The sequence below is a fragment of the Actinospineispora acaciae DSM 45401 genome (assembly GCF_000620785.1).
GTDB classification, from domain to species: Bacteria; Actinomycetota; Actinomycetes; order Mycobacteriales; family Pseudonocardiaceae; genus Pseudonocardia; species Pseudonocardia acaciae.
Map to the genome: position 1 here is coordinate 1 of NZ_JIAI01000008.1, position 113,633 is coordinate 113,633.

General features: G+C 72.0%; 111 protein-coding genes and 2 pseudogenes (1 of these 113 running past the window's edge). 47 read left to right on the top strand and 66 right to left on the bottom strand.

Features of this window, described 5'->3' with window-relative positions:
* Positions 1-259: pseudogene (locus N912_RS64645) on the top strand (IS481 family transposase); the annotation flags it as partial.
* Positions 260-357: 98 nt separating this feature from the next.
* On the opposite strand, the gene N912_RS0130105 reads toward N912_RS64645, so the two are convergent.
* From N912_RS0130105 to N912_RS0130115, 3 genes are all read right to left on the bottom strand, one after another.
* A complete protein-coding gene (locus tag N912_RS0130105; protein WP_028925308.1) occupies positions 358-1,779 on the bottom strand; it encodes a hypothetical protein in 1,422 nt (473 codons plus the stop codon).
* Positions 1,780-1,900: 121 nt separating this feature from the next.
* Entirely contained in the window at positions 1,901-2,962 is a 1,062-nt protein-coding gene (gene bioB, locus N912_RS0130110) for a biotin synthase BioB (RefSeq protein WP_028925309.1), read from the bottom strand.
* A gap of 118 nt (positions 2,963-3,080) precedes the next feature.
* Positions 3,081-3,716, bottom strand: a complete 636-nt coding sequence (locus N912_RS0130115; protein ID WP_028925310.1) for a TetR/AcrR family transcriptional regulator — start codon at positions 3,714-3,716, stop codon at positions 3,081-3,083.
* Between the two features lie 72 nt (positions 3,717-3,788).
* On the opposite strand from N912_RS0130115, the gene N912_RS60815 reads away from it, so the two are divergent.
* From N912_RS60815 to N912_RS60820, 10 genes are all read left to right on the top strand, one after another.
* Positions 3,789-4,466, top strand: a complete 678-nt coding sequence (locus N912_RS60815; RefSeq protein WP_084211348.1) for an antibiotic biosynthesis monooxygenase — start codon at positions 3,789-3,791, stop codon at positions 4,464-4,466.
* A gap of 354 nt (positions 4,467-4,820) precedes the next feature.
* A complete protein-coding gene (locus N912_RS0130125) occupies positions 4,821-6,278 on the top strand; it encodes a hypothetical protein (protein WP_028925311.1) in 1,458 nt (485 codons plus the stop codon).
* Positions 6,275-6,904, top strand: coding sequence for a hypothetical protein (locus N912_RS0130130; protein WP_028925312.1), 630 nt, complete (start codon positions 6,275-6,277; stop codon positions 6,902-6,904). The genes N912_RS0130125 and N912_RS0130130 overlap by 4 nt, the downstream gene beginning before the upstream one ends.
* Positions 6,901-7,191 carry a hypothetical protein gene (locus N912_RS0130135; RefSeq protein WP_037067454.1) on the top strand — a complete coding sequence of 97 codons (291 nt, stop codon included), beginning with the start codon at positions 6,901-6,903 and terminating at the stop codon, positions 7,189-7,191. The genes N912_RS0130130 and N912_RS0130135 overlap by 4 nt, the downstream gene beginning before the upstream one ends.
* On the top strand, positions 7,188-8,327 hold the full coding sequence (locus N912_RS0130140) for a hypothetical protein (RefSeq protein WP_028925314.1): 1,140 nt from the start codon (positions 7,188-7,190) through the stop codon (positions 8,325-8,327). The genes N912_RS0130135 and N912_RS0130140 overlap by 4 nt, the downstream gene beginning before the upstream one ends.
* Positions 8,324-9,808, top strand: a complete 1,485-nt coding sequence (locus N912_RS0130145) for an SCO6880 family protein (protein ID WP_028925315.1) — start codon at positions 8,324-8,326, stop codon at positions 9,806-9,808. The genes N912_RS0130140 and N912_RS0130145 overlap by 4 nt, the downstream gene beginning before the upstream one ends.
* Positions 9,809-9,813: 5 nt before the next feature.
* Positions 9,814-11,277 (top strand): ATP-binding protein, encoded by a 1,464-nt coding sequence (locus N912_RS55645; RefSeq protein ID WP_051581010.1) that lies wholly within the window; start codon positions 9,814-9,816, stop codon positions 11,275-11,277.
* A 3-nt stretch (positions 11,278-11,280) separates the two neighbouring features.
* Positions 11,281-12,597, top strand: a complete 1,317-nt coding sequence (locus tag N912_RS0130155) for a lytic transglycosylase domain-containing protein (protein ID WP_028925316.1) — start codon at positions 11,281-11,283, stop codon at positions 12,595-12,597.
* 2 nt (positions 12,598-12,599) lie between these two features.
* The gene (locus tag N912_RS0130160) at positions 12,600-13,169 is read left to right on the top strand and encodes a hypothetical protein (RefSeq protein WP_037067457.1); all 570 of its coding nucleotides are present in this window, start codon (positions 12,600-12,602) and stop codon (positions 13,167-13,169) included.
* Positions 13,170-13,202: 33 nt separating this feature from the next.
* On the top strand, positions 13,203-14,960 hold the full coding sequence (locus N912_RS60820; protein ID WP_051581011.1) for a MinD/ParA family ATP-binding protein: 1,758 nt from the start codon (positions 13,203-13,205) through the stop codon (positions 14,958-14,960).
* A 119-nt stretch (positions 14,961-15,079) separates the two neighbouring features.
* On the opposite strand, the gene N912_RS55655 is transcribed toward N912_RS60820, so the two are convergent.
* The 11 genes from N912_RS55655 to N912_RS0130220 all read right to left on the bottom strand — a co-directional run bounded on the left by N912_RS55655 (position 15,080) and on the right by N912_RS0130220 (position 24,123).
* Positions 15,080-16,300 (bottom strand): MFS transporter, encoded by a 1,221-nt coding sequence (locus N912_RS55655; protein ID WP_051581012.1) that lies wholly within the window; start codon positions 16,298-16,300, stop codon positions 15,080-15,082.
* An 82-nt stretch (positions 16,301-16,382) separates the two neighbouring features.
* Positions 16,383-16,817 (bottom strand): MarR family winged helix-turn-helix transcriptional regulator, encoded by a 435-nt coding sequence (locus N912_RS0130175; RefSeq protein WP_028925318.1) that lies wholly within the window; start codon positions 16,815-16,817, stop codon positions 16,383-16,385.
* A gap of 142 nt (positions 16,818-16,959) precedes the next feature.
* Positions 16,960-17,199, bottom strand: coding sequence for an anti-sigma factor family protein (locus tag N912_RS0130180; RefSeq protein ID WP_245645516.1), 240 nt, complete (start codon positions 17,197-17,199; stop codon positions 16,960-16,962).
* Positions 17,196-17,834 (bottom strand): RNA polymerase sigma factor, encoded by a 639-nt coding sequence (locus tag N912_RS0130185; protein ID WP_028925320.1) that lies wholly within the window; start codon positions 17,832-17,834, stop codon positions 17,196-17,198. The genes N912_RS0130180 and N912_RS0130185 overlap by 4 nt, the downstream gene beginning before the upstream one ends.
* 49 nt (positions 17,835-17,883) lie before the next feature.
* Positions 17,884-18,312 (bottom strand): DoxX family protein, encoded by a 429-nt coding sequence (locus N912_RS0130190; protein WP_051581014.1) that lies wholly within the window; start codon positions 18,310-18,312, stop codon positions 17,884-17,886.
* A gap of 62 nt (positions 18,313-18,374) precedes the next feature.
* Complete coding sequence (locus N912_RS0130195) at positions 18,375-19,847, bottom strand: NCS2 family permease (RefSeq protein WP_028925322.1); 1,473 nt, start codon at positions 19,845-19,847, stop codon at positions 18,375-18,377.
* Positions 19,844-20,641 carry an SAM-dependent methyltransferase gene (locus N912_RS0130200; RefSeq protein ID WP_028925323.1) on the bottom strand — a complete coding sequence of 266 codons (798 nt, stop codon included), beginning with the start codon at positions 20,639-20,641 and terminating at the stop codon, positions 19,844-19,846. Before N912_RS0130200 ends, N912_RS0130195 begins: the two co-directional genes overlap by 4 nt.
* A 47-nt stretch (positions 20,642-20,688) precedes the next feature.
* Positions 20,689-21,483, bottom strand: a complete 795-nt coding sequence (locus N912_RS0130205) for an SAM-dependent methyltransferase (protein WP_156994146.1) — start codon at positions 21,481-21,483, stop codon at positions 20,689-20,691.
* Positions 21,484-21,485: 2 nt separating this feature from the next.
* Positions 21,486-22,505 carry an ABC transporter substrate-binding protein gene (locus N912_RS0130210; protein WP_028925324.1) on the bottom strand — a complete coding sequence of 340 codons (1,020 nt, stop codon included), beginning with the start codon at positions 22,503-22,505 and terminating at the stop codon, positions 21,486-21,488.
* Between the two features lie 18 nt (positions 22,506-22,523).
* Positions 22,524-23,348: an ABC transporter permease gene (locus N912_RS0130215; RefSeq protein ID WP_051581015.1), complete on the bottom strand. Its 825-nt coding sequence runs from the start codon at positions 23,346-23,348 to the stop codon at positions 22,524-22,526.
* Complete coding sequence (locus N912_RS0130220) at positions 23,323-24,123, bottom strand: ABC transporter ATP-binding protein (RefSeq protein ID WP_037067459.1); 801 nt, start codon at positions 24,121-24,123, stop codon at positions 23,323-23,325. The genes N912_RS0130215 and N912_RS0130220 overlap by 26 nt, the downstream gene beginning before the upstream one ends.
* A gap of 93 nt (positions 24,124-24,216) precedes the next feature.
* On the opposite strand from N912_RS0130220, the gene N912_RS0130225 reads away from it, so the two are divergent.
* Together N912_RS0130225 and N912_RS0130230 are read left to right on the top strand one after the other, a co-directional pair.
* Positions 24,217-24,468 (top strand): DUF2530 domain-containing protein, encoded by a 252-nt coding sequence (locus N912_RS0130225; RefSeq protein WP_028925327.1) that lies wholly within the window; start codon positions 24,217-24,219, stop codon positions 24,466-24,468.
* A gap of 12 nt (positions 24,469-24,480) precedes the next feature.
* Complete coding sequence (locus tag N912_RS0130230; protein ID WP_028925328.1) at positions 24,481-25,302, top strand: alpha/beta hydrolase; 822 nt, start codon at positions 24,481-24,483, stop codon at positions 25,300-25,302.
* Between the two features lie 23 nt (positions 25,303-25,325).
* Here N912_RS0130230 and N912_RS0130235 read toward each other — a convergent pair whose 3' ends face one another.
* A complete protein-coding gene (locus N912_RS0130235) occupies positions 25,326-26,015 on the bottom strand; it encodes an HAD family hydrolase (RefSeq protein WP_037067598.1) in 690 nt (229 codons plus the stop codon).
* Entirely contained in the window at positions 26,012-26,917 is a 906-nt protein-coding gene (locus tag N912_RS62480) for a hypothetical protein (RefSeq protein WP_211261446.1), read from the bottom strand. Before N912_RS62480 ends, N912_RS0130235 begins: the two co-directional genes overlap by 4 nt.
* Positions 26,918-27,018: 101 nt before the next feature.
* On the opposite strand from N912_RS62480, the gene N912_RS63885 reads away from it, so the two are divergent.
* From N912_RS63885 to N912_RS61610, 5 genes are all read left to right on the top strand, one after another.
* Positions 27,019-27,351 carry a hypothetical protein gene (locus tag N912_RS63885; protein ID WP_156994147.1) on the top strand — a complete coding sequence of 111 codons (333 nt, stop codon included), beginning with the start codon at positions 27,019-27,021 and terminating at the stop codon, positions 27,349-27,351.
* On the top strand, positions 27,348-27,935 hold the full coding sequence (locus tag N912_RS60830; RefSeq protein WP_051581017.1) for a bifunctional DNA primase/polymerase: 588 nt from the start codon (positions 27,348-27,350) through the stop codon (positions 27,933-27,935). The genes N912_RS63885 and N912_RS60830 overlap by 4 nt, the downstream gene beginning before the upstream one ends.
* A gap of 102 nt (positions 27,936-28,037) precedes the next feature.
* Positions 28,038-28,511: an effector-associated constant component EACC1 gene (locus tag N912_RS63890; RefSeq protein ID WP_156994148.1), complete on the top strand. Its 474-nt coding sequence runs from the start codon at positions 28,038-28,040 to the stop codon at positions 28,509-28,511.
* Entirely contained in the window at positions 28,492-29,388 is an 897-nt protein-coding gene (locus N912_RS62485) for a caspase family protein (RefSeq protein ID WP_425415327.1), read from the top strand. The genes N912_RS63890 and N912_RS62485 overlap by 20 nt, the downstream gene beginning before the upstream one ends.
* Positions 29,389-29,405: 17 nt before the next feature.
* A complete protein-coding gene (locus tag N912_RS61610; RefSeq protein ID WP_342670886.1) occupies positions 29,406-32,864 on the top strand; it encodes a WD40 repeat domain-containing protein in 3,459 nt (1,152 codons plus the stop codon).
* A 32-nt stretch (positions 32,865-32,896) separates the two neighbouring features.
* Here N912_RS61610 and N912_RS0130255 read toward each other — a convergent pair whose 3' ends face one another.
* The 4 genes from N912_RS0130255 to N912_RS0130270 form a co-directional block, all read right to left on the bottom strand.
* Positions 32,897-33,505: a neutral zinc metallopeptidase gene (locus tag N912_RS0130255; protein WP_211261447.1), complete on the bottom strand. Its 609-nt coding sequence runs from the start codon at positions 33,503-33,505 to the stop codon at positions 32,897-32,899.
* Between the two features lie 92 nt (positions 33,506-33,597).
* Positions 33,598-36,567 carry a sacsin N-terminal ATP-binding-like domain-containing protein gene (locus tag N912_RS55675; protein ID WP_051581022.1) on the bottom strand — a complete coding sequence of 990 codons (2,970 nt, stop codon included), beginning with the start codon at positions 36,565-36,567 and terminating at the stop codon, positions 33,598-33,600.
* The gene (locus N912_RS0130265; protein WP_028925331.1) at positions 36,560-37,270 is read right to left on the bottom strand and encodes a class I SAM-dependent methyltransferase; all 711 of its coding nucleotides are present in this window, start codon (positions 37,268-37,270) and stop codon (positions 36,560-36,562) included. Before N912_RS0130265 ends, N912_RS55675 begins: the two co-directional genes overlap by 8 nt.
* Positions 37,271-37,296: 26 nt before the next feature.
* Positions 37,297-38,043 carry a DUF3027 domain-containing protein gene (locus tag N912_RS0130270; protein WP_028925332.1) on the bottom strand — a complete coding sequence of 249 codons (747 nt, stop codon included), beginning with the start codon at positions 38,041-38,043 and terminating at the stop codon, positions 37,297-37,299.
* A 99-nt stretch (positions 38,044-38,142) separates the two neighbouring features.
* On the opposite strand from N912_RS0130270, the gene N912_RS0130275 reads away from it, so the two are divergent.
* From N912_RS0130275 to N912_RS55685, 3 genes are all read left to right on the top strand, one after another.
* Positions 38,143-38,982, top strand: coding sequence for a glutaminyl-peptide cyclotransferase (locus N912_RS0130275; protein ID WP_028925333.1), 840 nt, complete (start codon positions 38,143-38,145; stop codon positions 38,980-38,982).
* Between the two features lie 132 nt (positions 38,983-39,114).
* Positions 39,115-40,506 (top strand): MFS transporter, encoded by a 1,392-nt coding sequence (locus N912_RS55680; protein WP_037067462.1) that lies wholly within the window; start codon positions 39,115-39,117, stop codon positions 40,504-40,506.
* 2 nt (positions 40,507-40,508) lie between these two features.
* Complete coding sequence (locus tag N912_RS55685; protein WP_037067464.1) at positions 40,509-41,444, top strand: isopenicillin N synthase family dioxygenase; 936 nt, start codon at positions 40,509-40,511, stop codon at positions 41,442-41,444.
* Here N912_RS55685 and N912_RS55690 read toward each other — a convergent pair.
* A complete protein-coding gene (locus N912_RS55690; RefSeq protein WP_211261448.1) occupies positions 41,389-42,075 on the bottom strand; it encodes a TetR/AcrR family transcriptional regulator in 687 nt (228 codons plus the stop codon). The genes N912_RS55685 and N912_RS55690 overlap by 56 nt on opposite strands.
* A gap of 86 nt (positions 42,076-42,161) precedes the next feature.
* Here N912_RS55690 and N912_RS0130295 point away from each other — a divergent pair, with 86 nt between their 5' ends.
* Together N912_RS0130295 and N912_RS0130300 are read left to right on the top strand one after the other, a co-directional pair.
* Positions 42,162-42,950, top strand: coding sequence for an NIPSNAP family protein (locus N912_RS0130295; RefSeq protein ID WP_051581023.1), 789 nt, complete (start codon positions 42,162-42,164; stop codon positions 42,948-42,950).
* 14 nt (positions 42,951-42,964) lie between these two features.
* Positions 42,965-43,354 (top strand): nuclear transport factor 2 family protein, encoded by a 390-nt coding sequence (locus N912_RS0130300; RefSeq protein WP_028925335.1) that lies wholly within the window; start codon positions 42,965-42,967, stop codon positions 43,352-43,354.
* A gap of 161 nt (positions 43,355-43,515) precedes the next feature.
* Here N912_RS0130300 and N912_RS55695 read toward each other — a convergent pair whose 3' ends face one another.
* Positions 43,516-45,528 (bottom strand): heavy metal translocating P-type ATPase, encoded by a 2,013-nt coding sequence (locus N912_RS55695; protein ID WP_037067465.1) that lies wholly within the window; start codon positions 45,526-45,528, stop codon positions 43,516-43,518.
* Between the two features lie 61 nt (positions 45,529-45,589).
* Here N912_RS55695 and N912_RS0130310 point away from each other — a divergent pair, with 61 nt between their 5' ends.
* Positions 45,590-45,943 carry an ArsR/SmtB family transcription factor gene (locus N912_RS0130310; protein ID WP_028925336.1) on the top strand — a complete coding sequence of 118 codons (354 nt, stop codon included), beginning with the start codon at positions 45,590-45,592 and terminating at the stop codon, positions 45,941-45,943.
* Between the two features lie 3 nt (positions 45,944-45,946).
* On the opposite strand, the gene N912_RS0130315 is transcribed toward N912_RS0130310, so the two are convergent.
* Positions 45,947-46,735, bottom strand: a complete 789-nt coding sequence (locus N912_RS0130315) for an alpha/beta fold hydrolase (protein ID WP_028925337.1) — start codon at positions 46,733-46,735, stop codon at positions 45,947-45,949.
* 142 nt (positions 46,736-46,877) lie between these two features.
* Here N912_RS0130315 and N912_RS55700 point away from each other — a divergent pair, with 142 nt between their 5' ends.
* Complete coding sequence (locus tag N912_RS55700; protein WP_051581024.1) at positions 46,878-48,647, top strand: MFS transporter; 1,770 nt, start codon at positions 46,878-46,880, stop codon at positions 48,645-48,647.
* 66 nt (positions 48,648-48,713) lie between these two features.
* On the top strand, positions 48,714-49,190 hold the full coding sequence (locus N912_RS55705) for a DUF2771 family protein (RefSeq protein WP_084211353.1): 477 nt from the start codon (positions 48,714-48,716) through the stop codon (positions 49,188-49,190).
* On the opposite strand, the gene N912_RS0130330 is transcribed toward N912_RS55705, so the two are convergent.
* From N912_RS0130330 to N912_RS0130370, 9 genes are all read right to left on the bottom strand, one after another.
* Positions 49,187-49,945 carry a response regulator transcription factor gene (locus tag N912_RS0130330; protein WP_425415328.1) on the bottom strand — a complete coding sequence of 253 codons (759 nt, stop codon included), beginning with the start codon at positions 49,943-49,945 and terminating at the stop codon, positions 49,187-49,189. The two genes, N912_RS55705 and N912_RS0130330, sit on opposite strands and share 4 nt — an antisense overlap.
* Positions 49,946-50,256: 311 nt before the next feature.
* A complete protein-coding gene (locus N912_RS0130335; RefSeq protein ID WP_028925339.1) occupies positions 50,257-50,643 on the bottom strand; it encodes a cold-shock protein in 387 nt (128 codons plus the stop codon).
* A 101-nt stretch (positions 50,644-50,744) separates the two neighbouring features.
* Positions 50,745-52,400, bottom strand: a complete 1,656-nt coding sequence (locus N912_RS0130340; RefSeq protein WP_028925340.1) for an AMP-binding protein — start codon at positions 52,398-52,400, stop codon at positions 50,745-50,747.
* 74 nt (positions 52,401-52,474) lie between these two features.
* On the bottom strand, positions 52,475-53,773 hold the full coding sequence (locus N912_RS0130345) for an MFS transporter (protein ID WP_028925341.1): 1,299 nt from the start codon (positions 53,771-53,773) through the stop codon (positions 52,475-52,477).
* A 187-nt stretch (positions 53,774-53,960) separates the two neighbouring features.
* Positions 53,961-55,160, bottom strand: coding sequence for a S8 family peptidase (locus N912_RS0130350; protein ID WP_037067469.1), 1,200 nt, complete (start codon positions 55,158-55,160; stop codon positions 53,961-53,963).
* A 280-nt stretch (positions 55,161-55,440) separates the two neighbouring features.
* Positions 55,441-56,562 carry a sulfate/molybdate ABC transporter ATP-binding protein gene (locus tag N912_RS0130355; protein ID WP_028925343.1) on the bottom strand — a complete coding sequence of 374 codons (1,122 nt, stop codon included), beginning with the start codon at positions 56,560-56,562 and terminating at the stop codon, positions 55,441-55,443.
* Complete coding sequence (locus tag N912_RS0130360; protein WP_028925344.1) at positions 56,559-57,332, bottom strand: ABC transporter permease; 774 nt, start codon at positions 57,330-57,332, stop codon at positions 56,559-56,561. The genes N912_RS0130355 and N912_RS0130360 overlap by 4 nt, the downstream gene beginning before the upstream one ends.
* A gap of 51 nt (positions 57,333-57,383) precedes the next feature.
* On the bottom strand, positions 57,384-58,106 hold the full coding sequence (gene modA / locus N912_RS0130365) for a molybdate ABC transporter substrate-binding protein (protein WP_051581096.1): 723 nt from the start codon (positions 58,104-58,106) through the stop codon (positions 57,384-57,386).
* 38 nt (positions 58,107-58,144) lie between these two features.
* Positions 58,145-58,549, bottom strand: coding sequence for a TOBE domain-containing protein (locus tag N912_RS0130370; protein WP_028925346.1), 405 nt, complete (start codon positions 58,547-58,549; stop codon positions 58,145-58,147).
* A gap of 59 nt (positions 58,550-58,608) precedes the next feature.
* Between N912_RS0130370 and N912_RS0130375 the strand changes: the two genes are divergently transcribed.
* The 10 genes from N912_RS0130375 to N912_RS0130425 all read left to right on the top strand — a co-directional run bounded on the left by N912_RS0130375 (position 58,609) and on the right by N912_RS0130425 (position 69,937).
* Entirely contained in the window at positions 58,609-59,814 is a 1,206-nt protein-coding gene (locus tag N912_RS0130375; protein WP_028925347.1) for an acyl-CoA dehydrogenase family protein, read from the top strand.
* A gap of 215 nt (positions 59,815-60,029) precedes the next feature.
* A complete protein-coding gene (locus N912_RS0130385) occupies positions 60,030-61,343 on the top strand; it encodes an extracellular solute-binding protein (RefSeq protein ID WP_028925348.1) in 1,314 nt (437 codons plus the stop codon).
* 68 nt (positions 61,344-61,411) lie between these two features.
* Entirely contained in the window at positions 61,412-62,257 is an 846-nt protein-coding gene (locus N912_RS0130390; protein WP_084211354.1) for a carbohydrate ABC transporter permease, read from the top strand.
* Positions 62,257-63,156, top strand: coding sequence for a carbohydrate ABC transporter permease (locus N912_RS55710; RefSeq protein WP_084211355.1), 900 nt, complete (start codon positions 62,257-62,259; stop codon positions 63,154-63,156). The genes N912_RS0130390 and N912_RS55710 overlap by 1 nt, the downstream gene beginning before the upstream one ends.
* Before the next feature lie 25 nt (positions 63,157-63,181).
* Complete coding sequence (locus tag N912_RS0130400) at positions 63,182-64,573, top strand: glycoside hydrolase family 5 protein (RefSeq protein WP_211261449.1); 1,392 nt, start codon at positions 63,182-63,184, stop codon at positions 64,571-64,573.
* Positions 64,570-65,847, top strand: a complete 1,278-nt coding sequence (locus tag N912_RS55715; protein ID WP_051581026.1) for an ROK family transcriptional regulator — start codon at positions 64,570-64,572, stop codon at positions 65,845-65,847. Before N912_RS0130400 ends, N912_RS55715 begins: the two co-directional genes overlap by 4 nt.
* Positions 65,847-67,034, top strand: a complete 1,188-nt coding sequence (gene xylA / locus N912_RS0130410; RefSeq protein WP_028925351.1) for a xylose isomerase — start codon at positions 65,847-65,849, stop codon at positions 67,032-67,034. Before N912_RS55715 ends, xylA begins: the two co-directional genes overlap by 1 nt.
* Positions 67,035-67,048: 14 nt before the next feature.
* Positions 67,049-68,470: a xylulokinase gene (xylB, locus tag N912_RS0130415; RefSeq protein WP_211261466.1), complete on the top strand. Its 1,422-nt coding sequence runs from the start codon at positions 67,049-67,051 to the stop codon at positions 68,468-68,470.
* Between the two features lie 137 nt (positions 68,471-68,607).
* A complete protein-coding gene (gene moaA / locus N912_RS0130420; protein WP_028925353.1) occupies positions 68,608-69,678 on the top strand; it encodes a GTP 3',8-cyclase MoaA in 1,071 nt (356 codons plus the stop codon).
* Between the two features lie 10 nt (positions 69,679-69,688).
* The gene (locus N912_RS0130425; protein WP_342670883.1) at positions 69,689-69,937 is read left to right on the top strand and encodes a MoaD/ThiS family protein; all 249 of its coding nucleotides are present in this window, start codon (positions 69,689-69,691) and stop codon (positions 69,935-69,937) included.
* Positions 69,938-70,009: 72 nt separating this feature from the next.
* Here the strand turns inward: N912_RS0130425 and N912_RS0130430 are convergent, their stop codons facing one another.
* Positions 70,010-70,630: a TetR/AcrR family transcriptional regulator gene (locus N912_RS0130430; RefSeq protein WP_028925355.1), complete on the bottom strand. Its 621-nt coding sequence runs from the start codon at positions 70,628-70,630 to the stop codon at positions 70,010-70,012.
* Between the two features lie 88 nt (positions 70,631-70,718).
* Between N912_RS0130430 and N912_RS0130435 the strand changes: the two genes are divergently transcribed.
* Complete coding sequence (locus N912_RS0130435; RefSeq protein WP_028925356.1) at positions 70,719-71,360, top strand: NAD(P)-dependent oxidoreductase; 642 nt, start codon at positions 70,719-70,721, stop codon at positions 71,358-71,360.
* Here N912_RS0130435 and N912_RS55720 read toward each other — a convergent pair.
* Complete coding sequence (locus N912_RS55720; RefSeq protein ID WP_051581027.1) at positions 71,275-72,114, bottom strand: TetR/AcrR family transcriptional regulator; 840 nt, start codon at positions 72,112-72,114, stop codon at positions 71,275-71,277. The two genes, N912_RS0130435 and N912_RS55720, sit on opposite strands and share 86 nt — an antisense overlap.
* A gap of 82 nt (positions 72,115-72,196) precedes the next feature.
* On the opposite strand from N912_RS55720, the gene N912_RS0130445 reads away from it, so the two are divergent.
* Entirely contained in the window at positions 72,197-72,880 is a 684-nt protein-coding gene (locus N912_RS0130445) for a hypothetical protein (RefSeq protein ID WP_028925357.1), read from the top strand.
* Between the two features lie 2 nt (positions 72,881-72,882).
* Positions 72,883-73,755, top strand: coding sequence for a TIGR03560 family F420-dependent LLM class oxidoreductase (locus tag N912_RS0130450; RefSeq protein WP_028925358.1), 873 nt, complete (start codon positions 72,883-72,885; stop codon positions 73,753-73,755).
* Between the two features lie 46 nt (positions 73,756-73,801).
* On the opposite strand, the gene N912_RS0130455 is transcribed toward N912_RS0130450, so the two are convergent.
* The 7 genes from N912_RS0130455 to N912_RS0130485 form a co-directional block, all read right to left on the bottom strand.
* Positions 73,802-74,839 (bottom strand): P1 family peptidase, encoded by a 1,038-nt coding sequence (locus tag N912_RS0130455; RefSeq protein ID WP_028925359.1) that lies wholly within the window; start codon positions 74,837-74,839, stop codon positions 73,802-73,804.
* A 61-nt stretch (positions 74,840-74,900) separates the two neighbouring features.
* On the bottom strand, positions 74,901-75,665 hold the full coding sequence (locus N912_RS0130460; RefSeq protein WP_028925360.1) for an SRPBCC family protein: 765 nt from the start codon (positions 75,663-75,665) through the stop codon (positions 74,901-74,903).
* A 97-nt stretch (positions 75,666-75,762) separates the two neighbouring features.
* Positions 75,763-76,614, bottom strand: coding sequence for an FAD binding domain-containing protein (locus N912_RS0130465; protein ID WP_028925361.1), 852 nt, complete (start codon positions 76,612-76,614; stop codon positions 75,763-75,765).
* On the bottom strand, positions 76,611-79,028 hold the full coding sequence (locus N912_RS0130470; RefSeq protein WP_028925362.1) for a xanthine dehydrogenase family protein molybdopterin-binding subunit: 2,418 nt from the start codon (positions 79,026-79,028) through the stop codon (positions 76,611-76,613). The genes N912_RS0130465 and N912_RS0130470 overlap by 4 nt, the downstream gene beginning before the upstream one ends.
* Before the next feature lies 1 nt (position 79,029).
* A complete protein-coding gene (locus tag N912_RS0130475; protein ID WP_028925363.1) occupies positions 79,030-79,557 on the bottom strand; it encodes a (2Fe-2S)-binding protein in 528 nt (175 codons plus the stop codon).
* 242 nt (positions 79,558-79,799) lie between these two features.
* Positions 79,800-80,060: a hypothetical protein gene (locus tag N912_RS0130480; RefSeq protein ID WP_028925364.1), complete on the bottom strand. Its 261-nt coding sequence runs from the start codon at positions 80,058-80,060 to the stop codon at positions 79,800-79,802.
* Complete coding sequence (locus N912_RS0130485) at positions 80,061-80,396, bottom strand: DUF6247 family protein (protein WP_028925365.1); 336 nt, start codon at positions 80,394-80,396, stop codon at positions 80,061-80,063.
* 213 nt (positions 80,397-80,609) lie between these two features.
* Here N912_RS0130485 and N912_RS0130490 point away from each other — a divergent pair, with 213 nt between their 5' ends.
* Positions 80,610-81,248 carry a DUF5134 domain-containing protein gene (locus tag N912_RS0130490; protein ID WP_037067475.1) on the top strand — a complete coding sequence of 213 codons (639 nt, stop codon included), beginning with the start codon at positions 80,610-80,612 and terminating at the stop codon, positions 81,246-81,248.
* 64 nt (positions 81,249-81,312) lie between these two features.
* Here N912_RS0130490 and mftF read toward each other — a convergent pair whose 3' ends face one another.
* Entirely contained in the window at positions 81,313-82,776 is a 1,464-nt protein-coding gene (mftF, locus tag N912_RS55725) for a mycofactocin biosynthesis glycosyltransferase MftF (protein ID WP_051581028.1), read from the bottom strand.
* Positions 82,773-83,576, bottom strand: a complete 804-nt coding sequence (locus N912_RS0130500) for a mycofactocin-coupled SDR family oxidoreductase (protein ID WP_028925367.1) — start codon at positions 83,574-83,576, stop codon at positions 82,773-82,775. Before N912_RS0130500 ends, mftF begins: the two co-directional genes overlap by 4 nt.
* 25 nt (positions 83,577-83,601) lie before the next feature.
* Here N912_RS0130500 and N912_RS0130505 point away from each other — a divergent pair, with 25 nt between their 5' ends.
* Positions 83,602-84,759: an alkaline phosphatase family protein gene (locus N912_RS0130505; protein WP_051581029.1), complete on the top strand. Its 1,158-nt coding sequence runs from the start codon at positions 83,602-83,604 to the stop codon at positions 84,757-84,759.
* Here the strand turns inward: N912_RS0130505 and N912_RS55730 are convergent.
* The 8 genes from N912_RS55730 to mftA are packed head-to-tail and all read right to left on the bottom strand — an operon-like array spanning position 84,756 to position 89,028.
* Entirely contained in the window at positions 84,756-85,205 is a 450-nt protein-coding gene (locus tag N912_RS55730) for a nuclear transport factor 2 family protein (RefSeq protein ID WP_051581030.1), read from the bottom strand. The two genes, N912_RS0130505 and N912_RS55730, sit on opposite strands and share 4 nt — an antisense overlap.
* 10 nt (positions 85,206-85,215) lie before the next feature.
* On the bottom strand, positions 85,216-85,971 hold the full coding sequence (locus N912_RS0130515; RefSeq protein ID WP_211261450.1) for a DUF899 family protein: 756 nt from the start codon (positions 85,969-85,971) through the stop codon (positions 85,216-85,218).
* Positions 85,968-86,423: an SRPBCC family protein gene (locus N912_RS0130520; RefSeq protein WP_051581031.1), complete on the bottom strand. Its 456-nt coding sequence runs from the start codon at positions 86,421-86,423 to the stop codon at positions 85,968-85,970. The genes N912_RS0130515 and N912_RS0130520 overlap by 4 nt, the downstream gene beginning before the upstream one ends.
* Positions 86,404-86,730: an ArsR/SmtB family transcription factor gene (locus tag N912_RS0130525; protein ID WP_028925371.1), complete on the bottom strand. Its 327-nt coding sequence runs from the start codon at positions 86,728-86,730 to the stop codon at positions 86,404-86,406. Before N912_RS0130525 ends, N912_RS0130520 begins: the two co-directional genes overlap by 20 nt.
* 22 nt (positions 86,731-86,752) lie before the next feature.
* A complete protein-coding gene (gene mftE, locus N912_RS0130530) occupies positions 86,753-87,439 on the bottom strand; it encodes a mycofactocin biosynthesis peptidyl-dipeptidase MftE (RefSeq protein WP_051581032.1) in 687 nt (228 codons plus the stop codon).
* A gap of 4 nt (positions 87,440-87,443) precedes the next feature.
* Positions 87,444-88,640, bottom strand: a complete 1,197-nt coding sequence (mftC, locus tag N912_RS0130535; RefSeq protein WP_028925373.1) for a mycofactocin radical SAM maturase — start codon at positions 88,638-88,640, stop codon at positions 87,444-87,446.
* Positions 88,640-88,921 carry a mycofactocin biosynthesis chaperone MftB gene (gene mftB, locus N912_RS63895; RefSeq protein WP_028925374.1) on the bottom strand — a complete coding sequence of 94 codons (282 nt, stop codon included), beginning with the start codon at positions 88,919-88,921 and terminating at the stop codon, positions 88,640-88,642. The genes mftC and mftB overlap by 1 nt, the downstream gene beginning before the upstream one ends.
* A gap of 8 nt (positions 88,922-88,929) precedes the next feature.
* A complete protein-coding gene (mftA, locus tag N912_RS63900; RefSeq protein ID WP_064745437.1) occupies positions 88,930-89,028 on the bottom strand; it encodes a mycofactocin precursor MftA in 99 nt (32 codons plus the stop codon).
* 465 nt (positions 89,029-89,493) lie between these two features.
* On the opposite strand from mftA, the gene N912_RS0130550 reads away from it, so the two are divergent.
* Positions 89,494-90,540 (top strand): lipid II:glycine glycyltransferase FemX, encoded by a 1,047-nt coding sequence (locus tag N912_RS0130550; RefSeq protein ID WP_169747984.1) that lies wholly within the window; start codon positions 89,494-89,496, stop codon positions 90,538-90,540.
* 4 nt (positions 90,541-90,544) lie between these two features.
* Positions 90,545-91,768 (top strand): FAD-dependent monooxygenase, encoded by a 1,224-nt coding sequence (locus tag N912_RS0130555; RefSeq protein ID WP_156994152.1) that lies wholly within the window; start codon positions 90,545-90,547, stop codon positions 91,766-91,768.
* Here N912_RS0130555 and N912_RS0130560 read toward each other — a convergent pair.
* The 4 genes from N912_RS0130560 to N912_RS60850 form a co-directional block, all read right to left on the bottom strand.
* Complete coding sequence (locus tag N912_RS0130560) at positions 91,710-92,384, bottom strand: DUF2306 domain-containing protein (RefSeq protein WP_028925377.1); 675 nt, start codon at positions 92,382-92,384, stop codon at positions 91,710-91,712. The genes N912_RS0130555 and N912_RS0130560 overlap by 59 nt on opposite strands.
* Positions 92,385-92,438: 54 nt before the next feature.
* A complete protein-coding gene (locus N912_RS55735) occupies positions 92,439-92,987 on the bottom strand; it encodes a TetR/AcrR family transcriptional regulator (protein ID WP_084211358.1) in 549 nt (182 codons plus the stop codon).
* A gap of 121 nt (positions 92,988-93,108) precedes the next feature.
* Entirely contained in the window at positions 93,109-94,278 is a 1,170-nt protein-coding gene (locus N912_RS55740; protein ID WP_037067478.1) for an FAD-dependent monooxygenase, read from the bottom strand.
* Positions 94,275-95,015 carry a TetR/AcrR family transcriptional regulator gene (locus N912_RS60850; protein ID WP_051581034.1) on the bottom strand — a complete coding sequence of 247 codons (741 nt, stop codon included), beginning with the start codon at positions 95,013-95,015 and terminating at the stop codon, positions 94,275-94,277. Before N912_RS60850 ends, N912_RS55740 begins: the two co-directional genes overlap by 4 nt.
* Before the next feature lie 102 nt (positions 95,016-95,117).
* On the opposite strand from N912_RS60850, the gene N912_RS55750 reads away from it, so the two are divergent.
* Positions 95,118-96,749: an MDR family MFS transporter gene (locus N912_RS55750; protein WP_064745439.1), complete on the top strand. Its 1,632-nt coding sequence runs from the start codon at positions 95,118-95,120 to the stop codon at positions 96,747-96,749.
* Between the two features lie 4 nt (positions 96,750-96,753).
* On the opposite strand, the gene N912_RS0130585 is transcribed toward N912_RS55750, so the two are convergent.
* Both N912_RS0130585 and N912_RS0130590 read right to left on the bottom strand, forming a co-directional pair.
* Entirely contained in the window at positions 96,754-98,235 is a 1,482-nt protein-coding gene (locus N912_RS0130585) for an ABC transporter substrate-binding protein (RefSeq protein WP_028925378.1), read from the bottom strand.
* Positions 98,236-98,314: 79 nt separating this feature from the next.
* Positions 98,315-100,297: a hypothetical protein gene (locus N912_RS0130590; RefSeq protein WP_156994153.1), complete on the bottom strand. Its 1,983-nt coding sequence runs from the start codon at positions 100,295-100,297 to the stop codon at positions 98,315-98,317.
* 134 nt (positions 100,298-100,431) lie between these two features.
* On the opposite strand from N912_RS0130590, the gene N912_RS63905 reads away from it, so the two are divergent.
* The gene (locus N912_RS63905; protein ID WP_028925380.1) at positions 100,432-100,665 is read left to right on the top strand and encodes a hypothetical protein; all 234 of its coding nucleotides are present in this window, start codon (positions 100,432-100,434) and stop codon (positions 100,663-100,665) included.
* Positions 100,666-100,678: 13 nt separating this feature from the next.
* Here N912_RS63905 and N912_RS0130600 read toward each other — a convergent pair whose 3' ends face one another.
* The 5 genes from N912_RS0130600 to N912_RS0130620 form a co-directional block, all read right to left on the bottom strand.
* Positions 100,679-102,238, bottom strand: a complete 1,560-nt coding sequence (locus N912_RS0130600; RefSeq protein ID WP_156994154.1) for an ABC transporter substrate-binding protein — start codon at positions 102,236-102,238, stop codon at positions 100,679-100,681.
* On the bottom strand, positions 102,235-104,208 hold the full coding sequence (locus N912_RS0130605; protein WP_156994155.1) for a hypothetical protein: 1,974 nt from the start codon (positions 104,206-104,208) through the stop codon (positions 102,235-102,237). The genes N912_RS0130600 and N912_RS0130605 overlap by 4 nt, the downstream gene beginning before the upstream one ends.
* Positions 104,209-104,369: 161 nt before the next feature.
* Entirely contained in the window at positions 104,370-105,497 is a 1,128-nt protein-coding gene (locus N912_RS0130610; RefSeq protein WP_028925383.1) for an XdhC family protein, read from the bottom strand.
* On the bottom strand, positions 105,490-106,632 hold the full coding sequence (locus N912_RS0130615; protein WP_051581035.1) for a vWA domain-containing protein: 1,143 nt from the start codon (positions 106,630-106,632) through the stop codon (positions 105,490-105,492). Before N912_RS0130615 ends, N912_RS0130610 begins: the two co-directional genes overlap by 8 nt.
* Entirely contained in the window at positions 106,632-107,528 is an 897-nt protein-coding gene (locus N912_RS0130620; protein WP_028925385.1) for an AAA family ATPase, read from the bottom strand. The genes N912_RS0130615 and N912_RS0130620 overlap by 1 nt, the downstream gene beginning before the upstream one ends.
* Before the next feature lie 414 nt (positions 107,529-107,942).
* Here N912_RS0130620 and N912_RS0130625 point away from each other — a divergent pair, with 414 nt between their 5' ends.
* Positions 107,943-108,572, top strand: coding sequence for a LysM peptidoglycan-binding domain-containing protein (locus N912_RS0130625; RefSeq protein ID WP_028925386.1), 630 nt, complete (start codon positions 107,943-107,945; stop codon positions 108,570-108,572).
* A gap of 113 nt (positions 108,573-108,685) precedes the next feature.
* Here the strand turns inward: N912_RS0130625 and N912_RS67110 are convergent.
* Positions 108,686-109,605: pseudogene (locus N912_RS67110) on the bottom strand (molybdenum cofactor biosynthesis protein MoaE).
* The gene (gene moaC / locus N912_RS0130640; protein WP_028925389.1) at positions 109,602-110,081 is read right to left on the bottom strand and encodes a cyclic pyranopterin monophosphate synthase MoaC; all 480 of its coding nucleotides are present in this window, start codon (positions 110,079-110,081) and stop codon (positions 109,602-109,604) included. The pseudogene N912_RS67110 and the gene moaC overlap by 4 nt, the downstream one beginning before the upstream one ends.
* A gap of 423 nt (positions 110,082-110,504) precedes the next feature.
* On the opposite strand from moaC, the gene N912_RS66820 reads away from it, so the two are divergent.
* Entirely contained in the window at positions 110,505-111,632 is a 1,128-nt protein-coding gene (locus N912_RS66820) for a transglycosylase family protein (protein WP_051581036.1), read from the top strand.
* A gap of 9 nt (positions 111,633-111,641) precedes the next feature.
* On the opposite strand, the gene N912_RS0130655 is transcribed toward N912_RS66820, so the two are convergent.
* Complete coding sequence (locus tag N912_RS0130655) at positions 111,642-113,027, bottom strand: NAD-dependent malic enzyme (protein ID WP_028925390.1); 1,386 nt, start codon at positions 113,025-113,027, stop codon at positions 111,642-111,644.
* Positions 113,028-113,185: 158 nt separating this feature from the next.
* Positions 113,186-113,633, bottom strand: partial view of a 2'-5' RNA ligase family protein gene (locus N912_RS62500; RefSeq protein ID WP_211261452.1) — the 3' portion only. It continues 101 nt past the right edge of the window; the window shows 448 of its 549 coding nt (coding positions 102-549); the start codon falls outside the window, past its right edge; its stop codon occupies positions 113,186-113,188.

Sequence of the window (113,633 nt, forward strand, 5' to 3'; positions counted from 1 at the left end):
CGCCGCCCACGGCGGACCAGCCGACCTGCCCCGCCAAACCGACGCCACCGTCCACGTGCTGACCGTGGTCGCCAACGGCACCGTCGCCCTCGGCAACCACATCCTGTCCATCGGCCGCACCCACGCCGGCACCACCGTCACCCTGCTACGCCATGGTGACCACATCACCGCCTACGCCCCCCAAGGCGAACCCCTGGGCCAACTCATGATCAACCCCACACGCCGCTACCAAGGCACACTCCGCACCCCAGCAGTCTGACCAACAAGATCACAAACAGCGTCACATGTCCCGAGACAAACCCCTGACAGATCAGCTGAGACATGACAGCCGTCATAGCGGCCCTAGCCACTCACGGGTCAGGGAGTGATCACCGGGGCGAAGCCGGCGCGGAGGTCGGCGTCGGATGCGGCGACGTAGTCGTCGGGCGGCGGGTCGGCGTCGATGAGGCCGAAGTACTCGATGGTCCCTGGGCAGCTCGCGCCGCCGATCTCCACCCTCATGTCCTTCACCAGCCGCCCGGTCCGCAGCTCGTACGCCTTCACCGGGACCGCGATCTTGTGGAACGTCACGTTCTTCGGCGTGCCGCCGGGCGTGCGGCGAATGTACGGGCAGGTCTGGACGGCGGCCCCGTACTCCTTCTCGCCGACGCAGACCACCAGCACCGCGTCGGCGGCGTCGGTGGAACGCCAGTCGGGCGGGAGCCTGTCCAGGTACTCCGGGGTGCCGTAGATCAGCGCGCGGTTGGTGCCCGGCGCGAACGGGGCGGCACCGCTGTACTGCGCCGGGGACGAGCAGTACCGGGGCAGCCCGCCCGGCGCGGCCACCAGCAGCGAGCGCACCCGCGCCAGTTCGATGGCCAGCACCGCCCGCCGGACGCCCTCCTGCGCCCTGGCGGTGAGCTCGTGGCCGGGGTACTGGTCGAGCAGCTGCTGGTAGCGGGAGCGCGCGGTCTCGAAGTCGCTGCCGGCCATCCGGTCGTCGCCGCATCCCACCAGCGCGGCGGGGGCGGTGGCGGGCACGACCTGGGCGGCGCGGTCCAGCACGGTGTGGTTGGGCGGGCGCTGGCGCAGCCAGTCGGCGACCGCGGCGGTGTGGCAGGGGTTCTTGGCGGGCAGGCCGGCGAGGAACCCGTCCAGGGTCACGTCGACCATCTTCTCGTGGCCGGGCAGGTCCGCGAGGACGCCGGCCAGGCCGTCGAACCCGGCCTGTAGCGCGGCCATGTCACCGGTCAGCGCGGTGGCGAGCTTGTCCCTGGCCGTCCGCAGCCGGGCGCAGGCCTCGGTCGTCTCGTCGCCGCGCGCGGTCAGCGGGGCGTCGGCCACCCGGTGGGTCGTGCGCACCTGGGCCAGCGCCTCCGACGCCTTGCCGCAGTCGCCGCTCTGCTTGGCCTCGGTCACGGTCCGCTCGATGGTGGCCGCGTCGAACCGCACCAGCCCCACGGCCAGCAGCACCGGGACCGTCACCGCCAGCGCGATCACCCGCTGCCCGAGCACCCCCGCCCCCGCCCCCGGCCGGGGCCGCCCGCCGGCCAGCCGCCAGCCGTGCACGACCAGCGCCACCCACCAGAGGACCACGACGATCTCGAGCAGCAGCGACCGGGCCACGGTGCCGAGGAGCGTGACCAACCCGGCGGTGACCAGGACGGAGAGCACGGCGAGCCAGCGCCGCCCGAGCATGACGTAGCCCAGGCCGAACAGGGACGCGTTCCCGATGGCGACCGCCACCGGGTCGGGCGGCGGCGGGCTGGAGCCGTGCCCCGTCCATGTCGGCTGATCCATCCTGGTCCCCCTCGTCGCGCACCGGTTAGACGCCGTCACTCATTGTGGCGGTCGACACCCCCGCGCGGGGGCAAAATCGATCAAACTGGTGACACGGACGGCGCCGGCCGTCGGTGTGTCGCTAGGCGTTGGACGGCACGTCCGTGCCCGCTCCCCGCCTGCGCAACGCGACCAGGTCGTGCCGGGCGTCCGGTAGCGACCGCTCGTCCAGCCCCTCGACGACGAACCCGGCGTCCGTGATCATCTGCCGGTCGTCGGCGCCGGGCTGGCCCTCGCTGGTCAGGTAGTCGCCGAGGAAGATCGAGTTCGCCAGGTGAAGGGCCAGCGGCTGCTGCCCGCGCAGGTGGATCTCCCGCCCGCCGGCGAGCCGCACCTCCACGTTGGGGAACACCAGCCGGAACAGCGCGAGGATGCGCAGGCACCGGTCCGGAGTCAGCTCCCAGTTGCCGCCCAGCGGGGTGCCCTGGAACGGGATGAGGAAGTTGACAGGCACCGAGTCCGGGTCCAGCTCGCGCAGCGCGAACGCCAGGTCCACGATGTCCGTGCTGGTCTCACCCATGCCGAAGATCGCGCCCGAGCACGGGGACAGCCCGGCCCGCTCGGCGCGTTGCAGCGTGTCCACCCGGTCGGCGAACGTGTGCGTGGAGCAGATCTCCCGGTAGTGCGCCTCGCTGGTGTTGAGGTTGTGGCTGTACGCGTGCGCGCCGGCCTCGCGCAGCCGGTCGGCCTGGCCGTCGGAGAGCAGCCCCAGGCAGACGCACACCTCCACGTCCGGCTGGTCGGCCTTGATCTTGTCGATGGTGGTCTCGATGCGGCGGATGTCCCGGTCTCCCGGCCCGCGCCCGCTGGCCACCAGGCAGACCCGCTTGGCGCCCGCCTGCACCGCGCGGTCGGCGTGCGCGGCGGCCTCACCGGGGTCGATCCAGGAGTACTTGAGGATCTCCGACTCCGAGCCCAGCCGCTGCGAGCAGTAACCACAGTCCTCCGGGCACAGCCCGCTCTTCATGTTGATGATCGTGTTCAGCTTCACCCTGCGGCCGAAGTAGTGTCGCCGCACCTTGGCCGCCGCCGCCACGACGTCGATCAGCTCGTCCGCCCCGTCCAGCACCCGCAGGGCATCGTCCCTGGTCGGCGGCTCGCAGCGGATGGCCCGGTCGGCAAGATCGTTCAAGAAGTCCGTCACCGGCCCAGCCTCGGTGATCACCGCACCCCCCGCCAATCGACATCCCCCACAAATCGGCCGCCCGAAGTTTGGTCCCCGCCCGCCGCACACCCCGCACCACGCGCGACGCCCCCACGAGTTATGCGACGCCCGGATACGCCAGGGCTAGGGTGGTGGGGATTGCCTCGTAGGCGTCGGTTACGTGGGTGATGAGGGTGGTCAGGCCGGGTTGGCCGCGCTTGTTCGAGGCCGGTTCGGTGCGGATCCAGTTCTTGGCGGCGCACCGCCAGGCGCCGAGCGCGAGCTCGCCGAGCAGCCGCAGCCTGACATCCTCGCGGCCGTCGATGTCGAGCTTGGCCTCAAGGATCTCGACCAGGCGCCGCTGGACGATGAGCGAGGTCAGGTCGCTGTGGTCGCGCAGGGCGGGGGTGCGGGCGGCCAGGCCTCGGGTGGCGAGGAACCGCCAGCTCCACTCCTCGCCCATGGCGGCGATCGTCTCGGTGAGCGTGGCGCATAGCTCGGTGAGCACCGTGCCGTGCGGTTCACGGCGCTCCAGCCGGTCGAGGTAGGCCTCCCAGAGCTCAGTCTCGGCCGCGATGCCGACGTCCTCCTTGGAGCGGTAGGTCCGGAAGAAGGTCCGTTTCGAGACCTCGACGGCGTCGACCAGCTCGTCCAACGTGGTGGACTCGAAGCCCCGCTCCAGGAACATCCGCAGCGCGACCCGCGCCAGGTCCTCGCGGGTGCGCGCCTTCTTGCGCTCGCGCAGGCTCGTCACGAACCGAGCTTACCGCCCTGAGAAGCGAAAACCACTGGACGCCAAACGCCACTGAGTGGCAAGCTGCGCAAGATGACGTCGAACGTGCCGGATCTGGATCGTGCCGGGGTGGCGCTCGTCGTGGTGAGCGTCTGGGAGTTGGCCATACCCGACCTGCAGCGCCGGCTGGCCGACCTCGCCGTGGACACCCTCGGGCCGCGCGAAGGGCTGGTCTCGCACGCCTGCATGCTCGGCACCGACGGCACGACGCTGCTGCACTACCAGCAGTGGAGCGACGAGGCCTCGGCGCGCGAGTTCGGCGCGGACGGTCAGCTCGACTGGCACGGTGCCGTGGACGAGGTCGTGCCGGGCACCGTGCGCGGGCCGGCGCGCGGGTACGAGGTGTACCGAGGCCGCCGGTTCGCCGGCGAGGCGGTGCGGACCGGGTGTGTGGTCGTGGTGGACCGGCTGTTCGACCGGCCGGACCGCGAGCGGGCCCGGCGCTGGGTCGACTCCATGTTCGCGCTGCCCGAACCGGACGCGCCCATGCCCGGCGCGATCGCCGCGCATTTCCACCTGAGCACCGACGGCGCCCGCGCGTTCAACTTCGCGCAGTGGACCACCGAGCGGGCGCACCGGCGGGTCTCGTCGGCGGCCGTCGAGGAGCTCGCCTCCGCCCGGGAGGACAAGCCGGAGTGGCGGGCCGCGGAGTCCGCGCCCGGCCTGGTGCGCACCAGCTTCCGCCGGTACCTGCCGTACCGCCTGCGCTGAGCACAGAATGAGCGCGCCCGCGCGCCGGGTCGTGGATTCGTTCGCGATTGCAAATCGCCTGGACGAATCGGCTCCGAACGCTGGACGGCCGTTCTTATAGTCGATTCGCCGGTCTTGGTGACGGAGTGTGTCGGCCGCACCGGGATTGGTCGCGGAGAGTTACATCTCCGTCGGTCGGCACGGCACTGCCGACACCCTACAAGGGTCGCTCAGCGGCCCTCGTCGAGCCGCCGGTCCGGGGTGCCCAGGCGCAGCCCCCGCGACCCCGTACCCCGGGCCGGCGTACCCGACCCACCGGTCCCGCCCGCCCGGGCGGACCTGACCTGCCAACGGACGCGAGGAGGAGCCCGGCGAATGTTCCGACGCAGGCGTGGCTCCTCCCGCCCGCCGGCGGCCAGTGCGTGGTGGCCCGTCTCGCCCGAGCGCGAGCCCGAGCCCGAGCCGTCCGAGCCGTCCGAGCCCGACGTTCGGGCCGAGCACAGGCGGCCGTCCCGGCCGGACTCGGACCGGACGGGTTCGGGCAGGCCGGACCAGGCCCCGCCGCTGCCCGCCGACGACCCGTTCGGCGGCTGGCCGGCGTTCGGCCCCGGCGACCCGACCGAGGCCGTGCTCGGCCAGCCCGACCCGATGTCGGCATGGGCCGCCCCGAACGGCACGGCCCGCGGGCCCGCGCCGGCCGGGGCTCCGGGCTCGACAACCACCCACGGCCCGCCCACCGGCCACGGCCCACCCGGCGGTCCAGGCGCGAATCCGGGCGCAGGTCCGGGCGCGGGGAGACCGGCCGCCCCTCGGACCCGTTCGGCACCCGGCGAACGGGAACCCACGGCCCCGCCGCCGGCCGGACCCGGCGGCACCGGCCAGTCCGGCTCCGAGTGGCTGCCGCTGCTCACCCACGCCGACGACGACCAGCGGTTCCAGGCCGGGGCGGACCAGCGCGAGCAGGCCGCCGCCCCACCGCGCAACGGGCGCCCGCGCACCAAACGGCGGGCGGCCCGTACCGCTCGCGCCCCCCGTGACCGCCGCCCCGAGCCGCCCCCGCCCCCACCCGCGCCGCGACCCGACCCGGTCCCGGACGCCACCTCGGTGGCCGCCACCACCTGGCTGGACCCGGTCGGCCCGCCGCACCCGATGGAGGCGGCCGCGCTGGCCGGCGCGTTCGCCGCCGACTACCTGTCCTGGGACGAACAGGCCCCGGAGCGCCGGGGCCAGGTGCTCGCCCAGTACCTGCCCTCGGACGTCGTCGGCAACGCGGCGCTGCTGGGCTGGTCGGGGAAGGGCCGCCAGCGCGCCGAGTTCGCCCTGCCCGGCGCGGTTCGCCCGGACGGGGACGGCCGGGTGGTGGTCGACGTGCGGGTGCGGGTCACGCCGTACCGGGCGGTCGGCCAGCCGTCCGCGCCGGCGCCCGCCGGCGACCTGGAGGTGGCCGGGGTGCCCGCCGTCGCCCCGGCGCCCACCGCGCGCGGCTGGAAGAGCCTGGACTCCTACTGGGTGCGCCTGTCCGTCCCGGTCAACCGCGACCAGGGCCGGCTGGTGGTGGACACCTGGGACGAACAGCTCGGCGAGGAGCCGGCGCCGGATCCGGCATCGAAGCCGCCCGCCCCGACCGAACGGGACGCCGACCCGGCCACCGCCGAGGACCTCGACGACGCCGACGACAACGACACGAACGGGCAGGCGCCGCCCGCCGAACCGGCCGAGGAGACGGCCGCCGCAGCATCGCCCCCGGCGTCCTCGCGCCCCGGGAAGCCCGGCCGTTCTGGGGAGCGCGGCCGGCCCGGGGCGCCCACCGCACCCACCGGAGGTAGCCGATGAGCCCGTTGCGCGCACCGAGGCTGGGCGGGGTGGCCGGCGGCGTGGGGACCACCACGCTGGCCACCGCGCTGCGGGCCTACGACCGGGGCAGGATGAGCACCGAGCTGGACATCGACGTGCTGGTCTGCCGGTCCACCGGCGACTCGCTGCACGCCGCCGCGTCGCTGATCGCCTGGCTGGGCTCGAACGCCCGCGCGCGCCCGGTGCTGGCGGTGACCTCGGACGGCCCGATGCCGATCCGGGGGCCGCTGCGGGCTCGGCTGCGGATGATCGAGCCGCAGGTCGGCGGGCTGGTCGTGCTGCCGTACGTGGCGCACTGGCGCGAGCTGACCGACCCGCTCACCGAGGCCGCCCGGCTGTCCGAGATCCCGTCCGAACAACTGCCAAGGCCGCTGCGCCCGTACGGCGAGGCGCTGGTCCGGGTGGCCGAGGCGGTGCTGCGCTCCGGGCTGCTGACCCCGTCCGGGGCGCCCCCGCGCACCGCGATGGACGGACCCGCCAACCGCACGATCCCGACCAACGCCGTGCCGCTGCCGTCCATGTCGAACCGCACGGTGCCCGGCGTCCCGCCGGGCGCGCTCCACGATCTCCCGTTCCAGGCCACCGCCCACGGAGGGAACCCATGATCGTCCACAGGATCGCCTCGGAGCCGCCGCCGAACCCGCCGCCACAGGCGCCGCCCGGCATCGGCGAGCTCGCCGAGCAGGTCATCGCCTGGCTCAAGTGGGGCGTGCTGGCCGCCGGCATGATTGGCATCCTGGTCTGCGCCGGGATGATCATCATCGGCCGACGGCGGCGCGGCGGGCTGGCCCAGGAGGGCCTGATCGGCTCGGTCTGGGTGCTCGGCGGGCTGGCGTTGGCCTCGGTCGCGGCGGTGCTGGTCGGCGCCTTCGCCGGGGTGGGCGCCCGGTGACCGGGCCAGGGTTGGTGCTCGCCGCCGGCGAGGCCGGGCCGTCCTTCGTCGCCATCGTGGAGTCCGCCGCCCGCGCGGCCGCCGCGCTGGTCGGGGACGCCGGCAGCTGGTGGCAGGTGCCGAGCACGAGCCTGCTGGCCCCGGCGGTGCTCGGCGCGCACGACGCGCTGCGCCCGCTGCTGCTGCTGGTGCTCACCGCGTCCGTGCTGGTGCAGTCGATCCGGATCATCCTGCTGCGCCGGGGGGAGCCGCTGGTCGCGGTGTTCGGCGGGCTGTTCCGGTTCGCGGTGGCCGCCGCGCTGGGCATCACGGTGCTGCAGGGGGCGCTGTGGGCCGGCGACGTGCTGGCCACCACCCTGCTCGGCACCGGCGGCCCCGGCGTCGGGGGCGCGGCCGGCCAGTTCGGCGTGACCATGCGCGAGGCGCTGACCGCGCGGCGGGGTGGGCTGGCCGAGCCGTTCCTGTTGCTGCTGCTCTCGGTGGTGGTGCTGCTGCTGGCCGCCGCGCAGTGGATGGCCATGGCACTGCGTCAGGTGGCGCTGCTCGCGGTGGCGGCCACCCTGCCGCTGGCCGCCGCCGGCTCGCTGACCGCGACCACCCGCACCTGGCTGTCCCGGCTGATGCCGTGGGCGCTCGCGCTCGTGCTCTACAAACCGGCCGCCGCGCTGATCCACGCCGTCGGGCAGCAGTACCTGCAGCAAACGGCCGAGCCCGGCGGGTCGGGGGTGAGCACGGTGCTGGCCGGGATCGTGGTGCTGGCGCTGGGGGTGGCGGCGCTGCCGGTGTCGCTGCGGCTGCTGTCCTGGTCGTCGGTGCGGATCTCCGGCGCCGGGGTGCCCGAGCGGGCGATGGACGGCGCGGTCGGCGCGGTCCGGCTCAGCTCGCGCAGCTCCACCTCGCCGTCCGTGCAGCTGGCCACCTTCATGGAGAACGCCGGCCCTGGCAGCGCCGGCCGGCTGGCTGGCGGCGCCGGCACGGTGGCCGCCGGGGCGCTGGTCGGCGTCGGCGCCAGGACGGCGGTCCCCGTCCCGTCCGGTCCGCGCACACCGGAGCCCACGGTTCCCGAGCCGGAGCTGACCCGCCCGCTGGCGCGGGTGGTCGACGGCCAGCGCACGACCCGAGGAGGCCGGCGATGAGCGTCGAGTCCCATCGACGGGACGAGCCGAGGCTGTACGGGCACTGGCGCGCCGAGCGGGGATGGGGGATCGGCTCGCTCGGCCCGGCGCAGACGATCACCGTGTTCGTCGCCGTGCTGGCCCCGGTGCTGGCCGCCTCGTTCGCCCCGAAGGCGGCGCTCGGGCTGGCGCTGGTGTCCACGGTGGTGGTGCTCGCGCTGACGGTCAGGGTCGGGGGTTCCACCGCGGCCGAGGCCATGATCCGGCGGTTCCGGTTCGCCAGCGCCGGGGCGAAGGGCTGGACCGAGCTGTCCGGCGGCCTGATCGTGGAGCATCCGCGCCGCCACGACCTGCCCGGCCCGCTGGCGCCGCTGGTCGCGCTGGACACCGACGACGGGCGCGGCGGCCGGCAGGCGCTGGTGCTGGACCGGCACACCGGCACGCTGTCCGCGGTGCTGCGCTGCGCGCCCGTCGGGCTGGACCTGGCGGATCGGGCCAGCGCGGACGAGTGGGTGGCCTGCTGGGGCGCCTGGCTGGCCGACCTCGGGCACCGCCCGGTGATCAGGCACGTCGCGGTCACGGTGGACACCTCCCCCGGCGGGCTGGCCGACACCGACTACCTGCGCCGCCGGATCGACCCGGACGCCCCGGACGCCGCCGTCGGCCTGATGAACGAGCTGATCGAGCTGGCCCCGTCGACGTCCGCGCAGACCGACGCCAGGGTCACCGTGACGCTGGACCCGGCCCGCGCCGCGCCCCGCCCCGCCGACCTGCTCGCCTCCGTCGCCGAGGTGACGAGATGGCTGCCCGGGCTGGAGGCCGGCCTGTCCTCCTGCGGGGTGGCGGTGCTCGGCCGGGAGTCCGTGTCCGGACTGACCGCCCGCGTCCGCGCCGCCTTCGATCCGGGCAGCCGCGACGAGATCGCCCGCCTCGGCGAGCGGCACCAGCTGCGGCACTGGGCGCAGGCCGCGCCGGTGGCCGCCAGCGAGACCTGGGAGAGCTACCAGCACGACTCCGGGCTGTCGGTGTCCTGGGCGCTGCGCGAGGCGCCCCGGCAGGCGGTGAGCGCCCGGGTGCTCGTCCCGCTGCTCGCCCCGGGCCCGTACCCGCGCCGGGTCAGCCTGCTGTACCTGCCCTACCCCGCCGACCAGGCCGCGGCCCGGGTGGAGAGCGAGATCACCGCCGGCCAGATGCGCAAGGCCTGGTCGCAGCGCACCCGCCGGGACGAGACCCAGCGCGAGCGCGACGACCGGGACCGCGCCGTGCAGGCCGCCCGCGAGGAGGCCGAGGGCGCCGGGGTGGGCCGGCTGACCATGTACGTCACCACCACCGTCACCGACCCGGAGGAGCTGCCCGGCGCGGTCGCCGACGTGGAGCAGCGGGCCGGCGCGGCCAAGCTGCGGCTGCGCCGGCTGTGGGGCGCGCAGTCCACCGGGTTCGCGGCCAGCCTCGGGCTCGGGCTCAACCCCACCGAGCTGGCCACCAGGAGCCGGGGGCGGTGAGCCCGATGCAGGGGGACGCGCTCGACAGACCCGCGCCCAGGGCGTGGGGGTGGCCGGTCCGGGGCGGCGGGCGCGCGGCGCACGTGGAGGGCGGCACGCTCTACGCCGGCACCAGCAGCCAGCTCTGCGGGCTGTTCCCGTTCGCGGTCAGCTCCGGCACCTCGGTGCGCGGCGTGCCGATCGGGCGGCACCTGCTCACCGCCGAGCCGGTCGGGCTGGACCCGGCGGAGTGGCTGCGCCAGGGGCTGGTGTCCAACACCGGGGTGTGGGTGCAGGGCCAGCCCGGCATCGGCAAGTCCGCGATCATCAAGCGGATGATCACCGGGCTGGTCGCGTTCGGTGGCGTGGCGGTGGTGCCCGGCGACGTCAAGGGCGAGTACAGCCGGTTGGTGGAGACGCTGGGCGGTTCGGTGTGGCGGGTCGGGCGCGGGCTGCACGCGCTGAACCCGCTGGACGCCGGCCCGCTGCGGGCCTCGCTGGCGGCGGCGGTGGGCAGCGAGCGGGAGCGGCTGGCCGAGGCGGTCCGGGTGCGGCGGCTGTCGCTGCTGGAGGCGCTGGTCTCGATCGTGCGCCGGGGCGAGGTGGACGTCACCGAGCGGCGACTGCTGGGCGCGGCGCTGGACGCGTCGGTGCATGCGGCCGGGCGGCGCGAGCCGGTGGTGCCGGACGTGCTGCGCGCGCTGGCGCAGGGCGGTGACGAGCTGCGCGCCATCGTGGCCAGCCGGGACGCGGCCGGCTACCGGCGCGGGGTCCGCGAGCTGGTGAACACCCTGGCGCTGCTCTGCGACGGCACCATCCGGGGCATCTTCGACCGGCCGTCCACCGTCGCCTCCGGCCCGGCGACGACGTCGCTGTCGCTGGATTTGTCCGCCCTGGACAACGATGACGACGACGCGCTGGCCGCCGGCATGCTCTGCTCGTGGGCCTGGTCCACCGCCGTGACCGAGGGCGCCGCCGGCTCCCGGACCGTCGCGGTGGTGCAGGACGAGCTGTGGCGCGCGCTGCGGGTGGCGCCCGGGCTGGTGGAGCGGTCCGACCGGATCACCCGGCTGAACCGGCACCGGGGCGTGATCTCCTTCCAGGTCACGCACTCGCTGGACGACCTGGAGGCGCTGGCCACCTCGTCGGACCGGGCCAAGGCGCGCGGGATGGTGGCCCGTAACGCCACCCTGGTGCTCGGCGGCATGGCCGAGCAGGAGCTGGACGCGCTGCGCCGGATCACCCCGCTGTCCGAGGGCGAGGCGGCGCTGGTCACCTCGTGGGCGGCCTCGCCGACCTGGGTGGGCGGCGCGCTGCATCCCGGTCGGGGGAAGTACCTGATCAAGTCCGGCGAGCGGATCGGGCTGCCGGTCTCGCTGCGGCTGACCCCCGGCGAGCTGGCGCTCTACGACACCGACGTCGCGTTCACCGCCCGCCCGGAGGTCAACGGGGCGCGGGTGCGCGCCATGCCCACGGCCGTGGCCCGGTGACCGGTGCGGGGCGGCGCTCGCTGGTACCGGGGCCTGGGCGCGATCGCGGCCGGCCTGGTCGCGCTGCTGGTGCTGCTGATCATCGGCGCGGCCGAGGACGACACCGGCCCGCCGCTCACCGGCGTGGACCCGGCCAAGATCCCGCCGCTGGCCAGGCAGATGCTGCCGGTGATCGACGACGTGGTCAGCAGCCAGTGCCCGGAGCTGCCGCCGGTCTGGGTGGTGGCTGAGATCATGGCCGAGTCGAGCTGGAACCCCAACGCGCGCAGCAGCGACAGCAACGGCGGCGCGTTCGGGCTCTATCAGATCAACGCCCGCAACTGGGCGGCCGCCGGCGGGCGGCCGGGCGACATCTACGTGCCGGAGACCCACCTGCGCGTCGGCATCCCGTGGGTGTGTGCGAACCTGCGGGCGGTCACCGGGCACGTCAAGGCCACCGGGAAGCCGACCTCGCCGCTGGACGCCATGCTGGTCTGCCACATCGCCGGCTGCGGCCGGGTGACCGGCAGCGCCACCGGCGTCCCGAAACCGGGCGAGGCGAGCTGCGGCGGCACCTGCGTCGGGCTGATCAACAGGTACCTGGCGAACATCCACCGTTATGTGGAGCAGTTCAGCGCGCCGGTCGGGCCACCAAAGGCACCGCCGCCACCGCCGCCGGCCGTGCTCGCCGCCCCCGCACCCGTCCCCGTTCCCGCCGCGGCCGCCCAGCCGGCACCTCCCGCGGCGGCCGACGCCAAGGCGGCGGGCGGACCACCGGCGGCCGGCCAGGCGCAACCGGCGGCGCTCGGCGCCCCTGGCGGCGTGGCCGGGGTGGTCACCGTCGGGGGGATCACCACCGCCGCGCTTCCCGCCGCCCCCGCCGCGTTCACCGGTCCGAAGACCGGCTGCACCCAACCCGACCCGACCACCAAGGGCTGCCTCACCGCGGCCGCCAAGTACGGGTACGAGGCCCAGGTCGCCGCGTTCAACGGCGGCGGGTCGCGGCCGCCGTCCATCATCCGGGCGTCCTGCTGGGACCCGCACGCCTGGAACCCGAGCAGCGACCACGCCAAGGGCAAGGCCTGCGACCTGTTCCCCGGCGCCGGCGGCAAGTTCGCCAAGGGCGACGCCCTGGAGCAGGGCTGGCGGGTGGCCAACTGGTACCGCACCAACGCGGCCGCGCTGCACGTCAAGTACCTGATCTGGCAGGGCCGGTACTGGGACGTGCGCTCCAAGGACCAGGGCGGCTGGGGCGACCGCTACGACGGCGCCGGCGTCTACAACGTCAAGGACCCGACCGGCGGCCACTTCGACCACGTCCACGTGAGCTTCGCGGACTGATCATGTCGACGACACGGATGCCCCTGGTCCTCGGCGTGGTCGTCACCGCGCTGCTCGCCGGCGGCTGGCTGCTGCTCGCCGGACCAGGCCACCGGGCGGACGACCCCGCGTCGGCGACCGAGGGCGTGGCGCTGAGCCCGGCCGACCGGGACGCGCTGGCCGCCGCGCCGGTCGACGCCGGCACCGCGCCCACCGACCCGGACCCGGCCGTCGACTTCACCGACCCGACCGAGGTGGCCAGGGCCTACGTCGTCGCCGGCTACAGCCTCACCGGCGCCGACGCCGGCCACACCAACCGCCGTGCCACCCCGTACGCCGCGCCGAACACCCCGCCGCACACGGTCGGCGTCCTGGTGGTGACGCCACCCGCGCCCGGCGAGACCAGCACCGCCACCGTGACCGGCCTGACCCAGCTCGCCGGCGAGCCCACCGACACCCGCCGGGGCTACCGGGTCGACTACCTGACCACCCAGGCCGGCGCGCAAAGCCGGTACCTGGTGCTGGCCCGCCAGTTCGACGGCCGCTGGCTGGTGGCCGGCGACACCCCCGATGCCCAGTTCGGTGAGCCGTGAGCCGTGAGCCGTGACCCGGAAGGAGTCGAGCCGATGAGCGAACCCGAGGTCGGTTCCACCGCCGCCGAGGCGGACGGCGAACCGGTGTCGCCGCGCACCGCCCGCCCCCGGCGCCAGGTGAGCATCCTGCCGTGGGCGGCCGCCGACGGCCCCGCCGAGCCGCCGCCCGGCAGGCCGAACCGACCCCGGCGCGCCCCCGTCCCCCCGAGCGGCCTGGTCGCCGACCCCGGCCCCGGTGGCGTGGAGGACCCGCTCGCCGCGCTGCCACCGTGGCTCCCGCCGGTCCGCCGGCAACCACCCAACCCCCACCGCCCCCGGGGACAGGCACCGCGCACCGGCGCGCGCCCGGCACTGCCCCCCGGGCCGAGCCAACCGCCCGCCCGACCGCCCGCGCCACGCCACCGCCCCGGACCACCGCCCGACCTGCACACCCGGCCGCCCGCACCCCCGCGCATCCCACACCAGAAAGGCCCCCGCACCGACCCGCCGCTGCCCGACCGCCGCTACCGAGGCTCGATCGACCGCACGGACGCTCCGAGCATCCCCACGCCACCGACCGCCGCCCACCACCCGAGCCTTCCCTGGTCGCCGCCGCGCCCGGAACCGGCACCGGACGCGGCGTGGACCGCGCTCGTCCCCGGCCCGCCCCCGTCGAAACCCCCGGTCGAGGCGCCCGAACCACCGCCGAACCCCGAGCCCGGCCTGCCACCGTTCGGCACGGCGCCCCCACCCCGCCGCCCCTCCCCGGCCGACCTCGCCACCCCGCGCAAGCCGGCCGCCGCCCCGGTGCCCGCCGTCACCCCCAAGCCGCCCCCGCCCCGGGTCGCCCCGGTCACGGAGTCCGCCCTCACCGCGGACGCGATCAGCCACGAGTACGTGGTCCGCGCCCGCGCCGACATCCCCCAGGTGGGCTGGCGCGCGGCGCTCTACGCGGCCACCGGCGGGCGGGTCAACCTCGGCCTCGGCGGTGCCGAGCGCGCGCACCTGCGGCTGATGGAGCGGGTGCGCGCGCCGCTGGACGGGGCCCGCCACATCGCGGTGACGTCGATCAAGGGCGGGGTCGGCAAGACCACGGTGGCCGCCTGCCTCGGGCTGACCCTGGCCGACTACCGCGGCGAGGGCGTCGTCGCGGTGGACGCCGACCCGGACGCCGGCACCCTGGCCGACCGGCTCAGCGGCGCCGCCACGGTCACCGTCCGCGACCTCCTCTCCGACCTCGACAAGATCAAGGCGCTGGGCCAGTTCGGCGACTACACCACGCTGGCCGGCCGGCTGCGGGTGCTGGCCGGCGACCAGGACCCGGCGATGGGCGAGGCGTTCCGCCGCGAGGAGTACCAGCGGGTGTGCCGCGCGCTGGCCCGGTTCTTCGACATCGTGATCACCGACTCCGGGACCGGCCTGGTGCACTCCGCGATGAAGGGCACCCTCGAGCTGGCCGACACGCTGATCGTGGTCGGCACCCCCACCGTGGACGGCGCCAGCCGGGCCAGCAAGACCCTCGACTGGCTGCTCGCGCACGGCTACGAACGGCTCGCCGAGGAGGCCATCCTGGTGCTCTGCCGCGACCGGAGCAGCCGCAAGGTGAACAACAAGCAGATCCGCAGGCACTTCCACGCGCGCTGCAAGCACGTGCTGGAGATCCCCGCCGACCCGCACCTGTACTCCGGCGGCGTGATCAACCCCGAGCGGCTGATGCCCGCCACCACCGCGGCCTTCCTGCACCTGGCGGCCGTGGTCGCGGACGGCTTCGTCGCGCCGGCGCCTCGGCTGGCGCTCCCGGCGGGCCGCTGAGCCCGGACATGCATCGGGGCCCCGCCCGACGAGGATGTGCGGACGAGGCCCCGATACGTTCCCGAACTGACGCGCCGCTCCCACCACGAAGCGACGTGACTTAAGTTAGCCTACCCTTCCTAGGAATGCAACCCCTCAAGCGAGCGGCGGCGCAGGCCACGGCGGAGCACGACCACCACAACGAGCACCGCCAGCACCGACGCCGCGCCCCCGACCACCGTCGGAGCCCGCCCGCCCAGCTTCTCCCCGAGCAGCCCGAGCAGCGGGGCACCCAGCGGCGTGCCGCCCAGGAACAGCAGCATGTACAGCCCCATCACCCGCCCGCGCATGGACGGCGAGACGGTCAGCTGCACGCTCGCGTTCGCCGCCGTGGTGAACGCCAGCGCGGCGAACCCGGTCGGCACCAGCACCACCGCCGTGGCCGCCAGCGTGGGCATCAGCCCGGCCACCGTCTCCAGCACGCCGAACGCCAGCGCCGCCCCGACCACCGTGCGCAGCCGAGGCCGCCCGGCCCGGCGCGCCCCCACGCTCGCCCCGAGCAGCGAGCCCACCGCGATCACCGTGGTCAGCAACCCGTAGGCCCGCGGCCCGCCACCGAACACGTTGCGCGCGAGCAGCGGCAGCGTCAGGTAGAAGTTGATGCCGAAGGTGGACACCACGAACACCAGCGCCAGCACGCCGATCAGCACCGGCCGCCCGCGCACGTACCGCAGCCCCTCGCGGAGCTGGCCGCGCCGCCTGGGCACCCGCCGGCTGCGGAACAGCCGCCCCGGGTCCATCGCGAGCAGCCCGCCGATCACCCCGGCGAAGCTCGCGGCGTTGATCAGGAACACCCACCCGGTGCCCACGCCGACGATCAGCAGCCCGGCCACCGACGGCCCCACGATCCGGGCCGCGTTGAAGTTCATCGCGTTCAGCCCGACCGCGTTGGCCACCTGGTCCGGGCCGACCAGCTCGGAGGCGAACGCCTGCCGGGTCGGCACGTCCAGCGCCGAGCAGCAGCCCAGCAGGAAGCACAGCAGGTAGACGTGCCAGAGCTGCACCAGCCGGGTGACGTCGAGCAGCCCGAGCACCAGCGCGCACAGCCCCATCCCGGACTGGATCGCCACCAGCATCCGCCGCTTGTCGTACCGGTCGGCGAGCACCCCGCCCCACAGCGAGAGCGCCAGCGTCGGGGTGAACTGCAGCGCGCTGGCCACCCCCAGCGCCACCGGGCTGCCGTGCGTGAGGTCGAGCACCAGCCAGTCCTGCGCGATGCGCTGCATCCAGGTACCGACCAGCGACACCACCTGGCCGCCCGCGAAGTACCGGTAGTTGCGCACCCGCAGCGAGGCGAACATCCCGCCGCTGGGCTCCGGCGCCCGGGCTTCGGGTACGACCGGGCCGCGATCGGTTGAACGCTGCCCGGGTTCGCTCACGCTCTCAGGCGCCCGCCATCCTGTCGATGATCTCGATCGCCCTGGCCAGCGCGGCCCGTTCGTCCTCGGTCAGCTCGGCCAGCCGCTTGTCCAGCCAGCGCTCCTTGGCCGACGCCTCGGCGGCCAGCAGGTCGACGCCGGCCTGGGTCAGCTCGATGATCGACTGGCGGCCGTCGGTCGGGTGGTCCCGCCGGGAGACCAGGCCGTCCTCCTCCAGCGCCGCGATCACCCTGGTCATCGACGGCGGCCGGACCCGCTCGGTGGCGGCCAGCTCGCTGGGCGTCATCGAGCCGCAGCGGTGCAGGGTGGCCATCGCCGAGATCTGGGTGAGCGAGATCGTCTCGTCGGTGCGCTGCGAGCGCAGCCGCCGGTTCAACCGGACCACGGACAGCCGCAGCCGACCCGCCAGGTCGGTCCCGACGCCGTGTTCGAGCTTCATCTACTTAGCATACCTTACGAATCGGTGAACCTTACGCTTCCGACCGCCGAGGACCAGCGGGCCGGGCAGCACCGTAGTACCGCCCGCCCGCCGCGCTACCACCGCCACGCCGTGTCGCGCGCCGAGTCGCCGACACGCAGTCCTACTCGGGCAGGGCGCGAAACGCCGCCAGCAGCGCGGCGCGGGCCCGCTCGGGCAGCCGGTCCGGCGGCAGCTCGCCGAGCCCGCGCGCGGTGTCCCGGATCTGGTCCAGGTACTCGCCGCAGCCGTCGCACAGGGCAAGGTGGTCGACCACCCGGCGCTCGGTGTCCGCGTCCAGCGCCCCGTCCAGGAAGTCGGTGACCAGCTCGACCAGCCGGTCGCAGTCCAGGTCCCCGGTCACCCCGTCACCGCCCCTCCCGCGAAGTACTCCTCCAGCCGGGCTCGCACGAACGCCCGTGCCCGGTGCAGCAGCACCCGCTGGTTGGCCGCCGAGATCTCCAGTATCGAGCACACCTCGTCGGCCGTGTATCCCTCCACGTCCCGCAGCGTGATCACGATCCGCTGCCGTTCGGGCAGGCCGTCGAGCGCCTCCCGCAGCCGGGCGCGCAGCTCGCCGTCCAGCGCCCGCCGCTCCGGCGACGGCCACGGCGCAGGCGGCTCGCGCCAGTGCCCCGGGTACGCCTCGTCCGGACCCTGGAACCGATCCGGGTCCACCGTCGGCCCCCGGTCCTGCTCCAGGCTGCTCATCGGCCCGCCGCGCCCGTCCCTGGCCGCGCGCCGCTTGGCGTTGTTGACCAGGATCCGGTACACCCACGTCTTCAACGCCGCGCGGCCCTCGAACCGCCCGATGTTGCGCACCACCGCCAGCCAGGCGTCCTGCACCACCTCGGCCGCCGTGTCCTGGCTGGACACGAACGAGCGCGCCAGCCGCAGCATCCCGCCCGACCACGCGTCCACCACCAGCGCGAACGCCGCCTCGTCGCGCGCCCGCAGCCGCGCGACCAACTCCGCGTCGGCCGGCAACACCCCGCGCACCGACCGAGCGTAACCACACCCGTGAGTGGTTAGCGTTGTCATAGCAACGCTAACCACTCACGGGGTGCGCGCGCCCCGCCAGCCGTCCGTCCAGCGCCCGGCTGCCCGCCCCGGCCCACAGCAGGTACAGCATCGCGGCCAGCGCGGTGGGCGCCACGCCCAGATGGAACCAGCCGCCCACCCGCACCCCGGCGGTGAGGATCGCGCCGGCCATCACCACGGCCAGGCCGGCGGCGGCCAGCCGGGTGCCCAGCCCGAGCACCAGCATCAGCCCCGCGCCCATCTCCAGCAGCCCGACCAGGTACACCACCAGCCCGGAGTCCGGGAACCCGTACCTGACGAACTCGGCCAGCTCCAGCTCGTGCGCAATGAACTTCAGCAGCCCGAAGAACACGAAGAACAGCCCGAACAACACCCTGATCACCGCCGTCGCGGCGGCGGCACCCCCGCTGACCCGACTGGCAACGAACCCGCGCATGACTCCTCCAACGCCGGCGAAACGACCGTATGGAGATACCGAGTCCGCACCGCCCTCGGACGTTACGCGCCGAAGGCCGCCTGGATCGGCCCGACCGCGAAGTAGGCCACGAACGCGGCGGCCACCACCCACATCAGCGGGTGCACCCCTCGGGCCTTCCCGGTGGCCAGCCGCAGCACCGCGTAGCTGACGAACCCGGCGCCGATGCCGTTCGCGATCGAGTAGGTGAACGGCATGACCACGATGGTCAGGAACGCGGGCAGCGCGATCGAGAAGTCGGTGAAGTCGATCTCGCGGACCTGCCGCACCATCAGCGCGCCGACCACCACCAGCGCGGGGGCGGCCGCCTCGATCGGCACCACCTCGTAGAGCGGGGTGAAGAACATGGCGGCCAGGAACAGCAGTCCGGTCACCACGTTGGCCAGCCCGGTGCGGGCGCCCTCGGCGATGCCGGACGCGGACTCGATGTACACCGTGTTCGACGAGCTGGACGCCGCGCCGCCGGCCACCGCGCCGAGCCCCTCCACGACCAGCGCGCGCCCGACGCGGGGCAGCTGGCCGTCGCGCCCGATCAGGCCGGCCTGGTTGCCCATCGCGGACATGGCGCCCATCGCGTCGAAGAAGTTGGCCAGCACCAGGGTGAACACCAACAGCGTCGCCGCGATCGCCGGCAGCCGCACGAACGCGCCCATCGACACGTCGCCGACCAGCGACAGGTCCGGCAGCCCGACGACGTGCGAGGGCAGCCCGGGGTAGCCGAGGCTCCAGCCCTTGGGGTTGGTGCCCATCGACGGCCCGACGTGCACGATCGCCTCGACCACGATGGCCAGCACGGTGCTGCCCAGCACGCCGAGCAGGATCGCGGCGCGGACCCGGCGCGCCATCAGGACGCCGGTCAGCACCACCCCGATCACGAACACCAGCGTCGGCCAGGACGCGATCGAGCCGTCGATGCCCAGCCCGACCGGCACGGTGGTGTTCGCCGCGTCCGGGATGCGGCGCACGAAGCCGGCGTCGACCAGCCCGATGAAGCAGATGAACAGGCCGATGCCGGCCGCGATCGCGGCCTTGAGCTCGGCCGGCACCGCGTTGAACACGGCGGTGCGGAACCCGGTGACGGCGAGTATCACGATGATCACGCCGTCGATCAGCACCAGGCCCATCGCCTCCGGCCAGCTGACCTTCGGCGCGATGGTGACGGCCACCAGCGTGTTGATGCCCAGCCCGGTGGCGATCGCGAACGGGTACTTCGCGATCAGGCCGAACAGCAGCGTCATCACCCCGGCGACCAGCGCGGTCACGGCGGCCACCTGGGGCACCGGCAGGATGGCGCCGAGCGCGTCCCGCTTGGCGCTGGGGTCCGAGGCGTTGAAGCTGCCCAGGATCAGCGGGTTGAGCACCACGATGTAGGACATCGTCACGAAGGTGACCAGCCCGCCGCGCAGCTCGCGGCCCACCGTGGAGCCGCGCTCGGAGATCAGGAAGTACCTGTCGAGGACCGAATCCCGCCCCGGCCCCGGGCCGCCCGCCGTCACGGCTTGCGCGCCACGCCGCCGTACGCGGGCACCGCCCGTGGCGGGCCGTCCCCGACCACGGCCGGGCGCCACGCGTTGATCTCCACCACGCCGGGCTCGACCAGCTTCAGGCCCTCGAAGTACGCGGCGACCTGCTCTGGGCTGCGCGGGTAGTAGGCCACGCCGAGGTCCTTCTCCGTCGCGCACGCCTCGACGTAGGCCCGGCTGGTGTCGGTGCCCTCGTACTGCGCCAGGTAGCTGCCGGACGGCACGGCGTCCATCACCCGCCGGGCGATGCCCAACGCCCGCTCGAAGTCCTCGGTGTGGCCGAGCACCCCCATGAACATCACCGCGATCGGCTCGTTGAAGTTCAGCACGTTGCGCGCGTCGGCGATCAACAGCGAGGTGTCGTTGTAGTCCGCGTCGACGTAGGTGGTGACGCCCTCGGGCGTGGTGTTGGTCAGCAGCGCGCGGGCGTGCGCGAGCACCACGGGGTCGTTGTCCACGTAGACGACCCGGGAGTCCGGCGCGAGCCCCTGCGCCACCTCGTGGGTGTTCTGCATGGTCGGCAGCCCGGTGCCGATGTCCAGGAACTGCCGCACCCCGGCCTCGCCGGCCAGGTAGCGCACGGTTCGGATGATGAACTGCCGGCAGGCCTTCGCCAGTTCGGCCATCTCCGGGTACTGCTCCAGCACGGCCTCGCCGGCGGCCCGGTCCGCCGGGTAGTTGTCCTTGCCGCCCATCCAGTAGTTCCAGATCCGCGCGGACTGCGCGACGTCGTACCTGATCGTGACGGCAGGCTCGTGGTCGGGCACGCGGACCTCCCGGGTGACGCGGGCGAGGTGATCAGCCTAGCGGTCATTCACGGCTTGCGCGCCACTCCGCCGTACGCGTCGATGTGTCGTGGCGGGCCGTCCCCGACCAGCGCCGGCCGCCACCTGGTGACCGGGACGACGCCGGGGTCGACCAGCTCCAGGCCGTCGAAGGTCGCGGCGACCTGCTCGGGCGTGCGGCCGTGGTAGGCCACGCCCTGGTCCTGCTCCACCTCGGTGCCCTCCCGGTGGGCGTCGCTGGTGTTGGTGCCCTCGTAGTGGCCCAGGTAGCTGCCGGGCGGGACGGCGTCCATCACCCGCCTGACGATCGCGTGCGCCTCGTCGATGTCCTCGGTGTGGCCGAGCACGCCCATGAACATCACCGCGATCGGCTTGGTGAAGTTGAGCACGTTGCGCGCGTCGGCGATGACCAGGTCGGTGTCGTTGTAGTCGGCATCGACATAGGTGGTGACGCCCTCCGGCGTGGTGTTGGTCAGCAGCGCGCGGGCATGCGCGAGCACCATCGGGTCGTTGTCCACGTAGACCACGCGCGACTCCGGCGCCACGGACTGCGCCACCTCGTGGGTGTTCTGCATGGTGGGCAGCCCGGTGCCGATGTCCAGGAACTGGCGGATCCCGGCCTCCCCGGCCAGGAACCGCACCGACCGGATGATGAACTGCCGGCACTCCCTGGCCAGCCGGGTGATGTCCGGGAACACGGCGGCCACCGCGTCCCCGGCCGCCCGGTCCACCGGGTAGTTGTCCTTGCCGCCCATCCAGTAGTTCCAGATCCGCGCGGACTGCGGGACGTCAAAGTTGATCTTCGGGATGCGTGGGTCGGACACCGTCAGCCGCCGAGGTAGTCGTTCGTGTAGGTCTTGTTCAGGTCGACCGACGCCTTCCCGATGTCCGGGTCGAACTGGCGCAGCACGCCGAACACGGCGATCGCGCCGGCCGAGTCCATCCGTCCGTCCGGGGAGAACGCGTCCTTGGCCTTGTCGATGGCCTGGGCGTAGACCTGCGCGTCGCCGCCGGAGTACTCGGGCGGCATCTTGGCCGCGATGTCCGAGCCGGAGTGGGTGTGGACGTAGTCCAGCGCGCGCTTGATCGCCCTGGCCAGCTTGCGCGCGGTCTGCGGGTTGTTCTTCAGCCAGTCCGAGTCGGAGTACAGCACGGCGGCCGGGTAGCTGGACACCTTCAGCTCGCGCCGCACCCCGGCCTGGGTACGGGTGTCGGCCAGCGTCCGCACGTTCTGCGCGCCGGCCCGCTTCTGCAGCTGGGAGAACGCCGGGTCGATCATGACCGCCGCGTCCACCTGCCCGGTCTCCATCGCCGCCACCGCCGAGGTGTCCCCGCCGACCGCCTGCGGCGCCGCGTCCGTCGGCGCCAGCCCGTGCTGGACCAGCAGGTACTTCAGGAAGAAGTCGGTGGACGAGCCGGGCGCGGTCACCCCGACCTTGGTGCCCTTGAGGTCGGCGATGCCGCCGATCCGCTTGGACGAGCGCGGCGAGACGGCGAGCACCAGCGACGGGTAGCGCAGCATGTTCACGAACGCGGTCACGTTCCGGTTCTTGGCCTGCATCTGGATGGTGTGGTCGTAGTAGCCGCTGACCACGTCCACGCTGCCGCCCTGCAGCGCCTGCAGCGCCTTGGAGCCGCCCTGCAGGTCCTCGATCTTGACGTCCACGCCCTCCTCCCGGAAGTAGCCGAGCCGGTCGGCCAGCGTGGTCGGCAGGTACACCAGCAACGGCTGCCCGCCGACCCCGAGCCGCACCGTGCCGCCCTGGTCGCCGCCCCCGGAGCCGCCACACCCGGCGAGCGCGAGCGCCACCGTCAGCGTGAGGGCCAGTACCAGCCGCCGTCTCATCCCGACCTCCCCTTTAGATCAGTTCGCGCCCGTGTCGACCGCCGGCCGCCACCGCAGCAGGTACCGCTCCACCCGATGCACCACCACGTCGATGAGCAGCACCACTATCGAGAGCACCACCATCCCGGCGAACACCGCCGTGGTGTCGAAAACGCCCTCCGCCTGCGAGATCAGGAACCCGATGCCCTCCGAGGCGCCGAGGTACTCCCCGACCACGGCGCCCACGATGGCGAACCCGACGCTCACGTGCAGGCTGGAGAAGATCCAGGTCAGCGCGCTGGGCAGGAACACGTGCCGGAGCAGCTGGCCCTCGCGGGCGCCGAGCATCCTGGCGTTGTCCACCAGCACCTGGTTCACCTCGCGCACGCCCTGGTAGGTGTTGAAGAAGACGATGAAGAACACCAGGGTGAACCCGAACGCCACCTTGGACCAGATGCCCAGCCCGAACCAGAGCAGGAAGATCGGCGCCAGCACCACCCGGGGCAGCGAGTTGAGCACCTTGATGTACGGGTCCAGGATCTCGGCCAGCACCCGCACCCTGGCCAGCAGGAAGCCGACGCCGAGCCCGGCCGCCGTGCCGATCACCAACGCCAGCAGCGCCTCCACCAGCGTGACCCGCAGGTGCCGGAACACCCCGCCGTCGACCACCCAGTCGACCACCTTGGCGACGATCTCGGAGGGCCGGCTGAAGAAGAACGGGTCCAGCACGCCGCCGGCCGCGCCCAGCTCCCACAGCGCCAGCAGCACCACCCCGAGCGCCACCTGGGCCAGCCGGACGCTCACCGCGCGTCGCCGGGTGCGGTTGCGCCGGGTGCGCTCAGCCGGGCTGGTTTGCACGCTCATAGCTGGTCATCACCTCCTCGCGCAGGTCCGACCAGATGCGGGCGTAGGTCTCGGTGAACGCCGGCTGGGTACGGATGTTCAGCAGGTCGCGCGGGCGGGGCAGCTCGATCGGGTAGCGGCCGACCACGTGGCTGGCCGGGCCGGCGGACAGCAGCACCACCTCGTCGGACAGCGCGATCGCCTCGTCCAGGTCGTGGGTCACGAACAGCACGGTCTTGCCGGAGCCGGTCCACAGCCCGAGCAGCTCGTTCTCCATGATCTGGCGGGTCTGCACGTCCAGCGCGCCGAACGGCTCGTCCATCAGCAGGATGTCCGGGTCCACGATCCAGGTCTGGGCCACCGAGGTGCGCCGGCGCATGCCGCCGGAGAGCTGGTGCGGGTACGACCGCTCGAACCCGGCCAGCCCGACCCGGCGCAGCCAGGCCTGCGCCCGCTCGTTGCGCTCGGCCGCCGGCACCCCGCGCAGCCGCAGCCCGAGCGCCACGTTGTCCAGCACCGTCTTCCACGGCAACAGCCCGTCATTCTGGAACAGGTACCCGGCGCGCTCGTTGAGCCCGCGCAGCGGGGCGCCGTCCACCCGAACCTCGCCGGCCGTCGGGGCCAGCAGCCCGGCCACCGCGTTGAGCAGCGTCGACTTGCCGCAGCCGGTCGGCCCGACCACCGAGACGAACCGCCCGGACGGCACGTGCAGCTCGACATCGCGCACCGCCGGATAGTCCGAGCCGTCCGGCCCCCGGTAGGAGATCGATACCCCGGCCAGCGACACGTCCGTCATCGTCACCTCCGGCCGTGCTGATCACCGTCGTCGCGCGCAGTCTCTCTTGGCCGGGCGGATATCGCTAGACCTAACGGGCCGTAGGCTGGTCGGGTGCAGGATCCGCCGCCGCCACCGCGCCGGCTCACCGACATCACCTGGGTGGTCGGGGCCGGCACCGCGCTCTGGTTCATCGCCTGGGCCGCGCTGCTGGTCGCGCACCTGGCCGGTGGCCGCCCGCTGGACGTCTGGTTCGGCGCCACGCTGGCCGGCTGGGTGCTCGGCCTGGTCGGCTACGCGATCTTCCGCTGGCAGCGCTCCGCCGCTCGCCGGGGTGCCCGAACCGCCCAGAACGCCGTGGAATAGGGCCGAGAGCGCATGCGGGCGGTGCTCGTGGTCGTGCTGGTGGTGGCGGTCGGGGTCGCGCTGTTGTGGGTGTTTCAGCGGCGGTTGATCTACCTACCCGGGGCGGGGCCGGTGCCGGCGGCGGCCGCGGTGGCCGGGCCGACGGCGCGGGATGTCACGGTGGTCACCGAGGACGGGCTGGAGCTGGGCGCCTGGCTGGTCGGTCCGAGCGGGGCGGACCGGCGGGTGCACGTGCTGTTCGCCGCCGGCAACGCCGGGAGCCGGGTGGAGCGGGCACCGCTGGCGCGCCTGCTCGCGGCGGCCGGGTTCACCGTGCTGCTGCTGGACTATCGGGGGTTCGGCGGCAACCCCGGCCGGCCGTCCGAGCCCGGGCTGGCCGCCGACGCCCGCGCCGGGTTGCGGTTCCTCCTCGACCACGCCGGCGCCAGGGCGGAGCGGCTGCTGTATGTCGGCGAGAGCCTGGGCGCGGCGGTGGTCACCGGGCTCGCGGTGGACCAGCCACCGGCCGGGATGCTGCTGCGCTCGCCGTTCACCGATCTCGCCGCCGTCGGGCAGCGGGCCTACCCGGTGCTGCCGGTGCGGCTGATGCTCTGGGACAGGTTCGATGTCCTCGGGACGATCGGGCGGGTGCGGGCACCGACCGTGGTCGTCTACGGCGACCGGGACGGGATCGTCCCGCCCGAGCAGAGCGCGCGGGTGGCCGCCGCCGCCCCGGGGCTGGTCCGGGCCGTCGCGGTGCCCGGCGCGGACCACAACGACGAAGCGCTGCTGACCGGCGACGAACTCGTCGGGGCGGTCATCGAGCTGGCGGACCGCTGCTGCCCGCCGGGCTAGGACTTTGCCCGGCGCTCACGGCCTCATTCGACGGGCGCGGAGTCGAGCGCGGCGGCGAGTTCGGCCATGTCGTCGATGATCACGTCGGCCGCCGCCAGACGGCGCCACTTCGACGGCCTGTTGGCGAAACCGATGGACGCCGTCGCGGCGGCTTGAGCGGCGAGGATGTCACCCGGGGAGTCGCCGACCAGCACGGCGGCCGACGGCTTGGCGGAAAGCGCCTCCAGCGCCCGCTCCACAGGCTCGGCGCTGGGCTTCATGCGCTGCGGCGCGCCGTAGGTTCGCCCCACGACGGTGTGGACAAAGGTGTCGAGCCCACGATTTGACAGGTAGTCGACCACGGCGCTGGCCGCGTTGTTGGATACCACGGCGGCCCGCCGGCCACTTTCAACACAGCTCCGGATCGCCTCGGCTCCGGCCGGAGTCGGCGCCGCGGAACGAACAACTTCAAGTTCGGCGCGAATGAGCTCATCCTCGACGTCGGCGACGACAGAAGGTCCGAACCGCGCGGAGTACTGAAGCACATCGAGCGGATCGCTCGCATCGAACGCGTCCCTGTCCACGACCGCCGAACGACTTCGAAGCACACCGATCAACAACTCCGCGATTTCACCCGCTGACACGCCGGCAAACAGGGAACAAATCGGCCCGTCGAAGTCAAACAAGATAACGCGCGATGCGGCGACAATGTAATGAAGGTTCCCCTTCTTCACGGCGAGAAATCCCGGGAAATTGTCCCCCACACGCTGTCGAACCACCCCTGCGCCTGCAGCATGTACTGACTGCCGAGCGAGGCTGAATCGTTATTCGACTCGTAATGAAAGAGCGTGGCATCTTTGCCCATCGCGTCGAAAATCTCCGTCGGTTTGCCGGCCACGCTCACGGTATGATCAACAATCGGATAGAACCCAAAGAATGCCTCGACTCGGTTCAAGATGTATAGCTTGAAGACCGGGCTTGTCCGGTAGACACGAACCTGCGCTGACGCAGCCCTCACCAGGCCAAGGTCTGCAAGCTCGTTCACCGCCGCAAGAATTGCCTGGTTAGACCGTCGGGCGATCTGCTCTGACCGGGCACGGACAGCGGGGGCATCTCCCCGAGTGCTGGCCAACGCAGGAACTCCGGCCGGCACCGACAGGTCAGGGACTAGGATCCGGATGCTGATCTCTTTTGGGGCGAGTCCACCAATACGGATTCGGTCGACTGGCTCCTGGATAGCGCCGTAAAGAGTCTCACCGGAGAAACCCGCAAAGTCAATCGTCACCGTCGACTTTTCAAAGATCCGTTCGATGTGGGGCCGTAGGTCGACGGGTCGTTCCGCTCGACCTCGAACCGTTGCCTCGGCCATTCCCTCAGCTATCGGTGTACCGAAAAGCTCCGACGCGCTATGCCCTGGAAACAGCGCTTCGAGCACACGGCAATGATCCGGATATGGCAACCCGGCAAGCTCACCGGAGATCCATCGATAGAACTGCGCCCGGCTGGGGTACGTGCCCACCAAGCTGGCGTCGATTCTCATCGCCTGCTTGTCGTACTCACGACAGAAGGCGCGATGATTTTGCAGATGCCGCTGAGTCAGCAGAGTCTTGAGCAGCGTGGTCGCCAGCGCAGCCACGGCGGTTCCCCTTCCTGTCGTCGGGAGTCTAGCACCGGACGAGCACAAGACGAGACGGCTATACCCAACGTGAGCACGGAAGAGCACCAGACGGAGTGGCAATGCGACACGCATTTCCCAAGTATGTGCGCGTGCGACATCTTCGAGGGCCGTGGCAAGTCGAACCGGAAGTGTTGGTGCCGCCCGGCGGTTATGGTGACGGGCCGGTGCATATTCGGGTCGAGACCCGAACGGCGGGGACGTGGCGGCCGCCGCCCGGTCACGACGTGGTGTGCAACGACTGGCGCTGTCGCCAAGATCCGGATTTCGCCTACGTCGAGGTCGTGAACACGCACAACGCGTTCCTCTACCGCGACCTCATGACCGAACAGGGCGTCCCGGCGGCGGCCTTGTCGGTGGTCCGGCTGCCACCGATGAACGGTGTGGGGTCGTGACCGGCTCCGACGATCTGGACGAGGTGCGGTGCGCCGCGATGGTGTTCGCCGATCACGGATGGCCGGTGGCACGCGGTACCTACTTCGACGGCTACGAGTGGCGGGGACGGCGGGGCTCGGAAGGTTTGCGGCCGGTGGACGACGACTGGACCGCCACCTGGACCACCGAACCCGCCCAGGTCGAACGCTGGTGGGCCACCGAGCCCTACAGCCCGCTACTGGTCTGTGGGGAAGCCGTGGACTGCCTCGAAGTCCCGGGCGTATACGGAGCGCGCATGCTCGCCGCCCTGGCCGCCGCGAACCTCTACCCGCCGGCTATGCGCACCCCGACCGGCCAGCTGACCCTGTTCGTCCGCACCGACCACCGCCCGTACACCACGCTGGTGTCCGCCACCCTGTGCACGCTCGGCACCTGGGTCGGTCTCCCACCCACCGCGCAGCGCGGGGGCCTGGGCGTCGCCGGCTACCACTGGGTACCCGGCCTGTCACCGGACCGCCTCGACTGGCGGCTGCCCAACCCGTCCCCCGTCTATGAGGTCATCGCCGCGACCGCGAGCACGATGCCGAGCCCGCGCATGCCTTAGTCATGCAGCAGCACAATCGGCACGTTTCGGACGAGATTGGGCCGTTTGGCCACTTGTGACTGCAATATCTGGTAGCCGTTGCAGGTCCGGCAGGTTGTGGAGGTGGATCACGTGCAGCCCGAGGCAGGCCGAAACGGCGGCGATTCTCTCGGCGAAGCGGCGGAAGTGGGCCTGAGAATCACTGGCTTCGATACGTCTGGAGCGGTGCGTTCACTGCAGGAGTGGTTGGTCGGTCGGGAGGAGCTTCAGGGGCGAGTGCGACCGGTCGTGAGAGCACCGGTGCCGGGCGCGATGGGCTCCACGGCCGATATGCTTGTAGTCGCTCTAGGCCACGGCGGAGCGGCGACGGCGACAGCCAGCGTGCTCATCTCGTGGATTCGGCGCCAGCGCGGAAAGATATCGGTGACTGCCAAACGCCCTGATGGTGCCGAAATCACTTTGACCGCCGATCATGTACGTGGGCTGGCTCAGGAGGACATACAACCTCTGGTAGGCCGGCTCGCCGAGGCGCTGGACGGCGGTGAGCTCGGCAACTTGCGCGGCGAGGCGAAGGCCAATGGCGGCACCGCAACCTAGTCCGCGGGTGGGAGTGCTGAGCGGACCGGGCGCTCGCGTGCTGCTGGTCGGTATGGGTCAGCATCCCCCGACTTCGCAACTCCCGACACTGGGGTCGGTGTCGGCTACCGTCAGCGACCTGGCCGCCGTATTGGTGGAATGTTGCGGAGCACCATCGGGGCGGATACACACGGTGGCTGACCCGGCCAGTCCACTGGTGTTCGGCGAGGCGCTGCACGAGGCCGCAACGAATGCCCAGGACGTGCTACTCGTGTGTTTCGTGGGGCACGGACTGCTCGACGCGGACGGTGAGCTATATCTGGCGACCGGGGCCACCGACCATGTACGGGACCGGCTGGAGTTCACCGCCGTGCCCTACGCGGTGCTCCGCAAAGAACTGGACCGGTCCCCGGCCCGCCAACGCATCGTGGTGCTTGACTGCTGCTTCTCCGGACAAGCGGGCGGCCTGGCCACCTTGCACTGGCCGGACGGGTTGGTCACCAGCCGTGCCCCCGGTGGATATGTACTGGCCTCGGCGGCGCCAGAAGAGTCCGCCCTTTCCCCGCCCGATCAGCCGCACACGATGTTCACTGGTGAGCTGATCCGGCTACTGCGCGAGGGCGACCCGACCGGCCCACCGGCCCTGACCCTTGACCACCTGTACCGATGCCTGGACCGCGCACTCACCAGCCGACGTGGGCCACGACCGCGCCGATACGTCACCGGCCAAGCTGGGGATCTGGTGCTCGCTTCTAACCCGGCCTACCGGCCACCCCGTTCACCACCGCCGCCGTCGGTGAGGAGTGACGGCGTCTGCCCATATCGAGGTCTGGCCGCGTATGACGTCGTTGACGCCGACTACTTTTTGGTCGCGAAGCCCTCACCGAGCTTCTCGTAGCCCAGTTAGGCGAACGCCTGCGAGGCGCCGGGATGCTGCTGGTAGTCGGTGCGTCCGGGGCGGGGAAGTCCTCGCTACTGCGCGCCGGGCTCGTCCCCGCACTGGAAAGCGCTGGCCTGCCCGACGTACCGGAATCATGGACCTGGCCCAAGGTAGTGCTCACGCCAGGCACCCACCCACTGCTTGCACTGGCCCGCCAACTCGCCGCCCACACGGACGAAACACCAGACCAGCTAGGTAGTCGACTGCGCGACGACCCAGCCGAACTGCGCGCAACGGTCGAAACGGTGCTGACCCGCCACATTTCGCATGAACACCGCGCGCGCGTTGCTGAGCGACGACTCCTGATTATAGTCGACCAATTCGAAGAAGTTTTCACCAACTGCGACGACGACCACGAACGCCGGATATTTCTCGACGGGCTCACAGAGGTCGCCCCTTCGGTCGCCCTGGTGATACTGGGGCTGCGAGCTGATTTCTATGCCCGCTGCGCCGAAGAACCCCAGTTGGCCGACGCGCTGCAGCAGAGCCAGCTCCTCGTCACCCCGATGAAGGCCGACGAGCTGCGAGCCGCGATAGAAGAACCCGCCCACAAAGCCGGCCTGCGACTCGAGCCCGGACTAGTCGAACGTATCCTTCAGGATCTGGGTGCGAGCCGCAACGAAGACCAGCGCCGCAAGAGCAGTGGGCTACCGCTTCTTTCTTACGTACTGTTCGAAACCTGGCGCCGTCGTCAAGGCGAATTGCTGACCCTAGCCGGATACGAAGCCACCGGTGGGGTCTGGGAGGCGGTCTCCCAAGGCGCGGAACAATGCCACAGCCGGCTCACCAAGAACCAGCGTGAGATCGCCCAGAAGATTCTGCTGCGAATGATCCGTCTCGGCGAGGCCGGCGTAGAGGACGCCTGTCGGCAGGTTTCCCGCTCGGAATTCCCCACCGGGGAAGACGCCCAGCGGGTGCTGAACGTCTTTGCCGAGGCTCGGCTGATCAGCGTCGACCAGGACACCGTCGAGATAACTCATGAGGCTCTGCTACGGGCGTGGCCCAGGCTGGGAGAATGGATCGAGACCGACCGTGCCGGTCACCTCGCCCGGCAACGCCTGGAAGATGCCGCCAAAACGTGGGACGGCGATGATCGTGACCCCAACCTGCTCTACCGCGGAAGCCGTCTCCATAGTGCTCGCGAATGGGCCGCCACACATCCAGATCAGCTCAGCCTCATTACCACCGAATTCCTCGCGGCAGCCGTACGTCAGGAGAATCGTTCGAAGCGGTTGCGGCAACTCGTGCTCGCCACCTTGAGCACGCTCACCCTCCTCGCCATGGGTGCTGCTGGCATCGCATTCAGGGAACGCGACAACGCTGTTGTCAGCCAGATTGTGGCCCAAGCCGACCGGCTCGCTGACACCGACGTCTCCGTATCGGCTCAGCTCTACCTTGCGGCCCACGACAGGCAACCCGATAGCCACGACCTCGACAACGCTGTGATCAGCGCAGCCAACCGCGCGTTGTCCTCCTCCATCCCCGGCACGGAGGAGGAGACCGTGAGAGAAGTGACCATCAGCCGAGACAGACAACTACTGACCACCAGCGGTTCTAACGTAATGCGGCTCTGGGACATCGCCGATCCGACCCACCCAAGACCTCTGGCCCAGTTACCGCCTGACTTGGATGACATCGTCAAGACGAGTGCGTTCGGCCCGGACGGACGCACCATGGTCACCGCCGGCATCCGTGGAATGCGGCTGTGGAATATAACGGATCCGGTTCACCCTGTACCACTAACCGCGGAAAGCTTCGGCACCGTCGCTGTTCAGGCCGTAGCGTTTAGCCCGGACGGGCACACCCTGGCCAGCGCCGACAACCTGCAAAAAGAGGTGCGGTTGTGGGATCTGACGAACGTCGCCCATCCCACACCGCTAGCCGTCCTGCCCTCCGGCCCCGGCGACATCGTTTCCACAGTGGAGTTCAGTTCAGGCCGACACACCCTGGTCACTGCTGGCGTCCGTGGGGCGCGGCTGTCGAATACAACCGACCCGGCCCATCCCACACCGCTAACCCCCGAAGATTTCGGCACTGGCGCGGTGAGGGCCGTAGCGCTCAGCCCGGACGGTCGCACTCTGGCCAGCGCCAGCACCGACCAAACGGTACGGCTGTGGGACGTCAGCGGCCCCGCACATCCCATACCGATCGGTCGGCCCCTCGAACACGCCGACACCGTCAACGCTGTGGCGTTCAGCCCAGACGGACACACCCTGGCCAGCGCCGGCAACGACAGAACGGTACGGGTGTGGAACGTGGCCGACGCCGTCCACCCGACACTACTTGGCCGACCCCTCGAACACGCCAACGCCGTCAACGCGGTCGCTTTCAGCCCAGACGGACACACCCTCGTCAGCGCCGGACCCGGCCAGCCGGTACAGATGTGGAGCGTCCCCTATGTTCGGCTCATCGGGCACTCCCGGCCCATCACGGCGGTGGCATTCAGCCCGGATGGACGCACGCTGGCCAGCGCCGGCACCGACAGGACGGTACGCCTGTGGAACGTGGCCGAACCCGCACGCCCCGTACCACTGGGCCAGGCCCTCGAACACACCAACACCGTCAACACACTGGCCTTCAGCCCGGACGGGCACACTCTCGCCAGCGCCGGGTGGGACCAGCCGGTGCGGCTGTGGAACGTCGTCGACCCAGCACACCCCGCGCCACTGGGTCAAACGCTCGGTGATCACAGCATCGTCTCGGCGGTGGCGTTCAGCCCGGACCGGCGGACCCTGGCCAGCGCCGGAGCCGTCGGGATTGTGCAGTTATCCGATGTGGCCGATCCCGCCCATCCCGCATCACTGGGCCAACCCCTTCAACATTCCCAGTTCGTCGTCACGGCGGTGGCGTTCAGCGCAGACGGACACACCCTGGCCAGCGCCGGCAACGACAAGACGGTACGGCTGTGGGACGTCACCGACCCCGCACACCCCGCACCCATCGGCCAACCCCTCGAACACACCAACATCATCAACGCGGTCGCATTCAGCCCAGACGGACACACCCTGGCCAGCGCCGACGACGACAAGACGGTACGGCTGTGGGACGTCACCGACCCCGCACACCCCGCACCCATCGGCCAACCCCTCGAACACACCAACATCATCAACGCGGTCGCATTCAGCCCGGACGGACGCACCCTCGCCAGCGCCGGACTCGAACAGCCGGTGCGGCTGTGGGACGTCACCGACCCCGCACACCCCACGTTGGTTGGCCGGCCCCTCGGTCCTGCAAACACGACATACGCGTTGGCATTCAGTCCAGACGGGGCCGTCTTGGCGAGCGCCGGCGAGGATCAGATGACATGGCTCTGGGAGGTGCACCTCGACCAGGCAATAAGGCGCATCTGTGCTGCCACCTCCAACACCCTCACTCCGGAGAAGTGGCGCCAGTACGTTTCACCGGATCTGCGGTACGACTCGCGCTGCCGATAGCGCGGGAGCGGCAGCATTGGCGGCGTTGGCGCCTAGATACAGGCGCGGACGCCGCCCTGCGCGCCCTTGTTGAAGGCCGAGGTGCGCTGCTGGGCGTCGCCGTGGTCGCGCCCGTTTGTCCACGGCGTGTCGTCGGCGAGCACCCTGAGCGTGTCGCTGAGCGCCTGGCTGTCCCCTGGTTCCATCCGGATCACGCCGTCGCGCACGGCGCCGGACAGCTCGGCGCCGGCCAGGCAGTCGGCCTGCAGCTCGTCGGCCTGCGAGACCAGGCGCTTGCTCAGCCTGGCCTGGATGGCGTGGCCCCACTCGTGCGCGATGATCAGGTAGACCCAGGCGTTGCCGACCTTCTGGTAGCCGGCGGACATCAGGTTCTCGTCCCAGGCCAGGAAGTCACCGGGCGGGCAGTAGTAGGCGTTCAGCGGCTGCGCCCGGCTGCCGCCGCAGCTCGGGCCGCTGGAGCCGGTGTAGCCGCCGCGCACCGTCGGGCTGGTGTACGGCTTGTCGAAGAACTCGGTGAAGTGCCGTTTCCAGAAGCCGTCCACGGCGGCCACGGCGGTGCGCTCGTCGTCGGCCATGCTGGCGGTCAGCAGCGGGCCGGGGCCGGGGCGCGCGGAGGCGGTTCCCGTCGAAGCGGGTGTCACTGTGAGTAACACCGCTAGCACCACAACCGCAATTGCCATCCGAAGGCATCGCCGCGCAGCCGTCATGGCGAACATATTGCGCTACGGAGCGCTCATCCGGAGCCGTTTTGCGGAATCAACCGGGTGAGATCCACTCTGGCTGCGACGAGTGCACGGATTGGGTCGACGACGTGCCAGCGGCCGTCCTGTCGCCAGACCGGGACGTCCACCCGGCGCCGCTCGGGGCGGGTCAGCTCGACGGTGAGTTGGTCGTGGCGCCACACCGTGCCGTCCGGAAGATCCGTCCCGAACGCCGCGCAGGCGGCGACGACCTCGGGAAACGCCGTCCAGGACAGCTCGTCGCCGGCGGTTTCGCCGTCGGCGCCGGAGCCTGCGTCGAGCAGCCAGCCGGAGACGATCTCGGAGGCCAGCGGGAGGTCGAGCAGCTCGGCCAGCGCGTCGACGTCGTCCGGGTCGAAGCTCCCGGCGACCGTCTCCGCCTCGGGGAGGGCGGGCGCGAGCCACGGCGTGTCGAGCAACACAGCGCGACCGGAGTCCACCACGGTGCCGTTCACGGAGCGTAACCATTCCGGCGGGTCGAGGCCGTCGGGGTCGACCCGGCCGGCCAGGACGGCGGCGGCCAGCGAGGCGTGTGCCGTCCAGGTCAGGGCGGCGTCCGGGGACCGCGCCGGGTCGCCGAGGCGGGCCAGCAGGCCGGCGGCGTCGTCGGTGTCGCGCACGGACGCGTCGCGGCGCACGCCGATGGCGGCCAGCAGTTCTTCGTCCAGCCCGTCCGGGACCGGGTCGAACAGGCCGGCCAGCGCGGTCGCGGACGCCAGCCGCCAGTGTGGCGGGCGGTGGCCGGCCAGCCGGGCGTGCCGGGCCAGCCACCAGGCGGTGTACGAGTGGTCAGCGGTGATCGCGCGGCGATAGGCGGGGTCGGCGGCGAGCAGGGTCAGCGCGGACGGCCAGGCCGCGTCGTCCACCAGGTCCAGGTCGCGCACGGCGAGCAGCGGGCCGGGCGGGCGCGGCGAGCCGGGCTCGGGCTCGGTATCGGCCCACCAGGCCTCCTCGTCGTCGAGGTCGTGGTCCGGGCCGGTGGGGTCCTCGTCGACCAGCAGGCCGAACGCGTCGAGCACGCCGACGGCGGTCAGCACCCGGCGCGGCCAGGCGGCGGCGAGCTCGGCGGCCAGCACCCGCAGCGGGGCGTCCGGGGCCAGCAGCGGCGCGATCGCCGCGTCCGGGAGCATCAGCTCGTCGGCCCGGCACGGCTCGCCGTCGGCGTCCGGCAGCGCCAACGCTGCCAGCCACGGGCGGGGGGCCGCGCCGGTGCCCGGGTCGATCTCGGCGAGCAGGCCGAGCACGAACCTGGCCAGCGGCAGCGGGTCGGCGCCGTCCTCGGCGTCGGCCACCGAGCGCGACACCGCCTCGGCCACGCTGGGGTGGTCGAGCAGCTCGGCGGGGCCGGCCTCGGTGGCGCCGAGCCGGTGCAGCAGCGGGTGGGCGGCGGCCGGGTGCGCGATCCTCAGGCCGGGCAGCTCGACGTCCCCGAGAGGCAGCTCGGACGTCAGCGCGATCACGGTGCGTGGGCCGGTCACCGTCCGGCCGTCGGCCAGCGGCACCGGCAGCGCGGCCAGCTCCTCGCGGGCCGCCGGCAGCGCGTCCAGCGCCGGGGTCAGGGCGGTGTAGACGCGGTGCCACCACTCCGGCGGCCGGTCCAGCCCGGCGAGCATTCCGACCACTTCGCCGAGCGACACCGCGCGCACCCCGAGCGCGGTGAGCGCGGCCCGGGGCGCGCCGGCGACCTCCTCGGCGAGCAGGCCGGGGACCACGTCCGCGAGCGGCTCGGCCAGCCCGGGTACGGAGTCGTCCAGCAGCACGGCGTCGCGGGGGGCCAGCGTCGCGTCCGGCAACGCGGCGGGCAGCCAGGCGGCGTCGCGCAGCTCCGCCGTCAGGGCGGCCGTGAGCGTGGCGTCCAGCTCGGAGCGCGGGAAGCCCGGCACCGGCGCCAGCGCCGCCCGCCGCCCCGGCGACACCGCCAGCACCAGGTCCAGGTACGCCCGCGCGGCCTCGGCCAGCACCGCGTCGGTCGCCGGCCCGGTCCGCACCCGCCGCCGCGACGGCTGCATCGGCAGGCTGGCGAACAGCCGCGCGGGCAGCGCCAGCCGCTCGTCGCTGGGCGTCGGCGCGTGCAGCACGTCCTCGCCCAGCGGCCGCGGCCGCCCCTCGGCGTCCACCGGGACCGCCCAGCACACCGACCAGTCGGTCCGGTCCTCCACCGCCCGGCCGGCCAGCGCGTCGGCGACCCGCCCGGACCGCCGCGCCAGCAGCCACCGCGCCCCGTCCGGGGCCAGCGTCACCGTGCCGTCCGGGCCGTCCGTGCGCCGGTGCGCCACCGCCACGCCGTCCTCACCGACCACCGTGATCTCGACCAGCCACGGCAGCGCCAGCAGCAGGTCGGGCACCGCCTCCCGCGCGCCGTCGACCAGCCCGTACGGATCGGACGCGGGCAGCCGCACCTCGGTGTCGTACCCGTCCGGCACCGGCGCCTCGTCCGCCCCGACCGGCCAGCACAGCCGCAGCACCGGCGCGCGCCCGTCGCGGCGGCGCAGCTCCTCGGCCGCCGCGCCACCCAGCGCGGCCACCTCCCCGGCGGTCCGGGACAGCGAGAACGCCACCCCGCCCGTGCGGGACACGATGCGCGGCTCGCCGGTCACCCCGAGCACGGCGGCGAACCCGACGCCGAACCTGCCGACCGTGTCGTCGTCGCGCTTGCTGGACGCGCGCAACGAGGCCAGCGCGGCGACCCCGTCCCGGTCCAGCGCCGCGCCGGTGTTGGCCACCCGCAGCTCTCCGCCGGCCACCCGCACCAACAGCCGACCCGGCTCGCCCGCCCGGTGCGCCGCGTCGGCCGCGTTCTGCGCCAGCTCGACCAGCCAGCGGTCCGCGTACCCGCCGAGCAGCAGGTCCTCCTCGGCGTTCGCGTCCTCCCGGAACCGGGTGGGCGAGCCGGCCCAGGACGCGAGCACCGAGGCGCGCAGCTCGTCGGTCCGGAACGGGTCCGCAGCGGCCTGGTCAGCCATCGCGCCGGGCGTTGATCCAGAGGAACAGCGGCAGCCGCCGCCACCACGTCATGTCGGCCCGCGCCGGGCGGGGCTCGCGCAGCTCGGTGATGACGAACCCGGCGTCGGCCAGCGCGGCGGTGTACGCACCCAGCGGGTGGCTCCAGCCGTCGTAGTGCATGACCAGCCCGTCCCGGCTCTCGCTGCCGCTGAAGTGCTCGGACTCGAAGTAGCCGCCGGTCACCACGAACGGGGCATCACCGGCGTCGCCGTCGAACCGGCCCCGGTCGACGAACGGGTGCACGACCGACACGGTCAGCAGGCCGCCGGGGGTGAGCACCCTGGCCGCCTCGGAAACCGCGGCCGGCATGTCCGGCACGTCCATCAGCATGTTGTAGGCCACCACCCGGTCGAACTCGCCGTCCGCGAACGGCAGCGCCGTGGCGTCCGCGAGCCGGTACCGCCGCGCCGACCCGGCCTCCTCGGCGGCCGCCAACAGGCTCGGCGACAGGTCGCTGGCGGTGACGTGGTGGCCCAGGTCGGTCAGCTCGCGGCTGATCCGGCCCTCGCCGCAGCCGACGTCCAGGGTCGCGGCGCCCGGCGCCGGCACGAACTCCCGGAACTGCTCGCGGTAGGCCCAGAACGCGTCATGCCCCGGCGTACGTGCCCAGGTGATCCACTCGCCGGACTTCTCTTCCCAATGGTTCGCGCGCTCGATCGTCACCGGACCAGTCTCTCGCGCGAGTGCCGCTAGCGAGCCTCCAGCTCGACGCCGTCGTCGTAGACGACCTCGGCGACCGGGGTGATCGGGCCGGTGTCCGGCTCGACGTCCGAGTGCGCGCCGCAGCCGTACTCGGCATGCACCACCGCGCCGTCGGCGGGGGCGAACTCGTTCGCGCAGACCCCGAACGCGGCCCGCAGCGATCCGGCGATCGGGAGGTAGAACGCGCAGGTCACGCACGTCGACGGGGCGGCCTTGGCCATCTCGGCCCTCGGCCCTCGGTCGCCGGCGCGCCAGCGCTCGGTGGCCAGGTCGCGCCCGTAGCGGCTGAGCACCCTGGGCCGGCCGAGCCCCACCTCGTGCGCCACCTCTTCGACGGCGGGGTCGTCCGAGGCCAGGTAGCCGGGCACCAGCCGCTCGTCATCCGGGTCGGGCGGCAGCAGGTCGCCGACGCCCAGGTCGCCGGCGCGCACCCGGTCCTGCCAGGGCACCCACGGCGGCGCGACCAGCGCGTCCGGCCCGGGCAGCAGTACCGTCTCGCTCACCGTGACCGGGGTGTCGGGCCCGCCGTCCGCGACCGTGACCGCCCAGCGCCAGCCCCGGTAACCGGGCTGGTTGGCGGCGAAGAAGTGGGTGGCGGCGTGCTCGTCGTCGCCCTGCGCCTGCTCGTGCCCGCCGACCGCGTCCGCACCCGCCAGCTCGACGGCCGCCGCCCTGGCCAGCTCGACGGCCTCCAGCAACCGGGCTCCGGTCGGCCGCGGCTGCGCTGCGTCCACCGGCGCAACGCCCTCGTCCGCCGGCGCTGGCTCGGCAGGCTGGTCGGTGTCGTCGGGCGTTGCGGGATTCACGCGCCCGATTGTGCCACCCTTCCCGACATGACCCGTGCGCCGGCCGTACGACTGCTCGTGACGCTGGCGCTGCTGACGGCCGGTTGCGGCGCCGGCAAGCCCGCGCCCGCCGCCGAGCCGGCCGTCGACCCGAACGCGGTGATCTCCGCCGGGCTGGCCGCCGGCGTGCCGTCGCTGCGGCCGGTGGTGCTCGGCACGCTGCCGCACGACACCGGGGCCTGGACCGAGGGCCTGGAGATCGACGGCGGCGTGCTGTTCGAGAGCACCGGGCTGCCCGGCCGGTCCCGGCTCACCGAGCTGGACCCGGCCACCGGCGCGGTGCTGCGCTCGACGCCGCTGCCCGAGCGCCTCTACGGCGAGGGTGTCACCGTGCTCGGCCCCCGGATCTGGCAGCTGACCTGGCAGGACGGCGTGGCGCTGCGATGGGACCGGGCCAGCTTGGTCCCGGACGGCCGGGTGCCGTGGACCGGCGAGGGCTGGGGGCTGTGCCACCTGGGCGGACGGGTGCTGGCCAGCGACGGCAGCGACCGGCTGCGCGTGTTGTCCGGCACCGACCTGGCACCGCTGGGCGACGGCCGCGCGGTGCGGATCGCCGGGCGGCCGGTGTTCGGGCTCAACGAGCTGGAGTGCACGGCCGAGGGCGTCTGGGCGAACGTCTACCAGACCGACCGACTGGTCCGTATCGACCCGACATCCGGCGAGGTGACCGCCGTCCTCGACGCCACCGGCCTGCTCCCGGACGACCAGCGCGCCGGCACCGACGTGCTCAACGGCATCGCCCAGGTGCCCGGCACCGACGAGTTCCTGCTCACCGGCAAGTTCTGGCCACACATGTTCCGGGTCCGCCTCACCCCCTCGCACCGCTAGGCACCGCTCGCGCACGAGGTGTGCGCCACCTCACACCGCCGACCGCGGCCGCCGGCCGTAGTACGCTGATCGCCTACTCGAACAACGTTCTAGCTATAGAACGAAGGTCCGGAACAGGGGCGGTGACCGCGGATGGCGGACGGTGTGACCGGGCGGCGGCGATGGTGGGCGCTCGGGATGGTGAGCGCGGCGCAGCTGCTGGTCGTCCTGGACGGGACGATCGTGAACATCGCGCTGCCGTCCGCGCAGCACGAGCTCGGCATGTCCGACGGCGCCCGGCAGTGGGTGATCACCGCGTACGCGCTGGCCTTCGGCGGGTTGCTGCTGATCGGCGGCCGGGTCAGCGGGCAGCTCGGCCACCGGCGCGCGTTCATCGTCGGGCTGGTCGGGTTCGCCGTCTCGTCCGCGCTCGGCGGGGCCGCCGCGAGCCCCGGCACGCTGTTCGCCGCGCGGGCGCTGCAGGGCGTGTTCGCCGCGTTGCTCGCGCCCGCCGGGTTGTCGCTGCTGGCCACCACGTTCACCCGGCCAGAGGAGCGGGGGCGGGCGTTCGGGGTGTTCGCGGCGGTCGGCGCGGCCGGGTCGGCGGTGGGCCTGGTCGCGGGCGGGCTGCTCACCGAGTACGCGAGCTGGCGCTGGTGCCTCTACGTCAACGCCCCGGTCGCGCTGCTCGCCGCGGCCGGTGTGGTGCTCGTGCCTCGCCAGGCTCCGGCTCGGGGTGAGGGACGGCTCGACGTCACCGGCGCGCTGCTCAGCGCGACCGGGTTCGTGGCGGTGGTCTACGCGTTCAACCGGGCCGAGTCGGCCGGCTGGGGTTCGCCGCTGGTGCTCGCGCTGCTCGGGGCGGGGGTGGCGCTGCTGGCCGGGTTCGCGGCCGTCGAGGCCCGGGCGCCGCACCCGCTGCTGCCGCCGCGCCTGCTGCGCCACCGCGCCCGCGCCGGGGCGTTCGCCACGATCGGCCTGACGTTCGTGGCGATGTTCGGCTGCTACCTGTTCATGACGTACTACCTGCAGACCACCCTCGGCTACTCACCGATCCAGGCCGGCCTGGTCCTGCTCGTGCACGCGGCGGCCGCCGTGGTCGGCTCGATGCTCATCGCCGGCAGGCTGCACGGCCGGGTGCCGCCGTGGGCGGTGATCGTGCCCGGCCTGGTCGCCTCGGCCGCCGGCGTGTTCGTCCTGACCAGGCTGACCCCGCTGAGCACCGGCATCCTGCCGCTCTACCTGACGCCCGCGATGCTGCTGACCGGCATCGGGATGGGCTGCGTCATCTCGCCGACGGCCAGCCTGGCCACCACCGGCGTGCACGGGCACGACACCGGCGCCGCGTCGGCGACCTACAACGCCGCCCAGCAGCTCGGCGCCGCGCTCGGCACCGCCCTGTTCAACACCATCGCGACCAGCACCGCCGCCACCTCGACCGCCGTGCACGGCTACACCACCGCGCTGACCGCCGCGTTCGCGATCCTGCTCGCCGCCGCGCTGGTCGCCACGGTTTTCCGTACAGTCCCGGAAAGGAAACACTGAACATGGAAAACGGTTACGTCCCCGTCATCGACATCTCGTCCAGGATCGACACCGGAAAGCGGGCGGAGCTGGCCCGGACGATCGGCGCGGCGTGCGAACGCTCGGGCTTCTTCGTCATTGTCGGCCACGGGGTGCCGTCGGATCTGGTCGACCGCATGTACACGGTCACGAACGCGTTCTTCACCCTGCCCGAATCGGAGAAGAACGCCGTCGCCAGCCGCCCCGGAACCTCCGGGTTCCGCTCGTCGGGCGAGAGCACCGCGCGCAGCCTCGACCGCGAGACCCCGCCCGACCTGTGCGAGTCCTTCGGCGTGCACGTGACCGGCGAGCTCGACGAGGCGGAACGCGCCGGGCTCGGCGACTACTGGGCGACCTGGAAGCTGGCCAACCTCTGGCCCGAGGTCCCGGCCGGCTTCAAGCGGACCTGGCAGGAATACATGGAAACCATGACGACTTTGTCGGCCGACCTCATGCGGCTGTCCGCCCTCGCGCTCGGGCACGACGAGCACCATTTCGACAACAGGTTCGACAGGCACGTGTCCTCGCTGGTGGCCAACTACTACTATCCGCAGCTCACCGCGCCGCTCCCCGGCCAGCTACGCAGGGGCGCGCACACCGACTTCGGCGGCCTGACCGTTCTCTACCAGGAAGACAACCTCGGCGGGCTGCAGGTCATGGCGGGTGAGGACGAATGGCGCGATGTCCGCGCCATCCCGGGCAGTTTCGTGGTGAACATCGGTGACCTGATGTCGCTGTGGACCGGCGGCCGCTGGGTGTCGACAATGCACCGCGTGGTCAACCCGGAACGCGGGAACACGTCCTCTCGACTGTCCATTCCGTTCTTCTACCAGCCCAACCACGACGCCCCCTCGGACGGGTCGATCACCGCCGGGGAGTGGATGACGGAGAAGATGCGGAAACTCTTCGCCGCGCGATGACGGGCGTGGGTGTGTACGAGTCGAGGAGCTCTTTCAACTGTTGCGCACACGCCCTCAGTGGGGCCGAGCCCTGGCTGGCCTTCGCCATCGTCATCGCGCCCGAGTAGCCACCGACGACGAGAACCGCCAGCGAATGAGGATCCACTCGCTCCAGATATCCATCGTCCTGGTCGGTCCGTAGTTTCTCCTCGATCGCCGACTGCCAGCGCTCGAACACCGCATGTAGCTCGGTCCGAAAATCGGGGTCGGGCGCCGCCGCGAGTTCGAGCGAGAGGTTGTTCAACGGGCAGCCGAGAACCTTCCCGTTCGCCTCTATCGAGCCGGCGATCCGATCGAGGACCGCCTGGATCCCAGCCGCGGCCGTGCGGGCCGACACCAGCGGCTGGATCCAGGTGTCCTCGATCGTCCGCGAGACCCGGTCACGGATGACGGCCAGCCCGAGCGACTTCTTCGTCGGGAAGTGATGGTGGAAGGCGCCGCTCGTCACGTTCGCCAGCCGCATGATCTCGTGCGTGGAGGTCGAGTGGTAGCCGCGCGCCTGGAACGCGTCCATGGCCACGTCGACGATCTTCCGCCGCACCGCCACCGGATCCCTGGTGCGCCGCCGCACCGGCTCCGTCGATCCACTCACGGCACGAGCCTAGCACCTTGACAAGACCGACCGACCGGTCTGTACTACAAACAGGTCAAACGGTCTGTAGTGAAGGGTGGTTCAGCATGACGACTCCCCAAGATCCCCCCGCCGACCGTCCGCCGCCGGCCGACGAACTGAGCAGCCCCGTCGTCGACCTGCGGCAGTACACCCTGTTCCCGGGGACGAGGGACAGGTTCGTCGCGCTGTTCGACGGCGAGTTCGTCGAGGCCCACGAGGCGCTCGGGTCGAGGGCCATCGGCCAGTTCCGGGATCTCGGCGACCCGAACCGGTTCGTCTGGATGCGCGGCTTTCCCGACATGCCGGGGCGCGAGCGGGCGCTGAACGCGTTCTACAACGGAGGACCTGCCTGGGCGGCGCACGGCGAAACCGCGCGGTCGATGCTGATCGACAGCACCGACGCGCTGCTCCTGAAGCCGGTTCGGCCGGACTCGGGCTTCGCGCTCGACGATCCCGCCCAGCGGCCACCCATCGACTCGGACGCCCCGGACGGTGTCGTGATCGCGACGATCCACCATTTCGAGAAACCGGTGAGCACGGCATTCGTCGACTTCTACGAGACGGTGGTCCTCCCCGTTCTCCGAGACTCCGGCGCCCACCGCCTCCTCGGCATGTTCGAGACGAAGCACAGCCCGAACAACTTTCCACGCCTACCGATCCGCGAAGGCGAAAATGTCTTCGTCACATTTACCGGCTTCAAGAACGTGGAGAAGTACCACGAGTTCATGACCGCCTTGGGGCGGAACAGGAAGACATGGAAGGAGCGGGTGTACCCGGAGCTCACCGGCCAGCTCCTGATGCCCCCTCGAACCCTGCGGCTGGCGCCGACGACACGTTCGCAACTGCGCGACTGATGGGAGATCTGGCCATGACAGCACTGGACAAGCTCACCGAAGCCGCGGTCGGCGCCGCGCTCGAGGACTACGAGAAGCTGTTCGCCAACGGCGAGGTCGAGTCGATTCTCGAAGGCTTCGCCGAGGACGTCGAGGTTCACTACGCTTCGTTCCCTCCGTTCACCGGAAAGGACAAGCTGCGCGAGATGTTGCAACGGCGGTTCGCCGAGATGCGCGACTACCAACTGTCGAAGCGACTGGAGGTCCTCTGCCCACCCCATTTCGTGTCATCGTGGACCGGGAGCTGGATCGACATCCGCACGAACAAGCGCATGGAACTGTTCGGGCTCGAACTCCTGACCGTACGCGACGGCAAGTTCGGCCGATGGACGGCAAGCGTGTCGGCCTGGCCAGCGGCGGGCTAGTGTCGTGTAAACGAGGTTCCTTGCCCGGATTCGGTGATCCAGGTGGATGCACCGCAAGGCGGAGGAGTCCCCGATACCGGGGTTGTATCGGGGGCGACGACAACGCGGCGGGGCGCCGCCTGGGCGCCGAAGACGGGTAAGACGACCTTGTTTACACGACACTAGGCCTCCCGTCCGGCACGGTGCCAGGCGGACTGGCGGAGCAGGCGCAGGCCGTTGAGCCCGACCAGCACCGTGGAGCCCTCGTGGCCGGCCACCCCGAGCGGCAGCGGCAGCGTGCCGAGCAGGTCCCAGCAGACCAGCCCGGCGATGAACGTGGCGGCGACGACCAGGTTGGCGATCACCACCCGGCGGGCGCGGCGGGACAGCGCGATCACGGCCGGGATGCTGGCCAGCTCGTCGCGGACCACAACCGCGTCGGCGGCGCTCAGGGTGAGGTCGGCGCCGGCACCGCCCATCGCCACGCCGACGTCCGCGACCGCCAGCGCCGGCGCGTCGTTCACGCCGTCACCGACCACCGTGACCCGCCGGCCGCCGGCCTGAAGCTCGCGCACCGCGGCGACCTTGTCCTCGGGCAGCAGGCCGGAGCGCACGTCCGCGATGCCCAGCCGCTCGGCCAGTCGCGCGGCGACGCCGGCGTGGTCGCCGGTGAGCAGGGCGGGTTGTGCGCCGGTCAGCCGGGTCAGCGCGGCGACCGCCGATGCGGCCCCGGCACGCGGTTGGTCGGCCAGCCCGAGCACGCCCACCGGCCGGCCGTCGCGCCGCACCACGACGACCGTCTGCCCGCGCTCGCGCACGTCCCTGACCTGCCCTTCCATAGATAGACCGACGGTCGGTCTGTTTGCGGGAACGTCGACCTCGACCCGGGCCGACGGCGGTTCGGCCGGCGCCCCGGCCCCGACCAACCGGCCGTCCACCCTGGCCACCACGCCGACCCCGGGACGCGCCACGAACCCCTCGGCGTCGGCGAGCCGGACCCCGGCATGCCGCGCGGCGCGCACGACCGCCCGCGCCAGCGGATGCTCGCTGGGCCGTTCCACCGAGGCCGCCAGCGCCAACAGCTCGCGCTCGGTCAACCCGGAACCGGGCAGCGGGCGGACGGTGACGAGCTCGGGCGTGCCCGTGGTCAACGTGCCCGTCTTGTCGAACGCGACCCGGTCGGTAGCGCCGAGGCGCTCCATGACCACGGCGGACTTGACCAGCACGCCGTTGCGTCCGGCGTTCGCGATGGCGGCCAGCAGCGGCGGCATGGTGGCCAGCACCACGGCGCACGGCGACGCCACGATCATGAACGTCATCGCGCGCAGCAGCAACTCCCGCAACGCCGCCCCGAACAGCAGCGGCACCGCGAACAGCGCCAGGGTGGCCGCCACCATACCGATCGAGTACCGCCGCTCCACCTTCTCGATGAACAGCTGGGTAGCCGCCTTGGTCCGGATCGCCTCGCCGACCAGCGCACCGATCCGGGCCAGCACCGACTCCCCGGCCGCCCGGTCCACCCGCACCCGCAACGCACCGGTGCCGTTCAGCGTGCCGGCGAACACCCGGTCGCCGGGTGCCTTCTCGGCCGGCACCGACTCGCCGGTGACGCTGGCCTGGTCCACCTCGCTGGCCCCGGCGAGCACCGTGCCGTCCGCCCCGAGCCGCGCGCCCGGCCGCACCAGCATCACGTCACCGACGCCCAGGTCGGCCGCCGCGACCCGCTCCTCCTCGCCGTCCGGACCCAGCCGCACGGCCGTCTCGGGGGCCAGCTCCAGCAACCCGCGCACCGACGCCTCGGTGCGCGCGGTGGCCAGCGCCTCCAACGCGCCGGACGTGGCGAAGATGACGATCAGCAACGCCCCGTCCGTGACCTGCCCGATCGCCGCCGCCCCGACCGCCGCGAGCACCATCAGCAGGTCCACGTCCAGCGACCGCCCGCGCAGCGCCCGCACGCCGTCCAGCCCGGGCCGCCACCCGCCCGCCGCGTAACACCCCAGGTAGAACGTCCACCACAGCCACGCAGGCGCCCCCGACAGCCACCCGGCCAGCCCGCCGAGGAACAGCACCAGCGCACCCGCCGCCCAGCGGACCTCGGACAACGCGAACCACCCTGTCGCAGTGGACCCGACCGCCCCGCGATCCGGGCGCACCGCGACGACGCTCACCCCGACCATGCCCTCCGTCGACGACATGGCCGACGATAACAGAACAAATGAAGACGTCTTCATTTATTGACGACGGTAGGCTCACTCCGTGGGACACGGGGTGGACGGACCGGACCGGCCGCCGGCACGGCTGGACCCGGAGAGCGCGGCCACCGTGGCGGCCACCCTGCAGGCCCTGGCCACGCCCAGCCGGCTGCTCATCCTCACCGCGCTGCGCCAGGCGCCGCTGCCGGTCAGCGAGCTGGCCAGGGCGGTCGGGATGGAGCAGTCCGCGGTGTCCCACCAGCTGCGGCTGCTGCGCACGCTCGGCCTGGTCACCGGCACCCGGCACGGCCGCAGCATCGTCTACAGCCTCTACGACAACCACGTCACCCAGCTGCTGGACGAGGCCGTGTACCACGTCGAGCACCTGCGGCTGGGGATCACCGACCGGCCCGACTGAGCGTCACCCGCGCAGGAACTCCAGCAGCACCGGCACGATCGCCTCGGGCGCCGGGCCGTGGTCCTGGCCGGGCAGGATGCGGCGCCGCGAGTGGGGGATCGCGGCGACCACCGTGTCGGCGGCCTCGGGCAGGCCGGGGAACGTGCGGTCGCCGGAGTACACGATGGTCGGCACCGTGACCCCGGCCCAGCGCCGGCGCCAGTCCGGGTCGAGGTTGACGTCGTGCACGGCGGCCAGGTCGTAGACGAGCGTCCGCGCGACGGCGACCATCGCGGGCCAGCCCGGGGAGTGCGCCATCCCGGCGACGGCCTCGGCGGGCAGGCCGATCACGGCCGTCATGTTGTAGCGCATCGCGTCGTCGAGCTTGTCGGCCGCGAGCAGCGCGCGCAGCTCGGCCAGGTGCTCGGTGTGGTCGGCGCCGGGGAACAGCGGCGGCTCGTACAGCGCCAGCGAGGTGACGCCGATGCCGGCGGAGGCGGCGGCCAGCGCGACTGTCGCCCCCGACGAGCTGGAGTAGAGGCCGGCGCTGCCGCCGGCCGCCTCGACCAGCGCGGCGACGTCCTCGACCTCCCGCTCCAACGCCCACGGCGCGGTGTCGCCGGAGCGCCCGCGCCCGCGCCTGTCGTAGTCGACGGCGGTGAAACCCTCGGCCGCGAGCAGCCTGGCGGCCCGGGTGGTGCGCTCGTCGATGGCGCGGTGCTGGGTGGCGCCGCCGATCAGGATGACGGCCGGCCCGTCGCCGTGGCTGTCGTAGTCGATGACCGTGCCGTCGGGGGAGGTGACGGTGCTCATGTCCGCTGTGGCCTTTCGCTCGGGTTGCCGGGTCTCATGGGATCAGACCGCCGCCGACGCCGAGAGTCATCGGTCCTCGCCGGGCGCGAGCGCCAGTGACCCCCGTGCGGGGCATCGCCGGTTCCACCGCCGCGGCCGCCGAATGCGGAACAATGAGGACGTGTCGCGATCGGAGTCCCACGAGCCGCCCGGGCGAGCCGCCCGCGCGGGCTGGTCCTCCGGGGGCAGGCGCCGCAAGATGTGGATCACCATGGACGGCGGGCACACCCGGCCGCCGGTACGAGACGCCCACCGCCCGCCCGACGACCCGCACCGGCGGCCCGACCCGCCGTACGCGCCCGACGCTCCCTACCGGGCCGACCTGCCCTTCCAGGCCGGCCCGCCGTACCAGGGCGAACCGCCGAGCCCGCCGCCCTGGCTGGACGCGCCACGCCGGCCGCTGCCACCGCGCGACGCGTACCGGGACGACCGGGCCGACGACAGGGCCGACGACCGGGCCGGGGCCGACGACCGGGCCGGGGCCGACGAGCCCGAGCCGGAACCCCGCGATCCCCGGCCGCCGCGCAAGCTGACCGTCACCCGGGTGATGGCCTGGCGCGGGCGCCAGCTGACCGGCCAGGGCATCCGGGCGTTCCAGCGCGCGGCCGGGGCCGACGGCGCGGACCGCTCCGGGCTGCGCGCGCTGACCTACGCCACCATGCTGAACTACGCCAACGACGCCGCGATCGCGGTGGCGCTGGCCAACACGCTGTTCTTCTCCGCCGCCACGGCCGAGAGCAAGACCAAGGTGGCGCTCTACCTGTTGATCACGGTGGCACCGTTCGCGCTGGTCGCCCCGGTCATCGGCCCGCTGCTGGACCGGGTGCAGCGGGGCCGACGGGTGGCGCTGGCGGCCAGCTTCGTCGGGCGCGCGGTGCTCGGCGTGGTGATGGCGCTGCACTTCGACGACTGGGGGCTCTACCCGGCCGCGCTGGGCGTCATGGTGCTGTCCAAGTCGTTCACCGTGCTGCGCGCCGCCGTCACACCCCGGGTGCTGCCCGAGAAGATCACGCTGGTCACCACGAACTCCCGGCTGACGGTGTTCGGGCTGGTCGCGGGCGCGGTGTTCGGCGCGGGCGCGGCCGGCATCGCCCAGCTGACCGGCTCCCCCGGCGCCCTGGTCTACACCGCCGCGCTGTGCCTGCTCGGCGCCTGGCTGTGCATCCGCATCCCGAGCTGGGTCGAGGTCACCGAGGGCGAGGTGCCGGCGGCGCTGCGCGAGCACGCCGACCGCCGCGCGCGCGGCAACGGCCGGCAGCCGATGGGCCGCCGGGTGGCCGTCGCGCTGTGGGCCAACTGCTCGATCCGGCTGCTCACCGGGTTCCTGACGCTGTTCGTGGCGTTCGCGGTGAAGGCCGAGACCGAGCGCGAGCCGGCGCGTCAACTGATCCTGCTCGGGATCGTCGGCGCGGCGGCCGGGCTGGGCAGCTTCGTCGGCAACGCGGTCGGCTCGCGCCAGCACTTCGACCGCTCGGACCTGGTCGTCTTCGGCTGCGTGGGGGTGTCGGTGGCCAGCGCGATCGCGGCGGCCGCGATGCCGGGGATCACGCTCTCGGCGGTGGTCGCGCTGCTCGCCTCGACGGCCAGCGCGCTGGCCAAGGTCTGCCTGGACGCGGTGATCCAACGCGACCTGCCGGAGCGGTCCAGGGCGTCGGCGTTCGGCCGCTCGGAGACCGTCCTGCAGCTGGCCTGGGTGTTCGGTGGCGCGATGGGCGTGCTGCTGCCGCCCGTCTACTGGATCGGGTTCGCCTCGGCGGCCGCCGTGACCGCCCTGGTCGGCGCGCAGTCCGTACTCATCAGCCGAGGCACCTCCCTGCTGCCCTGGCTCCGCCACCGCGAGCCGGCCGCCGAATGGCCTGGTCAGCACCCGTGAGTGGTTAGCGTTGTCATAGCAACGCTAACCACTCACGGGTTGTGACCAGCGGAAACGGAGTTAGGTGTGGGCGTGGCGTGGGGGCCGGCGTGGGTGTTGGTCGTCGGGGTTGGGTTTGGGGTGGCCGGGTGCGGGTCGGGTGGGCCGCCGACGGTGGAGTTCAGCTCGGTGGGGGGTACGGTGCGCGCTTCGCCGGCGCAGTACTGCGACGTCGAGGTCACGAAGTGCGACAACCGGCCGGACGCGGTGGCGCGGCTGGTCGTGCCGGCCGGGCAGCCGCTGCGGGTCACGGTCCCGGACGAGGTGGCGGACGGCCCGTGGCACGTCGTGTTCAGCTACCGCACCGGGAACGGCACGATGGACGCGCGCAGCCCCGTCTTCCCGCCGAAACAACGGCACGAGTACGAGCTGAAGCTTCCGGCGCCCACCGACCAGCTGGTGACCGCCCAGGTCCAGCAGTTCGGCGGCGGCAACCCGACGACCGGTCCCGGCGGTGAGATGTCGTTCCCGATCCGGGGCAGCTGGGTCGTCGACGCGGGCTAGTTGACCGAGTCCTGCATCTGGGGGACCTCGAGGCGAAGGCCGGCACCGCGCACGGTGTGCAGGTAGCGCGGCGCCTTGCCGCTCTCGCGCAGCTTGCGGCGCAGCCAGGACACGTGCACGTCGACCGTGCGGTCCGCCTGGCTGTACGGCATCCGCCACACCTCGCTGAGCAGCTCGCGCCGGCTCACCACCTGGCCCGGGCGGCTGGCCAGGTAGCTCAGCAGGTCGAACTCCTTGGGCGAGAGCGACAGCGGCCGGCCCTCCAGCTCGGCGGTGCGGGTCTTGCGGTCGATGGCCAGGCCGCCGAGCACCAGGTTGGGCTGTAGCGCGTCCGACCCGGCGGTCCGCCGCAGCACCGCCCGCACCCGCGCCAGCAGCGCGCCCGGACCGAACGGCCGGACCAGGTAGTCGTCGGCGCCGGCGTCCAGCGCGGCGATCATCTTGGTCTCGTCGTCGCTGCCGGCGACCACGATCACCGGAAGGTCGGGCTCCGCCTCGCGCAGCTTGGGCAGCAGCGTCAGGTCGTTGCCGCTCGCCGAGGAGACGTCGAGCAGTGCCAGCCCGGGCCGGCGGTCGACCACGGCACGCAGCGCCGACCGAGCGTTCCGAACAGAGGTCGCGGTGTACCCGGCCGAGATAAGGATGTCAATCAACCTCAGCCGGGCGTGCGAGCGGTCCTCTACGACCAGAAGGTAAGCCACCTGACCAATCGACCTCCTGCTGCTCAAACGCTGAAAGGGCACCGAGAGAGGCACACGTGACAGTACCGCTGAAAGGAAGGCCACCCTCAACGGACCCCCACAGAAGAGTTGCCTACATAACTGATAACGCCAGTCCTCACTCTTGCGTTACCACGCGCGCGCAGGCGCACCACACGTCCCACCTGTCCCACAGAAGTCCGCACGTCCCCGCCGAATCCGCCGTGCCGACCGTGCCTCGACTAGACCGACCGTCGGTCTGTCTTCGGAGCGGTGTGCGCGCGGGCACGAACGAAAGGTCGGCCTCGATGAGTTCGCGAGTCAGGCACCCGCCTCGCGCAGGGACGGGTGGGGATACGGGCGCGAGCTCAGCCGTCGAGGTCGCGAGCGACCGCGCGGACCACCTCGGCGGCCAGCTTGGAGGTGCGCCGGTCCGGGTAGCGGCCGCGACGGAGGTCCGGCTGCACCTTCGCCTCGAGCAGCTTGATCATGTCCTCGATCAGGCCGTGCAGCTCCTCGGCGGGGCGGCGGCGCGCCTCGACCACCGACGGCGGCGTGTCGACAAGACGGACGGACAGCGCCTGCGGCCCGCGCCGGCCCTCGGCCATGCCGAACTCGACCCGCTGGCCCGACTTCAGGCCTTCTACGCCGGACGGCAACGCCGCCTTGCGGACGTAGACGTCCTGCCCCCCGTCTTGGGAGAGAAAGCCGAAGCCCTTTTCAGCGTCGTACCACTTGACCCTGCCGGTCGGCACCCTGCTCACCCGTCCCTTGCTCATATCACGACGAACGCGCCCCGAGCGACGTCGGGACGCGCACCACAAGCCTATCCCTCGATGGCCCACGCGCGCGTTAGTTATGCGTGCTTCACCCGGGCGGCCGCCCTTAGCCCAAGTAGCTCAACGGATCGTTCGCGCATCTCGACCTTGCGGACCTTGCCGGTCACCGTCATGGGGAACTCGTCGACGATCTGTACATAGCGCGGGATCTTGTAGTGTGCCAGCTTTCCGGCCGCGAACGCGCGCAGGCCCTCGGCGGTCAGCGGCTCGGCGCCCTCCCGCAGCCGCACCCATGCGCACAGCTCCTCGCCGTACCTCTGGTCGGGCACCCCGATCACCTGGGCGTCCAGCACGTCCGGGTGGGTGTAGAGGAACTCCTCGATCTCGCGCGGGTAGATGTTCTCGCCGCCCCTGATCACCATGTCCTTGATCCGGCCGGTGATGTTCAGGTAGCCGTCGGAGTCCATCACGGCCAGGTCGCCGGTGTGCATCCAGCGGGCGGCGTCGATGGCCTCGGCGGACTTCTCGGCCTCCTCCCAGTAGCCGAGCATCACCGAGTAGCCCCTGGTGCACAGCTCGCCGGGGGTGCCCCTGGGCTGGGTCAGCCCGGTGGCCGGGTCGATCACCTTGACCTCGACGTGCGGGTGCACCCGGCCCACGGTGGACACCCGGCGCTCCAGCGAGTCGTCGGCGCGGGTCTGGGTGGACACCGGGGAGGTTTCGGTCATGCCGTAGCAGATCTGCACCTCGGTCATGCCCATCCGGGAGACCACCTGCTTCATCACCTCGACCGGGCACGGCGAGCCGGCCATGATCCCGGTGCGCAGGCTGGACAGGTCGTACGAGCCGTCCTCGTCCAGGGCCGCGATCTCGGCGATGAACATGGTCGGCACCCCGTACAGCGAGGTGCACCGCTCGCGTGAGACCGCCGCCAGGGTGGCCTTCGGGTCGAACGCCGGCGCCGGAATGATCATGGCGGAGCCGTGCGTGGTCGCGCCCAGGTTGCCCATCACCATGCCGAAGCAGTGGTAGAAGGGCACCGGGATGCACACCCTGTCGTGCTCGGTGTAGCCGCACAGCTCGCCCACGAAGTAGCCGTTGTTCAGGATGTTGTGGTGGCTGAGCGTGGCGCCCTTGGGGAAGCCGGTGGTGCCCGAGGTGTACTGGATGTTGATCGGGTCGTCCGGGCTCAGGCCGGCCTGGGCGGCGGCCAGCTCGGCGCGGTCGGTGGTCGACCCGGTGGCCAGCGCGTCCCAGTCCGGGGTGTCCAGCAGCACCACCCGTTCCAGGTCCGGGCACCTCGGCCGCACCTCGTCGATCATCGCGGCGTAGTCGGACGTCTTGAACTCCCGGGCGGCCACCAGGGTCCGGATGCCGGCCTGGTTCAGCACGTACTCCAGCTCGTGCGTGCGGTACGCCGGGTTGATGTTGACCAGGATGACGCCGATCTTGGCGGTGGCGTACTGGGTGAGCGTCCACTCCGCGCGGTTCGGCGCCCAGATGCCCAGCCGGTCACCCTTGACCAGCCCGGAGTCGAGCAGCCCGAGCGCGAGCGCATCCACCTGCTCGACCAGTTCGCGGTAACTCCAGCGGCGTCCGGTGCTCACCTCGACCATCGCGTCCCGGTCGCCGAACCTGGCTGCGGTCCGGTCCAGGTTGTCGCCGATGGTGTCACCGAGCAGCGGCAGGTCGGACGTGCCGGAGCTGTACGAAGGGACGGGCGGGCTCATCATGGGCTCCTCGTGGCTCACGACGGTGTGCGCTGCGCCATATCCTGCGTCAACCAGCCCGTTCGCGCCAGATGCCGTTACGTCCGGACGGGCTCACGGATGGCCAGGACGGCGGCCAGGCTGATCACGCCGACCACGATCATGTACGCCGAGACGGACAGCGAGGTGCCCGTGTTCGTCTGCAGCCAGGTGGCGATGAGCGGGGCGAACCCGCCGCCGACCACCGCACCGACCGCGTAGGCGATGGACGCCCCGCTGTACCGGAAGCGCGGCTCGAACATGCCGGCGAACAGCGCGGACTGCGGCCCGTAGGACGCGCCGAGCCCGAGCGTCAGCACGATCACCGCGATGATCATCCACGCCGCGGACCGGGTGTCGATCAGCAGGAAGAACGGGATCGGCCACGCCACCAGCACGATCGAGCCGACCAGGTACACCGGCTTGCGCCCGATGCGGTCCGACCAGATCGCGCTGGCCACGATGAACGTCGCCCAGCTCACGCTGCCCACGATCACCACCACCAGCATCAGGTTCCGGCTGACCTTGAGCACCGAGGTGCCGTAGCTGAGCAGGTAGGCCAGGAACACGTAGCCGATCGCGGTGTTCGCGATGAAGCTCACCGACGCGAGCACCAGCTCCTTCGGCCGCTGCCGGCACACCTCGATCAACGGCAGCCGGCTGCGCGCCTGCTCGTCGCGCAGCGCGCGGAACACCGGGCTCTCCTCCACCCGCAGCCGGATGAACAGCCCCAGCCCGACCAGCACGATGCTGAACAGGAACGGCAGCCGCCAGCCCCAGGCGTTGAACGCCGCCGGGCTCATCGCGTTGTTGATCACGAAGAACATCAGCTGCGCCAGGATCAGCCCGGCCGGCACGCCGACCTGCGAGAACGACCCGTACCGCCCGCGCTTGCCGTCCGGCGCGTGCTCGACGGCCATCAGCGCGGCGCCGCCCCACTCGCCGCCGGCGGACAACCCCTGCAGCAGCCGGCACACCACCAGCAGCACCGGCGCCCACACCCCGATCTGCCCGTACGTCGGCAGCACCCCGACGCCGACCGTCGCCAGCCCCATGACCAGCAACGACGCCACCAGCATGCCCTTGCGCCCGAGCCGGTCACCGTAATGCCCCCACAGCACGCCGCCCAACGGCCGCGCCAGGAACCCCACCCCGAGCGTGGCGAACGCGGCCAGCGTGCCGGACGCGTCGGACAGCGGCGAGAAGAACTGCGAGCCGAAGATCAGCGCGGCCGCCGTGGCGTAGATGAAGTAGTCGTACCACTCGATGGTCGTGCCCACCGCGCTGGCCAGCCCCACCCGGCGCAGTTGGCGGGGGTCGGAGGCGGCGGTCGCGGAGACGGCGGCGTCTGAGGTCATCTGTACTCCCGGATGAGGCCCGGCCGCCGTCCTCCTCGACGAGCGGCACCCAGCATCATGCCCCCTCGAGCAAGGTTTGCGCTATATCCGGCCACAATCCCCGATAACCGGTGACGCCCTTCCGCGAGTCGGGCGTGCGGGCACACTGAGTCGCGCGTTTGAGCACATCTTCTTGTGCGCGGTCCGGTTAGAGGCCGGCGGTGTAGAGGAGGCGGTTGGCGGTGCCGTTCGCGTCGCCGTCGCGGATCACTCCGGGGGTGGCCTGCTGGACCAGCCAGTCCTTGATGGTCGCCGAGGGGGCGTCGCCGAAGCGCTGCTTGTAGAGCGCGGCCAGGCCGGCGGCGAAGGGCGCCGACATGGAGGTGCCGGTGTACGACTCGGTGCCACCGCCCGGCACGGTGGAGACGATCCCGCTGCCGGGGGCGTAGAGCGACACGCAGGTGCCGGTGCTGGACGTGCTGGCGCGCTGGTCGTCGATCGTGGAGTTGGCCACCACCAGCACGCCCGGCGCGTGCCTGGGCGCCAGCTCGCAGGAGTCGCTGCCGGTGTTGCCCGCCGACGCGGCGACGAAGACGCCCGACTCCACCAGGCGCTGGACCGCGGCGGTGAGCGTCTCCGAGGGCGCCTGGGCGTAGCGCCAGGACAGCACGGCCACCGCCGGGCGCTGGGCGTGCTCGGCCACCCAGTCCACGCCTGCGACCAGGTCGGAGAGCTTGCCGGCCCCGTCGCAGTCCAGCACCTTGACCGCGTGCAGGGTGGCCTGCTTGGCGACGCCGTAGGTGCCGGAGCCCGCGATCCCGGCGACCACCGTGCCATGCTGCCCGCAGTCACCGTTCGGGCCGCCCGCGATGTTCTTGTCGTACACGGCCCGGCCACCGAAGTCCGGGTGGCGGGTGTCGATCCCGCTGTCCAGCACGTAGATGTTCACGCCCGCGCCGGTGCCGGTGGTGGCGTAGGAGCGGTCCAGCGGCAGTTGGCGCTGGTCGATCCGGTCCAGGCCCCAGTTCGGCGGGTCGAGCTGCTGGCCGTCGGCGAGCGGGGCGGACGGCGTTAGCGGCCGGGCGTCGTCGATCGCCGGGCCGGCGCCGTCCGGCTCGATGGACAGCACGCCCTTGCGCGCCCGCAGCCGGTCGACCTGCGCGGCGGTCATGGCGGCGACGAACCCGGTCACGGCGCGGCTGAACCGGGCGGTGGGGGCGGTTCCGGTCTCGGCGGCCACGCCGTCCACGGACTGCTCGGCGGCGATCCGCACCACGTAGCGCCCTAGCGTGGGTGGCGGTTCGGCGGCGGCGCTCGCGGGGGGTGGGAGGGCCAGGGCCGCGAGCAGCAACCCGGTGAGGACGGGCAGCGCGCGCCCGCACCGGAAGTTGACCACGGAGTCCCCCATCGAACAGCGATATTACGTTGATCAAGGTCGTGTTCGTGGCCGTTTGCGGGAATCTGGCGCGGCGTGTCACGGCCGGCTCGAGGCCCCCGGTGTGTGCGGAGATCAACGGGACTTGGCCGCGTTTGTGGCCCGGTGATGGCGCGGTCATGTCCCGTTCGTCTGGAAACGTGGGAGCTCGTCCGGTCCGCCTGCGGGTCTAGACCGACCGTCGGTCGGTCTCTCCACCAACCGGCCGGTCTGTCCACGAACCGGGCGGCCACCGCAACCGCCGACCCCGACGTCACGAACCCCCGGCGGGATGGACCAGCACCTCGGTCGCCTTGACCGCGAACCACAGCAAGGCACCCGGCGCGAGCGCTGCACCCGCACCCAGATCAGCCACGGCGGCCGGGGTCACGTCGGCGGCCAACCCGTCCACCCACTCCGGCCCACCGTCGACCGCGCCCGCCCGCAACCGCACCAACTCCCCGCGCGGCTCCAACCCGGCCAGCCGCACCCGGATCACGTTGCGCGGGCTCCCGTCCGGCCGCTCCCGGAACACCGACACCGCGCTCGGCGGGAACACCGCAACCGCCGGCTCCCCCGCATGCGCCCCCGACGCCGCCCCGTCCGGCGCCCGCCCGGACACCACCAACCCGTCCGCCGTCCGCAACCCACCGTCCACACCCACCCCCGGAACCAGGTTCAACCCCGCGATCCTGGCCGCGAACGAACTACGCGGACGGGTCAACACCTCCCGCGTCGCCCCCTGCTCCACCACCACCCCGCCGGACAGCACGGCCACCCGGTCGGCCAGCACCAGCGCGTCCAGCATGTCGTGCGTGACCAGCACCGCCGTCGTCCCGGCGCCGCGCACCACTCGGCGCAGCAGCGCGCGCAGCACCGGCGCGGAGTCCACGTCCAGCGCGGCCAGCGGCTCGTCCAACAACAACAGCTCCGGGCTCCCGGCCAACGCACGGGCCAGCGCCACCCGCTGCGCCTGCCCGCCGGACAACCGCGACGGGCGCCGACCGGCCAACTCCTCGGCGTCCACGTCCGCAAGCCACCCCCGCGCCACCTCCGACGCCTCGGCGCGGCTCGCACCCCCGCAGCGCGGCCCGAACGCCACGTTGGCCAGCGCGCTCAGGTGCGGGAACAGCAGCGCCTGCTGGGCGAGCAGCCCGACGCCTCGGCGGTGCGCCGGCACGTGCACGCCGGCGCCCGTGTCCGTGAGCGTCCGCGAGCCGAGGCGCACCACTCCGTCATCCGGGCGCAGCAACCCGGCGAGCACGCCGAGCAGCGTGGACTTGCCGGCGCCGTTCGGCCCGAGCACCGCAAGCACCTCGCCCCGGGCCACGGACAGCGCCACGTCCAGGGTGAACTCCCGCCGGCGCACCGTCGCCCGTACGTCCAGGAAAGTCACCGCAGCCCCTCGGCCGCGCGCGGCCTGGCCACCGCGATCACCAGCACCGCGACCACCACCAGCACCAGCGACAGCGCGATCGCGCCGTCCGCGTCCACCTCCCGCTCCTGGTAGACCAGCAGCGGCAGCGTCCGCGTCGTCCCCTGCAGGCTGCCCGCGAACGCCACGGTCGCCCCGAACTCACCGAGCGCCCGCGCGAACGCCAGCACCAAGCCGGACCCCAGCCCCGGCAGCACCAGCGGCACGCTGACCCGACGAAACACGGTGCCCGGCGCCGCACCCAGGGTGGCCGCCACCGCCTCGTACCGCTCGCCGGCGGTCCGCAGCGCCCCCTCCAGGCTGACCACCAGGAACGGCATCGACACGAACGTCTGCGCCAGTACGACGGCGGCCGTGGTGAACGGCACGGTGATGCCGAACCCGAGGTCCAGCAGCCGCCCGACCGGCCCGGTGCGCCCCAGCGTGTACAGCAGCGCCAGCCCGCCCACCACCGGCGGCAACACCAGCGGCAACAGCACCACCGGCCGGGCCAGCCGCACCACCGGCGAGCGCGAGCGGGCCAGCACCGCCGCCAGCGGACCGCCCAACACCGCGCAGAGCACGGTCGCCAGCGCCGAGGTCTTCAACGACAGCCACAGCGCGTCCAGCGCGGCCGGACTCGTCACCAGTTGCGGCAGCCGGACCAGGTCGGCGCGCAGGATCATGCCGAGCACCGGCACTACGATCAGCCCGAACCCAAGGATCGCGGGCACCCACAGCGTGGCCGGCAACGCCACCCCGACCGAATGCCGGTCGGTCGCCCGCTCTTGGCTCACGAGCTGTTACGGACTGCCGAAGCCGGCGTCCTGTAGCGCCCGCTGGCCCTCCGGCCCGCGCACCAGCGCCACGAACTTCGCCGCGAGGTCCGGCTGCGCCGCGTTCTTGAGCGCCGCGATCGGGTACTTGTTGATCGCCTGCGCGGCCTCCGGGAAGTCCACCCCGGTGACCTTCCCACCGGTGGAGCGCACGTCCGTGACATACACCAGCCCGGCGTCGGCGTCCCCGGTGCTGACCTTGCTGAGCACCGAGCGGACGTCGGCCTCCTCGCTGACCGGCTTCGGCGTAAGCCCGGTGGCCTTCTCCACGCTCTTGGTCGCCGAGCCGCACGGCACCTGCGCGGCGCACACCACGACCTTGAGGTCGGGCTTGGTCAGGTCCGCGAACGAGTGCACGCCCTTCGGGTTGCCCGGCGGGACCGCGATCTGCAGCTTGTTGGTCACGAACACGGACGGCTGGCCGGCCGCCTGCCCCGCCTTGGTCACGGTGTCCATGGTGGAGGTGTTGGCGGCGGCGAACACGTCGACCGGCGCGCCGTTGACGATCTGCTGCGCCAGGTCGGACGAGCCGCCGTAGTTGAACCGCACGCTCGTGCCGGGGTTCTGCTGTTCGAACGCCTTGCCCAGCCTGCCGAACACGTCGGTCAGCGAGGCGGCCGCGGACACCGTGAGCGTCTTCGACCCGCCCGCCGGCTGCGACGACCCCCCGCCGCCGCAGCCGGCCGCCATCACCGCGACCAGGAGCCCACCGACCACCGCCCGGAGGCTCACTGGTTTCCTCCCGGCGTCTCCACCACCACGTGCGTCGACTTGATCACGGCCACGGCCAGCGAGCCCGGCTGCAGCCCGAGGTCCTTGACCGCCTCGGTGCTCATCAGCGACACCACCCGGTGCGGCCCGCACTGCAGCTCCACCTGCGACATGACCCGGTCCGAGACGATCTCGGTGACCAGGCCGACGAACCGGTTGCGCGCGGAGCGGGCCACCGTCGACGGGTCGGGCGCCGCGTGCGCCTGGGCGCGGGCGAACTCGGCCAGCCGGGCGCCGTCGATCACCTTGCGGTTCGACGCGTCGGTCTGCACCGGCAGGGTGCCCGCCTCCACCCAGCGGCGGACGGTGTCATCGCTCACGCCGAGCAGGCGGGCGGCCTCGGCAATCCGGAACTGCGGCACGAACGCGACATTACATCCGATAGTGCGGAACCAGCCAGCGCGGTGCTTATGCTGCCCCGGTGGACTTCCAGCCCAGCGACACCGCCGTCGAGCTCACCACCCGGATGCGTACGTTCCTGGACGAGGCGGTGCTGCCCGCCGAGCCGGTGTACGACGCCTGGCGCGCCGAACGCCGGGGCACCCCGCACGAGTGGGACACCCCGCCGGTCCTGGAGGATCTGAAGGCCGAGGCCCGCGAGCGCGGCCTGTGGAACCTGTTCCTGCCGTCCGTGTCCGGGCTGTCCAACCTGGACTACGCGCCGATCGCCGAGGTGTCCGGCTGGTCGCCCGTGATCGCCCCCGAGGCGATCAACTGCCAGGCCCCGGACACCGGGAACATGGAGACGCTGCACCTGTTCGCCACCCCTGAGCAGAAACAGCAATGGCTGGACCCGCTGCTGGCCGGCGAGATCCGCTCCGCGTTCGCCATGACCGAGCCGGACGTGGCCTCCTCGGACGCCACCAACGTGCAGACCTCGATCCGCCGCGACGGGGACGAGTACGTGATCAGCGGCAAGAAGTGGTGGATCTCCGGCACCGCCGACCCGCGCTGCGCGGTGTTCATCGTGATGGGCAAGACCGACCCGGACGGACCGAAGCACCGCCAACAGTCCATGGTGCTGGTGCCCAGGGACACACCGGGCCTGGAGATCAAGCGGCACCTGCCGGTGTTCGGCTACCAGGACCAGCACGGCCACTCCGAGATCGAGTTCCACGACGTGCGGGTGCCGGTGTCCAACCTGCTCGGCGAGGAGGGCGGCGGGTTCGCCATCGCGCAGGCCAGGCTCGGCCCCGGGCGCATCCACCACTGCATGCGGCTGATCGGGATGGCCGAGCGCGCGGTCGAGGCGATGGCGAAGCGGGCGAAGTCGCGGGTGGCGTTCGGGCGGGCGCTGGCCGAGCAGGGCGTGGTGCGCGAGCAGATCGCGAACAGCCGCCTGGAGATCGAGCAGGCCCGGCTGCTGGTGCTCAAGACCGCGTGGCTGATCGACAACGTCGGCACCAAGGGCGCCCGTACCGAGATCGCCGGCATCAAGGTCGTGGTGCCCCGGATCGCGTGCGCCATCATGGACCGGGCGATCCAGGTGCACGGCGCCGGCGGCATGAGCGACGACTTCCCGCTGGCCTACTTCTACGCCTGGGCCCGCGCGCTGCGGATGGCCGACGGCCCCGACGAGGTGCACCTGCGCTCGGTGGCCCGCGAAGAGCTCAACCGTCACGCCTGACCGGAGACTCGACTCAAGCACGAACTTGACAGGGCACGTGCGGCTTGACACGGCCTTAGTTAGATCGGAATCTATACGAACAAAGTTGATGGGTCGGCCAGCCGGGCTGGTCGGTCCTCGGCGTTGAACTCCAGTTCCCCTTCCGCTCGCTGAGGAACCAGAGCGGCAACGTGGCCGCGGCGGCCCGGTAGGTCCGCCGGCAGGGAGGAAGGCCTGTGAGCACCAACAGACTTCGGCGAATCGTCGCGGCCGGTGCCGCGGCACTTCTGGCCGGTATCGCGGGGTGTGGCACCAGCGGGCCGGCGGGCGCGGGCGCGGTCGGTGGCGACAAGACGGTCGTGTGGCTCGTGCACGGTGGCTTCGACGCGGTGTACCAGCGCTCGGTCGCGGACTACGGCGCGGCGCACCCGGATCATCAGCTCGACCTGCAGCAGTTCCAGAACGACCCGTACAAGCAGAAGCTGCGGGTGGCGATGGGCGCCGGGAGTGCGGCCGATCTCTTCTCGAACTGGGGCGGCGGGGTGCTCAAGGACTACGTCAACACCGGCAACGTGGAGGACCTCACCGACGAGCTCGGCCAGGATCCGGCCTGGAAAGCGAAGTACTTCCCGAATGTCATGAACGCGACGACGTTCGAAGGGAAGACATACGGGGTGCCGCTCAACAGCATGGAGCCGGTGCTGCTCTACTACAACAAGCGGGTGTTCGACGAGGCGGGTGTACAGCCACCGAAGACCTGGGACGAACTGCTCTCATTGGTGGGCACGTTCAAGAGCAGGGGCAAAACGCCGATTGCGCTCGGCGGCGCGAACAAGTGGACCTACCTGATGTACGAGCAGTACCTCGTGGATCGCCTCGGTGGTCCCGAGGTGTTCAACGCCGTCGCCGCCGGCAAGCCGAACGCCTGGATGCACCCGGCGTTCATCCAGGCCAACACCATGATCCAGCAACTGGTGGACGCGGGCGCGTTCCCTGACGGATTCTCCGCCATCTCGTACGACACCGGGCAGGCCTCGGCCCTGTTGTACACCGACAAGGCGGCGATGTACCTCATGGGCAGTTGGGATTTCGGGTCCATGCGGGAGTCGGCGCCGGAGTTCATCCGGAACGGCAGCCTCGGCTGGGTGCCGTTCCCGACCGTCGCCGGGGGGAAGGGGGACCCGACCAACGTCGTCGGGAACCCTGCCGTGTTCTACTCGGTCGCGGCCAACAGCAAGCACAAGGACACCGCGATCGACTACCTCAAGAACGGGGTCTTCTCCGACACCTATGTGGACGGCCTGCTCGACCGGGGCGGGGTGCCGCCGCTGAACGGAATAGCCGCCAAGCTGGACCGCCACGAGAACCCCGAGTGGCTGCACTTCGTGTACGACCTGACCCAGCGTGCGCCGAACTTCCAGCTGTCCTGGGACCAGGCGCTGTCGACGAAGCACGCCGATGCGCTGCTCACGAACATGGACCGGCTCTTCCTCAAGCAGATCACGCCGCAACAGTTCTCCGAGAACATGAACGGGGAGGCGGCCAGGTGACAGCCGGCCCGACCCGGCCCCGGGCGGTTTCCGGCCGCACGCGTGCTCGCGGCGGGCCGAGCTTTGTCATGGTGGTGCCGGCGCTGGCCTTCTTCGTGCTGTTCGCGGCGGCTCCGCTGCTGATCGTCGGGGTGCTGAGCCTCACGGAGTGGGACGGTCTGGGCGCTCCGACCCTGGCGGGCCTGGTGAACTGGCGGGAGATCGCGGCGGATCCCGTGGTGCGCGGCGCGGTCTGGCTCAGTGTCAAGGTCACGATCCTGAGCTGGCTGGTCCAGACGCCGTTGAGCCTGTTGCTCGGGGTCTTCATCGCGGGCCGCCAGCGCTATCGCGCGGTGTTCGCGGTGCTCTACTTCGTGCCCCTGCTGCTGTCCACCGCCGCGATCGCGATTACCTGGAAGGACCTGCTCGACCCGAACTTCGGCCTCGGCAGCGCCCCGGGCCTCGGCTGGATCTCCGGCGACTGGCTCGGCGACCAGGACACCGCCCTGTACGCCGTCGTCCTGGTGATCGCATGGCAGTTCGTGCCCTTCCACACATTGCTGTACCAGGCCGGTACCCGGCAGATCCCCGCCGCGCTGTACGAGGCCGCCGAGATCGATGGGGCGGGACGGCTCAACCAGTTCTGGCACATCACGCTGCCGCAGTTGCGGTACACGATCGTGACGTCGTCGACGCTCATTCTGGTTGGTTCGCTCACCTATTTCGACCTCGTCTTCGTCATGACCGGCGGCGGGCCCGGCTTCGCCACCCGAATACTGCCGCTGGACATGTACATCACCGGCTTCACCACCGGCGACATGGGCAAGGCGAGCGCCACCGCAATGGTTCTCGTGCTGGCCGGCCTGCTCCTCGCGCTCGGCGTGGTGCGATATTCGGGCTTCGGGCGCATGCGCAGCCAGCAGGAGGGCATGTGATGCCGACCGCGTCGACCGCCCCTGCCTCGCCGGCGACCGAGGCCCAGGTCGGGACGGGTGTCACGGGCCCATCACCTCGGCGCTCGCGGCGCGGCAACCCGCTCGGCGCGCTGGCCGGCGCGATATGGCTCCTGATCGTCGTCGTCCCGCTGTACTGGGTGGTGGTCACGAGCCTGCGTAACCTGGCCGGCTTCTTCGACGCCAATCCGCTGGCCCCGCCGACGGAGCCGACGCTGCACAACTATCGGCTGGTGTGGGAAGGGGGGTTCGTTCGCTACCTGGTGAACAGCGCGATCGTCACCGTCGCGGCGGTCGGCCTGACCCTCGCGGTGTCGGTTCTCGCGGCATACGCCATTGTTCGAGGAACCGGCCGCCCGGTGCGGCTGACGTTCCAGTTCTTCCTGCTGGGCCTGGCGATACCGCAACAGGCGACCATCATCCCGATCTACTACCTCATCACCAGGATGCGGCTCTATGACTCGCTCACCGCCATTGTGCTGCCGTCGGTGGCGTTCGCGATTCCACTCACCGTCCTCATCCTGGTGAACTTCCTCCGCGATGTGCCCGTCGAGCTGTTCGACGCGATGCGAGTGGACGGTGCCGGAGACTGGCGCATGCTCTGGAGCCTGGTGTTGCCCCTGGCCCGGCCCGCCGTCGTCACCGTCATGGTCTACGACGCACTCCAGGTATGGAACGGTTTCCTCTTCCCGCTGATCCTCACCCAGAGCCCCGCGCAACGTGTTCTCCCATTGAGTTTGTGGGCCTTCCAAGGCGAGTTCAGGGTCAACACCCCGGCGATCCTCGCCGCGGTCGTGCTGGCCACGCTGCCGATCCTGACCTTGTACGTGGTGGGGCGCCGGTATTTGGTGAGCGGCCTCACGGCGGGCTTCGGGCGATGAGGCGGCGGAGAAAACAGGAGTGGGTGTGGACGACAACGTGCTGATCCAGGTCGACGGGCCTCGGCTGGCCACCGCGAACGGCGAGCCCGTGCTGCTGCGCGGCGTCGGCCTCGGTGGCTGGATGAACATGGAGAACTTCGTCACCGGCTACCCGGCAACCGAGTCGTTGCAGCGCAACGCGCTGCGCAGGGCGCTCGGCGAACAGGGGTACGAGCGGTTCTTCGCCCGCTTCTTCGAGGCGTTCTTCGCCGACGCGGACGCCGAGTACCTCGCCTCGTTGGGCCTGAACTGCGTCCGGCTGCCGTTCAACTACCGGCATTTCGAGGACGACGACCGGCCGTTCGAGCTGAAGGACGACGGCTTCCGGCTGCTGGACCGGGCGGTGGACGCGTGCGCACGACACGGGCTTTACACAATCCTGGACCTGCACGCCGCGCCCGGCTGCCAGAACCAGCACTGGCACAGCGACAACCCGACCCACTGGGCGTTCTTCTGGACGCACCGGCACTTCCAGGACCGGGTGGTCCACCTGTGGGAGGCGATCGCCGACCGCTACCGGGACAACCCCTGGGTGGCCGGGTACAACCCGCTCAACGAGCCGGGGGACGCGGGCGGGACGGCGATCGGACCGTTCTACCGACGCCTGCACGAGGCGATCCGCGCGGTGGACCGGCGGCACGTGCTGTTCCTGGACGGCAACCGGTACAGCACGCAGTTCGACATGTTCGGCGACCCGTCCGAGCCGTGGCCGAACACGGTGTTCACCGTGCACGACTACGCGCTGCCGGGCTTCGTCGACGGGGGCGACTACCCGGGGGTGAGCCGGGGCGTGTACGTCGACCGCGGCGTCGTCGAGCGGACCTTCCTGGAGCGCACCGAGTACATGCGGCGCACCGGCACGCCGATCTGGGTCGGCGAGTTCGGCCCGGTGTACACCGGCGACCCGGCGCGGGACGAGCGGCGCTACCGGCTCCTGGAGGACCAGCTCGAGATCTACCGCGAGCACCGGGCGAGCTGGAGCCTCTGGACCTACAAGGACATCGGTCTACAGGGCCTGGTGCACGCCACGGCGGACTCGTCGTACCTGCGGCTGATCAAGCCGGTGCTGGACAAGAAGGCCCGCCTCGGCGTCGACGCGTGGGGGTCGCTGGACACCGGCGTCCGGCACATCCTCGACCCCATCGAGCGCACCTTCGCCGAGGAGTTCCCCGACTTCGCGCCGTTCCCGTTCGGCCAGCGTTCGTGGGTTAACGTGCTGGTCCGTCACATCCTGCTGGCCGAGCCGCTGGTCGCCGACTTCGAGCGCTGCTTCGCGGGCGTCGGCCCGGCCGAGGCGGAGCGGCTGGCCGACTCGTTCCGTTTCGAGCACTGCGCCCGGCGCGAGCGGTTGGCCGGGATCCTGAGGGAGAGCAGTTGATCGACAAGTCACGCCGGGTCACCGGGCCGGCCGGGCCGCGAGACACCCGCCGGCACAACCTGAGCCTGGTGCTGCGGGAGGTGGTCGCGGCCGAGGCGAGCTCACGAGCCAACCTCGCCGAGGCCACCGGGCTGACCAAGGCGACGGTGTCCAGCCTGGTCAGCGAGCTGATCGAGGCCGGGCTGCTGGTGGAGGGCGGGCAGGACACCGCCGGCCGGATCGGACGCCCCGGCCTGATGCTGTCGCTGAACGGCGACAGCGTGGCCGGCATCGGCCTGGAGATCAACGTCGACTACCTCGCGGTGTGCGTGCTCGACCTGCTCGGCCGGGTGCGGCACCGCCGCGTGGTACGCACCGACAACCGGCTGTCCCCGCCGGACGAGGTGATCAACGCCGTGGCGCGCCTGGGCCGCCAGGCCATCGGCAAGGCCGAGCAGCAGGGCATGCTGCCGGGCGGGGTCACCGTCGCGGTGCCCGGACTGGTCGAGCTCGGCGAGGGCACGCTGCTCACCGCCCCGAACCTGGGCTGGCGGCGGATGCCGCTGGCCGCCATCCTGGCCGAGCGGATGCGGCGGCCGGCGCCGAAGGCACGCATCGAGCACCAGCCGAGGGTGCGCATCGAGAACGAGGCCAACCTCGGCGCGCTCGGCGAGCTGTGGGAAGGCCGGGGGCGGGCCTGGGGGGACTTCTGCCACATCTCCGGCGAGATCGGGGTGGGGCTCGGGATCGTGATGGGCGGCGCGCTGCTGCGAGGCTCCGGCGGCCTGGCCGGCGAGTTCGGGCACATCCAGGTGGACCGCGACGGGCCGCGCTGTCCGTGCGGCTCGCTGGGCTGCCTGGAACGGCTGGTGGGCCAGGAGGCGCTGCTCGCGACCGCCGGCATCGACGCCGAGCTGGCCACCAGCATCGGCGACCCGAAGGACGGCGGCGCCGCCGCGCTGGTCGCGCGGGCCCGCGCCGGGGACGGCCGGACCCTCGCGGCGCTGGCCGAGGCCGGTGACGTGCTCGGCGCGGCCTGCGGCACCCTGGTCAACCTGCTCAACCCCGCCACGATCGTGCTGGGCGGCATCTTCGCGCCGCTGGCGCCGTGGATCCTCGAGCCGTTCCGGGACGGGCTGCGCCGATGCTCCCTGGCCACCCGGTGGCAGGCGCCCCGGGTCGAGGTCTCCGAGCTCGGCCCGGAGGCGGCGGTGCGCGGAGCGGCCTCGTCCGCGCTGCGCGACATCCTGGCCGATCCGTACCTCATGCCACGCGGGAGCAAGGAGGTTTCCTGATGAGCACCACACCCACCCGGGAGGACCGGTTCAGCTTCGGGCTCTGGACGGTGGGCTGGCAGGCCCGTGACCCCTTCGGCGATGCCACCCGGCCTGCGCGCGATCCGGTGGAGTCCGTGCACCGGCTGGCCGAGCTGGGCGCCTACGGCGTGTCCTTCCACGACGACGACCTGATCCCGTTCGGCAGTGCCGATCCCGTCCGGGACGGCCACATCAAGCGGTTCCGGGCCGCGCTGGACGAGACCGGGCTGGTGGTGCCGATGGTGACAACCAACCTGTTCACCCATCCGGTGTTCAAGGACGGGGCGTTCACCAGCAACGATCGGGACATCCGGCGCTTCGCGCTGCGCAAGACACTGCGCAACCTGGACCTCGCCGCCGAGCTGGGCGCGTCCACCTACGTGTTCTGGGGCGGCCGGGAAGGCTCGGAGGTGGACGCGGGCAAGGACGTGGCCGCCGCGCTGGACCGCTACCGGGAGGCGCTGGACCTGCTCGCCCAGTACGTCCTGGATCGGGGCCTCGGGCTGCGGTTCGCGCTGGAGCCCAAGCCCAACGAGCCGAGGGGCGACATCCTGCTGCCCACCATCGGGCACGCGCTGGCGTTCATCTCCACCCTGGAACACGCCGAGATGGTCGGGGTGAACCCCGAGGTGGGCCACGAGCAGATGAGCAACCTCAACTACGTGCACGGCGTGGCGCAGGCGCTGTGGCAGGGCAAGCTGTTCCACATCGACCTGAACGGGCAGCACGGGCCCAAGTTCGACCAGGACCTGGTGTTCGGGCACGGTGACCTGCTCGGCGCCTTCTTCCTGGTCGACCTGCTGGAGCACGGCCCGCCCAGCGGCGGCCCCGGCTACCAGGGTCCCCGGCACTTCGACTACAAGCCGATGCGCACCGAGGACAGCGCGGGGGTGTGGGCCTCGGCGGCCGCGAACATGCGGACCTACCTGTTGCTCAGGCAGCGGGCGCGGGCCTTCCGGGCGGACCCGGAGGTGGCCGAGGCCCTGGCCGCCAGCCGGGTGGGCGAGCTGGCGATGCCCACCCTCGCCCCCGGCGAGAGCCACCGGGAGCTGCTCGCCGACCGGGGCGCGTTCGAGGAGTTCGACGTCGAGGCCGCCGCCACCCGGGGTTACGGCTACGCCCACCTCGACCAGCTCGCCGTCGAGCACGCGTTGGGTGCGCGCTAGTGGTGGCGGGGGCGGTGGTGGATAAAACAGCGCTGGTGGCGGGGGTCGACTCGTCCACCCAGTCGTGCAAGATCGTCATCCGGGACGCGGAGACCGGCCGGCTGGCGCGCGAGGGGCGCGCGTCCCATCCGGACGGGACCGAGGTCCATCCCGAGGCGTGGTGGACGGCGCTGGCCGAGGCCGCCCGGCAGGCCGGCGGGCTGGACGACGTGGCCGCGATCTCGGTGGCCGGCCAGCAGCACGGCATGGTGTGCCTCGACGAGCGCGGCGAGGTGGTGCGGCCCGCGCTGCTGTGGAACGACACCCGCTCCGCCCGGGCCGCCACCGACCTCATCGCCGAGTTGGGCGGCCTCGACGCCGGCCGGCGGGCGTGGGCGGACGCGGTCGGCCTGGTCCCGGTCGCGTCGTTCACCGTGACGAAGCTGCGCTGGCTGGCCGAGCACGAGCCGGACAACGCCGCGCGCACCCGGGCGGTCTGCCTGCCGCACGACTGGTTGACCTGGCGGCTCGGCGGCACCGGCCTCGACTCGCTGACCACCGACCGAGGGGACGCCAGCGGAACCGGTTACTACTCGGCGGCGACCGGCGAGTACCGGCGTGACCTGCTGGAACGGGCGCTGGGCCACGACGCCGTGCTTCCCCGGGTGCTGGGCCCGGCCGAGCAGGCCGGTCGGCACGCCGCCGCCGTGCTCGCCCCGGGCACCGGCGACAACGCCGCCGCCGCGCTCGGGCTGGGCGCCGGGCCGGGGGACGTCGTGCTGTCCATCGGCACGTCCGGGGTGGTGTCCGCCGTCGCGGGCAATCCCACCGCCGATCCCACCGGGACGGTGGCCGGGTTCGCCGACGCCACCGGCCGGTTCCTGCCGCTGGTGTGCACCCTCAACGCCGCCCGGGTGCTGGACTCCGCCGCCCGGATGCTCGGCGTCGACCACGAGGCCCTGTCCCGGCTCGCGCTCTCCGCGCCCGCGGGCAGCGACGGGCTGGTGGTGGTGCCCTACCTGGAGGGGGAGCGCACCCCCAACCGGCCCGATGCCACCGGCGCGATCCACGGCCTGCGGCTGGAGACCACCACCCCGGCCCACCTGGCCCGCGCCGCCGTCGAAGGCCTGCTCTGCGGGCTCGCGGACGGGCTCGAGGCGCTGGTCGCGCACGGCGCGCGGGTGGAGCGGGTGCTGCTGGTGGGCGGCGGTGCCCGGTCGGAGGCGGTGCGGCGGATCGCGCCCACCGTGCTCGGCGTCCCGGTGCACGTGCCGCCGCCGGGCGAGTACGTCGCCGACGGCGCGGCCCGACAGGCCGCCTGGACGCTCGGCGGCGGGGACGCGCCACCGGCCTGGCGGTTGGGTGCCGCCGAGGTGCATAACGCGCGGCCGGTGCCCGCCGTCCGCGAGCGCTACGCGCAGGTGCGGGAGCTCGTCGCTCGCCGGGCCGACAACTAGGGCCGTACCCGTCCCGACTCCGCGTTCGCGGGATTGTCGCCTGATTCGTTCCGCACCTGCTGTTATGAACGTTCTCGCAGGTCAGGGGTGACGTTGTTGATCCGGTAAGGAGACTCACTCGCGGTTAGGCTCGTGGTATGTCAGCCACCGAACTCGGCCTGCCCGGCATCCGAGGCGCCAAGCCACTCGGCGTCCGCGATCCCGCCCGGCCCGACGACCCGAGGCTGATCGACAGGTTCGGCCGGGTCGCCACCGACCTGCGGGTGTCGCTGACCGACCGATGCAACCTGCGCTGCACGTACTGCATGCCGGCCGAAGGCCTGGACTGGACGCCCCGCGACGAGCTGCTCAGCGACGACGAGATCGTCCGGCTGGTCACCATCGCGGTGCGCCGGCTGGGCGTGGAGGAGGTGCGGTTCACCGGCGGCGAGCCGTTGCTGCGGCGCGGGCTGGAGTCGATCCTCGCCCGGGTATCCGCGCTGCGCCCGCGCCCGGAGATCTCGCTGACCACCAACGCCATCGGCCTGGCCCGCAGGGCGCGCGGGCTGGCCGACGCCGGCGTCGACCGTTTGAACGTGTCGCTGGACACCCTGCGGCCCGAGCGGTTCGCCACCATCACCCGCCGGGACCGGATCACCGACGTGCTGGACGGCATGGCCGCCGCCCGCGCCGCCGGGCTGGACCCGGTCAAGGTGAACACGGTCCTGCTGCGCGGGGTCAACGACGACGAGGCGGTGCCGCTGCTGCGCTACTGCCTGGACGCGGGCTACGAGCTGCGGTTCATCGAGCAGATGCCGCTGGACGCCCAGCACGGCTGGCAGCGCACCGAGATGGTCACGGCGGCGGAGATCCTGTCCCGGCTGCGCGAGGCGTTCGTGCTCACCCCGGACCCGACCGAGCGCGCCGGCGCGCCGGCCGAGCGCTGGCTGGTGGACGGGGGCCCTTCCGTCGTCGGCGTGATCGCGTCGGTGACCAGGCCGTTCTGCGGCGCGTGCGACCGTACCCGGCTCACCGGCGACGGCCAGCTACGCTCCTGCCTGTTCGCCCGCACCGAGACCGACCTGCGCGCCCTGCTGCGCGGCGGCTCGACGGACGAGGAGATCGCGGACGCCTGGCGCGGCGCGATGTGGGCCAAGCTCGCCGGCCACGGCATCGACGACCCCAACTTCCTGCAGCCCGACCGCCCGATGAGCGCAATCGGAGGCTAACCCCGTGTCCGTGACCGTCCGTTACTTCGCCGGCGCCCGAGCCGCGGCCGGCGGTGTCTCCTCCGAGGCCGTCACGCTCCCAGAGGGCGCCACCGTAGCGGACATATTGTCACAGCTAGAAGCCCGCCACGGCGCCCCACTGGCCCGCGTACTCAAGGCGTCAAGCCTCCTCCTGGACGAAGTAGCGGTCCGTGACCAAACCCTCCGCCCGCACCCCAACGCCACCCTCGACGTCCTCCCCCCCTTCGCCGGCGGCTAAGCGCCCGCCCGTCCCCCGGGTCCCTGTCTGTCCGCGAGTCGCGGATTTTGTCAGGGTGAGTCGGGATTTCTGTCAGGTCCGCTCCAGCGCCGGGAGCAGGGTCGCCACCAGGTCCGTGACGAACTCCGACCGCCCGGCCTCGCTCAACGCCTCGCCGGTGAACGCCACCAGGAACGCCCGCTGGAAACAACCACCGACCAACGCGGCCGCCACCGCGTCCGGCCGGGCATCGTCGGAGACCCGCCCGGCCGCCTGCTCGGCCCGCAGGTACTCCGCGACCGCCTGGTTGGCCCTCGCCGGCCCCGGCCCCCTGGCCAGCACTCCGTCACGGTGGCGGACCAGCAGCGCGGCGTCGGCGAACACCGACGCGGAGATCGGGAACGACTCGGTGTAGAACGCGAGCATCTGCTCACCGGCCTGCCGCAAGGTGCCCGCGACCGTGCCGCGACCGACCCGCTCGGTCAGGTCCTCGGAGACCAGGTCGACCCGGGGGAGCCGCTCGGTGAGCACGCACAGGAACAGGTCGACCTTGTCGGCGAACGTCTTGTACAGCGTCGCCTCCGAGTAGCCGGCCGCCTTGGCGATCTCCTTGGTCGTGGTGTGCGCCAGGCCGCGGGCGCGCATCACCTCGGCGGCGCCGTCCAGCAGCCGGTCCCTGGTCGAGCGGGCGGTCTCTGTGTCTCTCGCCGGCAACGAAATCCTCCTGGCGCGGTGAGTAAATGCTCACTACCGTAGGTGAAGTGGTGAGTAAATGCTCACCCACCATAGTGGAGGAGCCGACATGAACATCACGGTCTTCGGCGGCACCGGGCCGACCGGCCGCGAGCTGATCCGGCTCGCGCTCGCCGACGGACACAAGGTCACGGCGGTGGCGCGCAACCCCGCCGCACTCGCGGACCTCCAGAACACCGGGCTCACCGTCCGCGCGGGCGACGTGCTGGACGCCGCGACGCTGGCCGGCACCGTGGACGGGGCGGACGCGGTGCTGTCCGCGCTGGGCAGCCGAACCGGGCGGGCGCCGACCACCGTGTACTCCGCCGGGACCGCGCACATCCTCGACGCCATGCGCGCCGCCGGCGTCCGGCGCCTGGTCGCGCTGACCGCCGGCCCGATGGGTCCGCGCGAGCAGCGCAGCCCGTTCGAGCGGCTGCTGGTCAAGGGGCTGTACCTGGCGTTCGGCGGCGGGTACGACGACATGGCGCGGATGGAGGAGCTGCTGCGCACCCGCGCCGGCGACCTGGACTGGACGGTCATCCGCCCGCCGAGGCTGACCGACAAGCCGGCCACCGGGCGGTACCGCTCGGCGGTGGACTCCCGGCTGGACGGGGCCTGGTCGATCACCCGCGCGGACCTGGCCCGCTCGATGCTGGCGGTCCTGGATGACCCGGCGACGGTGCGGGCGGCGGTCCGGGTGGCGAACTGACGCCGTGTGCTGAGACGCCGGACTCGGTGTGCTGTGACATTGGCTCGCTCGCAAGCTCGCTCACCTGAAGTCGGTCGCTGCGCTCCCTCTCTGACGCCGGACTCGCGGACGGGGGGTACGGGCGGGTGCCGTAGGTGCGGAGGCCGGCGTCCAGGAGGGTGAGGGTGCGGGTGGCTTGGGCGCGGACTCGGTGCGGGAGGGTGGGTCCGGCCTGGCCGGAGAGGAGTTGGGAGCGGGCGTAGTGGATGAGGGCGCGGTGGGTTCCTACCAGGGCGTGCGCAACCGCCCATGGTTGGACGTCGTCGCCGGTTTCCTCGGCGAGGAGGGTGGCCACCGAGCGCGCGTAGTCGTCGTCGGCCTGGCGTTCGCGGGCGCGCAGTGACGGGCTGGTGCTGATCAGGCGGGCGATGGTGGCGATGCGCTCCTGGTCGGCGGGCGCGGCGGCGTCGAGCAGGCCGTGCGGGCCGAGCATGACCGCGCGGAAGGCGGCCAGCACGGGCTGGCCGGGCGGGCGGGTGCGCAGCGCGGTGAGCAGGGCGTCGCCGAAGGCCGTCATGTCGCCGTAGATCAGGTCCTCCTTGGTGCGGAAGTAGTTGAACACGGTCGCCTCGGACACCTCGGCGCGCCTGGCCACCTCGGCCACCGGCACCCGCTCGAAGCCACGCTCGGCGAACAGCGCGAGGGCGACGTCGGCGATGCGCCGACGAGTCCGGCGCTTCTTGAGCTCACGCAGACCCGGCCCGGAGGTTCGCATCGGACGACGTTAACACCTTGACGTCTTGTCACTCTAAAATTATGGTCACTCTAAAGTTCGTGAGACACAAAGGAGAGCGACCATGACGACCCCACTCAAGACCCGTCCCGCCCATCCCGGGCCGCCGCTGGCGGCGCCGGCCATCGCGTTCGTGGTGCTGTTCATCGCGCCGGGGTTCTTCGGCGGCGCTGGCGGCATCCCCTCGCCGTTCGGCCCGACCGCGACGGTGCACGCCCACTTCGCGGCGAACCTGATGTCCTCGCAGCTCAACGGCTTCATGATGTTCCTCTCGGCGGTGTTCCTGGTGTTGTTCAGCGCGCTGGCGCTGTCCCGGCTGACCTACCTGGCGCCGAACGCCCCGGGGCCGACCATCGCCGGCGTCGGCGGCGTGGTGGCCGGCGTGCTGCTGGCGGTGAGCGCGCTGGTGGGCTGGGTGCTCGGCCAGCCGGTGGCGGTGGAGCAGCCCGGGCTCACCCACGTCCTGCACTTCCTGTCGTTCGTCCTGGGCGGTCCCGGGCACGTGGCCGCGCTCGGGCTGCTGGTCTTCGGGCTGGCGATCACGTCGTGGTTCCTGCGCCGGGCGCCCCGGTGGCTGTGCGTGGTCGGGTTCGTGATCGCGGCCGTATCGGTGCTGTCCAGCGTGTCGCTGGTGGTCACGCCGGCCGCGCCGCTGATCCCGCTGGGCCGGTTCACCGGGATGGCCTGGCTGGTCGCGATCAGCTTCCTGATCCCCCGGGAACGCGCCGCCCGCCGAGAAGGGAACTGATCATGCGCGTCAGCATCAACATCAACATCAACAACCACGCCTGGCCGGCGCCGGTCCGCGACGGGCTGGGCCGGGCGGTGGGCGCGGCCGACGAGGTCGGCGTGGACACCGTGTGGATCGGCGACCACCTGCTCGCGGTCGACCCCAACCAGCGGCTGGAGGACGACACCCTGGAGGCGTACGTCACGCTCGGGTTCCTGGCCGCGCGCACCGAGCGGGTCAGGCTGGGGACGATGGTCACCGGCGTGACGTTCCGGCCGCCCGCGCTGCTGGTCAAGGCGGTCACCACGCTGGACGTGCTGTCCGGCGGGCGGGCCTGGCTGGGCGTCGGCGCCGGCTACCACCGGGTCGAGGCGGACATGATGGGCCTGCCGCTGCCGCCGGTCGCCGAGCGCTTCGAGCGGCTGGCCGAGACGCTGCGCATCGCGCGCCGGATGTGGTCGGGCGACGAGAGCCCGGTGCACAGCGAGCACTACCGGCTGGACCGGCCGCTGGCCCACCCGGCGCCGCTGAGCCGGCCGCATCCGCCGGTCCTGATCGGCGGCATGGGCGAGCGGCGGACGCTGCCACTGGTCGCGGAGTACGCCGACGCGTGCAACCTGTTCGACATCCCCGACGGCGGGCGGACGCTGCGGCACAAGCTCGCGGTGCTGGCCGAGCACTGTGAACGGCTGGGCCGGCCGTTCGACGCGATCGAGAAGACGGTGAGCACCCGGCTGGAGGACGGCGAGCCCGGCGAGGAGTTCGCGAAGCGGTGCGCGGCGCTGGCCGAGATCGGGATCGAGCACGTGGTGGTGATCCAGAACCGGCCGTGGACCCCGGCGGACGTGGCCCGGCTGGCGCCGGCGGTGGCCCTCGACAGCCGGGAACGCTGACAAAAACCCCGACTCACCCTGACAAAATCCCCGACTCGCGGGCGGTTTACGGCACGGCGGTGGGGAGTGCGGACGTGTACGAGGGGTACGGGCCTACCGGGTCGGCGGCGAGGAGGGCGTGGACTATGGCTCGGGACACGCAGTCCGCGCCGGCGGCCAGCAGCTCGTGCAGGTCGTCGCCGTCGGGGGCGGGGCGCGCGGTGGTGGACAGGGCGAACGTGGTGTCGCCGTCGTGCATGGTGTGCACCGGGCGGACCGCGCGAGCCAGGCCGTCCGCGCCCATCCCCGCCAGCAGCGTGCACTGCGACTTGGTCAGCGTCAGGTCGGTGCCGAGCAGGGCCAGCGTGGTCGCCCGCAGCGGGCCCTCGACGGCGGTCCGCAGCGTGCCGGCCGCTCGCACGGCGGCCAGCTCCTCGGGGTCCGGTCTTTGTAGCGTTGCGAACTCGCCGGGCAGCCCGTACCGCGCGCCGTAGGGTTCGCCCGTCTCCGGGTGCACCGCCGAGCCGGCCGCGTTGAGTACGACCAGCGCGGCCACCGTGCCCCCACCGCTGAGCACCGCGCTGGCGCTGCCCACGCCGCCCTTCAGCCCGCCGGCCACCGCCCCGGTCCCGGCGCCGATCACGCCCTGCCGCACCGCCGCCGACCCGGCCGGCGCGCGCGCGTCGTCGTACGCCGCCGCCCCGGTCGACGCGTCCGGCCGCGCCCCGAAGTCACCGCCGCGCAGCAGGTCGAACACCACGGCGGCGGGCACGATCGGCACCACGTGTCCAGGCTCGCGCCCGACCGGAAAGCCGACCCCGTCCGCCTCCAGCCGCCGCATCACCCCGTCGGCCGCCGCCAGCCCGTACGCACTACCGCCGCTGAACACCACGGCGTGCACCCGATCCACCAACCGCCGTGGGTCGAGCAGGTCCGTCTCCCTGGTGCCCGGCGCGGCGCCGCGCACGTCGACGCCCGCAACCGCCCCGCCCGCCGGCGTGAGCACGACAGTCGTCCCGGTCAACGCCCCCGGGCCACGCAGCGTGGCATGCCCCACCCGCAGCCCGGGCACGTCCGTCAGCCCGTTCGTCTCTCCCGCTCGCATCAGCGCTGGTCAGAGCCCGTGAGTGGTTAGCGTTGCTATGGCAACGCTAACCACTCACGGGTCATGAGCTGCGGCGACGGCGGCGGGAGCGGCGGATGACGACGAAAACGACCAGCAGGCCGATCAGGAGCGGGCCGAGGCGCTTGAGCACGGGCGCGCCGGCGGTGTCCAGCAGGTCGATGGCGTCGACCTCGCTGCGGGTGCTGGGTTCGGGAGCGGCGGCCAGCTTGGGCGCGACGCCGTTGGCGCTGGCCGTGCTCGCGGCCGGGGCAGGGGCGGTCTTGGTGGCGGCGGCCGGCTTTGCCGCGGACCCCTCGGCGCCGGCTTCCGCGGCGGCGGGCGATGACGCGGCGGCGGTCTCGGGCGCGGCGGCCTCGTCCGACTTGCCCAGCTTGTTGGCCAGGCAGGACGAGAACTGTCCGACGATCTTGTCGCTGACGTCGGCCATCACGCCCCGGCCGAACTGCGCCGGCCGCCCGGTGACCGTCATGTCGGTGACCATCTTCACGGTGGTCTGGTTGTCGCCGTCGGCGTGCAGGGTGCCGGTCACGGTGGCGCTGGCGGTGCCGTTGCCCCGCGAGTCCCGCCCGGACGCCTCGATCACGACCTTGCGGGCCTTCTCGTCACGCTCGACGAACGTGCCCTTGCCCTTGTAGGTCAGCGAGATCGGACCCAGCTTGACCTTGACCGTCCCGGTGAACGAGTCGCCCTCGTAGTTGTCCAAGGTGGCGCCGGGGAAACACGGCGCTACCCGGCGCGGGTCGTTGAACGCCGCCCAGGCCTCGTCGATCCCGGCCGGCACGGTGAACGTGTTCTCCAGCTGCATTGGCTTCAAGTCTCCGTTCTACAAAACCCCGTTTGAGCATACGGACGCCCGCCCTGCCAACCGGCCAGGGCGGGCGTCCGCGTGTCCTGTATCGGCGTCAGCCGGCGGCGGTGAGCACCGCTCGTCCGGTGAGCACCCTGGCCAGATGCTCACGGTAGTCCGAAGCCGCATCCGCGTCACTCGGCGCGGACGTGCCCTCGGTGGCGTGCTCGGCGGCCGCGCGGGCGGCGTCCTCGGTGGCCGGCTGGCCGACCAGGGCCTGCTCCACCCCGGAGGCCCGGATCGGCGTCGAGCCCATGTTGGTCAGCCCGATCCTGGCCTCGGAGATCGTCCCGCCGTCCACCTTGAGGGCCACCGCGACGGCCACCATCGACCAGGCCTGCGCGGTGCGGTTGAACTTCTCGTAGTGGTGCTTCCAGCCGGTGTAGCGCGGGAAGCGGATCTCGGTGAGGATCTCGTCCTCGCCGGTCGCGGTCGTGAAGTAGTCCTGGAAGAACTCACTCGCCGGGACCGTCCGCCGGCCCGAAGGACCGGCGATCACGAACGACGCGTCCAGCGCCAGCGCCACCGCGCCCAGGTCACCGGCCGGGTCGGCGTGCGAGAGCGAGCCGCCCAGGGTGCCCCGGTGGCGCACCTGCGGGTCGGCCACGGTGGCCGCCGCGTCCGGGAGCAGGCCGACGTGCTCGCGCAGCAGCTCGTCGTTCACCACGTCGTGGTGGGTGGTCATCGCGCCCACCACTATCTCGTTGCCGTCCTCGCGCACGCCGCGCAGCTCGGCGATGCCGCCGAGGTCCACGATCAGCTCCGGCGCGGCCATCCGCAGCCGCAGCACCGGCAGCAGGCTCTGCCCGCCGGCGAGGATCTTGACGTCATCACCTCCCTCGGACAGCGCGCGAACCGCCTCGTCCACCGACGTGGGGCGGACGTAGTCGAACTGGGCCGGGATCACTGAGCTGCTCCTGTCTCGTTCGCGTCATGGATGGCGCGCCACACGCGTTGCGGGGTGCACGGCATCTCGACCTGGCGCACGCCGAGGTGCCGCACGGCGTCGATCACGCCGTTCACGATGGCCGGGGTGGAGGCGATGGTGCCGGCCTCCCCGACGCCCTTGACGCCCAGCGGGTTCGTGGTCGCCGGCGTCTCGGTGCGGTCGGTGGTGAAGCTGGGCAGGTCGGCCGCGGACGGCAGCGTGTAGTCGACGAACGTGCCGGTCACCAGGGTGCCCTGCTCGTCGTAGTTGGCCTCCTCGAACAGCGCCTGCGCGATGCCCTGGGCCAGCCCGCCGTGCACCTGGCCGTCCACGATCAGCGGGTTCACCACCTTGCCCACGTCGTCCACGCTGACGTAGCTGCGCAGCCGCACCCGTCCGGTCTCGGTGTCGACCTCCACGGCGGCCAGGTGCGTGCCGTGCGGGAAGGAGAAGTTCTCCGGGTCGAAGGTGTACTCCGAGTCCAGCGAGGGCTCCATCCCCTCCGGGAAGTTGTGCGAGGTGAACGTGGCCAGCGCGACCTCCTGGATGGTCACGCCCTTGTCGGTGCCCTTGACCGAGAACTTCCCGCCGCCGAACTCGAGGTCGTCCTCGGACGCCTCCAGCAGGTGCGCGGCGACCTTCTTGGCCTTGTCCACGACCTTCTCCGCGCACTTGACCACGGCCGTGCCACCGACCGGCAGCGAGCGCGAGCCGTAGGTGTCCAGGCCCTTCGGGGACACCTGGGTGTCGCCGTGCAGCACCTCGACGTCCTCGAACGGCACACCCAGCTGGTCGGCCACGATCTGGCTCCACGCCGTCTCGTGCCCCTGGCCGTGCGCGGACGAGCCGGTGACCACCTCGACCTTTCCGGTGGGCAGCACCCGGATCGCCGCGTGCTCCCAGCCGCCGGCGCCCGCGCCCAGCGAGCCGAGCAGCCGGGACGGGGCAAGCCCGCACATCTCGGTGAACACCGAGATCCCGATGCCGAGCTGGGTCCGGTCACCGGCCGCCCGACGGCGCTCCTGCTCCTGGCGCAGGCCGGCGTAGTCGAACATCTGCATGGCCTTGGCGGTGGCCGCCTCGTAGTTGCCCGAGTCGTAGGTGAGCCCGCCGGCGTTGGTGTACGGGAACTCCTCGTGCTTGATCCAGTTCTGCTCGCGCAGCTCCAGCGGGTCGCGGCCCAGCTCGGCGGCCAGCTCGTCCATGATCCGCTCGACGGCGAAGGTGGCCTCCGGGCGGCCGGCGCCCCGGTAGGCGTCCGTGGGCGTCTTGTTGGTGAACACGTCCGTGCAGGTGAACCCGTACGACGGCACCTTGTACACGGCCGGGCCGATGAAGCAGCCGAACACCGGCACCGCGGGCGTGAACAGCCCGAAGTAGGCGCCCATGTCCGCGATCAGCTCGATCTTGAGCGCGGTGAGCGTGCCGTCCTTCTTCGCGGCCACCGTGACGTCCTGGATCTGGTCGCGGCCGTGGTGGGCGGAGAGCAGTGACTCCGAGCGGGTCTCGGTCCACTTCACAGGCTTGGACAACCGCCGCGCCACCAGGGTGGCCAGGATCTCCTCCGGGATCAGCTGCAGCTTGCCGCCGAACCCGCCGCCCACGTCGGGGGCGATCACCCGCAGCTTGTGCTCGGGCAGCCCGAGGGTGAGCCCGAGCATGGTGCGCAGCACGTGCGGGATCTGGGTCGCCGACCACATGGTCAGCTGCTCGCCGGTCGGGTCGACCACGACCGAGCGGGGCTCCATGAACGACGGGATCAGCCGCTGCTGGCGCCACCGCCGCTTGACCACCACCGAGTCCGGGTCGGCCTCGGCGGCCGCTATCGCGTCGTCCGCGGTCGGCCCGCTGGTGGCGCCGGCCGCCACCGAGTCGAACGGGAAGAACGCCCACTTGTTGCTGCCGTGCTCGGGGTGCACCAGCGTGGAGCCGTCGGCCAGCGCGGCCTCCATGTCCAGCACCGGGGGCAGCGGGTCGTAGTCCACCTCGACCGCCTCGGCGGCGTCGCGCGCGGTGGCGGCGTCGCGGGCCACCACGATCGCCACGATCTCACCGGCGAACCGCACGGTGTCGGTGGCGATGGAGACGTGCCGGGGCAGCGGGTCGTCGGCGTTGATCGGCCACGCGCACGGCAGGGCGGACTGCTCGGCGTCCAGGTCGGCGCCGGTGAACACGGCGACCACCCCTGGCACCTGCCTGGCGGCATCCACGGTGATGCCGCTGATCTTCGCGTGGGCCACCGGGCTGCGCACCATGGAGACGTGCAGCATCCCGTTGAGCGTGATGTTGTCGGTCCATCTGGTCCGACCGGTGATCAGCCTGGCGTCCTCCTTGCGGGTACGCGCGCGGCCAACTTCGGTGGTGGGGGCTGGCGCCGGTTCGGTGGTGGTCATGTCAGCCGCCGCCTCCCGCGACAGACGCCGAGGACTGGGCCGACTCAGGGCTGGCGGCCGCGCCCGGCTTCATCTTCTGCGCGGCGTCGCGCACCGCGCGGACGATGTTCTGGTACCCGGTGCACCGGCACAGGTTGCCTTCCAGCCCGTGCCTGACCTCGTGCTCGCTCGGGTCCGGGTTGTCCCCGAGCAGGTCGATCGCCTGCATGATCATCCCTGGCGTGCAGTAGCCGCACTGCAGGGCATGGTTGTCGTTGAACGCCTGCTGCATCGGGTGCAGCTGGCCGTCCCTGGCCAGCCCCTCGATGGTGGTGACCTCGCTGCCGTCCGCCTGCACCGCCAGCACCGAACACGACTTGACGCTCTGCCCGTTGAGGTGGACCGTGCACGCACCGCAGTTGCTGGTGTCGCAGCCGACGACGGTCCCGGTCTTGCCAAGTCGTTCACGCAGGTACTGGACGAGCAGCATGCGGGGCTCGACATCGTCGGCGTACTCGACGCCGTCGACGGTGACCCGAACCTGTGCCATGACCTTCTACTCCTCACTGCCGCGCACATTCTTGTGGCAGCCAACACATGCAACTCCGGATGATCGGGCGCCGCAAGATCAGGCGATGCCCGATAACCCGCAGGGAGACCCCCACAGTCTCGTCTATTCGCGGATGCGCGCAACGGCTGCCGCAGCCGCGGCACAAACCCCCGAAAGCCTCCGCTCACGCGGGTCCACACTCGCGTCGATTCCACCCGTTCGGACCAGTGCCGGCCGGGTGATCAATCCAGGTACTGGACGAGCAGGACGTGAACCTCCCGCCGATCATGGTCGTCCAAGATCAGATAGACGACATGGCCAGCAGCCCTGGGACCGAACGGCCAGCGTCGGACCGCGCCGTTCGGGTTGCCTTTGTGGTGCGGGGGGCCATTCCACGGCGCTAGTTCGATCGCGCCCAACGCATCGGCGTAGCCGGCAAGGGCCTCGTCGGGTAGCGCCGCGATCTGTTCCTGGGCGTCGGGATAGACGACGACCCGGTACACCTACCGCCCCAGCCGGGCGCGGATCAGCTCCTTGATCTCATCTCCGGACACGCTGCCGGCGGGCGCCCGGCCGGTGGCCGCCGTGTGCGCGGCGGTTGCGAGCACGCGGAAGTAGCTGCCCGGTTCCTTCAGCTCGGCGTGGGCGAACAGCCGCCATTTCGCCAGCAGGTCGTGGATGTCGGAAAGATCCTTGGTCTGTTTCGCGCGATCCAGGACGGTCTCCCACTCCCGGTCGAACTCCGCCGCCACGTCCGGGGTCAGGCAGCGTCGGATCGCGACCGGGTCGGCCGCCGGCGGCAATGGCTCGTCGTGGGACAAGCGCGCGGGAGAGGCCATGCGCACACGCTAGCGGTAGTTGGACGGCATGTCCCGCTTCGCGATGCCACGGATCGGTCACCCTTATGCCGGTCGCCGAGGCCTGGACGACCGCCTAGCGTTTGCACCCGACCGCTCGTCGCTATATCGAGGCCTGCGCGATCAACGGGTCATGATCCACAGGTCGGTATCTCGGGAGACACCGAAACGGCGAGCGAATGGGGGAGGTCCGTGATGCCGGGCTGGCTTGGCATGACGCTGGCGGCGGCGTTCGCGCTGGTCGCGGGGCACCGGGGGGTGCGAAGGGACCTGCCGGGCATGCTGATGGCGCTGGGCATGGCGATCATGTCGCTGGCCATGGCGGAGAACGCCGCCTGGGCGGTCCCGGCGGGGTATGCCGGGCCGGCGGTCGGGGCCGAGCTCGGGCCGCTGACGCCGCACGGGCCGTGGTGGGCGGGCGCGTTCGCGGCGCTCGCGCTGTGGCCGCTGGTCAGCAGGGCGCGGGCCGGTCGGGTGTGCGGCGGACCGGCATCGCACCTGGTCGGCGGGCTGGCCATGATCTACATGTGCGCGCTGGCGCCGATGCCGCACGGTCCGGATCCCGTGCAGGCAGTAACAGTGGGGTCCGGGCACGGCGGGCACCACGGTTCGACGGTCGCCATCGGGGTGGTGCCCGCGAGCCCGGCGGACACCCCGCTCAACGGCGCGCTCGCGCTGGTCGGGTGGGCGCTGGCCTGCTACTTCCTGCTCGCCACCGTGTCCACGCTGACCAGGCGCGGCGGCGACGGCACGCTCGCGCTGCCCCGTCCGGCCGTGCTCGGCGAGGCCGTGATGGCGCTCGGCACCGTGATCATGCTCGTCGCGATGACCTGAGCCCGCGTTCCTCACCATAGCCGCTGGTCAGGACCCGTGAGTGGCTAGGGGCGTCATAGCACCCCTAGCCACTCACGGGTCCTGAGCTGGGGAAACGTCGTGGAGGCCGAGGTTCGCGGGCCGGGCGGGTGATCACGGGCAGCAGCGGCGCGAGCGTGCGCCCGCGCCACGCGCCCCACCAGAGTCCGGCGCCGTAGGCCAGGTCGTCGGCGCGGTGGGCGAGCAGGTAGCGGACGGGGTCGAGGCCGGAGTCCCGCCGGTGGGTGTACCAGTCGACCAGCCCCTCGGCGAGCGCGGCGGCGAGCGCGGCGCGGCGGATCCGGCGCGATATCAGGCAGGCCGGCACGGCGAGCGGCCACCAGTGCCGGACGAGCAGGCCGGCCACCTGAGCGGCGGTGGCGCGCAGGCCGTGCCCGGTCAGCCGGGCGGCGGTCGGCCACGGCCGGGGCAGCCAGCCGCCGAGCGTGCGGCGCAGCCGCAGCGCCGACGCGGCGGTCAGCCCGGCGGCGGCCAGCATCCCCGGCCGGCGCCCCGTGCCGAGCAGCAGGCACGCGGCCACCGCCCACGGCGCGAACACCGCCGGCGGCACCGAGCCGGGGTGGCGCAGCGCGAGCGGCGCGGCCCCGGTGCCGTAGAACGCCTTGCGGGTCCACCAGTCCAGCGGCGCGGTGCGGTGGCAATGCGCGACCAGGGCGGACGGTTCGTAGCGCAGCCGCCGGCCGGCCGCGTGCAGCCGCAGCACCAGGTCGACGTCCTCGGCCACCGGGAGATCCGGGTCGAAGCCGTCGCCGAGGGCGTCGCGGCGGGCTAGCAGCGCGGCGCTGGGCACGTACGCCACCCGGGTCCGGGGCACGATCGGGGCCGGGTCCGGGCCGAGGTCCAAGGAGGAACGCGCCCGCTCATAGCGATCCAGCCAACCGCCGTCGCCCGGCAGCGCCACGATCCGGGGCGCGACCAGCGCCACCGACCGGTCGGCCAGGTGGGCGCGCAGCGGGGCCAGCCAGCCGGGCAGCGGCACCACGTCGGAGTCCAGGAACGCCACGTACTCGGTGCGGGCGGCGGCCAGCCCGGTGTTGCGGGCGGCGGCCGGCCCGAGCGAGCGCGGATGCCTGATCCAGCGCACCCGCACGGCGCCGGAGTCGACCGGGCGAGCGTCGGAGGCGGAGCCGTCGTCCACCACGATCACCTCGGCCAGCCCCGGCGCGGTCTCGTCCAGCGCGGCGAGCAGCCGGCGCAGCCCGTCCGGGCGGTCCCTGACCGGCACCACCACCGTCACGTCCGCCTCCGAAGGGCCGCCGAGACCGGACACGACCGGATGCGCCACCCCCGCATCCAGCAGCCGACGCGCGAGCGCCGCGGAGGTCGGATCGCGGACGGTCAGCTCACGACGCCCGGCAAGCAGCCGCCGCGCCGCCGGCGCCAGCCGGAGCAGCCGCATCGGCGACCCGCCCAGCACCACCGCCCCGCCGGACAACACGCGCGCCCGCCCGTCCAGCGCCACCGCAAAGCCGTCCGGCAGCCTGCTCATCCAACGAACCCGCCGTCGGCGTGCACGACCGTACCCATCACCGCCGACGACTCCGCCGAGCACAACCAGCACACCGAGGCCGCCACCTCGTCGGCGGACAACAACCGCTCCACCAACTGCTGCCCGGCGAACCGCTCCGGCGAGTCCAGCCCGTACACCTCGGCGGTGGCGGCCAGCATCGCGGTGTCGGTGGACCCGGGGGACACGGCGGTCGCGCTCACCCCGGTGCCGCGCAGGTCGGCGGCCAGCCCCCGGACCAGCCCGAGCACGCCGTGCTTCACCGCGCAGTACGGCGCCAGGTGCCACAGGCCGCGGTGCGCGGCGGCCGAGGTGAGCGCCACGAACCGCCCGGACCTCGGCTCCGGGCGGGCCAGCAGCGCCGGCACCGCCGCCCTGGCCAGGTGCAGCACCCCGCGCAGCCCCACCTGGTAGATCGTGTCCCACTCCGCGTCGGCGACCTCCCACAGCGGGCGCCCGCCGATCATCACCGCCGCCGCCGCGACCGCCGCGTCCAGCCCGCCGAACTCCTCCTCGGCCAGGCGCACCGCGTGCAGCATCGCCGGCTGGTCGCGCACGTCCGCCACCATCGGCCGGACCGTGTCCGGGTGGGCGGCCACCACCGCGTCCAGTTCGTCGCGGGTGGCCAGCGGATAGCCCACGACCGGCTCGACGTCCGTGCCCGCGCACGCGTCCACCGCGACCACCCGCCAGCCGTCGGCGGCCAGCCGGTGCACCACGGCCGCGCCGATGCCCCGCGCCGCCCCGGTGACCAGGGCAACCCGAAACCCAGCACCCGACATGACGAGATCGTGCCACGCTGGACGGATGCTGGACTCGGCGCCCGTACTCCCCGCCTACGGCCGGCGCTCGCTGGCCGAGCTCGTCCCGTCCCTGCTCACCGCCCTGAACGGCGGCGCCAACCCGCTCGGCATCGAGCCGGCGCGGCGAATCTGCCTGCTGCTGGTGGACGGCCTGGGCGCGCACCAGCTCGCGGCGCACGCCGCCGAGGCGCCGTTCCTGTCCTCACTGCTCGGCCCCGGAGATCCGCTCACCGCCGGATTCCCGTCCAGCACCCCGGTCAGCCTCAGCTCGCTGGGCACCGGGGCGCCGCCGGGCGCGCACGGCATGCTCGGGGTCAGCTTCGAGGCCGATCACGGCGAGCTGCTGGACACGCTGAGATGGACGACGCGCCGGGACGGGCGGTCGGTGGACCAGCGCGAGGCGCTGCCGCCGGAGACGGTCCAGCCGCTGGACACGGCGCTGGCCGGGGCGGCGGCCGGCGGGGTGGACGTGCGGGTGGTGTCGTCGGCGGTCTTCGAGGGCTCCGGGCTGACCAGGGCGGCGCTGCGCGGCGGGCAGTACCGGGGGGTGCACGCCCTGGGCGACCTGGCCGCCGAGCTGGTCACCGCGCTGGCCGCGCCCGCCCCGGTGTTCTGCTACGGCTACCACGCGCACCTGGACGCGCTCGGCCACGTCTACGGCCCCGGCTCGCTGCCGTGGCGCCTGGAGCTGGCGGTGGTGGACCGGGTGGCCGCGCTGGTCGCCGAGGGGCTGCCGCCGGACGGGCTGCTGGTGGTGACCGCCGACCACGGCATGGTCACGGTGCCCGCCGAGGCGCGCCTGGACGCGGACACGGACGACGAGCTGCGCGCCGGGGTGCGGCTGATCGGCGGCGACCCCCGGTCCCGGCACGTGTACGCCGAGCCGGGCGCGGCCGCCGACGTGCTGGCGACCTGGACCGCACGCCTGGGCGAGCGCGCCTGGGTGCTGCCCCGGGAGCGGGCGATCGCGGAGGGCTGGTTCGGCCCGGTCGGCTCCGACCAGGTGCGCGCCCGGATCGGCGACGTGGTGGTCGCCGCGCGCGGCACGACGGGGGTCACCCGCTCGCGGGCCGAACCGTTCCTGACCAGGCTGATCGGCCAGCACGGCTCGCTGACCGCCACCGAGCAGCACATCCCGCTGCTGCAGGCCCGGCGGGGCTAGCTCCGGGCGCTGGACAGCAGGCGCCAGGTGTGCGGCCAGGCGCGCGGCGTCCGGGCGGCGGTCCACAGCAGCGGCGTCAGGTCGGGGTAGGCGAACCGCTCGACCGCCAGCCCGTCGCGCAGCGTCACCCGGTCGCAGGAGCGGAAGGTCACCGCCCGGTGGCCGATCCGCCCGTCCAGCCGTACCTCGATGTAGATCACCTCGCCCCGCGACGCCCAGCCCTCCACCGTGCCGTGCAGGTCCGAGACCAGCGCGAACAGTGGCCGGGCGAACCGCTCGCGCAGCCCCCGGTGCCCGACCATCGGGGTGGACAGCGGCTGGATCAGCCGGCAGTCCGGGGTGAACAACGGCTCGAAGTGGTCGGCGAACGCGTCCGCGCCGGCCGGCGCCCGCCAGCCCTCGGCAAACGCCTCCACCCACGCCCGCGCGGCATCGACCTGCGTCATGGACGAGACGCTAGCTCGTCACCTCGTTGTCCGGCAGCCAGTCGCCCCGGCCGGACGGCAGCACGTCCAGTACGTTCCACACCGGTGAGAGCAGGTCCATCCCCCGGCCGGTGCGGTCTGGGAAGTCGGCGCAGCTGGTGTACGCGTGCCGCACCCGGTCGCCCTCGCGGGTGAACACGCTGAACGCGGGGAACTGCCCGCCGCGCGAGCCCTGCATGCCCAGGTCGGTGAGCAGCTGCGAGCCGGCCGCGGAGACCAGCCGCAGCCCGGACCAGCGCCGGTAGCGGGCGTAGCGGCGCAGCGTGGCCAGCGGCGCGGCGGCGACGACCGCCAGCCCGGCCCGGCGCTGGATGTGGTGCGCGACGCCGCGGAAGCCGTCCACCCACAGCGAGCACATCGGGCACGCCTCGTCGTCGTCGGCGTGGAACATCAGGTGGTAGACGAACAGCTGGTCGTGCGGCCCGAACAGGTCGGCCAGCGTGACCGGCATCTCCGGCCCGTCGGCCGCCAGCTCGAGCGGCCCCTCGACCAGCCGGTACTCCGGCAGCACCGGGCCGGGCGGCAGCTCGCGGCGCTGGGCGGCCACCGCCTCGACCTGGTCGCGCAGCGCCATCTCGGCCTCGGCCAGCTCGCGGCGGGCACGCTTGTACTCCTCGCTGGCGCCGGCCGCCCACATCGGCGGCTGGTCGCCCTCCACGTGCAGGGTGATGCTCTTCAGCTCGGTCCACCACTCGGCGCCGAGCTTCGACCCGGTCAGCTCCGTCATCGCTCGCCCCCGCTCTCGCGGACGGCCTTCGCCAGCCTGTCCAGCATGGTGGTCCAGCCACCGCTGTGGTCGGAGATCGTGGCCGGCGGCAGGCCCCGGTGCACCAGCATCACCCGGGTGCCGGTGCCCGACTCGTTCGGCGACAGGGTCACCTCGACGGTGCTCGTGCCGGGCGCCACGCCCACGTCCGAGTTCTCGAAGCCCCAGCTGAAGATCACCCGCTTGGGCGGGTCGACCTCGATGAACTCACCGCGCATGTGGAACCGCCCCCGGTCGGGCGGCGCGCCCTCGTGCACCTGGTAGCAGACGCCGCCGGGCCGGGGGTCCAGCTCGGCCTCCAGCGCGAGCCACCTGGTGATCTTCTCCGGATCCACGAAGAACTCGAAGATCGTCTCCGCGGACGCCTCGATGTCGATCTCGCGGACGATGGTCTCAGTCGTTTCGGTGGGCATCACGCCTCCGCTGCTCGCGCTCGGCCTCGACCTTCAACGTCGACAGCCGGCTGTCCCAGAACTCCTCGAAGAACGCCCGCGCCTCGGCGAACCCCTCCGGCCGGGCGCGGTAGAGCCGACGGGTCCCGTCCCGCCGCTCGTGCAGCAGCCCGGCGTCGCGCAGCACCCGCAGGTGTTGCGACACGGTCGGCCGGGACACGTCGGGGAAGTGCGCGGCGATGGAACCCGCCGTGGACTCGGCCGTGCGCACCAGGCGCAGGATCTCCCGCCGGCGCGGCTCGACAACGGCTTCCAGCACTGCCTGCATACGAGCTAACGTAGGCGAGAACTTACGTAAGCGTCAACCTACACAACTGGTCCACCATCGCGGCCAGCATCGCCTCACCTTCGGAAGCGCTGGCCCCGGCCGGGTCGCCGAGCACGCCGTTCTCCGCCACCGGGGCGACCCCGTGGGCGCGCAGCGCGGGCATCAGCTCGGGCAGCGGCGTGGTGTTGCCGGCCTCGACGAGGTCCAGCCGCACGGTGTCCGGGGCCAGCGCGAGCATCAGCGACGTCTCCACCCGGCCGGCGTGCGCGTCCCGCACCGGGGTGACGTCGGGCGGTGGCGCGCAGCCGTACCACCGCACGTCGCGCCCCTCTGCCCGCAGCAGCGCCACCGCGCCCCGCAGCGCGTCGACGTTGCCGCCGTGCCCGTTGACGAACACCAGCCGCCGCGCCCACCTCCCGGCCGAGCGCCCCAGCTCCACCAGCACCGTCCGCACCGCGTCCGTACCGATCGACACCGTGCCCGCGAACCCCTCGTGCTCCCCGGACGCCCCGAACGCCACCGCCGGCGCCACCAGCACGTCCGCGCCCGCCTGCGCTCGCGCTCGCGCCGCCGCGCCGCGCGCCACCGCCTCCGCGATCCGAGTATCGGTGTCCAGCGGCAGGTGCGGCCCGTGCTGCTCCACCGACCCCACCGGCACCAGCACCGTGACGCCCTCGCCCACCTCCGGCCACACCCGCTCGCCCAGCATGCGGCTACGGGTACGAGGGCATCCCCGCGAGCGGGCTGGCGTCGCAGGCGCGGTCCGGCCGGCGCGGGGGTGGCGCGAGCGTGAGCGCGACCGCGGACCGGGAGTTGCGGGGCGCGGACCGGGAGTGGTCCACGTCCGAGCGCGGGATCGCGGTGGACGGGGTACGGGCGGCCAGGGCCTGCTCGCCGAGTCCGCGCACGCACTCCGGGTCGGGGCCGTCCAGCGGCAGGCCGGTGAAGAACTTCGCGGCCATGCACCCGCCCTGACACGCGTCGTAGTGACCGCACGAGCGGCACGCCCCACCCGTCTGTGGCTCCCGCAGCTCGGCGAACAACTCCGAGTCCCGCCACACCGAGGCGAACCCGCCCGGCGAGCGCACGTTCCCGGCCAGGAAGTTCTCGTGGATCGCGAACGGGCACGCGTACACGTCCCCGACCGGGTCGATCAGGCACACCACCCGCCCCGCCCCGCACAGGTTCAGCCCCGGCAGCGCCGAGCCGTACGCGGACAGGTGAAAGAACGAGTCGCCGGTCAGCACGTCGGCCCCACGCGCAACCAGCCAGTCGTAGAGCTGACGCTGCTGCTCCGCCGTCGGGTGCAGCTCGTCCCAGACATCGGCACCCCGACCGGACGGACGCAGCCGGGTGATCCGCAGCTGCGCACCGAACTTGTCAGCGATCGCCTTGAACTCGTCGAGCTGCTCGACGTTCTGCCGCGTCATCACCACGCTGATCTTCGGCTGCCCGAACCCCGCCGAGGCCAGGTTCTCCAGCGCGCGCATCGCCGTCGCGTACGAGCCCGGCCCGCGCACCGCGTCGTTCACCGGGGCGGTGGCCCCGTCCAGGGAGATCTGCACGTCCACGTAGTCCGTACCCGCCAGCCGCCGGGCCCGCGCCGGGTCCAGCTTCACCCCGTTGGTGGAGAACTTGACGCCCACGTCGTGCTCGACCGCGTAGTCCAGCAGCTCCCAGAAGTCCGGCCGCACCGTCGGCTCGCCGCCGCCCACGTTGACGTAGAAGACCTGCATCCGCTGCAGCTCGTCGATCACCGCCTTGCACTCGGCCGTGGACAGCTCGCGCGGGTCGCGCCGCCCGGACGAGGACAGGCAGTGCACGCACGCCAGGTTGCAGGCGTAGGTCAGCTCCCAGGTCAGGCAGATCGGCGAGTTGAGCCCGTACTGAAAGTGCTCGGTGAGCTTCATCACGCATCCTCGACGGGTTCGATCGTGCCGGCCTCCGCGAGCCCGGCCAGCGCCTTCAGGTACGCCGGTCGCTGCGCGGCGTCCACCCCGGCCGCCTCCATGGCGCCGTGCACTGACGAGTGCCGCTCCAGCCCGGTCACCACCTCGACCAGCTCGGGCGTCTTCAGGAACGACAGCTTCCTGGTGCCGAAGTGGTACACCAGTGCCCCGAACGGCTCCGGCCGAAGCGCCACCGACGGGCTGCGGCGGTAGGGCCGGTCGGGGTCGAACTCCGACGTCACGCCCGGACCTAGTAGACCCCGCACATGCCGTCGATCGAGACCTCCTCGACCAGGGCCTCCTCCGCGACCGGCTGCTCTACCTGCTCGTCCTGCTCGTTCGGGGTCATTGATCTTCCTCTCGCCCGGCGCGGTACGTTCTGCCCCGCACGTTAAAGACGGACGGAGGACTCGGCAAGACAAGCGGTCCGCCCCGCCCTCGCCGGGTCGGCCGGGTCTCAAGTCACAGAGATCGAAAAGGCCTTGCCTACGCCCCGCGCCCGTAACGAAGCTCCATGTGACGTCGACATCACGAGAGGATGGACTTGCTTTCATCCCGTCGCCGATCCGTCGCGGCGTCGTTGAGCACGGGGGAAGTTCAGTGAGCCAGACACACGCGGGCACCGCTACAGGCTGTGGTGCCGGGGCCGACGGACCGTGAGGGGGAACGGGTCGAACGCATGAAGATGGGCATGAGCACAGGCACAAGCCCCGGGAAGCGCCCGGAACCAGAGATCGAGACATTGGCCGGACCGGTGACCACGATCACGGCCGTTGACCCTCCGCCGTCGGCGCTGCATCAGTGGGACCGTCTCGTGGACCGCACGGTCGGCACCGACGTGACCCAGCTGTCCGCGTGGGCCCGCATCCGCTCCATGGCCGGCTACTCACCCGTCTACGTGATGGCCTTCCAGGACGACCGGGTGGTCGGTGGCGCGCTGCTGCTGCGCCGTCGGTTGTTCGGGCTGCTGGACATCGGCTACCTGCCGTACGGCCCCGTCGTGGACCCGCAGGCCCCCTACCCGAGCGCGGTCGCACTGGCGCTGGTCGAGGAGCTGACCCAGATCGCGCAGTCGTTGACGGTGACCTTCGTGCAGCCCCCCGAGGGCGCGCACGAGATCAGCGCCGGGCTGCTCGCGCGCGGGTTCCGCCCCTCCCGCGCGGGCATCGCCCCGACCGGCTCGTACCGGCTGGACCTGACCCCGCCGCTGGAGGAGATCCGCTCCGGGTTCTCCAAGCGGCTCAAGTCGTGGACCAACCGATGGCAGTCCAAGGGCGTGACCGTGCGGCTCTCCGACGAGAGCGAGCTGCCGCTGCTGCTGCGGCTGATGGAGCACACCGGCGCCCGGCAGGGCTTCGCCCCGCCCCCGCTGGACTACGTGCGGACCCTCTACCGCGAGCTGGCCGCGAACGACCACGCCGCGCTGTTCATCGGCGAGGTGGACGGGCGGCCGGTGTCGGCGGACCTGGTCACCGTGGTCGGCGGCATGGTGCGCGGGCGCCTGGGCGGCTTCGACGGCTCCGGGCCGACCGGCAAGCTGTCCGTCCCCGCGGCGGTGCGCTGGGAGATCGTGAAGTGGGCCAAGGCGCGCGGCTACCGCTGGCTGGACTTCGGCGGGCTGCCCGAGAAGATGCTCGTCGACATGATCGACAAGGGCATCCACAGCAGCGAGGAGTGGCCCAGCGCGCAGCGGTCCAAGCTGTCGTTCAACGGCACCCCGTTCCGCTACCCCACGGCCGTGGAGCTCATCCGCCCGGCGCCCATCCGCGCCGCCTACGACGTGCTCCGGCGTAACGAACGCGGCGCGAAGATCATCGCCGCCGCCAAGATGAAGCTGCGCGGACAGTTCCGGAAGCGGTGATGTCGTGTCAGAACAGCAGCGGCCAGGGTTGAACATCGTCTGCGTCGGCGCGGGACCGGCCGGCCTGTACTTCGCGATCTGCACCAAGCTGCGCAACCCCGCGCACCGCATCACGATCGTGGAGCGCAACCGCGAGGGCGTGAGCTTCGGGTGGGGCTTCGGCTTCTGGGACGACGTGCTGGACATGCTCTACGCCAACGACCCGGTCACCGCCCGCCAGGTCGAGGCGGCCACCGGGCTCTGGGACGGCATCGAGGTGCACATCGGCGGCCGGCCCACCGCGTACCTGGGCGGGTACGGGCTGAGCATGGGCCGCCAGCGGCTGCTGGACATCCTGGTCGCGCGGGCCCGCGAGCTCGACATCGAGCTGCAGTTCGAGCGCACCGTGAACGACCTCTCCGAGTTCGCCGACGCCGACCTGATCGTGTCCGGCGACGGCATCAACAGCGGGCTGCGCACCCGGTGGGCCGACGACTTCGGCACCACCGTCGAGTCCGGCCGCAACAAGTACCTCTGGCTGGGCACCTACAAGGTGTTCGACGCCTTCCGCTACATCTTCGAGCAGACCCCCGCCGGCTGGATCTGGCTGCACTGCTACTACCTGGACGCCGGGCGCAGCACCTGCATCGTGGAGTGCCCCCCGGAGACCTGGCGCGGGCTCGGCTTCGACGAGCTGGGCCCCAAGGAGTGCCTCGCCGAGCTGGAGCGGATCTTCTCCAAGCACCTGGACGGCCACGAGCTGATCAGCCAGATGCACGACGTGGACACCGCGTCCTGGCTGCAGGGCAAGCAGGTCAGCAACACCACCTGGTACAAGGACAACGTGGTGCTGCTCGGCGACGCGGCGCACTCCACGCACTTCTCCGTCGGGTCCGGCACCCGGCTGGCCATCGGCGACTCGGTGGCGCTGGCCGAGAAGGTCGACGAGTACGGCGCTGACGTCACGCTCGCGCTCAAGGCCTACGACGCCGAGCGCCGCCCGGTGCTCGAGGACGTCCAGCGCCAGGCGCTGGCCAGCATGCGGTTCCTGGAGAAGGTGCCGGAGAACATGGAGCTGGACAGCGTCCAGTTCGCCTACGCCATCTCCACCCGCCTGGGCAGCCGCGGCGCGAAGTGGCGCTACTACCTGCACCTGGCCACCCAGGTCCGCGCCCTGCGCTCGCTGCGGCTCAAGCTGACAGCGATGCGCCGCTCACGGCGGGTTCGCGCCCGCGCGTCGATGCGCTGACCCGCACGATGAAGTACTCCGCCACCACCGCGTTGACCAGGATGGACGCCCACACGCTGGCGTTGTAGATCTCGTCCAGCGGCACGCCGCGCGGCCGCAGCAGCAACATGCCGACGAGAAAGTAGACCCGCAGCGTCACCGCCGCGAACGTAAGTGCGTAGTTGCGGATCATCCAGACCCGGTGCTGCGATACCTGGCCACGGCGGATCGTCCGGTATGCCTGCGTCGCGGTGTACAGCCAGGCCGCCACCAGCAGGTAGAACGCGACCTGAACCGAGAACCCGTTGATCGAGAACGTGGCCGCGAACAGCGCCGAGACCGAGGCGGCGACCACGGCGCACAGGTAGACCCGGCCGGCGGCGCGGTGCAGCCTGGGGTAGCGGGCGCGCAGCCTGGCCGAGAACTGGAACGGGCCGATGATCATCGCCAGCCCGCCGGGGACGGCGTGCACCGCGAGGACCAGGTAATGCAGCGCCACCTCCGGGTTGAGCGGCAGCGCGCTGTCGGCCGGGTCGCCGGTCAGGTACGGCGGCACCGCGAACCCGGCGATCCCGAGCGCGCACACCGCCATCAGTCCCCACAGCCAGCGGCGGCGGGTGGCCCTGGACACCGTCATGGTCGTTCTCCTTCTTCTGCTAGTGAGTAGTCACTATCAAAGCCGCAAAAAAAATCACTCGGAGCTCAGGAAGCGATCGGCCCACGGGTCGTCGGCGGCCCGCGCCGGCAGGTCCATCGCCACGGCGACCATGTAGTACATCCCGTTCGCCACGAAGTCGTGCGCCTTGTCGGTGCCGGCCCCGGGGATCGCCTCGACGTGCTCGAAGACCCGCTTCGTCTCGCGGTGCATCAGGTCGCGGATGTCCGCGTCGTGGCTCGCCGCGTACCCCTGCAACATCATCAGCATCACCTCACGCCGGGCCATCAGCTCGCCCCACGCGTCCTCCATCGCCGCCGTCGGGTTCGGCCCGCCCACGGGCTCGCGCCGCAACATCTCCCGCTCGACGGTCTCCCACAACCGCGCGAGCACCGCCAGGAACAGCTCCTTCTTCGTGGCGAACAGCCGGAACAGGTTCGGGTGCGACAGCCCGGCCTCGCGCGCGATCGTGATCGTCGACCCACCGTGCAGCCCCCTGTGACTGAACTCCGCCAACGCGGCCTCCAGCACGTCCTCACGCCGCTGCTGTGCCCCCACCCTCGGGCGCCGCCGTGCCGTCGTCACGTTTGATAGTGAACACTCACTATCACTACCCTGTCAAGCACCTCGGCCCGCGGGTGATGACGCCGCCGTCGCGACCCGTGAGTGGCTAGGGTCGCTATGACGGCCCTAGCCACTCACGGGGTCAGGCGGACTTGAGGCGGCGCTTGGCGGTGCTGATCAGGCGGCGGCCGACCTGGCCGGCCTTGTACTGGGTGGCGCGGTGCAGCATCCAGGACAGGCCGGCGGGCTGCTCGCGGCGGGTGCGCAGCGCGTAGGCGAAGCGGACCGGGTCGGTGTCGATGTGCTGGGCCACGTTCTCGAACCAGGCGGAGCTGGCCCTGGCCGAGCCCTGGCGGACGGCCACGGCGGCGGACCTGTCGCGCTGGTAGGCGGCCAGGGCGTCGGGGAGCGCGGAGTGCGCCTTCATCGCCTGGTCCAGCCCGATCGCATCCTCGACCGCCAGCTTCGTCCCGGAGCCGATGGAGAAGTGCGTGGTGTGCGCGGCGTCGCCCATCAGCACCATGTTCTCGTGATGCCAGTTCTGGTTGGTGACGTCGGCGAAGTTCAGCCACGGCGTCTTGGTGCCCCCGGACTGGCTGATCAGCTCGTGGCCTCCCAGCTCGCGGGCGAACACGTCCTGGATCTTGGCCAGGCCGGCGTCGGTGTCCAGGGTGTCCAGGCCCAGGCCCTTCCAGGTCTCCGGGGTGCACTCGAAGATGCAGGTGCTGTGCTCGTCGTTGAACCGGTAGCCGTGCAGCCAGACCCAGCCGGCGGGGGTGCGCTCGAAGGCGAAGGTGAAGACGTTGAACAGCTTGCGGGTGCCCAGCCAGATGTAGTAGTTCCGCCCGGACTCGACGGTGGGCTTGAACTCGTCGGTGTACCGGGAGCGGATCCGGCTGTTGACGCCGTCGGCGGCCACCAGCAGGTCGGCGTCCGGGAGCGCGGCGGGGTCGACCTCGGTGTCGAAGCGCACGTCCACCCCGAGCGCCTCGGCGCGCGCGGTGAGCAGGTTCAGCAGGTGGGTGCGGCCGATGCTGTAGCCGTAGCCGCCCATGTGCGCCGGCCGCTCGCCGCCGATGTGCACTTCCTGGTCGTGCCACTGGTTCGCGTCGGCGAGCACCATCCGGGCGGTCTCCGGGTCGCTGCCGCGCAGGCCGTGCACCATGTCGTCCCAGAACACGACGCCCCAGCCGTAGGTCACCCCGCGCGGGTTGCGCTCCAGCACGGTGACCTCGGCGGCCGGGTCACGCAGCTTGCTCAGGATGGCGAAGTAGAGGCCGGCCGGGCCGGCACCTACGCAGACGATCTTCATCCGGGTTTCCGTTCCGTGTTGTGGTTCTGGTTACCGCCGCTGTGCCTATCTTCTCGGACGGCGCCGTCCGCGCTGACCTTGACCCCCGTAGCCGGCCGGCGGGCGTAGTCCGCGATGCCGTCGCCGATCAGCTCCAGGCATCCGTCCAGCCAGTCCGCCATCGCGGCCCGCCGCTCGGGCTCGGCGCGGGCGCGCAGGTAGCCGAGCAGGTGCTCCGAGGACATCAGCCGGAACAGCAACAGTAGCTGGGCGGCGACCACCCTCGGCCCCGGCGCGTGCCGGTCCTCGCCGGACTCCTCGGCGAGGACCTCGGCCAGCGCCTGCTCGAGCCGCTCCCACATCAGCCGCATCCGCGACCGCAGCGTCTCGCTGTCGGCGACCATGCGGTGCAGCCGGTCCAGGTCCGCGACCGCGCACGACCCGGAGATCCACTCGCGCACGGTGGCGGCCATCGCGTCCAGCGGGGTGCGGCCGGGCGGGCGGTCCCGGATGCGCTCCTGGAGCATGGCGCGCACCTCGTCCTCGTGGTCGAAGACGAGGTCCAGCTTGGACGGGAAGTAGACGAACACGGTCTTGGCGGACAGCCGCACCGCGCGGGCGATCTCGGTGACCGTGACGTTGTCGTAGCCGCGCTCGGCGAACAGCGCGTGGGCGGCGTCGAGGATGGCGCGCCGGGTCGCCCGCTTCTTCCGCTCGCGCAGCCCCAGCCCACCCGTGTCGGCGTCGTCGCACGTCACCGAATCAGGCTAGCGGGGGCAATCAGGTTGCCAACCCTGGACAATAAGCCTTGGAAAGGTGAGTGACCCACGTTTTTGGGTCGGCACCGGGAGGGCGTCGACATGGAGGTCGCGACCGCGCCACCACCACCTTCGGCACCGGCGGATGAGTCGAGCAACGGCTGGCTGATCCCCATGCTGGTGTTGATCGGCGGCATGTTCATGTCGCTGTTGGACATGACCATCGTCAACGTCGCGATCCCGACCATGCAACGGGATTTCGGGGTCGCCACCGACGACGTCGAGTGGATCAGCACCGCGTTCACCCTGGGGCTGGGCGTCGTGGTGCCGTTGTCGGGCTGGCTGGGCGACCGGCTCGGGCTGACCAAGGTCTATCTGGCCTGCCTGGTCGGCTTCGCTGTCGCCTCCGCCCTGTGCGGGCTGGCCTGGAACCTGGGCAGCATGGTCGCGTTCCGGATCCTGCAGGCGGTGCCGGGCGGGATCCTGCCGGTCATCACCATGTCGATGATCTACGTGATCGTGCCCAGGGAGAAGATGGGCAGCGCGATGGGGCTGTTCGGCCTCGGCGTGGTGTTCGGGCCGGCCGCGGGCCCGACCCTCGGCGGCTACCTCGTGGAGTACCTCGACTGGCGGCTGATCTTCTACATCAACGTGCCGGTGGCGGTGCTGGCCACGGTGGCCGCCTGGTTCCTGATCCCGAAGATGGCGCCCACCACGTCCCGGCGGTTCGACTGGTGGGGGTTCATCACGTCGGCCACCGGGCTGTTCGCGCTGCTGCTGGCGTTCTCCGAGGGCGAGTCCTGGGGCTGGGGCTCCTACCGGATCCTGATGCTGATCGTGGGCGCGCTGCTGCTGCTCGCGCTATTCGTGGTGATCGAGCTGGAGCTGGACGAGCCGCTGATCGACCTGCGGGTGTTCAAGAACTGGATGTTCACGAACTCGCTGCTGCTGATCATGGTGCTGATCGTCGGCCTGTTCGGGGTGCTGTTCTACCTGCCGCTGTTCATGCAGGCCGACCAGGGCACCCAGCCGCTGCGCACCGGGCTGATCCTGCTCCCCGAGGCGCTGGTGATGGGCGTGCTGATGCCGATCGCCGGGAGGCTCTACGACCTCATCGGCCCGCGCTGGCCGGCGGTCATCGGGCTGGCCATCGCGGCCTGGGGTGGCTTCCTGCTGTGCGGGATCAACCCGGACATGACCGACGAGGACGTCATCCTCTGGACCTGCATCAGGGCCTTCGGCAATGGGCTGGCCATGATGCCGATCATGACGGCCGGGATGTCCGCGGTCCCGCCCGGCCTGACCACCTCCGCCAGCCTGATGAACAACGTGGCCCAGCGGGTGGCCTCCGCGCTCGGACTGGCGGCGCTCACGGTGATCGCCAGCAGCCAGTCGAGCCAGCTGATGTCCGACAGGTCCGCGCTGATGCCCGCCAACGACCCCAGGCTGAGCGCGCACGGCATCTCCCAGCAGGACCTCACCGGCCTGTACGGCTACTACCAGAAACTCCAGGTCGAGGTGACCGCCCAGGCCTACAGCGACGTCTTCCTGGTCGCCGCCATCCTGACCACCATCGGCATCGTCCTGGCCATGTTCATGAAAAAGCCGCCGATCCCCGACGAACCCGCCGCCCAACCCGCCGAGCCCGCCGCCGGCGCCGAGCCCACCGAACGGTCCGCCGAGGCGACACCTCCCGCCGACGGCACCGTCCGCGACCGCGAGCCGGTGCCTTAGCCCCTCAGCACCCCGACATTCCGGGCACGCACGGCGTCCCGGACGGCGAGCTGAGCTGGACGAACTGTGTGCGGCCGTCCGGCCCGATGCCCAGGATGGGGACCGCCTTGTTCTGCGCGTTGCCGTTGGGGGCGAGCGAGATCCAACCGCTGGCCCCGGGTAGCAGGCCGACGCCGTGAATGCGCTTGAACTGCTGGATCAGCTCCGCCGGTGAGCCGAGCGGAGGGTCGGACGACCGGATGGCGCGAACCGCCGTCATGATCGCGTCATAGGCCATGATGGTGTCGCCGTCGTCCAGGCTCTGGCCGGGGAACAGGGTCGGAAAACAGTCCGGGCCAGTGCAGGTGAGGTACTCGGCCGCGTTCGGCTGGAAGGCGCCGGGCGCGTTCCGCCATGACTCTGGGTGCGCCAGCGCCGTGTAAGCGACTGACACGTTCGCCGACAGCCCGTTGCGCAGCTCCGGCGCGCCGGACGCAGCCGCCGCCGCAAAGGTGGCGCCGTCGTGACCCGTCACCACCTTGATAGGGCGGTTGAGGCAGGGCCGATGCGACAGCGCGGCGACAAGCGCCGCCAGCTCGGGTGAACGGCCGGCGAAGAACAGCGCGTCGGGTTGTTGTTGGCAGAGGTTGGTCACGATGGCGTTCATGGTGTTCGCGGCGCCCGACCGTTCACCGGCGTACACCTCGTCCGGCACGACGATCTCATAGCCGTCGCCTGGGTAGTGCTCCCGGAACGCCCTGCCCAGGTCCCGCGAGTAGGCGTCCCTCGGGTCGGTGTTCTGCACGATCAGCGTCTTCCTCGCACCCGTCGACCGCAGATACGCCGCCGCGGCGGCCGCCTCGTCCGAGGTGGTCGGCGCGATGCGGGCAATCGAGGAGTTCGCCGTCACAGGGGCCGAGGTGAGCTGGTCGTCCGTTAGGCCGGCGATGATCAGCGGCACGTGGGCGGCGAGCAACGGGTCGATCGCCTCGCGGGGCGTGCCCGACGACTTGCCGCTGATCACGACGGCCATCAGATGGTGCTCGGCAAAGCCGGTGGTGGCCATCTCTCGCAGCGCACCGATGGGTCCGTTCGCGGGCTGCTCGGCCTTGCCGATGTTGGCGATCAGCACCCGGATCGGCGGCCGATCGGGGCGGCCGGCGGTCTTCGTCCGATTGGCCTGTCGCTGTGCGATCGCGGCCCCCATGACATCTTCGGCCACCCGGGCCGCGTAGTCGTCGTCGGTTCCGGGCGGCGGGATGGGGACGACGTAGGCGATGCTCACCGCGGATGGGTCCCCGGCCACCCGGGCGTTCTCCTCCCCGATGAGCCGCAACGCTGCAGCCGTCCGGTCGCCGAAAACGGGACCTTGGTTGCCATCGGTGATGCCTATGCACTGCCCGTCGACCTTCGCCAGCCCTCCCGCGCAGTGCGTCAGCCCGTACCACGTGGGGATGCCGAGCCCGACAAGCGCGAGGGCGAGCACCGCCAGGATGGCCAGGCGCACCGAGCTCCTGAGTGCCCGCCAGTACAAGCTGGCAACCCTGAAGAACCGGCGCAAGGGATGGCCGGGCCGGCTGGAGGTGTCAACCATGGTGTCCCCCGTGCTGATGCCAACGGTCCCAGCATTGGCTGAACGTCCTGCACCGCTCGACCAGGAAGGCCGCCCCCTCGGCCGCGTTCTGGGCGAGGGTGTCGAGCTCCATTTCGACGATGCCGCACATGTCATGGTGTGGATCGCCGAGCGGGTCGGTGTGCAGTTGCAGCGCGGCGAGCAGCCGGGGCGACACCAACGGCGCCGGCGCCTCGTCCGCGCAGAGCTCGCCGAAGTGGGCACCGGTGGTCTCGCCCCTGTCCGGGTGGGCCAGTGGAGCCGCCGTGACCCGCAGCAGCAACTCGTACCAGGCCTGTGGGTGGACCGGGTCGAACAGCTCGGTGAGCCGGGTCGCCACCTCGTGGAGCCGGCCGAGCGCGAGGCCGTGGTACAGCGCGGCCACCTCATCCTTGCTCGCCACCGCGCTGTCTCGGAGCAGCTCGTGCGCGTGGTCCCAGACCAGGTCCAGCGACGCGATGCCGCCAGGGCGGGCCAGCCGGTGAGCGATGGCCCGGCGGGCGAGCGGGTGTAGTCGCGGCGGTTCCGGCACCCCGTCCGTGATCCCGTGGGTGACCCACAGGTCGCGGGAGCGGAACGCCGTGATCAACCTTCGACCCCGACGGGTCTCTTGCCGCAGTATCGGGGCGATCCTGCCGTCGGAGAGGTCGACGGCGATCGCCATCAACACCAGCCCTCGGCGTATCTCCTCGGCCCACGGGCCGAGCACCAGGTCGAAGACCCGGTCGTCAAGGCTCCGACCGTCACGATCCTGCTGTCCCAAGGTGCCCCGGAGATCGACCCGGCGGCCGGGGCTGAGCCTCCCGTCGGGACCCCCCAGCACGTCGACGACCATCTCCAGGCCGGTCGGATGGGCCGCGGTCAGCCGGTGGGTGAAGGCAACGGTATGGAACAACGGCGGGCCGACGTCCAGCCTGGCCGCGATCGTCCGCACCTCCTCGCGGGTCGGCCCCGCGGTCGGCGCCACCTCGTCGACCGGATCGACCGACACCGGGTAGTACCGGCTGCCGTCACGCCTGTCTCGCTCGTTCCGCCAGAGCGTGATCGAGGCGTCCTCCAGGGCGTCCGGCTGCCAGTCCGGCGGCGCCGCCGCGGCTGCCGGAGGGTAGCGCTGGTGCGAGGCGGCCACGACGAGCAACGGACCCGATCCGGCCCGCTGTTCGGAGACCATGGTGACGAAGTCGCGGAGCTCGGGCGCGCCCACGTTGTCGAGCAACACAACGGCGCTGGTCCCACGGTCGAACGGGGTGAACCCTGCATCGAACGCGCCGCGCACGTCGGCCACGAAGGCCCGGCAGAGCACCTCGTCGACCCCCTCGTGGTCCTCCTGGAACTCCCGAACCGACAGCTCGACCAATGCGTCCACCGGATCGGGGAAGTGCTTGCCTCCGCCGAGTCCGTCCCGGTACCAGCGCATGCCGACGCCGCGCAGCATCTTGATGGTCCGGCTGATCTCCCACCCGCCGTCCACCGCCAGGCCGACCGCGCTGGTCACCGATACGTCCACACCGGCGAGCCCCGCGATCGCCATCCCGGCGTTCCGCACCCAGGTGCGCCCCTCGGATGTGTTCCGGAGCCTCCGCTGGATCAGCGTCCGGCGGGCGTCCCTGGCGCCGGCCATCGCGTCGGGGTCGAGTGGTTCGCCGACTGCCCACATCCCGAGAAAGAAACGCGGGAATCCGACCCGCCCGAATCGGGCGACCCGCCGTCCGAACTGGAAGGCGAGCCGGTTCGCGACCTGGTGCGGGCGCAGGCCGGGCGGCAGCCGCTCGCCGTCCAGAAAGGCGCGCGGCCCGGGCCAGTCGTAAATTTCGTTCAGGCTCTTGAGCAGGTCCGAGCACTCCGAGCCGCGTGATCCCCAGAGCACGACGATCGGCAGGTCATCGGCGCCCGGACGGTCGCGAGTCGCGCAGGTACGAACGAGCTGTTCCAGAAGGATTTGACGACCGTCGGGCACCGCCACCCCCCATGTGACGCGAGTGCCGTTTGCTTTCGGGACCGCGCTATCGGCAATTTCGCAACACCGTACTCGCCGCTCGACGCCGATTTGTCAGCCTGGGCGGCTCCCTGCTATGCGGGATCAGTCCGGACATGACCGAGGGCGACGTCAAGCCGCCGATCCGGGACGAAGCCGCCGGCCAACCCGTCGACGCCGAGCTCACCGAAGCCACACCGCACAGCGCCACCGCCACTCCCACCTCCGACGACGGCGCAACCCGCGACCCGCGACCCGCGACCCGCGACCCGCGACCCGCGACCCGCGACCCGCGACCCGCGACCCGCGACCCGCGACCCGCGACCCGCGACCGGGAGCCTGTGCCTTGACCGAACGACCGGTTCAGCACCCTGGCATTCCTGGCGTGCACGGCGTCCCGGACGGCGAGCTGAGCTGGACGAACTGTGTGCGGCCGTCCGGGGCGGCGCGCAGGATGGCAACCGCCTTGTTGACCGCGCTCCCGGTCGAAGTGAGCGAGATCCACCCGCTGGCCCCGGCGACCAAGCCGGCGCCGTGCATCAGTTTGAACTGCCCGATCAGATCTCGCGGTGAGCGGACTTCGCCATAGGGCGAACGAATCCCGCCGATCGTGGCCATCATCGCGTCGTACGCCATGATCGCGTAGCTGTCGTCCAGCGTCTGGTTCGGGAACAGGGTCGGGAAGCACTCCGCGCACCGGCCGGTCAGGTACTCGGTCGAGCCGGCCGTGAACGCCCAGGGCGCCTTGCCCCACGCCTCGGGGTGTGCCAGCGCGGTGAACTCGACGGACGCGTTCGCCTCCATGCCCCTGCGCAGCTCGGGCACGCCGCCGGCGAGCATCGCCACGAACTGGGCACCGTCGTCGCCGGTCACCACCCGGACCGGGAGGTCCAGGCAAGGTCGGGTCGGCAAGGCCGAGGCCAATGCCGCCAGCTCGGGTGCCCGGCCGGCAAAGAACACCACGTCCGGCCGCTGCTGACAGATGTTGAGCACGATGCCCTTCATGGCGCCCACGGGGTTGCGCTGGCCGTTGTATGTCTCGTCCGGCTCCACGACCGCATGCCCGGCGTCCACGTATCGGGCGCGGAAGGCGGCGCCGAGGCTCAGCGAGTAGCGGTCGTCCGGATCGGTGTTCTGCACGATCAGCGCCCGCTTGCTGGACGACCGGAGGTACGCGGCGGCCGCCGCGGCCTCGTCCTCGGTGGTCGGTGCGATCCGCGCGAGCGAGGTGTTCGGCGTCGCGGGGGCGGGGAGCAGCTGGTCCGCGGTCAGGTGGGAGATGACCACCGGTATCTCGGCGGTGACCATCGTCTCGATCAATGCGGTGAGCGGTCGCAACGACTTGCCGGTCACCGCGACGGCCATCAGGTGGTGCTTCGCGAACTCGGCGTGCGCCATCTCGATCAGCCTGGCGATCGGCTCCGCCGACGGGTTGGCGGAGTCACCGACGTTCACGACCAACACCCGGATCAGCGGACGGCCGCCCGCCGTGTTCGTCCGGTTCGCCTGCCGCTGGGCGACGGCCACCCCCATCAGGTCGCCGGCCAGGCGGGCCGCGTACGAGTCGTCGACCCCTGGCGGAGGGAGCGGCACGACGTAGGCGACGCTGACAGTGGGCTCCGCGGGATGCTCGTTGGCCAGCCGCGTGTTCTCTTCACCGATCACCCGGAGCGCGTTCGCCGCGCCAGGCCCGAAGACCTGGCTGTCTGTGCCATCGCTGATGCCGACACAGGGGCCTTCGGCCCGCTTGAGATCCGGGTAGTCGCAGTACGTCCGATTGATCCAGATGGTGATGGAGATGGCCACGAGCGCCGCGACCAGGATGAACACCAGCAGCGCCACCAGTATCTTGCGCACCCTCCTGCTGCGGTTGCCCCACCACCGCCGCAGCCGTCCGGGTCGTTGGGTCGACCTGACTGTCACGATGCCCCCAAACCGGCGTGCCAGCGGCTCCAGCACTGCCGGAACCTCTGACCCTGTGCCACCAAGAACGGTTCTCTCTGTCCCCCATGTCGACGCAGCTCGCCGAGCTCCGCGGCGACGATGCCGCACATGTCGTGGTGCGGATCACCGAGCGGATCGGAGTGGAGCAGCAGCGCCGCGAGGAGCTTCCGGGTCACCTTCGGTTCCGGTGCGGGTCCCTCGCTGAGCTTGTCGAGGTGGGTGCCGGCGTCGTGCCAGTCGTACGGGCGCGCCAACGGCGCCGCCGTGACCTGGAGGAGCAGCTCGTACCAGCGCTCCGGGCCCATCGAGTCGAACATGTCGCTGAGCCGCTGTGCCACCTCTGAGAACCGACCCAGCGCCAGCTCGTGGTACAGAAGGGCGAGGTCATCCCCGTTCTCGGCGGCGGCATTTCGCAGGACTTCGTGTGCCTGGTCCCATCGCAGGTCCAGCGCCGCGATTCCCCCCGGACGACCCAGCCGATGAGCGATTGCGCGTCGGGCGAACGGGTGCAGTCGCGGCGGATCCATCGCTCCCCCCACGACCCGATGTGTCACCCACAGGTCACGCGCTCGGAAATCTGTGATCAGTTCGGCCACCAGTGTGGGCTCCCTCCCCAGGATTGGGGCGATCCTGTGGTCGGACAGGTCGACGGCTATCGCCATCAGCGCCAGTCCACCGCGCATGTCCTCGGTCCACGGGCCCAATACCAGGTCGAATACCGTGTCATCCAGGTGTTCCAGGTCGAGGGTGCCGCGCAGGTCGAAACCCTGGGGCTCGGCGACCGCACTGGATAGTCCGCCGCCACGGCGCAGGGTCTCGATAACCATTTCCAGGCCCGCCGGATGGCCTGCGGTCAATCGATGGGCAAGGGAAACCGCCGCGCGCCGCGTCTCGCCGGGTTCCAACCCTCTGAGAATCGTTTCAACCTCCTGCCGGTCCGGCTCGGCGGTCGCGGGCACCTCGTCCACCGGATCCACCCACACCGGGTAGTAGCGACTCCCGCCCCGGGCGGCTCGCTGCGCTGCCCAGCGACTGATCGACACCTCGCTGAGGGCGTCCGGTTGCCAACTCGCCGGATCCTCGGCCGCGGCCGGTGGGAACCGCAGGTGCGAGGCGGCGACCACCAAGAGCGGCCCCGAGTTGTCCTCCAGCTCGGCGAGCATCGCGAGAAAGCGGCTGGCCGCCGGTCTGCCGACGTTGTCCAGCAGCGCAACAGCGCTGGTCTCACGTGCATTCCAGCCATGGCTGGCATCGAACTCGTGCCGTAGGTCCGCGACGAAGGCCCGACACAGCACCTCGTCGACCGAATTGTGGTTGCCCAGAAACTCCTGAACCGACAGTTCCACCACGCCGTCCACCGGGTCCTGGAAATGGACGTCGAGGATATCTCGGTACCACGTCATGGCGGGACCTCGCAGCAGCCGCAGGGTGCGGGTGATCTCCACCAGGCCATCCACGGCCAGACCGACCGCGCTCGTCACCGCGCCGTCCAGCCCGGCCAGACCGGCGATCGCCGCCGCCGAGTCCCGTAACCAGGTCCGGCCCTCGCTCCGGTTCCGCAGCCTCTGGTTGAGCAGGTCCCGGCGGGCCTCTCGGGCACCCGCGCCCGCGTCGGGGTTGAGTGGCTCTCGGACCGCCGCCAAGCCGAGGAAGAAGCGCGGAAAGCGGGCTCGACCGAATCCTTCGGCCTCATACCCCAGCTGGAACGCGAGCCGACTCGCCACCTGATGTGGCCGAAGCCTGGCCGGGAGCTGCTCGCCGTCGAGGAAGGCGCGCGGTCCCGGCCAACGGTCGACGGATCGCAGGTGCCTGAGCAACTCGGAGTTCTCCGAGCCGCGAGCGCCCCACACGACGACTATGGGCAGGTCGTCGGGATCCTGATTCGGCCCTTCGCGGTCGGCACAGTCGCGAATGAGTCGTTCCAGCGCCGCTGCACGACCGTTGGGCAACGTAAACCCCCATAAGGCACACTTTTATATCGAATATCGGACCCCCGCTAATGGGTTAATCCGGCCACACCATACTTGATGCGGACCTCGATATGTGCCGATGGCGCACATTCACCGAGCCACAACGCAAAGATCTCGGCAGGTATTCGTACCTCTCGGAATCAGCCGCGGTCGGCGCCGACGTGGATGGGGCCTTCGCGATCGGCGAGGCGGTTGCCGGCGCCGCCCCAGTGCAGGGCGATCATCTCGGCGGCGATGGACACGGCGGTTTCTTCTGGGGTACGGGCTCCGAGGTCCAGGCCGATCGGGCTGGCCATGCGGGCGAGCTCGGCCTCGGTCACGCCGGCCTCGCGCAGCCGCTCCAGCCGGTCGGTGTGGGTGCGGCGGGATCCCATCGCGCCGATGTAGCCGACCTCGGGCAGCCGCAGGGCCACCTCCAGCACGGGCACGTCGAACTTCGGGTCGTGGGTGAGCACGCAGATCGCGGTGCGGCCGTCGATCCGGCCGGCCTCGGCCTCCGCCTTCAGGTAGCGGTGCGGCCATTCGACGACGACCTCGTTCGCGCCGGGGAAGCGGGACGCCGTGGCGAACACCGGGCGGGCGTCGCAGACGGTGACCCGGTAGCCCAGGAAGGTGCCCATCTGGGCCACGGCGGCGGCGAAGTCGATGGCGCCGAACACGATCATCCGGGGCGGCGGGGCGAACGACTCGACGAACACGTCCAGGCCCTCGCCCCGGCGCTGGCCGTCGACGCCGTAGTGCAGGGTGCCGTTGCGGCCGGAGTCGAGCAGGCCGCGCGCGTCGTCGCGCAGCGCGTCGTCCAGGCGGGTGGAGCCGGTGCTGCCGTCCACCCGGTCGGGCCAGATGACCAGGCGTTTTCCGGTGCGGTCGGCGGGGCCGGAGACGACTGTGGCCACCGCTACCGGGTTCTCGGAACGGATCGCCTCGGCCACCTCGCGCAGCTGCGGGAACGTCTCCTGGTCGATCTTCTCCACGAAGACGTCCAGGATGCCGCCGCAGGTCAGGCCGACGGCGAACGCGTCGTCGTCGGACACGCCGTAGCGCTGCAGGACCGGGCGGGCGTCGCCGAGGACCTGGTTGCCCAGCTCGTAGACCGCGCCCTCGACGCAGCCGCCGGAGACGCTGCCCACCGCCTCGCCGCCGGGGCCGACCAGCATGGACGCGCCGGGTTGCCGGGGCGCCGAGCGGAACGTTCCCACCACGGTGGCCAGCGCCACCGACTTGCCGTCATCCCACCACGAGGCCAGCGAGTCCAGTACGTCACGCATCGGCCATCACCTCCAGCAACCGCTCCAGGGTGGCCAGGCTGTGCCCGGCCAGCAGATCGTCCAAGTGCGGAAGCGCCGCGACTATTCCCCCTTGTACCGGCGCGTAGCCGTCCTTGCCGGCATGCGGGTTGACCCAGACCAGCCGGTGCGCCAGCCGGCGCAGCCGGGCCAGCTGCTCGGCCAGCAGGGTCGGCTCGCCGCGCTCCCAGCCGTCGGAGAAGATCACCACCACCGCGCGCCTGGCCACCCCGCGCTGGCCCCAGCGGTCGGTGAAGGCCCGCAGCGCGTCGCCGAGGCGGGTGCCGCCGGACCAGTCGGGGATGGCCTTGCCGGCGGCGGACATGGCCTGTTCGGGGTCGCGGTGGCGCAGCTCGCGGGTGACCCTGGTCAGCCTGGTGCCGATGGTGAACGTCTCCACGGCGGCGGGCATGCGGCGGGTCACGACGTGCGCGAACCGCATGAGCGAGTCGGCGTACGGCGCCATCGAGCCGGACACGTCGATCAGCAGCACCACCTTGCGCGGGCGGCGGCCCGGCGAGCGGCGGCGCAGCTCGCGCAGCTCACCGTGGTTGCGCAGGGCGGCGCGCAGGGTGCGGCCGGGGTCGGGGTAGCCGCGGTCGGACGGGCGGCGGCGCCTGGACGTGCGCAGCGGCGGCTCCGCGCGCAGCAGGGCGAACAGCGCGCGCAGGTGCTCGCGCTCGGCCGGGGACAGCTCGGCGAGGTCGCGGTGGCGCAGCACCTCGGCCGCGCTGGCCGCCACCCGCAGCCGGGGCAGCTCGGGGCCGTCCTCGGTGTCCTGGGCGTCGGCGCCGTCGGTGAGCGCGGCGAGCTGGGACGGCGGCGGGCGGCGCTGGTCCTGGATGGGGACCTTGGGACCGCCGCGCTTCGGCTCGAACCAGGCCTCGAACGCGGCGTCGTAGCGGCCCACGTCGTCGGGGTCGGCGCACAGCGTGAGCCGGCCGGCCCAGTAGGTCTGCGGCTTGCTGGTGACGTCCAGCTCGTCGAGGGCGGTCAGGAACGCGGACACCCGGTCGGTGGTGATGGACAACCCGGCGTGGCGCAGCGCGGCGGTGAACCCGACCAGGCCGGGCAGTGGGTCCACCCCGTCGTCGACCGGGACACCCAGCTGGACCATTACACCAATACCGCGTCGAGCTGGTCGCGCACCCGGTCGGCGTCCTCGCGGTACTTCAGCACGGCGCCCAGGGAGGCAGCGGCGGAATCCATGTCGAGCTCGCGTGCGCCCAGCAGCTGCAGCGCCTGCGCCCAGTCCAGGGACTCCGCGACCCCGGGCGGCTTGAGCAGCTCCAGCTGGCGCATCCGGCGCACGGCGGCCGCGACCTGGCCGGCCAGCCGCTCGGGCAGCCCGGGCAGCCGGCTGCGCAGGATCGCGATCTCGCGCGTGACGTCCGGGTGGTCCAGCCAGAGGTAGAGGCAGCGGCGCTTGAGCGCGTCGTGCACCTCGCGGGTGCGGTTGGAGGTCAGCACCACCAGCGGCGGCGTCTGCGCGCGGACCTCACCGACCTCGGGGATGGTCACGGCGTGCTCGGTGAGCACCTCCAGCAGGAACGCCTCGAACTCGTCGTCGGCCCGGTCCACCTCGTCGACCAGCAGCACGCTGGGCGCGGTCTGCAGCGCGCGCAGCACCGGGCGGGCGATCAGGAACCGCCTGTCGTAGAGGGAGGCCTCCACCGCGTCGGCGTCCAGCCGCTCGGCGGACGCGCCGGCGGCGGCCTCCAGCGCGCGCAGGTGCAGCAGCTGGCGCGGGAAGTCCCAGTCGTAGAGCGCCTGGCTGGCGTCGATCCCCTCGTGGCACTGCAGACGGATCAGCTCCGCGCCGAGCACCTCGGCCAGCGCCTGCGCCAGCGCGGTCTTGCCGGTGCCCGGCTCGCCCTCGCAGAACAGCGGGCGGTTCATCCGCAGCGCCAGGAAGGCGGCGGTGGCCAGCCCGTCGTCGGCCAGGTACCCGGTGTCCTCCAGCGCCTTGGCCAGCTCGGCGGGCGTGTCGGGCGGTTCGTGGGTGTTGCTCACGGCTCCAGCATGACTGCTGCGACCCACGATGTGCCACTTGAGCCGGGGCCGGACGCCAGTGAATTCTCTCATTCACGGGCGTGATCTGGATCACAGCTTTCAGATTCGAAATAACTTGGCCATGCCGTGTTCGTACCGTGATACACCCGTTATGACCTGGGATAACGCAGGTAAACCGGATATTACAAGCGTGCAATTGGTGACACCTGCGTGACGCGGCTCGCATTAGCGCTGCTTGACGAATCCCCGCCATTGGTGCGTAGCGTCCTGCGTCGGTCGGCAGCCAGTCGAACCGGAAATGATCGCTGACGCACTGCGCCACACCCTGCCCGGTGCGTCAGAACCCCCGACACCGAATGTGCACCGGGCAGGGTAGGAACACGTATGACCTGCATGCGCGGTGCGGAGAGAAACATGACCCCGTCCCGAGGCACCTCTCGCGCACGAATCTTCGGCGCGCGAAATCTGGCTCGTGTCGTCGTCGCCGGCGTTGTTCTCGCCGGCACCCCGCTCGTCCTTGCCGGAACCGCAAACGCCGCTCCAGACGAAGTCTGGGACCAGCTCGCGAAATGCGAGAGCAGCGGTAAATGGAACACCAACACCGGAAATGGCTTCTCCGGTGGCCTCCAGTTCACCGCCTCGACCTGGCGTGCGTACGGCGGCAAGGGCAGCGCCCACAACGCCAGCCGCGAGGAGCAGATCGCCGTCGCCGAACGGGTGCTCGCCGGGCAAGGCTGGGGCGCCTGGCCGGCCTGCTCGAAGAAGATCGGCGCGAAAGGCAAGTCCACCCCGCGTCCCCTCTCCGGCTCGTCGGGCGGCGGCTCCTCGACTCAGAGCGGCCGCACCGAGGTCAAGCCGTCCGCCCCGGCCGGCTCGCTGACCAAGGCGGGCGCCAACTACACGGTCGCGGCGGGCGACACCCTGTCCGCGATCGCCATCGCCCGCAACATCCCCGGCGGCTGGCAGGCCGTCTACGAGCGCAACCGCGACGTCCTCACCGACCCCGGCATGCTCCGCGTCGGCCAACAACTCAACCTCGGCTGACCCGCCCGCCCGTCGCCGTCCGGCCCCCGCTCGCACAACCGCTTTGGGCTTCACACCTGCGCTCTAGCAGGTGTGCGGCGTCAAGAGTGGGTGTGCGGGCGGGGGCTTGGGCGTTACGGGCAGTTGACCCACTCGTCGGTGCCGTCGGCGAAGTGCTGGTGTTTCCAGATGGGGAGGCGGGCCTTGACCTCGTCAACGAGGTCGGCGCAGGTGGTGAAGGCTTGGCGGCGGTGATCCGCCGCTACGGCGACGGCCAGGGCTACGTCGCCTATGCGGAGGGGGCCGATGCGGTGGGTGACGGCTAGTGCCCGTACGCCTTCGGAGCGGGCGGCTACCTCGTCGGCCACCTCGCGGATGACGCGCTCGGCGGTGGGGTGGCCGCTGTACTCCAACGCCTGAACATCCCGGCCGCCGTCGTGATTGCGCACCACGCCGGCGAAGGTCACCACGGCGCCGGCGGCCACGTGCGCGACCAGCTCGGCGTGCTCGTCCACGCTCAGCGGTTCCTCGACGACCGCCGCGCGGGTCACCACCGTCTTCACCGGGGCCTGGGTCACTTGTGATCGCCTCCTCGTAGCTGGTCGACGGCGTGGGTGAGGACGGTGGCCAGTACGCCCAGCCCGTCTCGCACCCCGCCCGTCGACCCCGGCAGGTTCACCACCAGGGTGCGCCCGGCCACGCCCGCCACGCCACGTGACAGCACGGCGGTCGGGACCGTCGGCGCGCCGGCGGCCCGGATCGCGTCGGCCAGGCCCGGCACCTCGTAGTCCAGGACCGACCTGGTCGCCTCGGGGGTGGCGTCGGTCGGTGAGATGCCGGTGCCGCCGGTGGTGATGACGACGTCCACCTCGGCGGTCACGGCGGCGCGCAGCGCGTCGGCCACCGGGTCGCCGTCCGGTACGACGTCGGCGTCGGGGCATTCGAAACCCTGTTCGCGCAGCCAGCTCACGATCAGCGGGCCGCCCCGGTCGGGGTAGACGCCGGCGGCGGCCCGGTTGGACGCGGTGACCACCCGCGCGGTCCGCTCGGTCACGCCCGATCCTCCGGGCGGGTCCAGGTGCCGGTCTTGCCGCCGTCCTTGCGCTCCACCCGGACCCCGTCCAGCACGGCGGCCGGGTCCACCGCCTTGATCATGTCGTGCAGCGTCAGGCCGGCCACCGCGACGGCGGTCAGCGCCTCCATCTCCACGCCGGTGCGGTCGGTGGTCTTGGCGGTGGCGGTGATGTGTACGGCGCTCGCTTCGAGCTCGAGGTCCACCGTGACGCCGGTGAGCACGATCGGGTGGCACAGCGGCACCAGGTCGGGGGTTCGCTTGGCGCCCATGATGCCGGCGATGCGAGCGGTGGCCAGTGCGTCGCCCTTGGGCAGCCCGTCGCGGCGCAACAGCTCGACCACGGCCTCGGTGGTGCGCAGCACGCCGGTGGCCACCGCGACGCGGGCGCTCGCGGCCTTGTCCGAGACATCGACCATGCGGGCCGCGCCGGCGCTGTCGACGTGGGTCAGCTCCACCCGATCGACCCTACGTGCCCGCGCGGAGGCCGCCGCCACGGCCCGCCAGCCTGTGATCTGCGTCACTTTTGCCTTCGACACGTTTTGTGTCCTCGCCGTGTCTCGTTCGTTATGTAGATGCCCGTTGAGCTGGACCGACGGTAGTCTCTTCCGCCGTCGAACGGCACTGATGATCTCTAATGGGTTACTCGACCCCCCTTCCCTCGGCGCGTTTGGTCGCCTAGCGTCACCGTCGGTTCGCTGATCCCCAGCCTTCATCAGGCGAACCCCGGTGTCCGCCGCGCGCTCCCCTGTCCAGCGGTCTCCGGCCCCCGAACCAAAGCGTCGGACAGGGACGGGAGGGCCTCGAACCCCCCGACCGAGGCAGCCGCGCTGCTCCCCAGCGGCCTCCCGTCGCGCGCGACCGATTCGGAGACATCGCGCATGCCTAGATCACGCGGCCGTCACCGTAAGCCGTCGAACGCCGGCAAGAACATCGCCAAGACCGCGATCGCCGGGGCCGTCATGGGCGTCCCGCTGGCCACCGCCGGCCAGGCCCACGCCGCCCCGGACGAGGTGTGGGACCGGGTGGCGAAGTGCGAGAGCGGCAACAACTGGGCGATCAACACCGGGAACGGGTTCCAGGGCGGGCTGCAGTTCACCCCGTCCACCTGGCGCAGCTTCGGCGGCACCCAGTACGCCGCATCCGCGCACAAGGCCACCCGGGAACAGCAGATCGCCGTCGCGGAGAAGGTGCTCGCCGGGCAGGGCTGGGGCGCATGGCCGGTCTGCTCGCGCAAGGCCGGCGCCACCGGCTCCAAGCCGACCCCCCGCGTGATCACCGTCAAGGCCCCGGCCAAGAAGACCGAGAAGGCCACCAAGCCCGCACCCGACTCCGGCCGGGGCAAGCACGCGCTCGCCCCCGGCACCCCGGCCGTCCCGCTGCCGGCGCCCGTGCCCGCGCCGGTGGTGCCCGAGGCGGGCCGGCTCGCGCCGTTGCAGGCGGCCACCGGGCCGACGGCGCTCACCGCCATGCCGCTCGGCTCCCAGCCCGCGTCCGGCAGTTCGACGACCCCCGCACCGGCGCCGACCGAGGCCCCGGGCACCGCGCTCGCCGCCGCCACACCGGCGCCCGAAAAGCCCGCGCCCGCGCCCGCCGAGAAGCCCACCGAGCCGTTGCTCACGGCGCTCGCCGCCCCGCCCCCCTCGGCGGCCGCGCCAGCCCCCGCCGAGGCCGCCGCCCCGGCTCCCGGTACAGCCCCGGCCCCCGCCGCCGCTCCCGCTGCGCCGGCCGAGGAGGCCGCGAAGCCTCCGGCCGTGCTGGCCGCACCGGAGAAGCCCGCCACCGGGCCGACCCCGGCCGCCGTCACCGTCCCGACCCCGGGCGCCAAGGAAGCCCCGGCGCCGACCGGGCCGCGCACGTACCAGGTGCGGCCGGGCGACACGCTCTCCGGCATCGCCACCGCGCAGGGCGTGTCCGGCGGCTGGCAGGCGATCTACCAGGCCAACCGGGGCAGCGTCGGCGACGCGAACCTCATCCGCCCCGGCCAGCAGCTCAACCTCGCCCCCTGAGAAGCCCCGTTACACGCCCTGGGCGCGGGCGGCTTCGCGGACGGCCCTGGCCACCTCGGTGGCCACCGACAGGTCGAACACGCTGGGGACGATGAACGACGGGTTGGGGTCGGTGACCACGGAGGCGATGGCGGCCGCGGCGGCGCGCAGCATCTCGTCGGTGATGATGCGCGCCTGGGCGTCCAGCAGCCCCCGGAACACACCCGGGAAGGCCAGCACGTTGTTGATCTGGTTCGGGTAGTCCGAGCGGCCGGTCGCGATCACGGAGGCGTACCGCTGCGCGATCATCGGGTCGACCTCGGGGTCGGGGTTGGCCAGCGCGAACACCACCGGGTTCGGGGCCATGGTGGCCAGCTCGTCGGCCCCGAACAGGTTCGGCGCCGACACCCCGATGAACACGTCGGCGCCGACCATGGCGTCGGCCAGCGTGCCGGTCTTGCGCGCGGAGTTGGTGTGCTCGGCGATCCAGGCCAGGTTCGGGTCCAGGTCGTCGCGCTCCGGGTGCACGATGCCGGCCACGTCCACCGCGAGCACGTCGCCGGGGCGCTCCGGCAGCATCAGCCGGATGATCGCCGAGCCGGCCGCGCCGACCCCGCACACCACGATCTTGCAGTCGGACAGCGGCTTGCCGGTCACCCGCAGCGCGTTGCGCAGCGCCGCCAGCACCACGATCGCGGTGCCGTGCTGGTCGTCGTGGAAGACCGGGATGTCCAGCGCCTCGCGCAGCCTGGCCTCGATCTCGAAGCAGCGCGGCGCCGCGATGTCCTCCAGGTTGATCCCACCGTACGCGGGCGCGATGGCCTGCACGGTACGGATGATCTCCTCGGTGTCCTGGGTGTCCAGCACCACCGGCCAGGCGTCCACCCCGGCGAACCGCTTGAACAGCGCCGCCTTGCCCTCCATCACCGGCATCGCGGCGGCGGCCCCGATGTTGCCCAGCCCGAGCACGGCCGAGCCGTCGGTGACCACCGCTACCGTGTTGCGCTTGATGGTCAGCCGCCGGGCGTCCTCCGGGTTGGCGGCGATCGCCCGGCAGATCCGGGCCACCCCCGGGGTGTACGCCCTGGACAGGTCGTCGCGGGTGCGCAGGCTGACCTTCGGGGTGACCTCCAGCTTGCCGCCGAGGTGCACCAGGAACGTGCGGTCGGAGACCTTGCGGACGGCGACCCCGGGCAGCGCGCCGAGCGCGGCGGTGATCTCTTGGGCGTGTTCTTCGTTCAGCGCGTTACAGCTGATGTCGATCACGATGCTGTCCGGGCCCGCGTCCACCACGTCGAACGCGGTCACCACCCCGCCGACCCGGCCGATGGCGGCGGCGAGGTCGCCGGCCGCACTGACCGAGGGGGGAGCGGACACCCGGGCCGTGATCGTGTATCCAGGACCAGGCACAGCCACCTGATCAGCTTACGTCCCGCCGGTCAGACGCTCAGCTTGGCACCGCCAGCCTGGCGCCGCGCGACCGCGGTGCGGAGTTCGCCGAGCGGGCGATGGTCGCTCCGGCCGATCCCACTCCGCCCTGCCACAGGCGACGACCCGGTGCACCATATAGCCGATCAGTCGTCTGCAAGCGAAACGGTCCCGACAACCTCCCAATTCCACAAGCGTTCCGGTCCCCACTGGATGATGAGACTTACTGATCCGATGGTGAGATCACGGCGACGAACCACCTTGCCAAGCGCGGAGATCAGCGGTTCGGCTGGCTGATCGGCGGTACTGTACGCGACAGTCATATGCGGCATCCAGCAAGTCTCAGGACCGTCAAGTTGCCCAGATCGCCCGGTCACCGCAAACGTCGCCGCACGCGTCGCATTCAGAACGGGGAACAGCGCTTCCGGCGGTTGAATGCCCAGCACGATCGCTTCAGGGTGATACAGGATGCGCCTTAGCGATACAGCTATGGGCGACACCTTGGACAACCTATGGCGAGCGGCCGCCAGCATTGCCGACATGTCCTCGCGGCTGACCTCCGCCGTTGTCCCGGCGGTTAGCGTCGTCACATGC

Coding starts and splice junctions, on each gene's coding strand:
- N912_RS0130475 (WP_028925363.1), bottom strand. CDS start 79,557: ATGGCACAGGTTCGGGTCACCGTCGACGGCGTCGAGTACGCCGACGAT.
- N912_RS0130490 (WP_037067475.1), top strand. CDS start 80,610: ATGCCGGGCTGGCTTGGCATGACGCTGGCGGCGGCGTTCGCGCTGGTC.
- N912_RS0130340 (WP_028925340.1), bottom strand. CDS start 52,400: ATGATGAGCCCGCCCGTCCCTTCGTACAGCTCCGGCACGTCCGACCTG.
- N912_RS0130275 (WP_028925333.1), top strand. CDS start 38,143: ATGACCCGTGCGCCGGCCGTACGACTGCTCGTGACGCTGGCGCTGCTG.
- N912_RS0130610 (WP_028925383.1), bottom strand. CDS start 105,497: ATGCGTGACGTACTGGACTCGCTGGCCTCGTGGTGGGATGACGGCAAG.
- N912_RS0130175 (WP_028925318.1), bottom strand. CDS start 16,817: ATGAAGCTCGAACACGGCGTCGGGACCGACCTGGCGGGTCGGCTGCGG.
- mftE (WP_051581032.1), bottom strand. CDS start 87,439: ATGCTGGGCGAGCGGGTGTGGCCGGAGGTGGGCGAGGGCGTCACGGTG.
- N912_RS0130625 (WP_028925386.1), top strand. CDS start 107,943: ATGACCCCGTCCCGAGGCACCTCTCGCGCACGAATCTTCGGCGCGCGA.
- N912_RS0130520 (WP_051581031.1), bottom strand. CDS start 86,423: ATGCCCACCGAAACGACTGAGACCATCGTCCGCGAGATCGACATCGAG.
- N912_RS55750 (WP_064745439.1), top strand. CDS start 95,118: ATGGAGGTCGCGACCGCGCCACCACCACCTTCGGCACCGGCGGATGAG.
- N912_RS0130160 (WP_037067457.1), top strand. CDS start 12,600: ATGTCGACGACACGGATGCCCCTGGTCCTCGGCGTGGTCGTCACCGCG.
- N912_RS0130445 (WP_028925357.1), top strand. CDS start 72,197: ATGACGACCCCACTCAAGACCCGTCCCGCCCATCCCGGGCCGCCGCTG.
- N912_RS0130315 (WP_028925337.1), bottom strand. CDS start 46,735: ATGAGCACCGTCACCTCCCCCGACGGCACGGTCATCGACTACGACAGC.
- mftC (WP_028925373.1), bottom strand. CDS start 88,640: ATGAAGCTCACCGAGCACTTTCAGTACGGGCTCAACTCGCCGATCTGC.
- N912_RS55710 (WP_084211355.1), top strand. CDS start 62,257: ATGCCGACCGCGTCGACCGCCCCTGCCTCGCCGGCGACCGAGGCCCAG.
- N912_RS55645 (WP_051581010.1), top strand. CDS start 9,814: ATGCAGGGGGACGCGCTCGACAGACCCGCGCCCAGGGCGTGGGGGTGG.
- N912_RS0130615 (WP_051581035.1), bottom strand. CDS start 106,632: ATGGTCCAGCTGGGTGTCCCGGTCGACGACGGGGTGGACCCACTGCCC.
- N912_RS55655 (WP_051581012.1), bottom strand. CDS start 16,300: ATGTTCGCCTCGCTGCGGGTGCGCAACTACCGGTACTTCGCGGGCGGC.
- N912_RS0130215 (WP_051581015.1), bottom strand. CDS start 23,348: ATGAGCGTGCAAACCAGCCCGGCTGAGCGCACCCGGCGCAACCGCACC.
- N912_RS55700 (WP_051581024.1), top strand. CDS start 46,878: ATGCGGAACAATGAGGACGTGTCGCGATCGGAGTCCCACGAGCCGCCC.
- N912_RS0130135 (WP_037067454.1), top strand. CDS start 6,901: ATGATCGTCCACAGGATCGCCTCGGAGCCGCCGCCGAACCCGCCGCCA.
- N912_RS60820 (WP_051581011.1), top strand. CDS start 13,203: ATGAGCGAACCCGAGGTCGGTTCCACCGCCGCCGAGGCGGACGGCGAA.
- N912_RS0130485 (WP_028925365.1), bottom strand. CDS start 80,396: ATGGCCTCTCCCGCGCGCTTGTCCCACGACGAGCCATTGCCGCCGGCG.
- N912_RS0130105 (WP_028925308.1), bottom strand. CDS start 1,779: ATGGATCAGCCGACATGGACGGGGCACGGCTCCAGCCCGCCGCCGCCC.
- N912_RS0130455 (WP_028925359.1), bottom strand. CDS start 74,839: ATGCGAGCGGGAGAGACGAACGGGCTGACGGACGTGCCCGGGCTGCGG.
- N912_RS0130350 (WP_037067469.1), bottom strand. CDS start 55,160: ATGGGGGACTCCGTGGTCAACTTCCGGTGCGGGCGCGCGCTGCCCGTC.
- modA (WP_051581096.1), bottom strand. CDS start 58,106: ATGGCGGCCGGCTGCGGCGGCGGGGGGTCGTCGCAGCCGGCGGGCGGG.
- N912_RS0130500 (WP_028925367.1), bottom strand. CDS start 83,576: ATGTCGGGTGCTGGGTTTCGGGTTGCCCTGGTCACCGGGGCGGCGCGG.
- N912_RS0130450 (WP_028925358.1), top strand. CDS start 72,883: ATGCGCGTCAGCATCAACATCAACATCAACAACCACGCCTGGCCGGCG.
- N912_RS55695 (WP_037067465.1), bottom strand. CDS start 45,528: ATGTCGTCGACGGAGGGCATGGTCGGGGTGAGCGTCGTCGCGGTGCGC.
- N912_RS0130295 (WP_051581023.1), top strand. CDS start 42,162: ATGACGACTCCCCAAGATCCCCCCGCCGACCGTCCGCCGCCGGCCGAC.
- mftF (WP_051581028.1), bottom strand. CDS start 82,776: ATGAGCAGGCTGCCGGACGGCTTTGCGGTGGCGCTGGACGGGCGGGCG.
- N912_RS0130190 (WP_051581014.1), bottom strand. CDS start 18,312: ATGCGCGGGTTCGTTGCCAGTCGGGTCAGCGGGGGTGCCGCCGCCGCG.
- N912_RS0130125 (WP_028925311.1), top strand. CDS start 4,821: ATGTTCCGACGCAGGCGTGGCTCCTCCCGCCCGCCGGCGGCCAGTGCG.
- N912_RS63905 (WP_028925380.1), top strand. CDS start 100,432: ATGACCGAGGGCGACGTCAAGCCGCCGATCCGGGACGAAGCCGCCGGC.
- N912_RS55740 (WP_037067478.1), bottom strand. CDS start 94,278: ATGAAGATCGTCTGCGTAGGTGCCGGCCCGGCCGGCCTCTACTTCGCC.
- N912_RS0130460 (WP_028925360.1), bottom strand. CDS start 75,665: ATGCAGCTGGAGAACACGTTCACCGTGCCGGCCGGGATCGACGAGGCC.
- N912_RS0130145 (WP_028925315.1), top strand. CDS start 8,324: ATGAGCGTCGAGTCCCATCGACGGGACGAGCCGAGGCTGTACGGGCAC.
- N912_RS0130505 (WP_051581029.1), top strand. CDS start 83,602: ATGCTGGACTCGGCGCCCGTACTCCCCGCCTACGGCCGGCGCTCGCTG.
- N912_RS0130390 (WP_084211354.1), top strand. CDS start 61,412: ATGGTGGTGCCGGCGCTGGCCTTCTTCGTGCTGTTCGCGGCGGCTCCG.
- N912_RS0130230 (WP_028925328.1), top strand. CDS start 24,481: ATGCGGGCGGTGCTCGTGGTCGTGCTGGTGGTGGCGGTCGGGGTCGCG.
- N912_RS0130435 (WP_028925356.1), top strand. CDS start 70,719: ATGAACATCACGGTCTTCGGCGGCACCGGGCCGACCGGCCGCGAGCTG.
- N912_RS60815 (WP_084211348.1), top strand. CDS start 3,789: ATGACGTCGAACGTGCCGGATCTGGATCGTGCCGGGGTGGCGCTCGTC.
- N912_RS0130220 (WP_037067459.1), bottom strand. CDS start 24,123: ATGACGGACGTGTCGCTGGCCGGGGTATCGATCTCCTACCGGGGGCCG.
- N912_RS0130515 (WP_211261450.1), bottom strand. CDS start 85,971: ATGACGGAGCTGACCGGGTCGAAGCTCGGCGCCGAGTGGTGGACCGAG.
- N912_RS0130345 (WP_028925341.1), bottom strand. CDS start 53,773: ATGACCTCAGACGCCGCCGTCTCCGCGACCGCCGCCTCCGACCCCCGC.
- xylA (WP_028925351.1), top strand. CDS start 65,847: ATGAGCACCACACCCACCCGGGAGGACCGGTTCAGCTTCGGGCTCTGG.
- N912_RS0130300 (WP_028925335.1), top strand. CDS start 42,965: ATGACAGCACTGGACAAGCTCACCGAAGCCGCGGTCGGCGCCGCGCTC.
- N912_RS55675 (WP_051581022.1), bottom strand. CDS start 36,567: ATGGCTGACCAGGCCGCTGCGGACCCGTTCCGGACCGACGAGCTGCGC.
- mftA (WP_064745437.1), bottom strand. CDS start 89,028: ATGACCCCGAACGAGCAGGACGAGCAGGTAGAGCAGCCGGTCGCGGAG.
- N912_RS0130525 (WP_028925371.1), bottom strand. CDS start 86,730: ATGCAGGCAGTGCTGGAAGCCGTTGTCGAGCCGCGCCGGCGGGAGATC.
- moaA (WP_028925353.1), top strand. CDS start 68,608: ATGTCAGCCACCGAACTCGGCCTGCCCGGCATCCGAGGCGCCAAGCCA.
- N912_RS55730 (WP_051581030.1), bottom strand. CDS start 85,205: ATGACGCAGGTCGATGCCGCGCGGGCGTGGGTGGAGGCGTTTGCCGAG.
- N912_RS0130210 (WP_028925324.1), bottom strand. CDS start 22,505: ATGAGACGGCGGCTGGTACTGGCCCTCACGCTGACGGTGGCGCTCGCG.
- N912_RS55720 (WP_051581027.1), bottom strand. CDS start 72,114: ATGCGAACCTCCGGGCCGGGTCTGCGTGAGCTCAAGAAGCGCCGGACT.
- N912_RS66820 (WP_051581036.1), top strand. CDS start 110,505: ATGCCTAGATCACGCGGCCGTCACCGTAAGCCGTCGAACGCCGGCAAG.
- N912_RS0130130 (WP_028925312.1), top strand. CDS start 6,275: ATGAGCCCGTTGCGCGCACCGAGGCTGGGCGGGGTGGCCGGCGGCGTG.
- N912_RS55680 (WP_037067462.1), top strand. CDS start 39,115: ATGGCGGACGGTGTGACCGGGCGGCGGCGATGGTGGGCGCTCGGGATG.
- N912_RS0130470 (WP_028925362.1), bottom strand. CDS start 79,028: ATGACCACCACCGAACCGGCGCCAGCCCCCACCACCGAAGTTGGCCGC.
- N912_RS62485 (WP_425415327.1), top strand. CDS start 28,492: ATGGCGGCACCGCAACCTAGTCCGCGGGTGGGAGTGCTGAGCGGACCG.
- N912_RS55685 (WP_037067464.1), top strand. CDS start 40,509: ATGGAAAACGGTTACGTCCCCGTCATCGACATCTCGTCCAGGATCGAC.
- N912_RS0130560 (WP_028925377.1), bottom strand. CDS start 92,384: ATGACGGTGTCCAGGGCCACCCGCCGCCGCTGGCTGTGGGGACTGATG.
- N912_RS63885 (WP_156994147.1), top strand. CDS start 27,019: ATGCGACACGCATTTCCCAAGTATGTGCGCGTGCGACATCTTCGAGGG.